The following is a 115,343-nucleotide window of genomic DNA, read 5'->3' as shown; positions in this document are numbered from 1 at the left end:
GGACGAGAGGTAAGCCCTCCTCTCTTTCTGTACCCATATAGTGGGCCGAAAGAGAAGAGGGGCGAAACGCTACGTTTGGGACTGATGCGCTAAACACGGATTAAAAGAGAGACTCCCCGAGATCTTCAACATCACCGAGCTGCTGATGTATCTCGTCGATGGCGGCGCTCAAGGCTAGGCGCAGTGACGATAGGTCTTGTTGGCTTGGCCATTGGTTTTGTTTCAGCTGCTTTTCAACGAGCATGGCACTGTGCTGCACCTGGGTGGCACTGATGCTACCTGCAACCCCTTTGAGTGAGTGGCTGACCAAAATGGCTTGTTCAAAATCCTGTTGCTCAATAGCGCTTTCTAACCGTTCGATGTCATTACCATGCTCGGCTGCAAACATCTGTAGGAATTGGGCCGCCATGGCACTGTCATTATCCATCATGTCCAATAATGGAGTGAGTTCGATATAGCGGAAATCTGCAGGATCTAAATTAGCACCGGATTGGGTGGAGTCTGTGAGTGCCGTTAATTCGTTATCCACTGACAGGGTTTCTACATCATCGTCAGTCTCTGCAGGCGCTGCGTATTGGTTATGGAGTGATGCCATCCGGGTGATTTTGTGTTTGAAGCGTTGCAGGGCATCAACCAGTTTACGTTCATCCAGTGGTTTGGTGATCATGCATTCCACCCCGGCCTTGAGCATATTGCGCTGGGTTTCGGCAAAGACATCGGCAGTACAGGCAAATATCGGTATTTCGCATGCTGGAGGAGGAAGCTTGCGGATCCGCTGGGTCGCTTCGATACCATCCATCACTGGCATATGGTTATCCATCAATATCAGGTCGAAGGCTTGGGTTTCCAGTATTTTCAATGCTTCGGCACCATTTTCGGCGATGGACGGAATAAAGCCCCTTTGCTTAAGAAAACTTTCAATGATCAGTACATTGAGGTGGTTATCCTCGACAATCAGAACTTTGAGACCAGCGAATGCTTGGCTGTCAAAGGCAATGTCATTGCTTTCTTCGGTAGTATATTGGCCCGGTTGCAATATGACAGAGACATGGAACGTAGAGCCGGATCCCTGCTCGCTGGAAACGGAAATTTGCCCACGCATTAGTTGTGCCAGCTGCTTGACGATACTCAACCCCAGCCCTGTACCGCCAAAGCGGCGGCTAGTTGATGCTTCTGCTTGGGCAAAAGGGTCGAATATTAGGTCGATGCGCTCAGCAGGAATGCCAATGCCGGTATCGGTAATATCCATGTGGAGGTATTGATCGCCACTTGATTCACCCGTGGTGAGTGACAACGATACCGATATCTTGCCTTTTTCGGTGAATTTAATGGCATTACTGATGAGGTTAAATAAAATCTGCCGGATCCGTGCCTTATCAGCATAAAACCACTGGCGGCGGTCAAAATTGCATTGGATATCAAATTCGATGCCTTTTTCCTTCGCCAGAGAATAGTAGGTACTTTCGATAGCTCCAACCAAATCGGTAAAGCAAAAGTGGGTGGGGTCGAGCTTCAGTTGTCCCTGCTCAATCTTGGAGAAATCCAAAATATCATTAAGTAGAGCCATCATGTGCTTACCTGACTCGAGCAGGGTGCGCATATGCTGCTCTTGCTCCTTGTTGAGGTCAGTCTTGAGTAGCAGCTGTGATAGGCCAAGCATCCCGTTCATCGGGGTGCGGATTTCATGCGATAGGTTGGCAAGGAAAGCGGATTTTGCCCGGTCTGCTGACTCAGCCTTGTTCAGGGCCTGATTCAGGCGCTGGGTATCGCTGGCGATTTTGTCAGCGCCTTGATTCAATGCATCGTGGAGAACTTTGAATTCATGGGGGCCTTTGAATGTATTGCTCCGTGAGTAATTACCAAGTTTGAACTGGGCGGCAAACCGGGTCAGGGCCGCGATAGGCACGGTGATGTGCTTGGTCAGCATCAAAGACAGTACGATGACGATACCTGCGGTAAGCAGCAGCACCAGTAAGAAATACTGCTGAAGGTAGTCGATGGTGGCTGTTACCGTGTGCTCGGGGGTGATTGAAGCGAGGTACCAGTCACCTTGACCCGCCAGGTGGACATTAAGTGGGGCAAGGGTCGTGACCATCGCTTGTCCCTGGCGGTTGTTAAAGCTGTGCAGGTCCCCCGGGCTTTGACTGTCAGCTTGTCCGCTTTGCTGGGAAAGTTGTAATTGTTGGCGGATATAGGCCTGGAAGTCGTCAAATATCGTTAGCCTTATGCCTTGGTGGCGGCCTGAAAGTATGATCTCAGCGTTGTGGTTGATCAGCATGATGTAGTCGCTGTTGCTGATACGCTCGCCAAGGAATGTCAGCTGTGCGTTGAGCTCATCGAGCTGGTAGCGGATAACCAGATAGATTTCGTGCGTATCATCGGCATGATGCTGATGGGTTACCGTACTGATGATATAGAGGTAGGCGATATCGTTTTGGTATTGTGGTGGCGAAATGAGAAGCTTGGCCTTACCGCTGCTGAGTTCAGCAAGCTGCTGGGTGATACCTTCCAGCCCTGCTTGTTCCAGAGTCGCTTCAATGCCCGTCGGCAACGTATCAGCAGAGCTGGCGACAGTCGTTAATGTTTGCTGGCGTGCTTCGATTAGGTCAATTTGATTGAAGCTAGGATCGACGTCAGACAACTCCTTGAGGTAGTTGCTGATAAAGGTTCGCTGCTCTGGGGAGTGGCTTTCTTTATGCTCCAGTATCGGTAGCTCGAAAACAGGCGAGCTGGCGAGCTTGCGGATGCTCAACAAGCGCTGGGCGAGGATATCATCAAGGTTGTGCGCAGCCAATTCGGTACGGCTGCTCAACCCCTTGGCGATTTGCTCGGTTGCTACCGTTGTCAGTTTATCGCTGCTTAGCCAGTTATAGATAAAGGCAGGTACTATGCCGATAAACAGCATACTTCCGAGTAAAATCGGCTTAATTCTATTGGGTATCATCCGTGAAAATCCATTCAGTTACAGCTGGTGGCTCGATAGGCCTACTTATCCTACTGAGCGCTTTGTTAAGAGTGTGATATATCTTCCATGAAATGATCAACTGCAATAGTGAAGAGATGGGGAGAAATTGGATCTCCCCATCATTATTTGGCTTGTTGGTGTGAATCTGCCGTTAAGCAGTGAGAAATCAGCTAAGAAGTTGCTCGAGGGTCAACGGCGTCGCAACCAGTCCCATTCGCTGGGCCGGGGTGATGCCCTCTTTATCTTGGTGACATAAGTTGTGCCATGCGCGATAGATATCGAGCAAAGGTAACAGGCCGCCCGGTCGCAGTTTACGCCGTGGTTCATTGATGAATTGGGCAAATTGATCTTGGAAGCGCTGTTGGTATCGCGTAATAGCCCTGTGGGTGGCAACCTCCAGCCATTTCCCTTCGTTATCCTTTTCGCCGCCTAAATGGCAGATCCCTTTGCTGATTTCGTTTTGACGGGTGAAAGCCCAGCGGTCACGCCACCATCCCATCAGTACAATATCAATCCGTCCTGCCTGCTGGCCATGTTGCCATTCGGGATCGGTCTCGACATAAATCGGATGGATGGTTTTGTCCTTGATGCGATCGCAAAAAATAGAGACACAGGCTGAGCGGAGCAAGGTTTCTTGCGGCATATAAATGGCAAGCTCTTCATTCTGAATGAGCATTTGTTGCAGGTGCATATAGTGGGCATACGCCGTGTATTGCGGTCGGATCAAGCAGCCTTTGGACGGGTAGTTCAAACGAGGCTTACTCGACAGCGGGTCTTCGAAATTTGGCCGTGCCATGATTTGTCGGTAGACCGCGTCGATATGGGCAAGTAATCCCTGCGGCATTGCGCTTGGGGCTTCAACCAGTTGTACGGGTGGGGCGGCCATAAAACGTGCACCGTCGGTGTACGGGTCATGCCATTCGCTACACTCTTCGTGTTCATCGGGTTGGTAGTTGATATCTTGCGCCAAGACGTAGCCGGACTCGGCTTCGCTGCTGGCTACCCAGAGAACACCGTTCCCGCTATTGGGCTGCAGTTCACTGACATCCGAGGCTAATGCTAACTGTGGTACATGTTTTACCAAGCGGGCATCAAACATGGCGAGCTGGCGGCGACAGCGACTGGCAATATGCGATAGCTGATCGTAGAACGATTTGGGGTTCATGTTCAGGCGTCGGCAGATATCCCGGACCGGATAGCCAGTAAACAGCATAGCGAGCAATTTTTGCTGAATAAGGTTTTTGCCGTTAAAACCCGACCAGCGGTCAACAAAGGTCGCTTGGCAGCATTTGCAGCGGTAGCGCTGGCGATCACCACTGAAACCAAAAGCATGGTAGAGGTGGCGGTGGGTCAGTACCGGTAGTCCAAGGTTTTCGCACTCGGGGTTACTACAAGCCGGCATACCGCTGCTTTGCTGCTGCTTGAGGCGCAAGGCTTCTTCTACTACGTCATGGTTATTGATTATCGGAGGAAATGCCCCGCACTCTTTGCAAACCAACATTGGCTTGTTCGGATTGTTACGCTGAAGGACGTAATGTTCAGGGTCGGTTGAACCAAAATGGCTGCAGCTGACGGTTTTACAATGATTGAGTTGGTGACCGTTACAGGCTTGGGGAAGTAACGAAGCGTGGTTGTCGATGCGGCGTGTATTCATCATGGCAGCCTAACCTTATCCATGGGCTTAAGCAACAAGCGCGTTATGTGTATTCGTTGGCAGGGGAGATCCCATAAGGGGGGTGGTACAGAGCAGGTATCCCCTGCTCTGTACCATTAGTCACTACAACGGGCTTTGTCTTGAAATCTTCGCCGGCATTCCATCGCGAGTGCCATTCAAATTGTGTAAGACGCCACATTTTACAAAATTTTGAGCTGCTTGATATCCAGCCAAAGCAATGCTGTAGAAACTAATAATTCTCGTTATCTGTCATACCGATACCATCTGAACAAATGGTATTGGTATAAGTTCGCACGTTAAGGTGTGGCCGATGAATCGGGGTTACATCGGCCACAGGTAGGTTCGTTATAGCTTGATGGCCGTTTCCAGAGCAACGTTCATCATCTGTGCAAAGGATTTCTGGCGATCTTCAGAGCTTAGTTTTTCACCACGCTTGATGTGGTCAGAAACTGTTAGGATAGTCAGTGCTTTCGCGCCCAACTCAGCGGCAACACCGTAGATACCTGCTGCTTCCATATCAACGCCTAGCATGCCTAGTTTTTCCATTTTGTCGAACAGATCGGCTTCTGGGCTGTAGAACAGGTCAGCAGAGAAAACATTACCAACACGTACCGGTACATTTTGAGCGCGGGCTTCGTTTACAGCGGTCTCTAGCAGGCCGAAGTCAGCGATAGCGGCAAAGTCGTGGTCGTTGAAGCGAATACGGTTAACTTTAGAATCCGTCGACGCACCCATACCAATGATGACATCCATCAGTTTAACGTCGTCGTGTACTGCACCACAGCTGCCTACGCGGATGATGTTCTTAACGCCGAACTCTTTGATTAGCTCGTGTACGTAGATTGAGCATGATGGGATACCCATACCGTGGCCCATTACAGAAACACGCTGGCCTTTGAATGTACCGGTGTAACCGAACATGTTACGAACGTCACAAACAAGTTGAACGTCTTCTAGGTAATTCTCTGCAATGAATTTCGCACGCAGTGGATCGCCTGGCATCAGGACTGTTTCTGCAAAATCACCAAGTTCAGCATTGATATGTGGGGTAGCCATAATTCACTCCAGGTATGTTGTTTGTACGTTATGTTGTCGCTGTATCGTTTTTAAAAATGTGCGTTTAAGAGAAAAAACGTTCAACGATGCTTTGGTAGGCAACGCCGCCAAGGTAAACACCGACGATTCCCATAATGCCAGGTAGCACCGGTGGCGCTGGCAGTGGAAGTTTTATGGCCGAGAAAAATAGACCAACAATTAATCCTGCAAATATCGCAAGCAGAATCTCATTCATGTGTTTACCCTCATATTCATTGTGTAATTCGACGTCGTTGGCTGCTCTAAAGGCGCCTTAGTTTGCGTTGTCGTTTTGATGGATAAAGTGTAAGCAAGGGTGTCATTGAATCTCGCGATCCTGATCACACTTTATTGAGTTATTAATCAAAAATAGCATGTTGATTACCAATTCTGTTGAAAAGGTGAGGGGTATCGTTTGCGTAAAAGGCAAGCAATACCCCGTAAATGGATTTTTGTTTTTGGTTTAAGTTTATGAAAATTAAATTTTTATTGTGTTTATTGTCGATAGAGGGGGATTAATGAAACGCAATGAAACAATATGAGTAAAAATGTGATGTTGTAATGGATTTCATTGGTGTTGAAAACCAATATGGAAAAAATACACCTATCTAAAAAACCAAATGCCATCTCGTCTCGCCAGTTATTTTTACTGAGAATCGTCATTGCCGGGAAGAGTGGGGCGGCGATAGATAGTCTTCCCTTGTTTGATGGTTTCGATAATTTCGATGTCTTTGATAAGACTTGGTGCAATCGCCATCGGGTTCGCAGAGAGGATCACGGCATCAGCCTGCTTTCCCGGTACCAGTTCACCTTTATTATCATCTTCAAAAAATTGGAAGGCGGCATGGGTGCTCATCGTTTGTAGGGCTTGCTGGGGGGTTAGGCGTAACCCACTGCCCATGATGTCTTCCTCTTTAGTTACCCTATTAACCGCAGACCACAATGCCAAAATGGTATTAGCAGCCATTGGACCAGGGAAACAGATGTTGCTGGCTGGCAGACTACCCTCTAATGCTTGCTTTATCGGGCTCTGACCATTAGCACGGCTGAGGCCGAGCTTTTCGACATCGTCTTCTCCTTGTTGATAGATATTGCTGGTGTCAAAGCAGCCGATTATTCCCAGTTTGGCATACTGCTGTAATTGGTTATTGCGCATAAAACGCGACATTACAACGACATGGCGCTGATCTTGTCCGGCATTGAGTTTTAGGTCATAGCCGGCTTGGATAATGGCATCGATAGCGGCATCGCCCATGGCATGGATAAAGATTTGGAGCTCATTTTCGACAACCAATTGGAATAGGCTGTAAAAGGTGCTGAATGGCAGTAGAGATTCGCTACGCCAACCTGCTGCAGGTAAGGCCGGGCTTTCTTGGTAGGGGTAAGCCATCCAGGCTGTGTAGTCTGAGGCACTGCCGTCAAGGGCCAGCGAGAACCCTACCACTTTTAACCTGTTGGTGTACTGGCCAAAGGTGAATTGATCATCATCGACTAAGGTTTCTATCTCACTGATATTGGGAATTGCGATGATATCTAATCGCAGTTCGTTAGCGTTAGCATGTTGAAGCAAGGTCTCGAGCTCTGTGCGGTTGATACCGATATCGACTAGCGTTGTGATCCCTTGGCTGGCGAACGAGCGTTGGGCTTGTTCAACATCGGCTGTTTGTTCAAGGTGTTTGGAAAACTCACTGTTGCCGGCAAAAAAACCAGGGATCATGGTGTTGCCATCCAAGTCGATGATTTGTGTGATATCGCCTTGGTGGCGCATGACTCCGATGCGGGTACCTATGGCCTGTACTCTACCGTTTTTAAATGCAATCGCAGTGACTTTCTCGGTATGGGCTGACAGGGTAAGGATGGTGCCGTTGATATAGATAGTATCGGCATCCGGTGTATCGTCTGTACTGTCACAGCCACTCAGGGCGAGGAAAAGCAAGGCACAGAGATATCGCATGATCAAGGCTCCCCTCCAGACGACATGGCGAATTGAAAACCCGTTTCATGAGTATAGGCAGAGTTGAGCCGCTGCACGGAAAACAACAATGGAATTGGTATTTTGCTGTGATACGCACTACGCATAATAAGGATGCGGTTAGATTATTTTCGAAGGATAGGAAACATGAAAAGACTAGGGTTAGTGGCGACGTTATTACTCTGCGCAACGCCTGCTTCAGCAGATCTGCTGGGTATTTCGGTCGGAGCGGCGGTGGGGGGCGCTCGCGTTGAGTATCAGGGCAATGACGATACCGGTGTTGAGTATGGCATTAATGGTGCCTACCACATCAATGATATTTTTAGTGTTAATGCCGGTGTGGTGCAAGGAAGTGCTGATATAGATGCACCGAACCAGGTGGCAAAAAATGAAATTGACTATACGTCATTCCCGTTAACGTTAAGGGCGGACTTACCCTTGGTGATCGGCAGTGTGTACGGAAAACTCGGGACCAATTACTACGATTATGATGTCGATCAATCTGGCCAGCCCAGACAAAGTGAAGACGGTTGGGGATTTGCAGGTGGGGCAGGCGTTGTTTTTACCATGTTGCCGTTTATCGACCTTTCATTGAATTATGAATATCGCGATATGGGGGATGTAACCAATAACTCAATCCTGTTCGGTGTCAGTGCTGGACTTTAACAGAGTCAGTTTTCCGCACTGGCTTGGCAGTGCGGGCTCCCCCCTGCAATCTCACTAAAGTACAAGACAATCACACTAAAGCACAAGTTTTAGCCTCAGCATGTCTTTATGCTGGATGCCGTTTTCCATCACCGGCTCCTCGTAATGGTTTAGGAAGAAGTCCTTGTCTATGCTGACCACCCTGAATCCCTCTCGCTGATAAAAAGCCAGCTGGTAGCCAAATGTCCCTGTTCCCAGAAGCAGTTCTTGGGCTTTTTTCTGCCGCGATTGTGCAATCACAAATTGTAGCAGCTGTCGGCCTATCCCCTTTCCTTGAGAGCCAGGGCGAACCGCGATGTTCATCAACTCAAGGGTTATTGCTGAATGCGGCTGTAGGACACAGACTCCGACGGTTTCTCCCTCTGATACAACCGTATAAATATCCGCATTACAGAGGTACTTACGTATTTGGTTTTCACTGGGATCAGCCTCAAGTAACAATGCCATTGGCGCGATCTCGGCGGGTATTTTTTGAAAATGCAGTGTTGGCATAATTAATAAATCAATAAGTATCAAATACTGTTCGATCTTACCGCATCACCATGCATTTCACCTCTTATTCAAAACAAGATTCTGATCACCATAATGAAAGCCGTTTTTTTGTACTATGAGGTCAGTCCAGAAAACACCCCGGAGGTGCCCGATGAGCAACTATGAGCATTACCAATCCACAGTTGAGCAGGTATACCGGGCCATTATGCGGAAAGTCGCTAAACCTTGGCATATCGAATATCTTCCTTCGATGGAAAAAAGCCAACAAGCACTGAAACTGGTTTCTCCTAAAGGCACTGTTTGTCAACGCCTGACCTTACCCATCTCATCAGCGCAGCTGTGCTGGCCGAATCAAAGTGATGTTAGCCAGCATATTACCGAGTTTGTCGTCAGGGGGGCAGCCCGTCTTGCTCCGCTTCGCCAGAGTGCTTTCCGCAATAATTTCCCATATTGGCTAGAAACTTGTCTTCAGCAGATCCATGGCTTGTGTGATGTGAAAGAGAAACTGGTCGATATGGTTAGCAACGTACGTTTCCCATTCCCGAGCCAAGTCAATATTGAAGGCAACTACTTGCCATGTTGGGTATGGAGCGAAGATCAGGGTTATATGGCCGTATCGGTCGTAGATCGCCGTACAGGACGGTTTACCGGGGTACGCCATGTTGAATCTCAGCAATTGATAAACCAAGAGCGCTGGCTGGGTGCCCAGGTTATTGACTCGGTAGAAGAATCGATTGATACCATCGAGCACTATGTCAATGAGCTAATCCAATCCCAGAAGAAGGCCGATTTTGAAGAGCCAAGCTTGGCTGATGCTATTAGTAACCCGTGCGCAGCCACACTTAGCCCTGTGGCTAGTGTAGCGCTGACAATGGCCGTGGTTGCTGGTTTCTTTATCACCTTTAAGTGGTTGCTTGGATTCTGAGTCCTGAACCTTGAAACCTGAACCTTGAATCCCTGACTCCACCGGTTTACTGAGCCCGTAACTTTCCCCTTGTTATCATGGGGACGTTGCGGGCTTTTTCGTTGCTAATACCTTAAGAGTACCTTGGGAATAAAGGGGGATTGGGATAAAATCGCCACCGGATTGATCGGAATAGGATGTAGAGCATGCATAATTTAACCTTGCTTTCAGAAGCAGAAAAAAATCGGGTGGAACTGGATAAGCAGGCCTCCTACTCCGTTTGGCAGGTAAAGAATGGCAAGAAAGGCTATGAGGTGTTTGCCGAAGTCGCTGGCAATATTGCTGATGACGACGAACGAGAGTTTTTTGAGCAAGCGGTGTCGAAGTACAAGATCAAGATGGGTGTTGCATAAGATCCACCGTGTAATCACTAGTGGCAAACGTTTGCTACATTTGTCATTTTTATCTATTCAGATCATGATAATAAGGCGCGGTACGCGCCTTTTTTGATTCAGTTTGCTATGTTAGCGCACTGGCATGATTTGGCGTTGGTATATTGCCTTTTGGTATGGCGCTGGGCAGAAGGAAGATGTAATGAACACAAGCAAGAAGGTTCTTGTTGTTGATGATGACCAGGAAATTCGTGAATTGCTGGATGAGTACCTTACCAAGGCGGGGTTCACTGTAATCACTGCTGCTGAAGGGGAGGAAATGAAACGGCGCCTGGCAATGGGAACCCCTGATTTGATCTTGCTGGATGTGATGATGCCGGGTGATGATGGTTTTACCCTGTGCCAATATATCCGTAAAACCTCGGATGTGCCTATTATCATGCTGACCGCTGTTTCTGACGAGATGGATCAAATCATTGGGTTAGAGCTGGGGGCGGATGACTATATCGCCAAACCGTTCAGCCCGCGTCAGTTGATGGCGCGTATCAAAGCGTTATTGCGTCGTGTAAAGCCGACCGAAGCGCAACAGATGCCATCGGTTCCCAAGGCTATTCGGTTTGCCAACTGGCGTCTGGATACCGCAGCCCAGCGTCTCTATGATTTGGACAAAGAGAAAGACTACGAGCTCAGCGGCAGTGATTTCGCGTTGTTGATGTTGTTTTTGACGCGTCCTAATGAAGTGTTGGATCGCGATACAATATCTTTTGCAACCCGTGGTCGCGAAGCGACGCCGTCGGCCCGCAGCATCGATGTTCAGCTGAGCCGTTTGCGCCAGCGTTTGGGGGATAAGGGTACCCAGCAGCGATTGATCAAGACAATCCGTGGCAACGGCTACTCATTCAATGCCGAGGTTACCTACGAGGAATAAACAGCCTCGAACAGCTGGTGGTTTTATCTATGAATATTCGAAAGTGGTGGCCAAAGTCCCTGTTGGCCCGCACACTCTGGTTCACCCTGCTGGCGGTCTTTCTGGCCCAGGTTATTGCGACCAGTATTTGGTATGGGCAATCGAAGCAGCGTGATTTGGCAGGTTTGGAGTCGGCCTCGGCCAGTATGGCCAACATGTTTGCGTCGACCGTGACCTTTTTCCAATCCTTGCCTTTGGAATACCGCCATATTGTGTTGGATCAGCTGCGTAATATGGGGGGAACTCGATTCTTTGTTTCCTTCAACCAAGAAGAGATCTTGATTGATCCTATCCCTGAATCTTTGATGAAGAAGACGGCCGTCGGAGCTTTCGAGGAAGTGCTCAGTGAGAAGCTTCCTCTCCTTGATGTGATCCGGGTGGAATTTTCCCGTCCTGAAACCTTGCACGTCCTGAAAAATGATATTTTGCTCAGCGATCTTCCACGCTCATGGGCGCACTATACCCTTAGTCTTGAACCCTTTAATCCGCCGATTTTGGTGGTGCAGTTAGAGTTGGCTGAAAATGAATGGTTGTATATCGCCGCCCTATTGCCGGCCCCTTACGTGACCTTGGAAGATGAAATCATTACTGGCCAGCAATTGGTGTTTATGGTGTTCATGACTGCGTTGCTGTTGGTGTTCACTTTCTTGATGATCAGACGCCAGACCAAGCCGCTGAAGCGGCTTGCGAATGCAGCGAATGCCATGAGCTTCGATATTTATCAGCCGCCGTTAACCGAAGAAGGGGCGACAGAACTGGTGACGGCGACACGGGCATTTAATCGGATGCAGTCGCGGGTACAGCGTTACATTGATGATCGTGAGCACCTGTTTTCGTCTATATCACATGACTTAAAAACGCCGATCACCCGCTTGAGGCTGCGTGCTGAGCTGATTGACGATGATACTAAGGTGGAAAAATTCAATCGTGATCTCGATGAGTTGGAGATGATGGTCAAAGGTGCGCTGCAAACGGTGAAAGATACCGACTTGCATGAAAACCTGACTCAGGTGGATCTGAGGGAGCTGCTCAACAGTATTGCTGAGCGCCATAACCACCAACACATCAAGGTGGTGATCCCGCAAATGAAAATTGCGCCGCTCATGGGTAAGCCTCTTGCTCTTAAGCGCTGCTTCAGCAACTTGATTGATAACGGGGTGAAATATGGCGATGAGGTGAAATTGATCATCGTCGACGAAAAAGATTCGCTGATCCTGATTATTAAAGACAAAGGCCCTGGTATTCCCAATGAGTCACTTGAAACGGTATTCGAACCTTATGTTCGTGTCGCAAAAGATGAGGAAGGCCACGGCTTGGGGTTAGGGATAGCCCGTAATATCATTCACGCCCATGGTGGTGATATGGCTATTCATAATGCGGTAGATGGCGGCCTGGAAGTGAAAGTCTATATTCCCCGCTTGTTGAAAGAAGATTAAGCAATGAACATGAAACATACCTTGATATCGGCTTTGTTGATGCTTAGCAGTAGCGCCGCTTCTGCGGGAGAAGTAGAGGTCTTGCACTGGTGGACATCGGGTGGTGAAGCCCGATCCGTCTCTTTGCTGAAAGAAAAAATTCAAGCCCAAGGCAATCAATGGAAAGATTTTGCCATTGCGGGTGGGGGAGGCGAGAGCGCGATGACAGTGCTGAAAACTCGCGCGGTATCGGGCAACCCGCCTTCGGCAGCGCAGATCAAAGGCCATGATATTCAAGAGTGGGGTAGATTGGGCTTCCTTACTGATCTGAATGATGTCGCCGCAACGGATCATTGGTCGAAGATCCTGCCGCCTGTCGCCCGTCAAATCATGATGTATGACGGTGATTATGTGGCTGTGCCGGTCAATATCCACCGGGTTAATTGGCTATGGGCTAACCCTAAGGTGTTTGCCAAAGTCGGGATTGATGTTCCTAAGTCGCTTGATGATTTCTTTGTTGCTGCCGAGAAACTCAAACAGGCTGGGTATGTCCCATTGGCCCATGGCGGCCAGACTTGGCAAAACGTGACATTATTCGAAGCGGTGGCTTTGGCGGTATTGGGCCCTGCTGATTATCAGCGAGCGTTTGTCGAGCTGGATATGTCGGTGCTTGGGGGTGATAAAATGGTTGATGTCTTTACCCAGTTCCGCCGTATACGTAATTATGTCGGTACCAATTACCGGGGCCGAGATTGGAGTACGGCGACAGCCATGGTAAGCAGCGGTGAAGCCGCCATGCAAATCATGGGGGACTGGGCCAAGGGCGAATTCGAAGCGGACGGTAAAGTGCCGGGGCAAGATTACTTGTGTGTGGCTGCACCGGGAACGGAGGGACTGTTTACTTACAATATTGATAGCTTCGCCTTCTTCAAGCTAACCGATGAAGCCAACAGCCAAGCCCAGAAGGACTTGGCCAGAGCAATACTTGATAAGGAATTCCAGTCTTCCTTCAACCTCAGCAAAGGTTCAATTCCGGTTAGGATGGACATGGACTTGGCTGAGTTTGATCTGTGTGCCAAAGATTCACTGGTGGCGTTCAAGCATAGCAGTCAATCCGGTGGCTTGGTGCCGAGTGTCTCTCAAGGGTTGGCGACAACCAGTTACGTCCAAGCCGCTATTTTTGATGTGGTCAGCAACTTTTTCAATGCCAAAACGGCTGATCCCAAACAAGCCGCTGATCGTTTAGCTCGAGCGGTCAAGTCTGCCATGTAGCGGTGTATTGAATCGCGTGATGACTTTGCAGGGTTGCCATAATGGCAACCCTTTTTTGTAATCGAAACAGCCTTCTTTGTTGGATTTCATATACTAATAGCAAGCATTTAGGATGTAGCTAGATGCGTGATGTATGAGTTTGGCGGGTTTCGAGCTGGAGTGGCTAGGGAATCAGCCTGTTCTGATAAGGGGAGAGCAATGAAATTATTGTTTTTAGTCCGTCATGCGAAATCTCGATGGGACGAGCCATCACTAGATGATCACGAACGGCCTCTTAATAACCGAGGTTTGAAAAATATTCCGAAGATGGTCCACCGCTTGAATGGCTGGCAACAAGGACCACAGCTAATTGTCACCAGCTCGGCGCTGCGTGCAGCACAAACCGCCTACCTGTTTGCTGAAAACCTTACCTGTACGCCTAAGCTTGAGTCGAATTCGACGATTTATACCGAATCGGCGTTTGAACTCATGGATATTATTCGCGATACCAGCGATGTGGTTGACCGGTTGATGCTGGTGGGCCATAACCCTGCGATTACCGTACTGGCACAGATGTTCGGTTTCAAAGGAGACAATATACCCACCTGCGGTGTGGTGGTGTTCGGCTTTGAGGTCGACTGTTGGCAGGCTATTGCCGAAGAGCAGGGGACCATGTTCTATTATGACTACCCTAAGCGGACTCGACTTGAAAGCATTAAGAAGGATACCGAGTTAGATTGAGAGTGCAAAACAACCTGGTTCGCTGCGTTTTGTTGAAATGATAACCATACGGTTTTTATGGGGTTTACAGCTTTAGTAAACCTCTATATTATACGCCGCACAAAGGAGAGATGGCTGAGTGGTTGAAAGCACCGGTCTTGAAAACCGGCATACGTTTGTAGCGTATCTAGGGTTCAAATCCCTATCTCTCCGCCAAATTCTAAGGCCTTGTCGAAAGACAAGGCCTTTTTCGTATGCGTTGAGCTAAGTGAAATGGGTTTTGAAACAAATCCTCCATACCTTTAGCACTCCGTCAAATTCAAAGAAGCCAGCTTAATTGCTGGCTTTTTTACATCTGTCGCATGCTACCTTTCGAATTCCTTCACACTCTCTCGCTCAATCAGCTTACAGCTAAGCTCGAGGTGGGTGTGGTAGTCCCTTTTCTCACCAAAGCATATTTGCCTCTCCAGTATGCGTAGGGCTTCGGCTGGAAGTGACTCGAAAGGCAGTTTCATCGTGGTCAATTGGGGCTCGATCAGATCAAGCGGAAGAATGCCATCCATACCCACGATGGAAATATCCTCGGGGATACTATAACCGTGTTTCTGCAATGCCAACATGGCGCCGAGGGCGAGGCCATCGGTGACGCAAAATAGTGCGCTTATCGGCAGGGAGTCAAAGTTGGAGAGCCATGCCTCGACTGCAGCTTCAGCGGCATCATCGCTAAAATCATCTGCAGTAATACGGTAATCAGGGTTGATTGGCTTATTGGCGTTGTACAAGCTATCGCGGTAGCCATTTTCACGGAGGTAAATCGTCTGGCGACCAGAATAGCTGAGTAAGCCGATGTCTTGGTGGCCTTTGTCTAATAAATGATTGACTGCGGCCATTGCACCATAGCGGTTACTGACCCCGACAGAATCAACATTCATAGTTCTGTCCTCCCCATTGATCAACACTGTGGGGATATGATGATCACTGATGACCGTGAGTAATTCAGATTGATCAGCCCAGACCACAACGATACCGTCGTATAGCTGCTTGTCGAGAAGTTGATGTAACTTTTGCACGGATAGGCGATTTGCTTCGGTCAGGAACGAAGTGAGCGTAATATTCTGCTCATTGCACGCTTTCTTGATTGATTCTACCAGGGCGTAGGAAATCATGTTCCCGCTGCGATTCAGCACCGCATCGCGGGGGGTGACCAATAGTAGCTTTTTGCCAGCGAGGGAAGGGGCTTCAACCGTTTTGTTTTTTCTTACTTTATCCAGATATCCCGTTGCTTGTGCGATATCCATTATCTGAGCTTTAACTGGTTGGCTAATGGTGGCCGTCCCGTTCAGCACTCGTGAAACCGTGCTGACAGAGACACCTGCCTGCTGTGCAATATCTTTTAAAGTCACGCTGAATTTATTCTCATTATCTGATGCCGTTTTTGGCAGTTTACCATGTCCTCACCACTTTTTGCATTGATTGCCCACCCTTGTGCAAAATTTGCATTCTGTGGGGCGGTTTTATGATGTGGGCCATGCTTTTGACACTAAATACGGTGTCCTTATGTGACCTTTATCACTGTTGTTGCGGTGCCTAATTGAGTGGGTGAGACGGTAATCTCGAAATCACACTATGCAACGAATGCAAATATTGCACTCATGCTCTGTGGTTGTAAAATGAAACAACATTTTGAAATTGAGTTGTAACGATGCAGAACGCTAGCTGGAAGATAAATCAAGGTGATACCTTGACTCGATTTTTGGTTTCACAGCCAATACAACGCCGCTTCGGTCAGTTTGAAGAGCATGAAACCATGGTTGACCGTGTGCAATATAAGTTCAAGAACGGCTTTGTTGATGTTGGCGATTTACCTTGTCGCAAAGTGTTTTGGCAATCGATGGCTAACCGAACCGTGAGACTGGATGAGAAGGCGCCGGTTGAACAGGTATATTTTGCTAATGGCAGCCACAAGGTCGATTTCTCCGGTTTTATCCATATTCCCACTCATGAGCAGCGCTGGGCCGAAACCACTTTATCGGTGGCAGAATCTGGAGAGTATCGCTTCCGACTAGCAACCTGTGGCGGGGTCCGAATTTGGGTGAATAGCGAATTGGTCTGCACCTTTACTCCCTTTCAAAGAAATACCGAGCAAGAAACGGAAGTGGCTTTGCCATTGAGCTCGGGGTCAAACGTAGTCGTAGTCCATGCCGAAGAGCTCTATGAGCGCGATACCCAGTTTTTATTCGAGCTTACCTCGTTGGATCAGCGTACTGTCGATGCAAGTCTTGCCAATATCGATAGCGAAAACCTAGCAACGCTAGAGTCATTCGTCTCGCAGCTGGTATTTGAGATGAATGTGGCCGATCACAAACTGTGCTTTGATAGCGCGAGCCAGCTGCAAGGCTTGTTCGAGGTATCTGGCGTAGTCAGTGGGATGTCGAACGAGGAAGAAACCCATGAGTCTGTGTCATCTCAGGCGATCAGCGAAGGGGATGCACATTTCAGTGTCGACTTACCGACCTCATTGAAGCCGGCACATTATTCGGTTGCTCTGACATTCTGTTGGCAAGGTATTGAAATTACACGTCACTTCGGCATTAACATCATGCCGGGTGAGAAAGCACCATCTAGCATCTCACTCTCTAAGCGTAAAATGGATGCGCTCGACTACACCGCAAATGAAGGTATGGATATTAGCGGTAAGCTGTTGGCACTGCTTGCGTTAAACCAACACCCAGACAAAGCGGCTTCGATTTTGAATCGTACGCTGCAAAAGATAAGTGTCCGCGAAGACTGTTCTGATTTTTGGATGGTATCTGTACTTTGGGCTTGGCATAAACATCGCTATACCCAGTTGCCGGATAAACTGTGGGAGCGAACCCGATCCTCTATCTTGGGTTATCGTTATTGGCTAGATGAGCCAGGCAACGACTCGATGTGGTTCTGGAGTGAAAACCATGTCCTTTGCTTCCATGTGTCGCAATTACTGGCAGGGCAGTTTTTCCCTCGAGAGCAATTTCTTTGCTCTGGCCGCACCGGTGAGCAGCAACAGACAATTGCCACTGAGCGCTTGCACTGTTGGTTCGACCATATTCTTGAGCATGGTTTAACGGAATGGAATTCGTCTTGCTACTACCCAATTGACTACATCGGATTGTTCGCACTTTATGAATTGGCTGAGTGTCCGTCTATTCGTGAGAAAGCGAAAACTGTGATTGATCGGCTGATGCTAATGGGAGCGCTTCATTATCAGGAAGGCGTCGCTGGCGGCACAATGGGCAGGGTTTACGAAAAAGAGCTGATGGCCAATGAGATGACCGAGTTGGCAGGGTTTGGTCACGTTGCGTGGGGGCAGGGCTGGCACACCCGTATGTGTGCATCACTCCCGATGTTTTGCCTCAGCCAATACCAACCATCGGCGTTGACCCATGAAGTCGCGACATTGTCGGGCCGTGAGACAGTAGAGGCCTACTACACACAAGGGATGGATCGCTGCGGTAAAGTGATGGCGTGGAAACAGCAGGGCGTGACGTTATCCAGTGTTGTCGACCACCATACCGGGTTGCCGGGACATCAGCAGCATGTAGTGGATGTGCAATTTGCCTATAACCCGAAAGCGCGATTGTGGATTAACCATCCGGGCGAGGATGTCCCCGGTGGTGATGGCCGACCGTCATACTGGGCGGGGAACGGTATTTTGCCAAGGGTTATGCAGCACCAGCAGAGTGCCATGATGGTGTATGACTTGGGGGACGCCCCACGCTTGGGCTATACCCACCTGTATTTGCCAGCAGAAAGTCTTGATGAAGTTTTGATTGATTCGCACTGGTGCTTTGTCCGCTCGGGGCAAGCCTATGCCGTGATTGGCGCATCAAGCCCAATTGAACGGGTCGAAACCGGTATTACCCGGGGAAGGGAAGTACGTTGCTACGGGACTAAAACTGCTTGGTTTGTATCGGTTGGTACCCTGACGGGAGATTTTGCGTCAATTATCGAACAGTGGAAGCAAAAACATATCGTACTTAGCGGGGATAACAGTGACTTAACGGCAATGGTCACAGGACCAGCCGAACAGACATTCACGCTTTCTTGGTCTGGTGAATGTTATATCGATGAACAGCCTTGGTTATTCCCAGAAGACGCCGATGTAAACCCAATTGTAAAATAATGGTAGTAGTAAAATGAATAACAACCATGTTGAACTTCTTAAGCAGTTAAGTTCTGGTCTTTGTGGATTAAAGGGCATTGGTAATTTTAATCCATGTTCAGATAGTGAAATAAAAATTGAATTTGAAGAATGGGAGTGGGAAATAGGCGTTGGTATATATGGCTTATACCAATATGCAGAGTATACAAATAACAAAAATCTACTTCGTGCATTGGAAAGTTGGTTTGAGTCACAAATTAAAAAAGACTTGCCTGAAGCGCAAATTAATACTACTGCACCCATGATCACGCTTGCTTTATTAGCAGAAAAGAGCGAACGACAGGATTGGTATCCATTAATTAATGACTGGGCGGATTATTTAATTCACTCCTTACCACGTGTTTATGACGGTGGGTTTCAACATGTAGTTAAAGAGAGGCTGAACGAAGGGCAGCTGTGGGATGATACCTTGTTTATGACCGGTTTATTCCTTGCTCAGGCTGGTAGGTTATTAAATCGACCAGAGCTAATTCATGAAGCGGAGCTTCAGTTTTTAACCCATAGCCAATACTTGGCCGATAAGAAATCAGGGTTGTGGTTCCACGGTTGGACAGCGGAAGGCAGCCATAACTTTGCCGAAGTTTTTTGGGCGCGGGGCAATGCGTGGATAACCGTGGCGATCCCAGAGCTTTTTGCTTTGGTTGGCGAACAGCTAAATCCAGCGGTTAAGCAGCACCTAGTGTCACTGTTCAGGCGGCAAGTAGATACCTTGGTTGACTATCAAAGCAATAACGGTATGTGGCACACCGTACTGGATGATGATAGTTCCCCACAAGAGTCATCCGCTGTTGCGGGCTTTGCCTATGGCATGCTGCGAGGGTGCCGGGCAGGGCTGATTGAGGAAAAAGAGGAACAGCGGGTTACTCAGTCAGGACTGGCTGCATTAGATGCAGTGATTGCGAGAATTGATAGTAAAGGAATTTTGTTAGAAGCATCGGATGGCACGGCAATGGGGCATGATATTCAGTATTACTTTGATATTCCCAATACTCCGGTTCCCTATGGGCAAGCCTTGGCCATGATGTGTATTACAGAGTTAATTCAAGGAGAGTGGAATTAATTAATAACTACTCGCCCTACAACAACGTAATAAACTTATAAATTAAAAAGGCAGCGTGATGACGACACAAAAAAGACAGGTCGGATGGAAAAATATAATAGCATGGGGATCCGGTGATATATTCGGTAGTGGTGCAGGGACCATTATTGGCCTGTGGATGCTTTACTTCTATACACAGGTTGCGGGTCTTTCACCAATTGAAGCCGGTTTAATATTTGCAATCGCAAAAGTATGGGACGGTTTTACTGACCCGATCGTTGCTTATATTACGGATAATATAAGAACACGTTTTGGACGTCGCCGTGTATTTATTCTATTCGGTGCACCCTTCCTTCTCGTATTCGGGTTAATGTTCATTTCAGGCTTTGGCTTTGGCTATTACTTAGCGACGTATTTACTATTCAACACAATGAACACCATAGTGATGACACCGTATAGTACGCTGCCAAATGAAATGACAGATGATTATCAAACTCGTACTAAGATGAGTAGCTGTCGAATGACGTTTGGCCAGATCACGGCTTTCCTTGTCACGTTCATTCCTGGGCTCATCATGGCTAGGGTTACCGATCAGGCCGAAGCCTTTATGTATATCGGCGCACTATTTGCGGTAGTCTTCACTTTACCGTGGGTCTTTATTTACCGCTATACATGGGAATGCGATCCGGCTTTGCTACCGCCTAAAGAAGATGTTGGCGGCTTCAAAGATACGCTGATCCACCTCTATAAAGAAATGGCGACAACTTTCCAGCTGAAAGCCTTCCGTTTCCACTTAATGATGTACATCGGCGGTTCGGTTGCGCTAGATATTTTCGGCTCGCTGTTCATGCACTACATGACCATGGTCATTGGTATTACGCCAACCCAGGGCGGTACCGCACTGAGTGTTATGACTGCCATGCAGTTTGTCGGTGTCACTTTGTTTACTTGGGTTGCACTTAAAGCTGGCAACTCAAATGCCTTCAAGGTTGCCATTGTCTTTATGCTGACTAGCCTCGCATACTTTGGCCTTCTACCTGGTTTAGGTGGAGACATGGCGTTGCTGGTGCTGGGCGGTGCTGTGATTATGGGTCTGGCCCGTGGTGGTATTTACCTTATCCCTTGGGTGGTGTTCAACTCTATTCCAGATGTGGACGAAGTCCTATCAGGTAAACGTCGAGCTGGTATCTTTTCGGGTGTGATGACCCTTGGTCGTAAGATTTGTCAAGCAACAGCCATGTTGATTGCGAGTATCGGTTTGCAATTCCTTGGCTTCGAATCGGGGGTCGAAGTACAAACACTGGATACAATCAATGGTATCTACTGGTTATTCCTATTAGCACCGACCGTTTTGGCTTTGCTCGCACTATACGGGGCCATTCGATTCAAGCTGAACAAGGAGAACCATGCAGTTTTGGTTGCTGAAGTGAATCGTCTGAAAGACGGCGGCTCGAAGGAAGATGTACCAGCGGAAGCTAAGCAGGTTGTTGAAATGCTGACTGGCTGGGAATACGAATATACCTGGGGCAATAAGGCTGCAAGAAAGAAAGTCAATAATAGTTTGCTAGAAGCTTCGAAGTAAAACATTCAGGGCAGGATTACCTGCCCTTTTTAATCTCATTAAGATAATTAATAGGCATTAACCATGATTAGGTTTGGCTTGGATATTGGTGGAACAAAGATTGAAATTGTGGCCTTCAACGATGAAGGTGAAAATATTTATAATCAAAGAATCAAAACACCAGATAATTACCGAGAGTTCGTTGTCGCCGTTTGTGATTTAGTCTATAGAGCTGAAGAGCAATTAAATAGCAAAGGCAGTGTAGGAATCGGTATCCCGGGGACAATCTGTTGCGATACAGGCCTTGTTAAAAATGCCAACTGCACTTTTGTTAATGGGCAGGATCTCCGCAATGACTTGCAAGTCAAATTAGAGCGAGAGGTGTATATTTCCAATGATGCAAATTGTTTTGCGCTTTCCGAAGCCTATGATGGTATTGGCTGCGAGGCACGTGTTGTATTCGGTGTGATCTTAGGGACAGGTTGCGGCGGTGGCTTGGTGGTGAATAAACAGGTCTTAGTCGGGCCGAATGGTATGGCTGGTGAGTGGGGGCATAACCCTTTACCGAGTTATAGTCTGGCTGCCGATGGGCAAGAGCAGCAGTGCTATTGCGGTAAACGAAACTGTATCGAACGTTATATCTCGGGGACTGGGCTAGAGATGCAATATCTACAACGCTTTGGTGAGGCGCTGCCGGCGGCTGATATTATTGCGGGTATGCAGGCAGGAGAGATGAGTTGCCGGTTGGCTTACTATCAATTAGTGGATCAAATCGCCCGTAGTTTCGCCACGATCATCAATATGGTGGATCCTGATGTGATCGTTATTGGTGGTGGCCTTTCTAATGTCTCCAGCTTATTCGACGATATTCCAAAAAGCCTTCCCCAATATGTCATGGGCAATACGTGCCGTACTAAAATCTTACCAGCTCGTTTTGGCGATAGTAGCGGCGTTCGTGGCGCAGCGTGGCTGCCTCTTGCTCGATAGTTTTTCCTCTTTATTTTGACCGTATATCATGGAACTAACCACTAAATTACCGCGCCAGGGCATATTGCCAATTACATTGTTAAGTTTGGTGTTCTTCCTCTGGGGATTGTTGACATCACTCAATAGCATGCTGGTGCCTTTTCTAAGGGAAGCCTTTGAACTCAATTACGTTGAATCAATGTATATACAGTTGGCTTTCTATATTGCGCCATTCTTAGTTTGTCTGCCTACCGCATTCTTAATGGGAAAAACAGGCTATGTCCCCGTTATACAGCTGAGCTTGGGGTTATTAACCCTAGGATGCTTCCTTTTTGTTCCAGCATCCTCTTTGTTGTCATACCCACTGTTTTTGTTGGCTATTTTTGTACTGGCCCTAGGTATTGCAGCATTGCAAGTTGCCGCAAACCCTTTTGCTGTTTCACTGGGTTCTGCGGAAACGGCAGCATCAAGGCTGACTTTCTGCTCTTCGATTAACTCGGTAGGGACGACATTAGCATCGGCCATTGGAATGGGCGTCTTCATGGCTGCTTTGGCTCAAGGTAGCGATGATGCGGTTGCCTCTGTTCAGCTTCCTTACCTATTGATGGGGGGCGTAGCCGTGATACTGGCCAAGTTATTCAAATTCTTACCTCAACCATTGAACGGGAAGAGTGCTTTAGCACATAGCCGCTGGCAAGATTTGTTCAAGCACCGTGTTTTTCTCTATGGTGCGCTCACTATATTTTGCTATGTCGGGGTAGAAGTTGCCGTCGGTACTTTTTTAATCAGCTATTTGACCGGTGGCGAGGTAATGTCATTACCGTCCACCCAGGCTGGGGTCTTTGTGTCACTGTACTGGGGAGGAGCATTACTCGGTCGATTGTTTGGTAGTTATGCCTTCAAGAAAGTCGATGCGAGAAAAGTACTGGTTGTGAATGCGACGCTTTCGATTTTGTTGGTATTGGTTGCGGTGTTATATCCAGGCTGGGTTGGTGCTTGGAGCCTGACGTTGGTTGGCCTGTGTAATTCAATTATGTACCCCGTTATTTTTGCGACAGCCGTGAAAAATTTGGGTGATTTGGCCGGCAGGGCTTCAGCCATTCTGATTATGTGCGGTGTGGGAGGCGCCTTGATTCCACTGGCCCAAGCGCTATTGGCTGACAGTATCGGCTTGGTTCAATCGTTCTTTGTACCTGCGTTAGGGTATGTGGTGATTTTTGTATTTGGTGCTGCCGGAAAAACGCAATAGCCTGGTGGTGCTCTCGATAAATCTGGACCGAGGAGTATTACCAGCAGGTTTTGACTGTGCTTGAAAAGGGAGAGTTATAGGGGGAAGATTAAACACTCTTCCCCTTATCACTGCTTTTTAAGAATGGCTATAGCAGCCCAGCTTCACGGGCTTGGTGAAGTACCGCCGGTTCTACGAGCGCATAGGCAGCATCCCACAAGGAGGCGATATAGAGTTTCTCCTTTCCTTTGGCTTGTCGCTCCAGCTGATCAAGTTTATGTAGCTCTTCTAGGGTTAATGGTCTGGTAAATAATTCCTTTGCTAGTTTAAGTTTTTCCATCTGCCTAACTCCGCAATACTAAATTGCAAAGCTAGCTGCACTAAGTCAATTTTTGCCGAACTTGGCAAGACGGTGGTGCCAGCAAACTTTTCAATTTAGGCTTAATCAAGGCTTACAACACCTAAAATCAAGCCAATTGTAGGCAGTGACGATTCTTAGTTTCTTTGTTCTAACTTTTATCTATACCCTAGCGGGTGAAGCCTTGTAATAGCGTGATCGATACCGCAGTTGCTGGTTTTTTGACCGGTTTTGAGTGGGGATTAGATCTAGGTTAAATATCGGTAGCTGTCGTTGTAGAGAGTTACAGAGAAAGGTTGACTGGAATAGCAATTTATTCATTTTACTTAGGCATATAACTAAAATGAATGTCACTGAAGGGAGGCGTAATTGTGAACGACATGAACTTAACACCGGTGTCTGCTGGCCAACTATTGACCCGGCGGGAGCAGGGCGTTTTGACCATTACCATGAACCGTCCAGAGAAACTTAATGGCTGGACCATGGTGATGATGAATGCTCTTAAAGAGGTTTTTGACAAGGCAAACAATGAAGATGGCGTCAAAGCTGTCATTCTTACCGGAGCAGGAAACTATTATTCTGCCGGGGTGAACCTAAGTGGTACTTTGAAGGTCATGGCGCCACGTAAATTGCGTGAGTTAATTGCCGAAAATAACCAAGCGCTGTTTGAGCTCTTCCTGGGTTGCAACAAGCCACTGCTGATTGCGGTGAATGGTCCTGCGATTGGTGCCAGTGTGACATCTGCCACATTGGCGGATGGTATCGTTGCGGCCGATAATGCGACATTCTCAACGCCGTTTGCAGCCTTGGGGGTCACTCCGGAAGGATGTTCCAGTGTACATTTGCCTCGCTTGATTGGGAAAGAAAGTGCGCAGCGCATGCTTGGCGCTGAAGGATGGAAACCTGATGCTCAGCAAGCACTGGTTATCGGGTTGGTTCAAGGTGTCGTACCGCAAGCAGAACTCATGGAAAGGGCTGAGTATATTGTTCGACAATGGCTTGAAGAAGGGAAGAAGCGAGAACTCTTGGCGGGAAGTGAGCTCGATGAGCTTCGAAAGGTGAATGCCCATGAGTCTCAGCAGCTGGCCGATGCCTTCTTAAAAGCTGCCTTTCTTAAACACCAAGCACAGTTCTTATGGCGAAAGAAAAAATTTATGCCGTCAGTGGTGTTCTGGCTGCTTTGGGGATTGAGGCCTGTGTGGCGGTTTGGGCTGTAATCTGAGGTCTGGGCTGTAATTTGAGGTTTGGGCTGTAATTTGAGAATGCTTGCTGGTGGCAGACCGCTTATTTCTGCCACCAAAAGCTATTCCGATAAATTAACTAAATTATTTTTCGTTTTAGTTATGATCTCTTCAAGATAGGTTAACTCCGCGATGTCATCATCGGAGATTGCATTAAAATATCGCCAATGAAGATTAATTAAATGTTCAACGTAATATTGCTGTTTTAGCTTGATATCGATGCCATTAGAGCCTTTCATACTGCTTAACCTTATACCTCCGGTTCTTTTTCACCACTTTTTATCAATTGCACTTCCGTCATAGATGTATGTGAAAGAATAATGGAAGAGCAGTTACTACACTGATATTTTGCATATTTGTTTTTGAGCAGTCGCTCTAATCTACTTCTGTGTATTCGGTGAAAATGAACAAGCCTGTTGCACGACGGGCAAGTAAAGTAATTCATGGTGTTCCTTATGCTATTCTTTATTGCAGATGCACTTACGTAGAGGTGTTCTATATCCACAAACACAAATGAGGGTGTTTGTTTCTGAATCAATTAAAAAGCAATCAATCTGCCCGCACTTGGGACATTTTATTAGTTGGCAGTCGCAAACTTCTTTTGACATCCTGATTGTCATCTCGTGTTTTTTTGGAATCAATATCACAATGATGCACGGCTTCCTCAATATATACAGTGATCTTTGTCTCACTTATTGATGTGAAACTTATTGCTGTTTTACTGTGTATGCATTTTTGTGCTTTGCGATACACAATGGTGTGCTAAGTGTATATTTTAAAATGAAATTAAATAATCGGGATGTTTGTTCTGTATAAATAAATAGACACCTAATTATTACTAGTGCTTTCGGGAGGTGCAAAATAATGCACACCTTGATTGTATAGTGTACATTTTATAAAAGATGGTGCATTGGTTTTAATAAACATAATACTTTTTAGTTTGCGATTTGTTATCGGCTTGTTTTTGCAATATACAAAATCGTCTTGAAGAGTAATAACCAATTACTTTTATCAAAAAATATTTTAACACTCCATTTAGGTCTATCTTTGTCTCATATTTCGGAAGAAAGGAGTACGGCGATTAAAAACGAAATAACAGCGAGATCTTAATTTCATTTCAATGATTAGGTTTGAATGTTTGAATGTTTGAATGTTTGAATGTTTGAATGCTGGCCTAATAATGGAAATTATCTCGGCAGTACTAGCGAACGCGACTAGGATCGCTCGTAGCAGAGAAGATGCACTTTGAAAGGCCAGATAGCACATGACGGCAAGCTACTATCTGGCACATACTTGGTAAGCGAGTATGGAAATTATCGGGCTATTGGGTATTGTCGCGGCCCATTAATTGCCACATTTCTTTTGCGATGGAGTAGTGCGGTGTGCCTTGTTGATCCAAGCTGTCGGTATCCAGTCGCCAAGCAAAAATGCCCCGTGCACCGCGTTGCTTGGCAATGTCCACAAAGGCTGCAGGTGCGTCTGCTGGGCGGTCATAGCTTTCGCTGGCTAGGCCGATCAGCATTTTCGATACCTCAACGCCAGTTTCCTCAAATTGATCAATGAAGTCGAAGCGGTTGCCCCAGTAGGTTTGCAAATTAACATAGTCGAAGTGCTGGTTAACCAACTCTCCATCCCAAACATCGAGAGAAGTATGGTCCGGGGTGATGGTAAGCAGGTAGGGGTTATTACCACGGCCATCTTCTATGCTGGCGAGATCGATGCGTTTTCTCAAGGCCAAAACCAAATCGGTAAACTGGCTTAGGTTTATTGGGTCGGTACCGATTTCGTAATCCATATCAAAGCCGTCGAGCTGATGGGCGCGGATCATTGTAATAACGCTTTCGGCAAAGACGTCTGGGTCTTGAGCACTTTTCCAGTAGTCTTGCATGCTCCAGCCTTCGGAGATCAGAAGCTTGATATCAGGGTTTTTAGCACGTGCCAGGGTAACAATCTGATCGATGCGCTCTTGATCAGTATACGGGGCTTCTTGGTGGGCGTTTTCATACCCGAGTTCATAAATACCATCACCATCTTTATCATAGGGATGGGCGAAAGCGATATAGACGAAGTCCATCAAATCAAAAGGAGTTTCTTCTCGCAGTCGTTTGTCCCAGTTGTCGTCGAAAATACCAAAAAAATGGCCGATCAGTTCGGTATTTGTGGTGATTTTAGAGTCAGTACTATCACTGCTGCTGTTGCAAGCGGTTAGCCCCAGGCCGGCGATGCCTAATGTGGCGGCGATTAATGCGGTTTTCATAACGTTAATGGTCGGTGATGCAGGTTGTCTGAACATGGGTTCCTTCCTTAGAAAGATGAGAACATAAAGGTTTCCGTAAAAACGGTGAAGGGCATGAGAGCACGCCGCAGCAGACGGCTGAGACGCGCGTTCATGGAGATAAGCGATGTCGCTACACTTACGGCTGTGGTGGTGTTGAGGTCATGACAAAGTGCAGGTTGCCGCCGGGCTTGAATTCACTGTGATCGAAGAATAAATCTTTCGTCAGTGCTTTGCCGTTAATGGTGACAGAGTCAATATAGAGATTGCCGGGACCATTGTTCTGTGCAGTAACGGTGAACTCACCGCCTGCAACGGGGATTGTCGCCTCATCAAATAACGGGCGGCCTATGGTATAGGTTGTGCTGCCTGGCGTGACCTGATAAAAGCCTAATGCACTCATGACATACCATGCCGACATTGCGCCTACATCTTCGTTACCAACAATCCCTTCTGGGGTTGCAAGGTAGAATTCCTCAAGTATTTGATCGACATATTCTTGGGTTTTCCAAGGTGTCGTGGTGTAGTTATATAAATAGGGCACATGCTGGTCCGGCTCGTTACCATGCACATATTGGCCGATCAGCCCTGTCATATCGCTGGTGCCTTCTTGCTCCTCGGCATTGAATAAGGCATCGAGGTTTTCTCTAAAGGCTGTTTCTCCACCCATTACCGATTTCAACCCATTGATGTCATGCGGGGCGAACCAGGTCCATTGCCAGCCATTACCTTCGGTGTAGTCACCGGTTTCATGCTCGGCATTGTAAGGGTCATAAGGCGTTCGCCAACTGCCATCCAACATCACAGGGCGCATGAAGCCTGTAGCGCTATGCTCGGTATACTCCGCTGGGTTGAAATCGAAATAGCGCTGATAGCCTTTCGCCCGCTCCATGTACATGTTGTAGGCAGGATCGCTACCCGCGAGTTTGGCAATTTGGGCGATACACCAGTCGTAGTAGGCATTTTCCAAACCGTAAGAGACCGATTCCTTGGTTTCATCCGCAGGCGCATAGCCTATTTCTTCAATGTACTTAATATGCGGCGTCATGACTTTATTGAGCAAGTCTTGATCCCAGTGCTGGAAATCTTCCGGGTGCCAGGTAGAGCTGGCAATACCAGCTTCGAGTGCTTCCAGTTTTTGTTGTTGAGTGAAGGCGTCGGGGTATTTGATCATCGCATCAGCAATAATGGCTACAGCGGGATAACCGACCATGGTACCCGTGTAGTTACTGTGTAATTCCCATTTCGGCAGCAGGCCGCCTTCTTTTTGCTTTTCAATGAGGTTGAGTGCGTACTCTACAGCGCGGTTGGGTTCGGTAATGGTTTTCAAGGGATGCAATGCGCGGAAGGTATCCCACATGGAATACACCGTATAATTGGTTTGCCCTTCAGGGTTGGTATAAGTGGCTTTGTCCATCCCCCGATACTGACCATCGACATCTTGGTGGATCATTGGTGCGAGTTTTGTGTGGTAGAGGGCGGTATAGAAGATGGTTTTTTGATCTTCACTGCCACCTTGAATGTGGAACGGATCTAGGCTTTCTTGCCAGCGTTGCTCTGCTTGTTGGTGGGCAAGGTCAAAACTCAAGTCACCCGCTTCGGTAGCTAGGTTGGCTTCAGCGCCGGCTGTGCTGACCGGGGAAAGCGCAACTTTTATTTCTAGCGGTTGCTCAGATGGCTCGAACTCGATGAAAGCCACCACGTTTTTCCCGTTGGCGGTATTGCCGCCTACATCTTGGCCTTCATCGGTGATCTGGTACTGCTTGATCGGGGAAGAGAAGGTCGCTACAAAATACACATGCTGATCGGCCGCCCACCCGCCGCTGATCCTTTTACCAATGACTGTCTTGTCATCAATGAAAGTGATTTCATTTTCTAGGCTAACGCCGCCCCAGTCTTCGTTTAAGGTATGACCAAGATCGATTTTCAGTTTTTGTGGTTGATCGGAAGGGTAGTGATAACGGTGGAGACCAACCCGTGGAGTTGCGGTGAGCTCTGCTTCAATGCCTGAGTTATCGAGTGTCACTTGGTAGTAACCTGCTGTTGCTTGCTCGTTCGACTTTTGAAATGCAGACTTTTGGTGCTGATCATCCTGACTGTAAGGCATAAACAGTATATCACCGAGATCACCGATGCCAGTCCCGCTTAAGTGGGTGTGGCTAAAACCATAGAGCGTGGTGTCATCGTAATGGTAACCGCTGGACGAGTGCCAGCCTGTTAGATGGGTATCGGGGCTTAGTTGGACAAACCCTTCGGGCACAACGGCACCAGGGAAAGTATGGCCATTAAACCCGGTGCCAATAAATGGGTCAACATACTCTAGGACATTGACGGGTTGTGTTTTGCTGCCATCATCGGATTGACTGCTATCAGAATTACAACCTGCTAGTGATGCCAGTGCTGCTGAAAGAGCTATTGCCAGTATGTGCTTATTAAACATAACAGACCTCTTGATATGAAAATATAGTGATTTAAAAAGAAAGTGATGCAAAAAGAAAATGTAGAGTTGTTTACTCATGTCTATTAATACGTTGTGTTGAGTAAATTATTGCAATGCTTATTATCAGGGCTATAGAAAACGTTAATAGTGGACATTTGTGCCCTTTATAGGATATTTGTGCCTAATGGCTGATGATGTGATTTTTATTCCAATGCATGATGAATGGTAAAGATTACTACGAATTGAGATCACCAACACAATTGTGTACTTAAGGTAACAAAGTCCAGTAAATGAATTAAAAATCGTATTAAGTTAAAAATGAGCCGTCGATAGAATTTCTAATGATAATTCAAGCCCAACGCAAGTTTATTAACTTAGATAATGTTGGGCATCTAATCTATTAGGAGTTTCTATGTTTACACGAGCACTCTTGGCACTGTCAGTTGCCAGTGTTATCGGTTTAACCGGGTGTAACTCTGATGGTGACAACAACAGTAAAGTTGATGAGCGCCCAGATAATTACAAAGTGTTAGATTACGTTAATCCTTTTGTTGGCACCGGGCCTGATGGGCACACTTTTCCCGGGGCAGCTTTTCCATCAGGTATGGTGCAGTTGAGTCCAGATACAACAATGGAAGGCTGGGGATCGGCGGCGGGTTATTTTGATGATGGTACGGTAGAAGATATTCCTGTTTATGGTTTTAGCCATACTCATTTAAGTGGAACTGGAATCACGGATCTTGGTGATATTCTTATCTTGCCCTATACCAATGATGAAAATAGCCGTTACAACACCTTTGATAAAAGCAATGAAACGGCGAAGCCGGGCTATTACTCTGTCACGTTAAATCGTGATGCTATCGAGGCTGAACTGACTGTTTCCCCCCGTGTTGGCTACCATAAATATAAATTTAAATATGGTGAAACACCGTTTATAAAATTGGACTTAGCGCATACTTTGAATAAAAGCTGGGGCAATAAGTCGTTATTGAATGAGTTTGAAATTATTGATGCCTACACGGTAAGAGGTCATCGTAAGAGTGATTCTTGGTCGAAGAATCAAAGTGTGTATTTCTATGCGAAATTCTCATCGCCTATTATTTCTAATAAAGTCGTTGCTGATGGGAGTGAGTTTGACGATGTGCAGAACAGCGTCAATATCGAAGCCGAAGAAGTCGTGTCATATTTCGAATTCGAACCTAGCAATAAGCCGTTAGAAATCAAATTGGCGATTTCACCAACGAGCATGGACGGTGCGAAGCTTAACCTTGAATCTGAAGTGCCAAATTGGGGATTTGATGAGGTACATGCAGCGGCTGAAAAAGCGTGGGCGGATGAGCTGAATACGGTTGAGGTGTCAGGGGGAACGGAAACCGAAAAAACCAACTTTTATACCGCGATGTATCACACTCAAATTGCCCCGATGATCTTCCAAGACGTTGACGGTCAATATCGCGCTATGGATTCGGCTAAAACCATCAAACAGGCCGACGATACGCCTAACTATACCGTTTATTCTATGTGGGACACGTTCCGAGCATTCCATCCGTTACAAACCATCATTCATCCCGATAAAGCTGAGCAGTACGTCAACGACTTGATCCGTAAGCAGAAAGATGGCGGTTTGCTACCTAAGTGGGAGCTGCATGGTCATTACACTGGCACCATGATTGGTTATCCATCGGTCTCAATCATTGCCGATGCGCTGACAAAAGGCTTTGATATCGACATCAACGATGCCCTGCACGCAGTGAAGGAAACCACGACATACGACTTATCTCGTTTTCCCGACTGGGATCAGAATACATTGGCCTATGTGCAGGACTTGCAGATGAAGGCCAATATCGAAAATGGCTTTGTCCCGTATGGCTACTGGAACTCAGCTTCATACGGTATCGAATATTCCTATTATGATTGGGCGGTATCAGAGATTGCGCGCTTGGCCGGTGACAGTGCCACCCAGCAGACGTATCTTGATCGTTCTGAGCATTACTTGAAATATTGGGACGCTGAGACTCGCTTCTTCCGCGCCCTTAACTCTGATGGTTCATTTAACTTGCCGGAAGGGGAAGAGGAGTTTGACCCCTACCACGTTGATGAGTTTGCCTTTACCGAAGGCAATGCTTGGCAGTGGAAATGGCAAACATTCCATGACTTCAATAAGCTAGAAGAATTATTAGGCGGTAAGGATGGCTTCAAACGTGATTTAGATGCCCTGTTTAAAGCCGATGAATCAACCAGTGGTGAAGATCTACCGGACATGACAGGGTTTATCGGACAGTACTTGCATGGCAATGAGCCGTCACACCATATTGTCTATCTGTGGAACCGTACCGATGAGCCGTGGCAAACCCAAGAGTACTTAGATAGGGTGATGCGAGAGTTCTACAAGCCAACCCCAGACGGCCTCATTGGCAATGAAGACGTTGGTCAAATGTCGGCATGGTATGTACTGAGTGCGATGGGCTTCTATCAGGTGACACCAGGGATCCCTGAATACACGATTGGCCGTCCATTGTTTGACAAGGTCGAGGTCAATCTACCCAACGGAACGTTCACCGTGGTGGCCGAGAATAATAGTCCCGCCAATAAGTACGTACAGAGTGTGACCATTAACGGCAATGCCTTGGCCGAAGGGTGGGTGTTTAATCACAGTGATATTGTCGCTGGCGGCGAGCTGCGCTTTGTGATGACCGATAAAAAGCCGTCAAATTAAGTGTATGTCTCTGGCTATACGTGCTTGTAAAAAATAGGAAGGCCCTCTTATTGAAGAGGGCCTTTTTAATTATGCTTGGCTTAGCGGTAACCAAGCTGCCCCACGTACACCGCTACTATCGCCGTATTTAGCTGGTAACAATGCCGTTTCACTATCTGGGCTGAAAACATACTGCTTCATCTGTTTGGCTACATCGTCATACAAAGTGGCTATGTTTGACATTCCGCCTCCAATAACAATGGCATCCGGGTCAAGGATATTAATAATAGACGCAAAGCTTCTCGCCACTTGGTCTACCAGCTGGTAATAGGCTAGGCGGGCTTTTTGGTCGCCACTTTCTAGCGAAGTAACAATATCGGGTGCTGATTTGGCTTCACCAAAGCGCTGAAGGTACTGCATTTCAAAACCAGTACCGGAAATATAGCGCTCAATACAATTGGTACGGCCGCAGTAACAAGGCTGTCCAATGCCATCTTTGTCTGGATGATAATCAGGTAACACATTATGTCCCCACTCCCCGCAGATGGCATTGGCCCCCACAATCACTTGCTGGTTTATGACCAACCCACCACCACAACCCGTACCGAGAATTACGCCAAAGACCACTTTTTTTCCTGCCGCTGCACCATCGATCGCTTCAGATAAGGCGAAACAATTGGCGTCGTTGGCAATGAAGATGTCTCTTTCAAGGAGGTGTTCTAAGTCTCCTTTAAGATCCACCCCATTCAAAAAAGTACAATTGGCATTTTTGATCAATCCTGTTTTTGGGCAAATCGCTCCAGGTAATCCGATACCAATGCTTGCTCGTGTTGTTAGCTTAGCCTCGTTGGTTTTTATTAGTGTCGTGACAGCGTCTAAAAATTCAGCGTAGTTCTTAGGCGTTGCAACCCGCTGCTTTAATAACTCCTGGCTGTTTTCGTTGTAGGCACGTAGCTCAATCTTGGTGCCGCCAATATCTAAACCAAATCGCATAATACTCTACCTAAAGTTTGATGGTGATTATTTCAACACAGTACGTAAGCGGTTGATTTTCTCTTCAAGAGTAGACATTGGGCAGCCAAGGTTGAGGCGAATGAAGCCTTGCCCTTGCGGGCCAAAGCTGTAGCCCATGGTTGGGATAACGCCGGCATTGTGAAGCTGCTTTTCTAATTCTTCATCAGGAATTGCCATCTCTCGGCAATCTAGCCATGCCAGATACGTTGACTCTTGTACCCGGTAAGTCACTTGGTGTAGCTCGTTGGTAACAAACGAATTCAATAACTGGTTGTTTGCTTCGAGATATTGGATGGTGTTATCGAGCCATTCTTTACCATGACGATAGGCTGCTTGGTTAGCAATAATGCTAAACGCACTGTAAACATCGATACCATAAGCCAATAGCTTGGATTTCAGTGCCTCTGATTCTTTTTCGTTAGGGATCATGGTGTTGGTTAGGCGCATGGACGGTAGGCCAAACGATTTAGTGCCAGCAATACATACCGCTAACTTGTCAAAATACTCAGGGTTAACGCGTAAGCAGCTGTAAAATGCATTACCGCTAAAGACGACGTCTGCCCATATCTCATCTGAAATCAAATAGACGCCGTATTGGTGGCATAATTGGCATACGCGGGTGACTTCTTGTTCTGTCCAGACTCGGCCTCCTGGATTATGTGGGTTACAGAACATCATGATTTTTACACCGCTTTTCAGCTGCGCTTCTAGATCATCAAAATCAATCGTATAGTAGCCGCTGTCATTGATTAGTGGTGACTCTGCGACTGTACGGCCGGTATGTTCGATGGTGCGATAAAATGCGTGGTAAACAGGGCTTAGCAGTAAGATTTTATCGCCAGGGTTACTCCAGCGCTCTACAAGCATTGCAATTGCCGGCATGCTGCCGGGCGTGGTGTGAAACCACTCTTTTTTCAATGTTACTTGGTGGCGCTCTGCCCACCAGTCAATGACGGAGTTGAAGTATTCATCTCCGCGTTCTGAGTAGCCAAATACACCATGCTCCAGCCGCTCCTGCATGGGTTTGGTAATAAAGTCTGGTGCTTTGAAATCCCAATCAGAGACCCAACTCGGTAGCGCTTCTCCTTCAGGCACGCCTAGCCACTTCTCCATGTAGTCCCATTTCAAGCAGTCCGTACCATAGCGGTTAATAACGGTATCAAGTTCGTGCGCCATATTATCCTCATGTAAAGCGGGAAGCCTCAATCATTACAAGGCTTCCAGTTGTTATTTGTTTATCTTCGTGAGTGTTGTTCTTACGCCGTTGCTGTCTCGCCTTGACGCACTTCCTTTACGGCTTTAGCAATCCCGATGCCGGTTACACCCCAGATCATGGCAAAGAAAATTGCAGAGTAGTTCTGAATTGCCCAAGGTAGGTAATCCAGCGTAGAGACGCCTAACGTGGCAGCCATAAACACACCAGCATTTGTCCACGGAACAAGTGGTTCGATGACAGTACCGGCATCTTCGATGGTGCGAGACAGGTTCTTCGCATCAAGTTGCATCTTCTTGTATGTATCGCGGAATAGCTCCGAAGGAATCAGCAGGGCTAATTTGCCGTCAGAAGTGGTACAAACAACGGTAATGGTGGTAACGATGGTTGCGCCGATTAGGCTTGCTGTGCCTTTTATCCCTTTTGATAGGGTGTTGACCAAGACGTTTAGCCCGCCTGTTAGCGATAGGGTCCCGGCAAATGAGAAGGCACAGAACACAAGTAGTACGACACCCATCATCGATGTCATCCCACCACGGTTAACTAAGGTGAGCACATCATCAATAACTGTAATATCCGCTAATCCAGCGTCGGCAAACATGCTGGCATTAAAACCACTTAGCATTGAAGTGAGCGCTGTTACCAAACTAAAGCCTTGGAAAATAACGGCATTGATGACTGCGATAGCAATAGCTGCGAGCATTAGAGGAATTGTTGGTAGCTTACGGATAGCCCCCCATAAGATCAGCGCTGGTGGTAGTAGCAGTAAGATATTTAAAGAAAACAGCTCTTCAATATTGGCGAGAATGGCAACCACTTTTGCCGGGGTGTCAGCAGAGACATCACTGCTTCCAGCGAAAAAGAATACAGCTGCAGAGAGTAGGAACGCTGGAATAGTTGTCCATAGCATGTGTTGGATGTGGGAGTATAAATCGGTTCCAGCAACGACAGGAGCAAAGTTAGTAGTATCAGATAGCGGTGAAATCTTATCACCAAAATAGGCACCAGATACGACGGCACCAGCCACTGCGGCTAGGTTGGCGTCCATCCCCGATGCAACACCCATCAGGGCAACACCCACAGTACCCGCAGAACCCCAAGATGTACCGGTACACAGTGAAACGATGCAGGTAACAAGGAAAGCGGTGAGGATCAGATATTCAGGACTGATGATTTTTAGGCCGTAATAGACCAACATCGGTATGGTACCGCCGACCATCCAGCTACCTATTAAACCACCCACCAAGACCATGATGAATACGGCAGGTAAGGTTTTTGCCAGACGCTCGATAATGGCATTTTGGATATCATCCCATGAGTAGCCCATTTTCCAAGCAACGGTTGCTGCGACAACCGCAGATGAAAGCAATAAGCTTTCAATCGGTAGGCCATAAACGCCATAACCGAATACGAGGAAGCAGACCATCGCAATCATTGGCAGCAAGGCTAGCCCAGTAGAAGGTGTCGATTTTATTTTATTATTCATGTAATTTACATCCGAATTAATGTAGGGAAACAGATATATTTCAAATTACAAACCTATCTCAGGTCACAAATTGAGGATAATGCGACAAAACCTTAAGATCCGTGATGGAATTCACCAATGTAAAAGAATAAAATTCAATGTAATTTACATGGTAAAAAATTGAGAGTTCACCCACAAATGCCGACAATTAATGATGTTGCTAAAGCTGCAGGTGTATCGACTGCTACCGTTTCACGCGTTATCAATCAATCGGGCAGTGTTCTTCCGGACACCGTTGCTAAAGTTGAAACGGTAATGAAAGAGCTTGGTTACAAAGTGAAAGGAAACCGACGCCTGAACATCAATCAGGGTGATGACACCATTGGTTTGATTGTCAGCCGCTTCAACTCACCTTTTTATGGTTTATTGACCCAAGGAGTGGAAAAAGTCGCACGCCAGCACGGACGTAAGTTAATTGTGGCCAGTGGTGAATACGATGCGGATTGTGAGGGTGATGCTATCCAGTTCATGTTGAACAAGGGATGCCGCAACATCGTCATACACAGTAAGGTGATGAGTGATGACATGTTGGTACACTATGCGAAGCAGATCCCCGGTCTGATCATTGTTAACCGTCATGTACCGGCAGTTGAGCAGCAATGTGTCTGGCTCGATAACAGCGAAGGTACATACTTAGCGACACGTCATCTCATTGAGTTAGGCCACCGGCGAATAGCCTACTTATCGTGTGAAATGGAAGTCGATGACAAGTTTTCTCGCCTAGATGGCTACTGCCGTGCATTGGCTGAAGCAGGTATTGAGTTTAATCCTGATTGGATTGAAGAAGCGCCGTTTGGTGAGCCGGGTGGAGAGCAGGCGGCCTCAAATTTGTTGAATAAAGGTTTACCTGTTACGGCATTGGTAGCTTTTAACGATTTCTATGCTGCCGCTGCAATGCAACTGTTCCAAGAGCATGGCGTCGCGATACCTGAGCGTCTCTCAATTGTTGGATTCGATGATGTTCTCCCTACATGTTATTTCAGCCCCAAATTAACAACGATTCGGAGTCCAATTGAAAGTATGGCAATGAATGCTGCTAGGCTGTCACTTGAAGGTACAGAAAGTCCACTGTCTCGATTTTTTCATCCACTGCTGATTAAACGTGAATCGGCTCAAAAGCCGTCAGAAATGTAAACACGCTCTAATTATACGCTCGATACATCAGATACTTGTCGGGCGTCTATCTATCCCCAGTCGTTCTCGTTGAACTAAGCACTTTGAAGTGACTTGGGGATAAAGCAATGAGAGATTACTCACAGCCTTTTGGGATGGTTACAAATTTATAGTTAATGCGTAATTTATCCTATATCTCACCAATAGCCGTTAATTAATAATAAATGCCAGATAATCCAATATCGAATTTATATAAAACTTAAAACTATAACAGGCTGATTTATTGTTTGAGCGAACAATGAGTTTGACTGAATAAGGTGGCATTATGTTCCAAAAGAAATATATACCATTGGCAATTGCTTTAGCGCTAGGTTTGAGCGGGTGTAACTCTGATAGTGGTAATAGTACCGACGACAAAGATAATGAGATTGTCGTTGATATGGAGATACTGAATTACGTTGACCCATTTATCGGTACCGCGGGCTCTGGTCATACTTTTCCGGGGGCGACGGTGCCTCAAGGTATGGTGCAGTTAAGCCCAGATACCACGCTGGATGGCTGGCACTCTGCTAGTGGTTATCATGATGCCAGTGATTATGAAAAGGGCGAGATCATTGATAAGGATATTCCGGTCTATGGCTTTAGCCATACCCACCTAAGTGGAACCGGTGTGACGGACTTGGGCGATATTCTAATATTGCCATACACCGATGAGAATAATGCCGAAGAAAACACCTTCGATAAAGACTCTGAAGCCGCCTCTGCCGGTTATTATAAAGTGACGTTAAATGAGTCGAATATTCAGGCTGAATTAACCGCTTCAACCCGGGTGGGCTACCATAAATATACTTTCCCGAAAGGCAGTGATCGAAAAATTAAATTAGACATTGGCCATACGCTTCAAGCGAATGGCGGTGAAAGTGTCTTAAATAAAATTGAAGTGGTCGATGATTACACTATCCGCGGCCGTCGTGTCAGTGGCTCATGGGTAAAAGATCACAATATCTTCTTTTATGCGAAATTCTCGGCGCCGATTGCCAATGCCGTTATGCTAAACCAAGACGGTGCCGAGCGCTCGTTACCGCATGGTGCGGTCCGCACGGATACTGAAATTGCGGCTTACCTTGATTTTGGGTCAGAAAGTAATGAGCCGATTGAAGTGAGAGTGGGCATTTCTCCGGTTGACTGGAAAGGCGCTGAGTTGAACTTGGAAGAGGAAGTCCCCGATTTCGATTTTGCCAAGGTCAAAGAAGAGGCTGAATATGCCTGGGCGAAAGAGCTTTCTGTTATTGGGCTAAAAGGCGGCAGCGAGGTTGAGAAAACCAACTTCTATACCGGATTCTACCATAGCCAAATCGCGCCTATCGTGTTTGAAGATGTTGATGGCCGATACCGAGATTTACTGGGTTATATCCGCGAAGAAGATGGCCTGACCAACTACTCAATCTACTCGATGTGGGATACCTTCCGGGCTGTACACCCGCTGCAAACTATTATCTATCCACAGCGTGCCGAAGATTTTGCTAATGATTTGATCCGCAAGCAGAAGAACGCCGGGATCCTGCCTAAATGGGAAGCCCATTCAAGCTATACTGGCACCATGATTGGTTACCCCGCGACCGCTATTATTGCCGATGCCATCGTCAAAGGGATGGACGTTGATCCAAATGATGCGTTATTAGCCTCAACGGAAAGCTCGACATATCATCCGGAAGACTTCCCGCAAATTCCCGATGAAATTTTGGCTTCGGTGATGCCTGGTCAGTACAGCTACTACGAGAAGTACCAGTTTATCCATGTGCCAAACTGGAACTCGGTCTCCTATGCACTTGAGATGTCTTACTATGACTGGACCATAGCCCAGATAGCGAAGGCTGCAGGTGATACCCAGAACTACGACAAGTATATGGATCGCAGTACATGGTCGCAAAACCATTGGGATCCGGTCGAGAAGTTCTTTGTCCCGGTGGACGATACCGGCACCAAGCTGGCAGAGTTTGACCCTTATAAAGTTGACCACTACTGGTTTACGGAAGGTAACGCTTGGCAGTGGCAATGGACATTGATGCAGGATTTAGATCGCCTCACTGAACTCATGGGCGGTACTGATGGCTTGAATAAGAAACTAGACGAGCTGTTTAACGCCGAGCCGAATGAAGGCGACTTGCAAGATATGACGGGCTACATTGGCCAGTATGTCCATGGCAATGAACCCTCTCACCATGTCATTTATTTGTACAACCGCACCAATCAGCCTTGGAAAGCGCAGGAATATTTGGATCAGGTATACAAAGACTTTTACCACAATGGCCCTGACGGCTTGATTGGTAATGAAGATGTGGGTCAGATGTCGGCTTGGTACATCATGAGCACAATGGGCTTCTATCAAATCACCCCAGGGGATCCTACCTACACCATTGGCCGCCCTGTTTTTGATGAAGTAACGGTGCATCTGCCAGAAGGTGACTTCAAAGTGATAACCGAAAATAACGGCCCAGATAACCTTTACGTGCAAGAGGTAACCATTAACGGTAAGCCGCTGGATAAGTACAATACTTTCGCTCACAGCGAAATCTATCCTGGTGGTGAGCTGCGTTTCGTCATGACCGACCAGAAACCCGTTAACTAAACCACAGACGATTTACACTACAGCAAACAGGCAAGGGAGTGCTCTCTTGCCTACTTCCACATCCTTGCAACTTCGCGGCTTAGCGGGTTGCCAACAAATTATAACTTCAGGTATTGCCAGATCTCGGTGTTTCGATTTAGCGGTAAGGGATCGCTGTATCTGAAGAAAATGTTCATGGAGGTAACATGTTTCAACGTACGCTGATTGCGACTGCTATTATTCTATCGCTTGGGCTGGTGGGATGTAATTCCAGCAGCAGTGACAGTAAAACACAGCCTGATGACTCACTGACTTTACTGCAATATGTTGACCCGTTTATTGGTACTGATGGGTTGGGGAATGTGATCCCCGGGGCTGTCGTACCGGAAGGCATGATCCAGCCAAGCCCTGATGGTGCCAAAGACGACAATACGCCAACGGATTATCACTACTCCAACAATAGGATCTCTGGCTTTAGTACCACCCATATTTCAGGGGCGGGGAAAGGGGATCTGAATGATTTCGCCTTCATGCCGTATACCGGATTTAACGCCGGGGTAGCGACTATCGATAAAGCCACCGAAGTATCGACGCCGGGGTATTACTCGGCCGATTTGATCGAAAACCACATTCAAACCGAACTCACCGCAACCAAGCGGGTGGCTTTCCACCGCTATCAATTTCCCTCCGATAAAGATCGCAAGGTCAAGGTTGATTTAGGCCATGAACTGCTAGGGGAGTGGGGTAACCATAGCCGCGAAATCAGCTTCAAAATTGTCGGTGACAATGCGATTGCAGGTATGCGGGTAAGTAACGAGTGGGCACAGTATCAGACGGTGTATTTCTATGCAGAATTCTCGGAGCCTTTCGAGTCATATCTGGTGCTGAACGAAGGAGTACAGACCGAAGCGACAGAAATTACCGGTAGCCGTGATGTGATCACCCACCTTAATTTTGGTCAGGGTAGTGACGTGCTTCAGGTGAAGATAGCGATTTCACCCCTGAGTATGGATAGCGCCAAAGCCAACATTGCAGCGGAGACTACCGGCTTCGAATTTGATGAGGTGCGAGATAAAGCGGCGGTCGCTTGGCATGAGGTGCTGGAAAAATTCCAGTTGAAAGGCGGGACAGAAGCGGAGAAAACCATTTTCTACACTGCGCTGTACCATACCTACTTTGCTCCCTTCGTGTATCAGGATAGCGACGGTCAATACCGTGGCATGGATGGAAAAGCTTACCAGGCCGAAGCAGGCTTCACCAACTATTCAGTCTATTCGATGTGGGATACATTCCGGGCGGCCCATCCGCTTAAAACCATTATCGATAAAGAGCGTTCCGTCGAGTATGTTCACGATCTGCTGAATAAATTCAAAACCGGCGGGGTATTGCCGAAGTGGGAGCTGCATTCTGACTATACCGGTGAGATGGTCGGCTACCCAGCGGTTTCGGTGATTGCCGATACCATGGTGAAATACCCAGAAGCCTTTACTCAGCAAGATTATGAGCTGGCAATGGCTGCGGCTGAAGTCAGTGCTAACTTCGATATGAGTATAACGGGTGACTGGATCCCGTATCAGGATGCATGGAACGGGGATAAACGCTGGATTGTCATGACCCGCCATGGTGAATATCAGGAAGAGCTTGGCTATGTGCCAGCCGATATCAAAAACAACCCATCTGATATCTACGACACCATAGTGACTGAGTCGGTGTCTTACGGGCTTGAGAACGCCTATTACGACTGGTGTATTGCTCAAATCGCCCGCCTTGCGGGGGACAAGCAGCAAGAAACCCGCTACCTCGACCGTGCCAAAGCCTACAAGAACTACTTCGATTATAACCCGAGTGAATATGGCCAATATGGCGCAACAGGGTTTATGCGACCGAAGAACCTCGATGGTTCTTGGGTTAACAATATGTCGTCATGCGAAGGCGATGACTGTGAAGGTGCGCCGCTGGATTATTTCTGGCCATACAAAGCCGAACACCGTGGGCAGGACTTTACCGAAGGTAACACATGGCAGTGGACCTGGTTTGCTCCGCATGACATTGATGGGTTGAAAGAGGTCATGGGCGGAGAGCAGGCTTTCCTGGCTAACCTCAATGCATTGTTCAATGCCGATTCAGATGCCGACACCAGCCAGGGAGATATGACCGGTTATATCGGCCAGTATGTCCATGGCAATGAACCCGATCACCATGTGATTTACCTCTATAACTACACCTCAGAGCCATGGAAGGTACAGGAATATATCGATGAGGTGATGGATACCTTCTACCTACCCACCCCTGAAGGCCTGATAGGCAACGAAGATGTCGGCCAGATGTCGGCGTGGTACATCATGAGCGCGATGGGCTTCTATCAAGTCTCCCCTGCCGAACCGGTCTATACCATCGGCCGTCCGTTATTCGATGAAATGACAGTGGCTGTTGACGGTGGCCTGTTTACGATTACCGCTGAGAATAACAGCCCCGACAATATCTACGTTGAGTCGGTCACCATCAACGGCAAGAAACTCGATAGCAACAACACCTTTAACCACAACGAAATATACGCCGGTGGCGAGCTGCACTTCGTCATGACCAACCAGAAGCCGGACGCATGAGCCAATACTCACGGTATGCAATTTTAATGATATTAATTGATTGGAGGATATATGTTTAAACGCTCATTACTTGCCTTGGCGATTGGGGTTTCAATTGGCTTGGTGGGGTGCAACTCAGATAACAATACTGATGATGGAAAAGAACTCCCGAAAGCTGACTTGGTGAAGTATGTTGATCCCATGATAGGCACCGGTGGCTTGGCCAATACCTATCCCGGTGCGACAGTACCACACGGCATGGTGCAGCTTAGCCCGAATAATGGGACCGGTGGTTGGGACTACATTAGCGGCTACCATTATCATGATGATCGGCTGGTGGGCTTTAGTCATACCCAGTTGTCCGGTACGGGGGCGGGCGATCTCAACGATATTTTGTTGATGCCATTTAACAGCCGCTCGGATGAAATGCGGGGCAGCAGTGAAGCATCGCACTTTAGCCATGATAACGAAACGGCAGAGGCCGGTTTCTATAAAGTGATGCTGGATGATTATGGGATTGAAGCCGAACTGACGACCACCAACCGGGTTGGCTTTCATCGCTATACCTTTCCTAAAGATGCTGACTCCAAGGTTGTCGTGAACTTGGGGTATGCCCTGAATTGGGACTCACCGACAGATACCGTGATCAAGGTGGTTGATGAGACAACGCTCGAAGGCTATCGCTATTCGACAGGGTGGGCGGCCGATCAGCGCGAGCACTTCGTGATTAAATTCTCGAAACCCATGATCGGCTTTGAGCTTAAAGATGATGAAACAGGCCTGGTTGTTGGTGGGAACGAAGTACAAAGCACCAAAACCCGGGGATACTTCAGCTTTGATACCAGCGCCGACGAAACGGAAGTATTGGTGAAAGTGGCCCTGTCCTCGGTGGATGTTGCCGGGGCATATAAAAACCTCGATGCAGAGCTTAAAGACTGGGATTTTGATGGCACCCGCCAAGCCGCACGTGATTCATGGCAGCGTGAACTGGAAAAGATCGAGGTCAACGGTGATGATGAAACCAAAAAGCGGATCTTCTACACCGCGATATACCACTCTTACCTTGGCCCAACGCTGCACTCCGATGTTGACGGGCGCTACAAAGGTGCCGATCACCAAATCCAGCGTGCTTATGGTTTTGATCGCTACGATACCTTTTCTCTGTGGGATACCTACCGAGCAACCCACCCATTCCAGACGTTGGTTGAGCCTGACAGGGTAAGTGATATGGTCAATTCCATGCTGGCTCACTATGAGGAAACCGGTTTGTTACCGGTGTGGTCAATGAAAGGCAACGAGACCAACATGATGCTGGGCTACCATGCTGTGCCTGTGATTGCCGATGCATGGCTAAAAGGGATCGAAGGCTTTGATCCTAAGCTGGCGCTGGAAGCTATGAAGGCATCCGCCGCATCAGATCGCTCTGAAATCGTTGCCTATCGTGAAAAGGGCTACGTGCCATATAGCGAAGAAGAAGGCGGTGATGGCTGGGCGGCGTCACGCGCGCTGGAATATTCTTATGATGACTGGGCTATCGCGCAAATGGCGCAGTCACTGGGCAAAGAATCAGATTTCCAGCACTTTATCAGGCAGGCTAAAAACTGGAAGAACCAGTACGATACCAGCCGTGATTGGTTTGTCCCGAGGTTGGAGAACGGCGACTTCATTTCTGATTTTGATCCTGAGCGTTATGAAGCCGGTTTTGCAGAGAGTAATGCCTGGCAGTATTTCTGGCATGTTCAGCATGATATTGCAGGACTTGTCGACCAGATGGGCCAAGAAGCCTTTATCCAGCGATTGGATGACCTGTTTGAGACAACACCCGACCCAGAGCAGGAGCTGCCGATCTTCAGCACGGGGATGGTGGGGCAATATGTGCAAGGTAATGAACCTGATCATCATGCACCATACCTGTTCAACTATGTGGGCCAGCCTTGGAAAACCCAAAAGTGGCTCAAGGAAGTGGTGGATGTGTGCTACACCGATAAGCCAGAAGGGATCTGCGGTAATGATGATTACGGGCAGATGTCGAGCTGGTATGTGTTTACCGCAATGGGGTTCTACCCAGTCAACCCTGCCGATCAGCGTTATGTGATAGGTAGCCCGCTTTTCCCAGAAGTGTCACTTAATTTACCTAACGGAAAGACCTTTACGGTGAAAGCCGAGCAGGTATCGGATCAGAATATCTACATTCAATCCGCCACGCTAAACGGCAGCAGTTTGGATCGTTCATGGATCAGCCATGGCGAAATTACCCAAGGGGGTGAATTGGTATTCGAGATGGGCAATGAACCCAATTATAGTTGGGCTTCGACCCCTGACGCCTTCCCGCCGTCTTGGACAGCTGAAGGACCGTTTAACTAAATCGTTAATATTATCAGTGGATAAGACAGGCTCAGCTTAGGCTGAGCCTGTTGCTAACCCAGCTCGAAACTGTGAAGGAGTCATGCCCAGCTTTTGCTTGAACAGGCGGCAAAAATAGTTGCTGTCGGTAAAGCCGCATTGCTCAGATACCTGCTTTATCCGGCATTGGTCCTTGGCAAGCAGTGTTTGGGCCTTGTCGAGCCGGCGGTGGCAAAGGTAGTCCTTGAAGCTGGTTTTACCCTGTTGCTGGAAGATATGGGAAAGGTAATTGACGGAAATGTAGAACTGCTCGGCAATCATCTCGCGATTCAACTGCTGGTCAAAATGTTGGTCGATATAACCGGTAATTTTCTGAAACAGCTCTTCTTGCCTTGATGGCAGGCTATCAGGCACCTTGCTCATTACCATGATATGGCTAAGGAGAGAGCGAATGACCAAGCTGATTGTGTGGTGATCGGCACTGTCATATCCCAACTCTTCAAGGGCTTGCAGCAAGCCGTTACCGATTTTTAACTGATGCCGGATCGTTGGGCGTTTGGCTACCTCTGTAAAGCCCTCGCCATTCCATTTCTGCAGGCTGAACCCCACTTTATGCGGGCTGATCATCAGGCTGAGGATGGTGACCTCCTCCTGCCACATGGGCTGGCTCCAGGCTTTTGCGGGAAAGTACACCACATCGCCAGCTTCAAGGTTTTGTTGTATATGGTGGCTGCTGTCAACGGAGTAGTGGGTCACAATAGTGCCTGAAAGTACAATATCGATGCGTGGAATATCTATTTGCCAAGCAAGCGCTGGGGCTGAAAGGTTTTCCGCGGCCACATAGACTTTCCTGATAGCCAAGGTGTTATCGACCAACTTGGTGAGCTGATGAATGATTGGGTCTTTACTATCAGGGTGCTGTTCTGCCTGGCTCATGAGACTTATCCGCTATTCGGTTCTGCTGTGATGGGAAATGAAAGTGCTACCGGGAGCGAGTGAAAATATTTTCATCAGTCACTAAACCTAGCGACGTTATTTTTCTGGCTCTGAGTGCACCGCCTTATTAATAAACTACCTGTTTACCTACTGGCTATCTGTCTAACAGCTCTAATTTTAGTGAAAATATTTTCAGTTTTTGTTGTTTTGTGTGGTTGATCTCAAAAGTAATCTGAAAAAATTAACACAATAGGCAGCAGTTGGACGGACTAAAAATTGACAGGAGTGCCACTTAATGAGTCACACCATAGTTGCAATTACTGCTTGTGCTGCAGGTATTGCACATACCTATATGGCAGCAAGAGCGCTTGAAGCCTTAGAGCAAGAACATGGTCTTAAGGTGAAAGTCGAAACACAGGGCTCGATTGGCGCTGAGAATATATTATCTGAGCAAGATATTGCCGCAGCGGATGTGGTTATTATTGCTTCAGACATCGAGATTGAACTTGCCCGCTTTGCCGGCAAGCGGATTTACAAAACCCGTCCGAAGGTGGCGATTAAAGATGCTAAAGCCTTGGTGGATGTCGCGTTAAAGGAAGCGGTAGTTTTCGGTGCCAAAGGGACTGAAGTCGGTAACATAACCTTGGGTAAAACCAATGAAAATGGTTTTATCCAGCATATCATGAGCGGGATATCGTACATGGTACCTATGGTTATCTCCGCGGGTCTATTATTGGCAATTGCCAATATTTTTGCTTTCCAAAAAGATGATCTTGGCCGTATGGTCGCTTGGGGATTTGATCAGTCAGATCCGTTGGGTGACTTGATGTACCACCTGTTCTTGGTGGGTAAGGTTGGCTTTACCCTGATGATCCCGCTCTTTGCTGGGTTTGTTGCTAACTCCATTGCTTCTCGCCCTGCGATTGCCCCGGCGATGATCGGCGCTTATATCGCCAATGATGCCGGTTTCCTGGGGACAGAAACAGGTGGTGGTTTCCTTTCGGCCATCCTTGTGGCATTCATCGTTGGTTACTTCGTGCGTTACTTGAAAATGATCCGCTGGCCTAAGCTGCTTCAGCCATTGGTGCCGATCATGATCTTGCCGCTGATTGCCACATTCTTTATCACAATTGTAGTTAAGTACATGATTGGTGGCCCGATCGCCTCTGGCATGGGCGCGATGTACGATTGGCTGACATGGTTAACCACCAATTATTCGGCCTCGACCTTTATTATCGGTGCCATTATCGGTGCAATGATAGGCTTTGACTTTGGTGGCCCGGTCAATAAAACCGCGTTGATTTTTGGTACGGCGGTGTTTACCGATACCGTGGCTAAATACGGCATTGAAGGGGCAAACTTTGTACCGGGTACGGCTGCGCAAGCGGCGATTTCGGTCGCGCCATTGGGGATCTTCGTCGCTTCCCAGTTATTTAAGAACAAGTTTAGCCCGACGGAAAAAATAGCGGCTAACTCAGCCTTTGGTATGGGGATTGTCGGGGTCACTGAAGGGGCCATTCCGTTTGCCGCAGCGCACCCTGTCCAGATGATCACCGCCAGTGTTGCAGGCTCTGCCTTGGCGGGTGGCTTAGTCGGATTCTTCGATGTTAAATTCTACGGGGGAATTGGCTCGCCGTTAGGTACCTTTGTTGGCTATATTGAACAGCCAATCCCGTTTGTTACTTGGATCCTCTGTACATTTGCGGGTATCACTCTGACCGCTCTGATCATTGGCCTGTGGCGCAAACCGATAGGTGTTGAAACCCCTTCCCCAGCCTCAAAACCAGATACGCAACCCGTATCGGCTGACAGCCTAACCACTCAAGCGGCTAACCGCTTAGCTAGCGCAGAAACAAAACCTGTTTTTCACCCTCAGCATGTCCTGTTTGATAGTGAATCAACCACCAAAGAGCAGGCGTTTGCATTTATCGCCAAGCAAGCAATGGCACTGGGATACGTTTCGGATGCTAAAGCCTATGAATCTGGTCTGAATGCCCGCGAACAGTCATCAAGTACTGGGTTCACCGGGGGAATCGCGATACCGCATTGTAAGAATACCGCGGCAACCCATGCTGGACTTTTCGTCGTTCGCTTCAGCCATCCCATTGAATGGGAAACCATGGATGAACAACCGGTTAAAACCGCAGTGGCACTGAGTATTCCTGCCAGTGGTAATGAAGAGAGTGTCCATATGCTGACGAAGTTATCACGCAAGATGATGCATCAGCCATTCCGCGATACGTTAAGTCAGGCTGACAGCCTTGAGGTCGAAGAGGCGATTGCCACTGCGATTGCTTGATAGCGCATGAAGAGAGAAGTAAAAATGCAAAAAACATTTCATGTGATCCCACATACGCATTGGGATTTCGAGTGGTATTTTTCGACACATGAGTCACTGATCCAACTGGTTTACCATATGGAAGAAGTGATGTCGGGGCTGGAGTCTGGAGAAAATGACACTTACCTGCTTGATGGCCAGCTCAGTATTATCGAGGACTACCTTGAGCAGTGCCCTGAGCAGAAAGTGCGCTTAACACGCTTGGTTCAGCAGGGAAAACTGCTCATTGGCCCTTGGTATACCCAGACCGATCAGTTGATTATTTCAGGCGAATCCATCGTTCGAAATTTAATGACGGGGATCCGTCTTGGCGAGCAGTTCGGCTCGGTGATGAACATTGGTTATGTACCTGATGCGTTTGGGCAGAGTATTGATATGCCCAAAATCTATCAGGGGGTTGGGATCGACAAAACGGTGTTTTGGCGTGGGCTATCGACCGATATATGCACCAGTCGCGAGTTCAACTGGCAATCTGAAGACGGTAGCGAAGTTCTTGGGTACAACATCAAGAACGGTTATTTCGTTGGCTCATATCTAATCGATAACGATGATCCAACCCCTCTTTGCCATCAAGCGGAGGACGGTGTCCTAGGACACCATATTGCGATTCCGCTCGGGGGGGATCAGCGCTATGTCGACCGGAATATCAAAGCGCGGTTAGCGGTGAATAACCAAAACTGTGCTGACTATACCTTGGTCGAGAGTAGTTACGACCGCTTGTTTAAGGCCATAGCTGATGAGAAATTGTCTCTGCCGACGCTTAGCGGTGAGTTCATTGATGGCCAAGTCTCGAAGATCCACCGTTCTATCTATTCGTCACGTTATGATCATAAATACCTCAATGACCGGGTTGAACGCCGCCTGTGCTATCAACTGGAGCCATTAATGGTTATGGCCCAGTCATGGGGCATCGAGGCGAAACCGGCAATGGTGGCCAATATATGGAAAACCATTTTGCGCAACCATGCCCACGACAGTGCGGGTGGGTGTAATACTGATAAAACCAACAAAATCATCTTGGCCCGCTATGAGCAGGCGGATCAGATGTCAGGCTCGGCGGTGGATTACTTGGTACGAAAACTGGCGGAGTCACAACCTACCGCTGAGCAGGGAGGTATCGATGGGCGTTTAACCCTGTTCAATACCTTGCCGTACGCGCGTGAGTCGTTGATCAAAACGACGGTATCGACCGTGAAGCCACACTTTACCCTGTGTGATCTCCAGGGAAATGTCATCGCATATGATGTGCTCAATACCGAGCATGCTTACCGCGGCTCGATCCAGCGCGACAGCAAGGTAAATGATCCCAGCCAGTATTACTACCAGACTGAAATCGCGTTTGCCTATCTTTTACCTGCTTCTGGCTTTGCGAGTGTACAAGTTGTCGAAACTGAACAGTCTTCGTCACTCAATACTCAAACCCGTCTAATTAGTCATACCGGTGTATCTGAAGCGCACATAGAGAATGAGCACTATCGGCTTGAATACAGGCAAGGCCAGTTCCATTTGTTTGATAAGCAACAGCAGCAATGGTGGAACAACTGCCTATCGCTGTTGGATATGGGGGATGATGGTGATACCTATGATTACTCTCCACCCGAGCAGGATTGGCTGGTAACACTGGATTGGCAGGAAGCGACCTTTACCGTTAACAAGGGGCAATGTGGTCAGTCCCTTGTGGTTGAAGGGATATGGCACTTGCCGAAAAACTTGGCAGAACGTGTGAACAAAAAGTGCTCAGGGCAATTGGGCTACCGTATCGCATTGCAGTTGGACACGGCGACTGATGGCGGTTCGCCAGGGTTTAATCGTTCGCCAATTGTGATTGATGCAGAGTTTGATAATCAAGTTGAAGATCACCGTTTGCAACTGGTAGTGACAACGCCATTTGAGACTCAGACATCGTGGGCAGATACCCCGTTTGGTATTGTCGAGCGCGTCAATCAGCACAAGCACCTTGGTGATTGGCGCCAAGCTGGCTGGAAGGAAGAGCCGAGCCCGATTTATCCGATGCTTCATTACGCGAACTTGCATGATGCAACAACCAGCATGACACTGATGGCGAAAGGGGTGAAGGAGTATGAGGTTCGGGCGGACAACCAACTGGCATTAACCATGTTCCGTTCGGTGGGCTGGCTAGGGAAGCCTGACTTACAACGCCGCCCGGGAATTGCCTCTGGGCAGCAATTCAAATATATCCCAACACCCGATAGTCAGTTACAAGGGAGGCTGAAGGTTGAGTGTGCGATGCTGGTTGAACCGTACTTTGAGCCCGCTGGGCTCCAACAGGCTTGGCAACACTATGCTGTTGAGCCTTTGGTGTATCAGAATCAGTCCCTTAACCAGTTCACTAACACCCTTAAATACTTTGTGATGCACCCGCTGGATAATACGGTCGCTGACTATCAACAAGGTATTGATTTGCATTCCGATAGTTTGGTGTGTAGTGCGATTAAACCGTCAGAAGACAATACCGGTGTGTTGGTAAGGCTTTATAATCCAAGCTCTGAGTGTATTAAGGCATCAGGCATGCTTACGTTACCCATCGCGTTCTCGAATGTCGTTGAAGTTGATTTGATGGAAAGAGAAATATCCATTGAATGTGAAATTAACGGTATGGTTGAGCTCGGCGAATTTAAGCCTAAACAAATACGGAGCTTCATTATTCGTTATAAGTAAAAATGGTTTGGATACTATCTGCACATAAATAGAGTTTCACGTTGTTAACCACCTTTTGCCGGCATTCAATGCCGGCTTTTTTGTTTTACACCGCTCAACCCATATTTTTTTGTGATGACGAATTCAGTTCAGAAATTGAATGTTGAGTTCTTGTGTTTATTATTGTTTCACCTTTATCAGTGCGCTATTTTTAAATTTTATATGAAGTCATTGTGTATGAATAAAATCTAGAGAAAGGTAATAAAAAACCCCAGCTATTAAGCTGGGGTTTTTATTAGCAAAGGTCAGGGTAAAATTTAATAAGTATTGCGTAAATGATATATGCGTAGCTTTTCTGCTAGCTCATAAGCGGACACGGTACCTTGGTAACGAACTTGTTTAGGGGCGCCGGTAATCGCTGAAGGGAGCAAAGTAAAGCTGGAATCACCAAAGCGGCCTGGGCCATCGAATTCGAGGTGAACAAATAAAGCGGGGGTGTGGCTGTCTAGCTCGACGTAAATCCCCTTGCTATCCGTTTTTACCTGCCACCTGACAGCCGTTGGCTGGAGGTTGGCATGCTTAAACAAGGCTGGGTAATAGCTATTTTCGACAAGGGTATCACCGCAGTGTAGCTGTACATGGAAGAACGAATCTTTACTTTCAAGTGGTTTTTCTTCAGCCGCATTTGTTTTACTGCTTGGATATTGCCAGACGCAGCTCGCTTCATCTGCTTCAAGCGTTGTGCTGATAGGCCACTGGGCTAATACCTCACCATTCCATTGTATCTGGCGAACATGTCCTTCTAACGTACAGCTGTGATGCTGGTCATTGACCAGATGAAGTCCTAGATCATCAGCGTCTTTGATAAAGGTGGCGAGCTGTGGGGCAAAGAAGCGCTTAGCGTGGTAGTGAAGTTGCTTCCAGCGGCCCGTGTATTCAATGCTTGACCATGAACTTACCGGCCAGCAGTCATTAAGCTGCCAGTACAGGATGCCGCGGCAATGTGCCTTGTGGGCTCGCCAATATTCACTGGCTGTTTTAATGGCCAGTGCCTGTTGGACTTGGCTAAGGTAGAGCATGTTGTCAAAACTGTTCGGGAAGCGGAAGTAGCGGGTGAACATCTCAGTAATAATACTGTTACCGCGGCCATTCTTCTGATGCTGCTCGAAAGTGGGGGAAGTCACATTCCAGTCACTTTCGTCGGCGTAGGTTTTGACAGTGGGTAATGATGGCCAGGACTGGAAGCCAAACTCCGAGCAGAATCGTGGTTTTACGCTGTGGTAGGCATCGAAAGACTTGCCCGAGTGCCAAACATCCCAAAAATGCATGTCGCCGCAATTGTCGTCGTGCCAAGCATCACCAAAGTCGAGTTCGCCGTTACACGGGGAGCTTGCCCAGAAGCGTCGCGTTGGATCTTCGGCAGTGACCACATTGGCCAGAACCCGGTTTAAGCGGTCGTAGTTGACGACATATTTCTCACGGTTGGCTTTCGACTCGGGATACCAGCCAATAGCCCCGATAACTTCATTGTCGCCGCACCATAAGGCGAGTGATGGGTGGTCGGCAAGACGGTGTACCTGATCGCGTACCTCGGCCTCGACATCATTTAAAAACTCAGGGGTTGACGGGTAAAGGGCACAGGCGAACATCAGATCTTGCCAAACCAGCAGGCCCAATTCGTCGCACAGATCATAAAAGATATCGTGCTCGTACATGCCGCCGCCCCATACACGGATCATGTTCATATTCGCCGCCGTTGCATCTTCCAGTAGCTGCCGGTAACGCTGTGGGGTCTGGGCTGAGGGCAAAGCATCCAGCGGGATCCAGTTCGCCCCTTTTGCCATGATGGCTTTACCGTTGACCTTGAAGGTCATGGCACTGCCTATGCTGTCTTTCGTTGTATCAAGTTCGAGTTCTCGCAACCCGATTCTTTTGCTGATGGCATGGTTGTTGAGCTGAACCCTGAGCGGGTATAGCGTTTGCTCGCCGTAGCCCGCCGGCCACCAACGCTGCGGCTTAGTAAGGGTGATCGTATAACAAGCCTGCTGTGGACCCAATATATCGGCTGGCAGTTGAATCAGGTGCTCTTGCTGATCGAAGTTGATAACGAGCTGCTGCGGCTTATCCGACAACGACGTTATATCGTAATCAACCGAAATGTTGAGGTCACAGCTGCCATCCTGGTGCCAGTGTTGGTTGGTGCGTACCTGGATTAAGCGGGTTTGATGGACCGGTAGCAAAATAATCGATTTGTAGATGCCACTCGCTAATAGGCAGATCCCCCAATCCCACCCAGCGTGGCACTGGGTTTTGCGCAGGGTATTCATATGCGGAACTTTGTTGTTACCAACCGCCCATGGTACCGGGAAGGGCAGTTTCTCAGCGCGCTTGCTGGCTTCTAAATCATTACGGTTTAACTTGATTTCGATATGGTTTTCACCGTCAACAAGATACGGCAAAACGTCCACTCGATAGCGGCGGAACATATTGCTGCATTGCAGGACGGGGTGATCATTGATGGATATGTCTGCCATGGTATCGACAAACTCTAAACAGAGGTCGACAGCCTGAGCGTCTAACGTTGAGCTATCAAGGTAAAGCGTGCGGCGAAGTACCCAGTCACTCTCTCCTACCCATTGCACGTCATTTTCATTGCAACCAAGGTAGGGAGGAGGAAGTTGCTGTGCCGTGATCAGTGCTGAATGTATATCCCCCGGCAATGCACAGGCGATATTGATATGAGGGTGCTGTGGTGATGAGAGTTGCCATTCACCGTCGAGTAATAATGTTGACACCATGAACTCCTGACATGATTTTGAGTAAATATAGCTATCATTATATTTATCATGAAAAAGACTGGGGAGAGGATATATATATTAAATACTAGACATATGTAGCATAACTATATTTTTGTGAATTACCCTTATCATTACCTTCCTGTATATCCACTTAATTATAATTCCTAAAAGTATGGATTAGATCATGTTTTTAAATTGGCTGTTCATTTGTGCTGTATTTGATAGGAATGTCATGTATTAAGAATGATTCTAAATTTGTATATTTCTCCTGAAAAAATATCCAAATGGAATAAAAGCTCATACTAGGTATCGATTGGCCGCTATGTATAGTTCGATATTTAGTATTTAGCGATTAAATGCCGATAAACAATGACTACAACAGGCATGAATTGTATTTGATTTCTATTTAACGAAAAACAAAATAAAGGAATGAACATGTTTAGTAAACAGCATATTGCCATTTCTGCAATAGCGGTTATGGCTTCTTTTTCAACATATGCAAATGATGAAAATGCTGCTATTGAGCTATATGGCCAGGTGGCTATTTCAGCTTATAGTTTTGTCGAAGACGGTAAAGATACGGTGAACCGCATTGAAAATGAATCGCGTATTGGCTTTCGTGGTACGAAAGATATGGCGCGTGCCCCAACGTTAGTTTGGCAAATCGAAGGGAATAACGTTGGTTGGAGTGACAACGAAGGGGATGGTCAGCTAGGTTTGCGTGATACGTACGGTGGTTTTCAAGATGATAGCTGGGGACTGATCAAATTCGGCCGGTTTGATACTCCGCTCTACCGTATTATTGACTGGCCTTACTCTAACCCCGGGCTCGGAAATGTGTTTGACTGGGGATCGGATATTGATGGTGGGGCTAACTATAGCCGCCAATCGGATCAGATCAGCTGGGACAGCCCGAACTGGTCTGGATTTACCATGACCTTGGCTGCGGGCCGAGGCAATAACCCAGAAGATTCAGACAGCAATTTTTATGGCGCGGCAGCCCACTATCTTACCGGTCCACTTCTGCTGCATGCTGGGTATGAATATGGCACGGGCCGGGTGGTTGAGATTGAAGATACGGGCAGTGACTCGACACTGTCTGCTACTTCGGATTATATGACCTACTTGACAGGTTTTGAGCTGAACTTTGATAACGGTATTGGCCTTTTTGGTGCCTACAAAGTGATGTCGGCTGAATACTCAAACTATGATAACGCTGGCGCGGGATCAGGAACGATAGAAAACTTGATAGGCGGCAAACAAGATCAGACATCCTATTCAGTCGGGGCTTTGTACAACGTAGGTTACTGGCAGTTTAAGATAGGCTATGCCGCTAACAGCGATTTGGAAATTGATAGCAAGAAAGTGGATGGTACTGCGGACAATGTTATTTCCGGCCAGACGATCTACTTCATTGATAACAACGCGTTAATTTACCTTCGTTTGAAGGCGATGGAAATTGATGAGTCTGATATCACCGAAGCACGACTAGGGGTTGAATACTACTTCTAATCATCACCTCACCGTTTGGCTTTGAGGCTGAACAGAATCCCCCGGGAAGCACATTTTCTGTCCAACTAATGTGCTTCCCACCCCGCCTGTAAATCTTTTCACTTATTTTGCAATAACATGTGTTTGGTGCTGTTGTTATGAAATTCTTTTCGTTATAAATTGCTGGTAGTGCTTTGTTGAACCATCAAAGCTGTATTGCATGGAAGAGAAGATGAACAAAGATTTCCAACTGCTTTTTGAGTATGCCCGAATTAAATTCACCAGTACTGACAATAAAATTGCCGACTATTTTTTAGCTCGTAAGCCGGTGAAAAACATCGAAGAGTTGGCAGAAGAGATTGGGGTCTCAACAGCGTCGATTACGCGGTTTTGTAAAAAAGTCGGTCTGAATAACTTCAAGGAATTTTTGTTTCTCTACCAACAGCAGCTTGAGCAGGAGCAGCCACAGCATGTTGAGCCGAGCAGCTTGCATCATGATTATGTCGATGTGTTAAAAGCGTTTGATAAACGCCTGAATGCAGAGCAGGTTGCCCAGTTTAGTAAGGCAATTCATGACCATGATGTGATCCATGTGTTTGGCTCTGGGTACAGTGCACTCGCGGGCGCGGACTTAAAGTTTCGTTTTACCCGCTTAGGTAAATTTGTTGAAGTGGTGCAAGATAGCGACTCGATGCAAATGGTGAGCTCGATCCTCACTCCTGGCGCTTTGGTGATCCTGCTGACGCTCAAAGGGCAAAATGATCGGATGATCCGCTATTCACAAGAGATGAAAGCGCGAGGGATCAAAGTGCTCTGTGTGACTGCTAATGAGAAGTCAAAGCTGTTGCCGCTCGCGGATGCATCGATATTGACAGCGTCGCTGAATGGTGAAGAATCGACAGGAATGATTTCTGGTCAAATGCCCATTCTAATGGCAATAGATCATATCTACTTTCGCTACGTTTCTGACTACCGGGATTCTATCCAAAACTGGGTTGTGACAGAGCAGCCTTTCATGAATGAATAGGCCGTCTTTTAGGTACCGGGTAAGCTAGTAGCTGCGGTATTCCGTCGGGGTTTTACCTGTTTTGCGTTTGAAAACGCGGCAAAAGTAATTCGAGTCGAGGTAGCCGCAACGCGTAGCGACTTCTTCTAGTCGGAAATTGTAGCGTTTGAGCATGAACTTTGCGCGTTCCAACCTGACCCATGCAATGTAATCCGCAAAACGCATATGGCCCTCCTGCCGGAATAGCCGTGACAAGTGATTAGGCGAAATATTGAAACGTGCAGCGACGGTATTTCGGTTTATGTTGCGGTGAAAATTCTCTTGTACATAAATACAAATGCCCTTGAAGAGATCTTCTCTTCGGCTATTCGTATCTTCAGTTGGCTTATCAACCATGTCTTTGCAGTAGCTTAGCAGTGCAAGTAATAAATATTTATCGGCAGGTTGTTTCTTTTGTTCATGCGCGAGGGCCGAAAGTGCAGTCAATATATGATCAATAGCATGGCCGGTTCGCTGCGGGACGCTGTACTTCACTACATCATAAAAGCCGTCTTCATTATCATGCTTACTGACCAAGCTTAGTCCTAGCTGACTCTTGCCAAAAAGTAGACTTAGTACCGAACACTCATGATCCCAATTGGGTTTATTCCAGGCGTTGGCGGGAATAAACAGTGCGTCACCAACCCGCAAAGAGACATCGTCAATTTGCTGCTGGTGGCTTTCAAAGTGGTTTTGGTATTTGCCTTTGAAAACCAATTCAAGGCGGGGGAAGTTAACTTGGTAACTGGCTTCCGGTGGGGTGACGGAATCACCCGCAAACCAAATATGCTGAAAAGATGTATTGTCAGAGATGGCACAATCAAGTAGGTCAGAGAAGGTTTTCTTCATGTCACTTAATCTGTTATGTCGGTGGCCTCAGCGTAACCCTGAGGGCGAGTAATAATAGTGTGGCTGATATAAGCGCTGCAGGTTATGACTGAAGTTGCAACAGGCACATTATTATGAATTATTGTGCTACTAGCGATATGTTGTTCTGCTAACTGTTATCTTGGTACCAATTAATCGCAAAATTATCATTAAGATCGTATGTTATTAGGTTGATATTTTATTTGTTCACAATATCTGCTTGAGCTTATTCGTACGACAGTATGCTGTTTGTTGATTGTAATTATGAAGTTGGCCAGCTAGAGAATGTATTGGATAAAGGCTGCATTGACTGGACATTTGTATCTATCGTTACCAGTTGTGATATAGATCTTAGCCGTTAGATGGTCAAGATCACGGCAGCTGTACTAACCATAACAGTGAACGATAAGTGGTTATTTAATACAGGGTGTTGGATAAGTGACCGGTTGGGTGGTTTGGGGGTTTACAACTGATCTCAAGCGAATTAATATACGCCGCACAAAGGAGAGATGGCTGAGTGGTTGAAAGCACCGGTCTTGAAAACCGGCATACGTTTGTAGCGTATCTAGGGTTCAAATCCCTATCTCTCCGCCACATTTCAATAGTCAGTAGTAATACTGGTTATTTGACCTTCTGGGTAAGCAGGGTTCAAATCCTCCATACCCAGAGCGTCTCCACCACATTCTAGAAATTGGGTTTAATACCGGATTTCATACAGAATTGGAGCGGTAGTTCAGTTGGTTAGAATACCGGCCTGTCACGCCGGGGGTCGCGGGTTCGAGTCCCGTCCGCTCCGCCAACACAACGAAGCCTCAGCAGAAATGCTGGGGCTTTTTTGTGTGTGTTGAATTCGGCGTCAGTCCTGCGGACTGATTAGTCCCGCTTGGACGCAAGCCCGAACTAGGCGTCCCCGCCGCTCCGCCACTACATTGAAGCCCTTGTCGAAAGACGAGGGCTTTTTTGTATATTAATTCCCGTGACGAGAGTCCTTCGGCCTCTTGGTCGCGGCACTGGCCGTGCGCGTTGACTCCTGTCCGCTCCGCCAACACAACGAAGCCTCAGCAGAAATGCTGGGGCTTTTTTGTATGTGTTGAGTTTAGGCGTTCGTCCTTCGGCCGAATGAGTCCCGGACGGACGCGCCCCCGGTGGTGCGCCAGCCCGAACTAGGCGTCCCCGCCGTACCGCCACTACATTGAAGCCCTTAACTAGGCGTCCCCGACGAAAGACGAGGGCTTTTTTGTATGCGTTGAATTTGGCGTCAGTCCGAACTATAAAAAGCCCTGCTGTTTTCAGCAGGGCTTTTATTTTTACATTGTGCCTTACTTAGGTTAAGCCATTTGTAAGAAGGCCAGAAGCCCATTGAGGATTGTCTGGACCGCAATAGAGGCGAGGATCAACCCCATCACCCGGCTGACAATACTTGCCCCACTGGTTCCTATGACTTGTTGGATTTTGTTGGCCAATAAGAAAAATAGATAGGTACAAGAAAGCACCAGTACTAATGCTACAAACGTTGTAAATTGGTCATGCAGCGAGTAACGATATTTGTCCGTCGCTAATACCACGCCGGTCATGGCTCCTGGCCCTGCTACGGATGGGACGGCTAACGGAAAAATGGAAATATCGAGCGCATGCTCTTTGCCATCACACAGTTCCTTTTCTTTTTCGGGTTTACTGCTATCTGCAAAAATCAACGATAATGCGAAGAGAAGTAATACAAGCCCGCCAGCTATCTGAAACGCTTCAAGAGAAATATCAAGCGCTTCTAGAAGGAGCTGTCCTCCAATCATAAAGCTAAGCAGGACCGCAAATGCCATGAGTACGGCACGTTTCGCTACTTTACGTTTTAGCGCCGCACTCATCCCTGCGGTTGCGGCAATAAAAACAGGAATCGACCCAATAGGGTCGATCACTGCCCATAAAGAAACGACATTCTGAAATAAACCACCAATCGTCATTGTCTTCGGGTTCTGCCTTTATGACTTGTTGTAGTGGATAACACTGCGGATACTCTTACCTTCATGCATGAGATCAAAGGCATGGTTCACATCTTCAAGCCCCATGGTATGAGTAATGAAGTCGTCCAAGGCAAACTCTCCAGCCATATAGCGTTCGACAATTTCGGGTAACTCGGAGCGGCCTTTTACCCCACCGAAAGCCGAACCGCGCCATACTCGACCTGTGACCAATTGGAATGGACGGGTAGATATTTCTTGGCCGGCACCAGCAACCCCAATAATGACCGATTCGCCCCAGCCTTTATGGCAGCACTCAAGGGCCGAACGCATGACGTTGACATTACCGATGCACTCGAAGGAATAATCAACCCCACCATCGGTTAGATCTACGATGACATCTTGAATGGGTTTGTCGTACTTCTGCGGGTTAATACAGTCGGTGGCACCAAGCTTGGTGGCCAACTCATATTTACTCTCATTGAAATCAACGCCAATGATGCGGCTGGCACCAGCCATCTTGGCTCCGATGATGGCAGAGAGGCCGATCCCCCCAAGGCCAAACACAGCGACGGTATCACCGGGTTGAACTTTGGCGGTATTTAACACCGCTCCCATACCGGTAGTGATCCCGCACCCGAGTAGGCAGACCTCTTCTAGAGGGGCTTCCTTATTCACTTTAGCCAGTGAAATTTCAGGCAATACGGTGTATTCGGAAAAAGTTGAGCAGCCCATGTAGTGATAGATGGGCTTACCATCTTTATAAAAGCGGGTTGTCCCGTCGGGCATCAAACCTTTACCTTGTGTTTCACGGATTTTTTGGCACAGGTTGGTTTTGCCCGATAGGCAGAATTTACATTCTCCACATTCGGGGGTATAGAGAGGAATGACATGATCGCCAACTTCGACACTGGTTACACCTTCACCCACCATTTCTACAATACCACCGCCTTCATGACCGAGAATGGCTGGGAAGATCCCCTCTGGATCATCGCCTGAGAGGGTAAAGGCATCAGTGTGGCATACGCCTGTTGCGATGATACGCACCAGCACCTCACCGGCACGTGGAAGCATGACATCAACTTCTTCCATTGAGAGTGGCTGACCGGCTGCCCAAGCAACAGCGGCTTTTGATTTGATAAATTTATCGGTCATGGTCTTTCCTCTGAAGGTATGGGGGAAATATATTGCTAAAGTATAGAGGGGATAAATCAAACTGCAGGGCAGTATCCGTAAGCTAAAAATGTGCTTTAAATCTCATAAGAAGCTAAATAGATATTACTCTGTCGTTTACGGACGTCTTTAAGTGTTTGTGGGACAGTCAATTGCTTCACGCTGCTGGCCTCTTCAGTATTATCGAATGTTGGTTTGCGACCATGCGGCAATGAGTTTACGGCATTGCTTGATTGTTCGGAGGTCACGACCCAAGAGCCAAATTCACTTCGAGTGCTATTCAAGTCGGCAAGGGTTACTGTTGAAAATGCGAGAAGCACTGTCGCTAAAATAAAACGGTTCATCTTCTACCTTTTGAAATTTATACGCAGCGAAAATTGCTTTGTTTCGATAGAAGAGATTATGGATTGTTTTCTATATGATGATAATACGCTGGAGTATCAAATTACTTTTACCCAGCAGTAATAATTGAGTGAAAAAGTTGTGTGAGGTGTTGCGGCTGAGTTTGATATGTGGAATGCAAACTTGGGCGCTATTGGTCTCAGTGCTGCATTTAGAAACCAATAACACTCATATTTACCGGTATGCCTATTACAGGGCTATTTGGGTAGGGTTATTTGGTGCTGATTACATAGGTGAGGATCTCGACGACTTGCTCTGGCGTTTTAGCCCAAGCCATTGCAGCCGCATCGACTTCTTTTAATGGGTGGATAATTTCCTCGCTATGTAAGGTGATATAAGACTTACCTAGCGCGGCGCAGTAACCGGCATCAAAAGCCGCGTTCCATTGCTTATATTTGTCACCAAATCGAATGACAGCAATATCGCATTGCTCAATCATCAGCTTTGTTCGTATCGCATTGACTTTAGAGGACTTGTGATCGCGCCAAAAGTTGTCTGTTTCTTTGCCTAGGACATCGCCAGCGGCGTCACTCGCATCGTGATCTGTTACGGCGGAGGTAAATGCCACAGGGAGGTTTTCAGCTTGGGCTCCGGCGATAATTTTCTCTCGCCAGTCGGTATGTATTTCACCCGATAAATATACAGTGTATTTCATATTGTTGCCCCTATGTCGGTTGTGTTCAGAGGTTTTTAGATAGCTGTTAATAACACCACCTGTGGGCCTTAGACAAGCCATTAATAGTGTATTCACATTTCTTTATGAATCACTCCCTGATCTTTAAATACCATTGCACTATCTCGGCTTTCGAGGATAGGAGGCTAGTTGGCGGGATTACCGTGGGGTGAATTGGCGATTTCTTCACTCACCCATTGCAACAGCTGTTTGATTGCCCGTGATAGCACTTGGTTCTGGCGCACAATATAGCCCAAGCTGGTGGTTGGGAAATCAGGGAGCGGGGTGATAGTACTTTTCAGATTGAGCTTTGGATGGAGTGAAAACGCGGGCACGATGGCAATGCCAAACCCTGCTTCGGCCCAGTCAATTTGGGCATCGACGCTGCCGACTTCCATCACCCGGTATTTAGGTAAATGGAGACTAGGCAAGGCCAGATCAATCAGATCCCGGGTGCGGGTATCGTGACCCAGTAAGATCAGCGTTGGCTCTTCTCCCGATGTCGTGATATTTCCATCCCGTGACTGTTGTTGCCAATCGCTCAGGCCATTTCCCAATGCGCACCAGTGAATTTGGCGCAGTTCGGTAAAGTGTAAAGGTTGGCTTTCCTTCTGGGCGATGACGAAGCCTAAATCCGCCTTGGCACTTTTGACCAGCTCTGCAGCTTGGGTCGAGGTGGTATTGAACAGCGAAAGATCGATTCCCGGAAATTCATGTTTGAATGACTGGAAAGGTTTGATCAGTAGTAGGCGAGAGATAATATCGCTGGCGGCAATCGACAGTGTACCCTGTGACAAATCATTGATTGCATTGAGATCTGATTGACATACTTGCAGCTCTTGCAGTGTCGACTGGGCACTTTGCAATAGGCGCTCACCGGCTTGGGTCAGGCGGAAGGGGTTTCGCTCGACTAGCTTTACTCTCGTGGTCTGTTCCAGCTGCTTGATATGTAAGCTGACATTGGGTTGGGTCATATGGAGCTCTGATGCCGTTTTACCAAAATGCTCTAACCGAGACAAAGTAACAAAGGTATTAAGCCAATTGAGATCTAACATGAAGACTCGCTCTTTGAACCGCTAACGCTGAATGTGTTTATTCTACGCGCTTTGTCGCAAAATCCCATATGAGATCCTTATCAGTGTTATAACGATTATTAATTTTTCTTATTGGCTGGTGCGGCTTAGCATAATCGCATCTTTGTTTGGGAGAGTTAATTATGTCGTCTATCGTTGTTGTTGGTGCTAACTGGGGTGATGAAGGTAAGGGCCGAATCGTCGATTTCCTTGCTGAACAAGCCTCTGCAAGTATTCGTTTCCAAGGTGGTAATAATGCTGGCCACACTGTGGTCAATGATCTGGGAACATTCAAACTGCACCAGCTGCCAAGCGGCGTATTTAACCCTGACTGTCTTGCGGTGCTAGGCCCTGGTATGGTTATCAGCCCTGAGCCTCTTACTACCGAGTTGGCAGAAGTTGCAGCTGCAGGGGTTAACGTTAACCTGTGTATCTCTGACCGAGCTACCTTGTGTCTTCCACTCCACGCACTTGAAGATACGCTAGAAGAAGTGCGCTTGGGTGATGCAGCCTACGGTTCAACCCGTCAGGGCATAGCACCTGCTTACGGCGACCGCGTAATGAAGAAAGGTATTCTGGTCGGTTGGCTGAAGCAGCCTGAAGTACTGTGCGAACGTATTCAGTTCTGGATGGACTGGAAATTGCCACAACTTAAAGCCCTATACCCGAGTTTTGAGTTTAGCCAGACTGCACAAGAGATGACTGAATGGTTGTTGGACGTTTCTGCGCCATGGCGTGATGCTATCTGCAACGTAACCTTGCCGCTTAAAGCGCTTCAGGCTGACGATCAGAACTTGCTGTTTGAAGCGCAGCTTGGTGCCGGCCGTGATTTAACCTACGGTGAGTACCCATGGACAACATCATCCAATGTAGTGTCTATGTACGCGGGTATTGGTAGTGGTTTGCCAGCCCTTCGCCCTGAGCGCGTGATTGCCGTCGCTAAAGCATTCAGTTCATCAGTCGGTACAGGGACCTTGATCACTGCGATGGAAGAGCAAGATGCTTTCCGTGAAGCCGCGGGTGAGTTTGGTGCAACAACGGGCCGTCCACGTGATATGGGTTACTTTGATGCCGTTGCGACCAAGAATGGTGTAGAGCTACAAGCAGCGACTGAGATCGCGTTGACTAAAGTGGACTGCCTAAGTGGCCTTAGCGATCTGAAAATTTGTGTCGCTTACGATGGTGACCACAGCGAAAATCCAATCTGGCCGCAAACCGCTTCTCTAGCGCCTGTCTATGAGCAAATGGAAGGTTGGAGCGAAGACATCACCGGTTGTCGTCAGTTTGAAGAGTTGCCAGTAGCGGCACAAAATTATGTTCTGCGCATCGAAGAGCTAATGGGCGTACCAGTAAAAATGGTTTCTGTTGGCCCAGGCCGTGAACAGATGATCATGCGCTAATCTAGCGCTGACGCTCCTTTCATACTGAAAAGCCAGTACCGTCCGGTACTGGCTTTTTGTTATTTGTTGAAGCGTTCTATCAATATTACACTGGTGACTCAAAGGAGTCAGGCTTGAGCGTCAAGACAGAGCAGCTAAGTTGGTTGATCATCGACTCTGCAGTGTTGCCCATCAGGAAGCCTGCGATACCGGTTCGGGAAAGTGATCCCAATATCACCACATCAACCCCTTTTGCTGACGCGTACAGTGGGAGGACTTCTCTAGCCTCCCCTTCGACAATCTCAATTTTGGTATTAACCGTGCTGCTTTGGTGCGGCTCTAGCAGAGATTTCAAGCGCTCGATGCGTTCGTCTCTCATCTTCTGTGATAATTGCTCGATATCATCATCTTCGTAGCCACTCCATTTTCTCAGGTAGCCTTCGGAATCAAGCCGCCATGCATGGCATAGCGTTAGATCTGCCCCTGTGATTTCACAATACTCCAGTGCAAGCGCAACCAGTTTAGAATTAAAGCCTTGGTATTCAATATTACTGAGGTCGATGGCAGCAACCACTTGCTCGATTGGCTTGGAGTAAGAACTGATCGACCAAATCGGTACTTCAGATTTACGGATGATGTTTAAGGTGTTGCGACCACGTTGGCAGGCCGATTTCTTGTCATCTCTTGTTGAGTCAATTATCACCATACTCGCTTGTGAAGCCTTGGCTTCTTTAACGATTTCGAGATGTGGGATACCGACCCGGACAAGCGTATTGAAAGAAATATTGGGGTATTCAGCATTTAAAACTTCAACATAGTGGTTGAGCTGCCGATGGTAGTACTTTTCAGCTTCTTCAATGATGTTGACTGCCGTATTGGAGTGCTTAGCGACCTCCTTTAACTCGCATAATTCTTCAATAACGGTTAACAGGGTGACTTGCGCAGCGCATTGATTAGCAAACCCAAATGCCTGGTGAAAGGAATCGTTGAGAGGTTGCTCAGGAGCAATGGTAACCAACAGTCGATTGAGTTTCATAAGGCCTCCTTAAACACACAGAAAAGATGTGGTGATTGGCTTTAGTGTATATCGGTTGGTTTTCTATTGCCTGTGTGGTTCATGTTTGGTAACAGAAATATGCATTTATGAGACGGATTATGAGGTATGGATCGGACTTAGTCTCATAGAGATTTAAATTAGCTGTCAGAGGCCACCAAGTGGTGGCCTAAAAAAGGATATAGAGAGTCAACTACCGTTAAGTAAGCGGTGGTGAAGCGAGTCTTTCAACTCTGCTCTTTGGTGCTTGAGTTGAAGCATTGCATCATCGTCAATCGGTGAGCCGTTGAGTTCAAGCACACGGATTTCTTTATCTAACTGATTGTATTGTTTGGCGTCTTGAGCAAATGTCTCATTGTTTGCGGATAAAGCGGTGATTTTGTCTTTGTACTGTGGAAATTCATGAAGCAGAGAGTGATTTTCTCCTAACATACGACCTCCTAAACCAACCTGAAAATGGGGCCCTCGGGCTAATTGCACCTAAAAGGATAGCAGCTTTAGCCTAATAGTCCGGCCTTTCAAAGCGATAATTTCAAATCCATATGGCTAACAAAAAAATCTCAGTTTTTCGTAAAACGCATGGCCTCAGACCGCTGTTTATTGTGCTTTAAATGAGCTTAAACCGTTTCTATTGGCAGCTTGTGGGTGTTTTTGATCTCTTTAATCGCAATACTCGAATTTATGGATGTTACATGTGGGATGCATCTGAGCATTGAAACTCTCTTATAGTATTGCTCAAGATCACGAGCAATAACCTGCACGACATAATCAGATTCGCCGGCGATGCAAAAACACATTAATACCCAATCTAGTTGCTCTATTTCCTTTTCGAATTGTTCGGTGTCTTCAAGGTGGTGGCTTTCTAGTTGGATTTGGCTGAAGCCAATAACGGAAAGATCGAAAGCTTTCTTGTTTAAGAGGGCGCCATATCCTGAGATGTAACCTTCTTTTTCCAGCTTTTTCCATCTTCGCCAGCATGGCGTTTCGCTCAGGTTTACTTTTTCAGATAATTCGCTAACGGTAATACGGCAATCTGATTGTAAGGTGTTGAGAATCTCAATATCAGTTCTAGAGAGTGGTGTGGAGGAATTTTTCACATTCTTACCCATAATGGAAATAATATTTCTGATCTATAGGAAAGCAAAGGGGAAATGGCAATATTTTTGCTGCGATAGCGTGAAACAATACCCAAAAATAATGAATGATTAGTCTCAGAGTTTTGACTGTGACTTCATTCTTACGCTAGGCAGGAGGCTTAATTTGGTTGAATTATATAGCTTGGTCGCAATTACATTAGTGACTGTTATTACCCCTGGGCCCGACTTTTTGATTGTGGTTCGCAATACTCTGGTGGGTTCAAGGCAGGCTGGGATGAAAACCGCCTTTGGAGTCTCTACGGCAATTTGGGTTCATATTGCTTACTCGATTGTTATTGTCAATTTGGCTTCAGCCCACTCTTCGTGGGTGATGGGCATGATGAAATATGCTGGTGCAGGTTATCTTTTATACCTTGGAATTAATGCATTAAGGAGCCGCAAAAAGTCGGTGGATGAAATAGTCTCTCCAGTGAGATCGGATCACTACTGGCGCCAAGGATTTATCAATAACGTGTTGAACCCTAAGGCAACGTTATTTTTTCTGAGCGTCTTTAGCCAGATAGTATCACCTGACACTGAGGCCATAGTTCAGTTGGGCTATGGTGTGATCATTACTTTGATTTGCTTATGCTGGTTCTCTCTGGTTACTTTGGTTTTATCTGTACCCTCGGTAACGCCATATTTAGATAAGATAATGCAGCCCTTTGAAAAAGTGGCAGGGGTACTGTTTATCAGTTTTGCGGTAGCAATTGTTATTTAATCAGGCCTCCAGAGGGAGGCCCACTGGCTAACCCGCCGTCACAATCAAGCCTAAAGGCTCGAGCAACTGCTCTTGTTGCCAGTCACAAATCAAAACCCCTTTGAGATTTACCCTTCTTGGGTCAAGCCCGGTTAGGTCGACATGGCAGAGGTTGCACTCCTCAACATCAAATTGTCCCCAGGTCTCTGGCGAGAACTCCCCTCGGCTGAGATCTGAGCCTTTGAGTGAAGCCCCCAGTAAGTTGGCTCCGGTCCAGCGGTTTTCAAACAACTCACATTGCTCTAATTTTTGGTTTTCCAGGTTGGCGTAAGCCAGGTTGCTAGCCGAAATATAGGCTGAGCAAAAGTAGTTATTTTGAGTCAGGTAGTTGGCAAAGCTGGCAAGGGAGAAATTTGCCCCTTTCAAATTACAGGCACGCAGTTCAATGCCGAAACATTGTGCTCCACGGAAGTTCGCCATACTGAGGTTGCAGTCTTTGAATCTTGCTTCTTTGAGTTTGGTATATTCAAACCGGCAACCTTCGATATCGCCACGCTCGATGAACTGGCAATTGATGAATTCAGCCTCGTTTAAATTGGCCCTGCTAAAGTTACAGCGGATGAAGGTACAGTTTTCGAACTTGGTATATTCAAAGTCTTGCTCTGAAAAATCGTGGTCGATATAGGTTTGGTCTTTCATTGGGAGTCGCCAGTATTTGTTGTCTTTATGGAAGCAGGTTACCTGCAAAAACCGCTATAAATCCAGAAAAATCGAGGATGAAAAACAACTTTTTTCAGTGTGTAAAAATGGCGAAAATAAGGGCTAAAAATAGCAATCTGGGAGGCTTTTTGGAATTAATCGGATGTCCGGTGGTATTTTTTGATTTGTTTAAGCACAGGCACTTTAGGTGGCTTAAATCAGGCATGACAGGAAACGGTACTTTTACCTTAACTGCTGGCTAATATTTCAACATCGGTGTGGTTGAAATTTATCCGGTGAGATTTGTGGTGCCAGAGTTAGCTCCGGCACCCTGACTCGTCAAACAAGCACCGGCGGTGTTGAGTGGGAGCCATTGAAAAGATTAATCAGCTTAGGATTACAGGTTGCATACATTGGAATAGCCGCTGCGCCAGTGGCAATAATGTGGTTAGACTGAGGTGCGATCATGACCCGAGGGGATTCTCGATTCGTTAACGCACAGATGGATGTTGATAAAGGCTCTGTATGCTCTAACAACTTGTGCAATAGTGCATTGGGAAGCGTACTGCCAATGATGATGCTTTCTGGTTCAAGTAGGTTTTCCAATATGTTGACGACAAACTTCAACCTTGAGGCTGCTTCGTCGAGCCAATTGGTAAACTGGCTGCTGGATAAGGCAATTTGCTCTTCGATGAAATCTGTCATTAACAATTCAGATTCAGGGCATTCCAGCGCGCGGCTTAACCCTGATAGTGATAGCAACTTCTCTAGATGCTCTACTTTACCGTTATTCGGCCATTGGATACGACCGATCTCTCCGGCATTATTCCAAGCCCCTTTGTAGGGTTGTCCATTAACAATCAAGCCAGCGCCAATGCCATTGCCTATGTAGAGGTAGGCAAAATTATTTAGCATTTTTCCCTGACCTGAAAAGCGGCTACCTATGGCTGCAGAGGTTGCATCGTTTTCTAGGTAAATGGGCGTGTTTACCTGCTGGCCCAATTCGGAGATGAGATTGAAGTCTTTCCAAATTCCCCAACCGGGTGATAACAAGTCCTCTGGAGCCTCATTGTTGAGCAAGGTCGCTACAGCAATGCCGGTTCCCCAGAAAGTCTGTTGTTCAGAGATGCGTGAAGATAGAAGGTTAATGACTTTTGCTAGCTCATTGACGATATAGGTTGGCTCTAAGCTCATCATTTCAGAACGATGGCTGGCTAAGGTATTGAGCCCGATATCGACGAGTCGGGCCGTCATTATTCCTTTATCAATTTGGATCCCTATTGAGCAGGCATTGTGGCTATTAACTTCCAAAATGGTTTGGGGTTGACCTCTTTTACCTTTGATTTTTCCAGCTTCAGTGAGTAAACCACACTCGAGAAGTTCTCGGGTAATGTTGGTAATTGTTTGGTTTCTTAGCCCTGTTCGATGAGCAATTTCTACCCGGCTTATTGAACCCGACTTCCGCACGGTTTCAAAAACAGCCGCAAGGTTAAATCTACGAGTATCCTCGTGGTTTGTTCCTCTCATGAATAGATACTCTCTGTTGCTTAGATAATGAAGTTGCCCGGCATGACAATACATTAAATCCAAACAATTGATTAATCAAGCGAGTATCACTTCAATATAGATCAAATTTTTATAAGACTCTGTGATACAAAGCGAAATGGAAGTGTGATCGATGATGCTTATTTGGAGGTGGTCGGGTGGCTATTGATGCTTATGTCACATAATGCAGATTAAAAACTAGCCAATATCGAGGTGTGTCTGATTAAATCATTTTAATTGATTTAATCAAGGAAAGGATAACATCATGCCAACACCGTTACGTAGTATGGGCTTAGCAACAAGCATTATTTTGGGTACCTTGCCTGCTGTCAGTATGGCCGCGGAAGTTACTGTCTTTTGCAGCTCTTCTGGGGTAGAGCTGCAATTATGCCGTGAGGGAACCTCGAACTGGGCAGAAAAAACCGGAAACACGGTCAATGTCGTTACGTTACCTGCGGGTTGGGATGATGTGTTACCGCTGTATCAACAGCTACTTGCTTCCAAGTCAACCGATGTCGACGTACTTATACTCGATACCATTTGGCCTGGAGCGCTGAAAGATCACCTGGTCGATATGAAGGAATATGTCAGCCAAGATATCTTGGATCAGCACTTCAAAGCGGCTGTTGATGGCACGACAGTCAATGGCAAGGTGCTGTCATTGCCTTGGTATATGGATACGGGGTTACTGTTCTACCGCAAGGACCTTCTCGAAAAATATGAGCAAGGTGTCCCTACGACCTATATCGAACTGACGAAATCAGCGGAGTTGATTCAGGCTGCTGAGCGTAAGCAAGGTAATGACGACTTCTGGGGCTATGTTTGGCAGGGAAGGCCTTATGAAGGGCTGACTTGCAATGTTGCTGAGTGGTTTGGCAGTACACGTAAAGGTTCAATCGTTAATGATAAGGGAGAAATAACGGTTAACAGCCCTGAAAATGTCGAGGTATTAAAAGTTGCGTCTAATTGGGTAAACAATATCAGCCCTCCAGGCGTATTGAATTACGATGAAGAATCATCTCGGGGTGTTTTCCAAAATGGTAATGCACTCTTTATGCGAAACTGGTCTTACGCGTGGAATTTAGCCAATTCAGATGGCAGCGTAATTAAAGACAAAGTAGGAGTTGTATCGCTGCCTAAAGCGACGCCGGATGGAAGAAATGCCGGATGCTATGGTACTGCGCTATTAGGTGTGTCCAAATATTCATCCAACACTGAAGCTGCCGTCGATCTCGTGCAATACCTTACTGGTCCAGAAGAGCAAAAACGGCGGGCAATAGAAGGCGGTTACAGCCCAACATTGCGCGCGTTATATAAAGATGAAGAGATCATCGCGGCCAACCCATTCCTCTCCGACGCAGAAGAAGCCTTTGCGAATGTTGTTGCAAGACCATCCCAGGTAGCGGGCGATCAATATAGCCGGGTCAGTTATACCGTTTGGTCAGATATCCATTCGGCACTTGCTGGTAATGCGGCACCTCAAGATGCTTTGTCAAAGCTAGAGCGAGAGCTTGAACGAATTAAACGCAGAGCACGCTGGTAATGATTTGTAGGCACAGTGCTGCTGTGCCATTGACTAATACCCATTTGGATAAAAACATGAAATCGACAACATTTGCACGTTACGCCAATAGCAGTGAGCAAGGGCGCGCATTAGCAAACTATATTCTAACTGGAATAAAACAAGCGCGGCAAAACAATCAGTCATATTTACTCGGGTGCCCCGGCGGGCGTTCGCCGATGGCCGTTTATCAGGCGATGTCTGAGCTTGCGGGAGAAGGCAATCAAGATCTCAGCCACCTTGTCATTATCATGATGGATGATTATGTGCTCAATACTCCTCAGGGCTTAAAGCAAGCAGACGCAGCGGCTCATTACAGTTGTAGACGGTTTGCTGAAGTTGATATTCGGCAGCGACTCAATCGCTCACTGGAAAGTCGGCATCAAATTCCGAGTGAGAATGTATGGTTTCCTAATCTAGCAGCCCCTCAGGAATACGATGACAAGATCAGGGAGGCGGGGGGGATTGATTACTTTATTCTCGCGACGGGTGGCTCTGATGGACATGTTGCTTTCAATCCACCGGGAACATCGATCAGTGATGTCACGAGGGTGACGAAATTAGCGGATACAACTAGAACGGATAATCTAGGTACATTCCCAGATTTCAAATCATTAGCAGAGGTACCTGAGTACGGGTTAACGATTGGCCCTGCCTCTATTGCTGCTCTATCGAAAGAAGCGGGACTGCTGATTGATGGCGAGCATAAGAAGAATGCCGTAAGAAAGATATATCAATCGGATTGTTATGACGAAAGTTGGCCCTCGACCATTATCCATGAATGCAAGAATGCGATGGTTCATGTCGTCGACGACGCAATACCTGAAGATGTCACTTTGGATTAACTACTTATTTTGATTTTCACCTAACGCATGATTGAGAGGATTTATGGCGAGTGAAGTATTGAATGTTGGTTTGGTCGGTATGGGAGAGGCAGCTCAAACCCTACATCTACCAACATTGTTTCGCTACAGTGAGCACTTTAACGTTGTTGCAGGCCAAGATATTAGTCCGACGCTAGTTAATAGTTTGTGCCAGCAATATCAGATAAATAAAGCATATGCAGAGCCTGAAGACGTCATTAAAGACGAAAACGTCGATGCCGTGATCATTATGTCACCTGACCCTTTGCATTATTACCATGCAAAGCTGGCGATTGAAAATAACAAACATATTTTGCTAGAGAAGCCCTCTTGTCTTCAGGTTGAGCATATCGAAGAGTTAGCCAATCTTGCTGATGAAAAAGGTGTCAAAATCTGTGTTGCTTATATGCGGGCTTATTCAGAGGCGTTCCTACAAGCCGAACAACAATTGGAAACTTTCGGTGATATAAAAAGCGTGCGCGTTAGGGATCTCCAACGAGAGGGGGATTATTATATCCCTCAAGTTAGTCCAACCATCGTGCCGGATGATCATGACAAGCTTAAAATATCGGCATTGGCTGAAATTGAAACAGCACAGCGGCAGCATATATTAGGTAAAAAAGCCCATTCCGACTTGTTATGGAAGGCTTATCGTGTATTGACGGGCGCAGCGATCCATAACTTGTCAGCCTTAAGAATGTTGATTGGTGAGCCGAAGAGGGTGGTGAGCGCGTTCTGTAACCCTACGGGTGAAAATATCGTACTGACGCTGGATTACGGTCAGTTTTTTGCCAGTTACGAAATCCTCATAGATAACCTTGCCAGGGTTGATGCGTCGATTGAAGTAACCTCTGATGCTGAAATGTTCAGAGTGAATTATACAACGCCGTATATTCGGAATTTACCGACCACCTACGAATATCAATCTTCGCTGGGTGGGAACAACCACAATACGGTCAGCGGACCTTTCTATCGTGATCAGTTCACTAATGAGCTGTTGCATTTCCACTCTGTCATTACCCAGGGTGGGGGATTCAAAACCAGCCTCAGGGATTCACTTAAGGATATTCAGCTAGCTCAGGAAGCTGTGTGCTGTATTGCTAAAACGTTAGGAGTCGAAGATGATGAATAATGACATAAAGTTAGCAACCTGCCCCTGTTCATGGGGGGTGTGGTATCCCGATGACAAGGAGCAGCCGAGCTGGAGCAAGTTCCTCGATGAAGCAAAAGAAGTGGGTCACTCGGTTATTGAACTTGGTCCATACGGGTATTTACCGGCTGATATCGAAAAACTGAAAGATGAGCTTTTCTCCCGTGATATGTCGGTATGCAGTACTGCCCACATGTCGGACTTAATTGTCCCTGATGCCTTAACGCGGATCAGAGAAGACTTAGATAAAGTGTGCCCGCTATTGGTTGAATTGGGTGCTGAGTATTTTGTCTTTATGGATGGCGATGAACTTTATTCCCACCCCATGGATAGAAATTTGAATTTGAAGCAATGGCAGCATGTTGTCGGCGTTATTAAGGAAACGGCAAAAATTGTGAAGCAGGAATATGGGCTGGACTATGCTTTTCACCCCCATGTTTCAACGTGCATAGAAAATGAACATCAAATTATTAGGCTTTTGAATGACACGCCAGATGAGTATGTGAATTTATGTTTTGATACGGGGCATCATTTATATACTGGTGGTATTCCTGAGGACTTTATCAAAGAGTATGGCAGTCGAATAAACTATTACCATTTGAAAGACATGAGCCGTACTGTGCTTGATAAAGTGAAGCGAGAAAAGTTATCAGATAACGATGCTTTTGAAATGGGGGTAATGGTCCCACTGGGTGTGGGGGACGTTGATTTCAAAGCGGTTAGAGATGCAATCAATATGACAGGCTTTAATGGGTATGCGGTGATAGAGCAAGATATTTACCCTGACCGTGAAGGTTTGGCGCAAACATATGCCCGCAATAATCTCGAGTTTGCCCTGAAGATGGAACTGGGCAGCAGGTAGTCATTTATTACTCTGCATATTCTGCCTTGCTAACTCATCAATGTGATATTTCAGTGTCTATTTTAAAGTAATAAATAGAGCGAGTTGGAAGGCAGAATTCTAGGAATAATGGGAGTTTTGCATGGAAGAAGCCAAATATGGAATTGGTGTCGATATTGGCGGTACAAAAATAGCCGCAGGTTTGGTCAATTTAAATAATGGCCAATTACATACTTCTGAAGTAATACCCACAAATAGGCATCGTCCCGCTGAAGAAATTATTCATGATTTGAAATTGTTGGTTCAAGGCCAACTCAATGCCGCTATGGAGGCTGGCTTTCTCGTTGAGTGTTGCGGGCTCGCTTTTCCTGAGTTGGTTAATAACCAGGGTGAAATAGTCAGTGATTGGAATTTCGATTTAACACATTTACGGCAAGATGACTTTCCTGTGCCTCATGTTCTCTTTGATAGCGATGTCAGGGTTGCTGGTCTAGCTGAAGCCAAATTAGGGGCCGGTAAGCGGTTTCACAGTTTTGTTTATGTTTCGTTGGGCACTGGATTAAGCTTCAGCCTGTTTATTGATGGTAAGCCATGGCGTGGGGCTAACGGATACGCGATTCATTTTGCCAGTAGTCCGCTAAGTGGGTTATGCCATCATTGCGGCGAGCTTTCAACTTTTGTGGCGGAAGAGCAGGTTTCGGGAAGTGGTTTGGCAAGTGGTTGGCAGTTGGCAAAGGGGAAAGCTTATCGAGGAGGCACGCCGGCATTGCTCAAGGCTGCGCAAATGACGGAAGGGCCAGAAAGAGCACATATAGAAGAAGCCTCTCAGACTTTGGGTGGACTCATTGCCCAAATCGTTAATATGCTCGACCCTGATGCCATTGTTATTGGTGGTGGGCTAGGTGTTGCGGGCGGAATTTATCAAGAGCTAACAATCAAAGCGATAAGAGAGAGAATTTGGGCTGAAGACTGCAAGAGTATTCCCATTAAATTAGCTCACTTCGGCAATACCGCAGGCATGATCGGTGCTGCATTGTCGCCTCAGGAAACGAATCGTTAGGGAAAGCAACTATGAACATTTTGACGCTTGAAAATGTGGCGAAGAGCTTCGGAAATAATGAAATCTTAAAAGATATAAACCTTAAAATAGAGCAAGGCGAGTTTGTTGTCTTTGTTGGTCCTTCGGGGTGCGGGAAATCAACGCTATTGCGTCTAATTGCTGGGCTTGAACCGCAAACAAGTGGTGAAATGTATATAGATGGATATCTGGTTAATGACGTCCCGCCAGGCAAACGTGGGCTTGCGATGGTCTTCCAGTCATATGCTTTGTATCCGCATATGACGGTGCGTGACAATATGGCTTTTGCCCTAAAAACAGCGGGTATGCCGAAGCGGCAAATTGATTTACAAGTTGAGAACACGTCGCGGATTTTACAGCTTGACCATTTACTCGATCGCAAACCCAGTCAGCTATCCGGTGGGCAACGTCAAAGGGTCGCAATTGGCCGGGCGATTGTCCGCGAACCCAAGATTTTCCTGTTTGATGAACCGCTGAGTAACCTTGATGCAGAGCTCCGTGTTGATATGCGAGTTGAAATTTCAGCGCTGCACAAAAAACTGAACTCGACGATGATCTATGTAACCCACGATCAAGTTGAAGCGATGACGCTGGCCGACCGGATTGTGGTGTTAAATGGCGGTAATGTTGAGCAATTTGGTACGCCGCTAGAGCTATTTAACCAGCCATATAACTTATTCGTTGCCGGATTTATTGGCTCGCCAAAGATGAACTTTATATCCGGTTCAATGGACAGTAATGGCTTCCATAATCTCGATGGCGACACAATAACAGATGCTGCGGTGCCGTATATCAACCAAGTCGCCACGCTGGGTATTAGGCCCAAAGATATTCATTTAGCAACCGAACCTGTTTCAGGTGCCATGGAAGTCACGGTTAATCTAGTGGAAGTTCTGGGAACGGAAACCTGCGTTTATTGCAGTTTGGACAATGGAGACAAGATTAATGTTGTGAAAGATGGGCAGTTGCAGCTGGCTGCTGGCGATAAGGTGTGGCTAACCGTAGACAAAGATAAAGCGCACTTCTTCGGTAAAGATGGCATTAATTTAGTTTATACACCTGAACACCCAATCGCTATCGCATCTTAATAGGGGGAAGTTATGGCAACGGTGCACCAATCGCTTGAACCTGTTTCCCTAGAAGACAGGAATAAGAAAAAACCTTTACTTGCGGTAGTCAGGCAAAGAGAGGCATGGCTATTTTTACTGCCAATGCTATTGGTACTCGGTGGAGTGGCTTTGTGGCCATTGCTCCGTACCTTTTATTTCTCTTTGACTGATGCGTCGTTAACATCACCGGAATCAGCGCAATTCATTGGGCTCGAAAACTATTATTACCTAGTTACCGACCCAAGCTGGTGGAAGTCAGTATCAAATACCCTGTATTTTGCTTTTGTTTCGGTCAGCCTCGAAACCGTTTTGGGATTAGGCATTGCATTGATATTAAATGCGAATATGCCTACCCGAGGGTTGATGAGAGCGGTTGTTCTTGTTCCTTGGGCCATACCGACAATCGTATCAGCCAGAATGTGGGAGTGGATGTTCCATGATCAATTCGGGGTTGTTAACCATATACTCCTGTCTTTGGGAGTGATCAGTGAGAAGATTGCATGGACAGCCGATCCCAACTGGTCCATGAGTGCGATCATTTTTGTCGATGTCTGGAAGACAACACCCTTCATGACATTGTTGATCCTTGCTGGCCTCCAATTATTACCGAAAGAAGTATATGAAGCGGCAAAGGTCGACAATGTCTCTGCTTGGCACCGTTTTGTTTATATTACCCTGCCATTATTGAAACCTGCGATCCTCGTGGCGGTTGTATTCCGACTGCTTGATGCATTGAGAATGTTCGATTTAGCGTATGTCCTGACATCCAGTAGCGAGTCGACCATGACCATGTCGGTATATGCACGTAAGCAGTTAGTCGACTTTCAGGACATGGGTTATGGCTCTGCAGCCTCGACCTTACTGTTCTTTATTGTGGCTCTTGTCACTGTTGTATACCTGTATTTATCAAAAACTCGGACCTCAAGGAGTGAGTAAATGAAAATTTCAACGCAAAGGCGATGGATGAATATTTCATTTTACGCCCTGGTATTTGTCGTCGCTGTTTATACCTTGTTCCCTTTCTATTGGTCTGTCGTCTCCTCTTTCAAAACCGGCTCAGGCTTGTTTGAGGTAGCGTTTTTGCCCGAGATTGATTGGTCGAATTATTTGAGTGTATTGAATGATGGTGCTTTTATTCAGAACATAATCAATTCAGTCTTTGTCGCTATATCTGTGGTCATTTTGTCATTGTTCTTATCCGTTACGGCGGCATATGCCTTGGGAAGAGTGTCCTTCAAAGGCCGTACGGCGGTGCTTATGTCGGTGCTAAGTGTATCGATGTTTCCCCAAGTCGTTGTCCTTTCGGGCTTGTTTGGGATAATTAAACAGCTGGGTTTGTACAATAACCTGTGGGCATTGATACTGTCATACATGATCTTTACCTTACCGTTTACGGTGTGGGTGCTGACCACCTTTATGAAAGAGATCCCTATCGAGTTGGAAGATGCTGCACGTATGGACGGGTGTTCGACGTGGAGGATGGTTACGCATATTTTCCTGCCCATCATGGGACCGGCAATGGTCAGTACTGGACTACTGGCTTTTATTGCGGCTTGGAATGAATTTCTTTTTGCTCTGACATTCATATTAAGTGATGAAATGAGAACGGTGCCTGTCGCAATCGCGATGATTTCAGGGGCAAGCCGTCATGAATTGCCATTTGGTGCGATAATGGCTGCCTCGGTCATTGTGACTGTGCCGCTGATCTTATTGGTGTTGTTATTCCAGCGGAAAATAGTATCAGGCTTAACTGCAGGGGCTGTTAAGGGATAAGCAATTCATTAGCTTAAAGGGTTACCCCGTCAGTATAAAGGAGTGGGTGGGATGACCCCCTCCCGAAGGGCGAGTTTTATAAGCTTCTATACTGCGTTATTGTTTTTTGATTTAGAGCCACTAGGTCTTCAAAACAATGCCTTGTCTACAAGCTTATAAATTCTCTCTGAACCTGCATCTTGAAGTAGCTTGGGTATAAAAGCTGAGTATTTGGCTCAGCTTTTATTGATCTGTTACCCTCATCACCCTTTATCAACTTGAAACAAAAATGTGACTAGCCCAGACCCGCTTTAACATGTTTTAATTGCACAATATTCAAATGAAGAAGAATAAAAGATTAGGGACTAGCATGGTGACATTGAGAAAAGCGGCGGCAGGGATTGCTATAGCTTGCCTGTCGTTGTCAGCGGCCGCGACGACACTATCTGACACTCGCAGTGTTGGTATGGGTGGTGTGGGTGTTGCTTCCGCTGATTATCTGACGTCCAGCTTTCATAATCCGGCACTGGCAACCCAGAATAAAAGCCATGATCGCTTTGGCATGATCTTACCGGTTATCGGAGCGCGGGTATATGATGATGACAATTTGCATGATCGCGTGGATGACTTCCAGGATCTCAATGACCAGCTCAAGGCGGATCCAAATAATCCTGTCTTGCAGGAGCAATGGACCGCAGCGCTGAAAGATTTGGATGACGGTCGTATCGACGGTGATGCGAATGTCGGTATGGTTATCGCGATTCCTAATCGCGTGGTCAGTACAAACTTCTTTATTGCGAGTAATGTAACGGCTTTGGTGCTTACCGATATTGACGAGGATGATGTTGCCAACAAAGAAGTTGTCAATTCGACCGGTCAAGCCCTTGCTGGCGGTACAGTCGATATTGGCTTTACTTTTGGTAAAGAGTTTATCTTTTTAGATCGCGACTTAAGTTTGGGTATTTCACCGAAGTTCCAGCAGTTAATGGCGTTTAACTACAAGCAGGGTATCGACACCTTTGATGATGACGATATTCATGTCAGCTCCGATTATGTCGATAAATCGGCGTTCAATGCTGACATTGGGGCGGCCTATGCGTTGAGCCGAAATGTGATGCTAGGTCTATCTGCGCAAAATGTCTTTTCTCAATCACTCAAATCCAATGAAAGCTTTGGCAGTCAGGTGACTTATGAAGTAGGTGCGCAATATACTGCAGCGATTGCCTATAACCACCCACGTTTTACCGTAGCCGCCGATGTGGATTTGAACAGCAATAAACCATTTAAAGAGCAAGCTTACGAAACCCAGTTTGCCCGTATCGGTCTTGAAGCGGATGCATGGCGTTTGGCCCAGCTGCGTTTGGGCTACATCCATAGCATGACAGACTATGCCGATGACCTGTTTACTGCTGGTATTGGCTTGAAGCCATTTGGCAAGTTCGGGTTAGATATTGCAGCCATTTACGGTAACGAGGATAACTACGGTGCGTCTGCTCAGCTAGTTTTCCACTTCTAGGATCTTCGGAAGTATTTTAAAAGACGATTGTTATAGTAATAACAATCGTCTTTTTTCTGCCTTTCTTAAATCAATACTAAATATTATTTTGAGTGATTCATAAAGCCCTGTTGCTCAAGGTAGTGAAGTACGGTTTCTGAATAGCCAACATGTGATTCTCGGGTATATTTCAAGCTGGTGTAGATTTGCGCGAGGTTTTTCACGTCCGACTGCTCAATCCTTGCTTTCAACTCTGGATAGGACATGTAACGGTTCCAGCCATCGGTTTCTCGCTGGTGGTAGATAGCCTGAATTTCTTCATCGCTATGGTCATGGTAGGTTTCGTTATGAACCAATCCTTCAAGGGGTAAGCGATCTCTTACCTCTGGCTCTTCTGCCGCATACCCCAGAGAATAACCCACCACAGGAACGACACCCGGTGGCAGTTCTAAAATCTCACCGATTTGGTCGCAGTTAGCCAGCGTTGAGCCCATATAGCAAAGCCCCACCCCCTTGGCTTCGGCTGCGATCGCCACATTCTGCGAGACCAGGGTGGCATCAATTGCAGCGATCATGAAACTCGCGAAATTATCGAAGTTCTGGTTGGCATCGTTGAGTGCCAGCCACTTTTTCATCCGTCTGAAATCGGCACAGAAAGTCACAAGCACAGGTGCATCAACCACCATATTTTGTTTCATATGAGGCTCGTAAAGAGCTTCCCGGCGGGCTTTGCCCTTGGTCACGATAATGGAATAAGCTTGCATGTTGCCGGAAGATGACGCCCTGATCCCTGCTTGTAGGATCTCGTTAAGTACATCGTCACTTACCGGCTGATCGGTATATTGACGAATAGAACGGTGGGAATGAAGGTGAGAGAGAATATCCACAGTGTGTCCTTACAGCGTGATGGAAAACAATTAGCCAAGTCAAAAATGACACTGGACCTTCTTGATAATTTAAAGGAAAACTGCGCTTTTTGTAAGTGGGGGAATGGTTTTGGATAAGGAACACTTGTCACATAAGCATATTGATCATTTTGTCTGCCTTAAGTTCTGAAGTCGTTCCTCATTATCAATAAAGCCCAGCCAGAGTATTCTGAAAATGCTGGGCTTTGATTTAGCAAATCATCCTACAGGCTAATGGCTAGGGGATGATACTGCGGAGTTAAGTGGTGATTACCAAGTGTACTTGATACCGACACGGTAGCGGTTTTGGCGTTCGTCACTAATACTGTTCACTTTCACGTTACCGAGTTCAACGAATGGACGCCAGATATCGCCATTTGCAGCCTTGTATATGTAAAGTAAACGGAAGTTATGGAGGTAGTCTGTTTTGCTATCGTCAAATAGGTTCTGACCGTTACTCTCCATTTCGCGCCAAATATTGAACTCGTACTGGAAGTCCCAGTTACCGGTGTTATAACCGAGCCAAGTATCAAATTGTTGGATTTTTGAATGATAGCTTTCGCCGTTAACACCTGTTTGTGCGTAATCCCATAGCTTCCACTTATATCGACCTTGAAGACGGATTCCATTGTCAAAGGCGTAATTCAAACGAGCATAGGGGACGTAAACAATACCTGCTGATGTGAAATCAAGTGATGAGCCGAGTAAGTAAACCGTATTGTCGTTAAGTTTGTCGTAATAAAAGGCAGAAAACTCAGAACCACTCAGTGTCATTGAATCAAACGCACCATCTTCGTTGCCGTATCGTGCGTCTAGCTCAAAACCAATATTATTTCCGGTATCTATAAATGCCTTGAAGCGGTCGCCATGTCTTTTTGATTCATCTAAGTATTGGTGACGGTATTCAATTGTTGTTTTATAGTCGTTTGCTACCGCGTGCGATGCTGTTGCGAGAAGTATCGAAGCTGCTACGAATTTGATTGTTGTTTTCATAATTACCTTTCTAACTCTATATAGGATTGTGTAAATAATTAGGTGTAAGCATTGGCGCTACTGGCTGGCACTTCTGTTGGTCGCCATGGATCGCCAGTATGTTCAAGCCATGGAAGGAGCTCTTCCTCGACTAATTTTTGAATTAGGGTTTCGTGTTGCTCGGCGATGTTTTCCATTTGGTATGGATCGCTGATGTTGTCATGGAGGACGAAAGTGAGCGGTTTACCGATTTTTCTGTCAATCATCAGGGTGTAGCGATCAGTACGGACACCGCGACGTCCGTACGACTGGCCGCCGTAAGGCATAAAGGTGTAGATTTGCGAGGTCGGCTTTTCATCGCCTTCGATACCGGAAATGGTATTGGCATAATTGAAGCCTTCGACTGTGTCAGGAATTTGATCTGATATCCCCATTAAACCGAAAATAGTTGGGTAGATATCCGGTGCAGAGAACAGTAAATCATCAGTATTTGGTGATAAGGTGCCTGGCCAGCGGAAGATCATTGGAATGCGCATTGATTCTTCATAGTGAACATTCTTGGTTGGGTTGCCATTTGAACCCATGCAGCAGCCGTGATCCGAGAAAAAGACCACCAAGGTATCTTCTTCTAGTTTGAGGCGTTCGAGCTCATCGATAATTCGGCCAAACTGTTCGTCCACGCCGTTAATCATGGCCATATATTCTTTGAAGTACTTCGGGCCATAACCGTCTAGGTACTCTTTGTCCCAATCTACGTTCGGGCGTGTATTAAGGCTCTCAGATGTTTCGTCTTTATACCGGTCTAGGTACTTTTGCGGTACTTGATCGTAAGGCGAGTGTGGAGGGTTCATTGAGACAACAAGTGTGAATGGTTTATCACTGTCTCGGTAATTGCCTCCTTCATTGCGTAGGTACTTTATGGCTATATCAGCTTCGTGCTCTGGACTCCATTGGTCGATAACAAGCGGTGTATCCCGCGGTGTATCGTTGGTCCAATAGATAGGCTTCATGTGCAGGTCATAGGTGCCATAGGCATACCAGAAATCAAACCCATGACGGCGATCCGGTGCCGTCCAATCATTCCAGTAGCGACCTTCCATCGGGTTGTTATAACTAGGAACGAAGGGCGCCTCTGGGGTATCAAGGTGCCATTTACCGATATAGCCCATGCTATAGCCGTTGCGTTTTAGGATATCAGACCATGTCACGGTGCTCTTTTTCAGCTCGATGCCAAAATCTTTGCCTCCGAAATTACCGGGCATCGCAGTATGGCTGTTGCCCTGAATACCATTGCGGTAAGGGTATTGCCCTGTCATGAGCATGCCGCGAAACGGAGTACATAACGGAAAGTTTGATACCGCTTGGCGTAGGAACACACCTTGTTTAGCGAACCGGTTAATGTTTGGTGTATCGGACCGGTCCTGCCCCATAAAACCTAAAGACTGGGTACGCATTTCATCAGGAAATATGATTAATAGGTTGGGCTGTTTTTTCGGTTGAGCTGTAGGCTCGGTTACAGCCGAAGAAGATGGAATTGAGCTACATCCGGTGGTTGCCGCAGTAGCGGCAACAGCACTGGTGGCTGCCATCCCTTTCAGCAAATTACGTCGTGTTATGGACATATAAAACTCCTGAGCTTTCGATATTCCGTGCAATCTAAATGAAAGTCGCATCTATCATTTAGTTATATTTGTCATTCGTCTTCTTTTGTTGCTTTGTTATGTGGTTGCGAATCGTTGCGGATCGTAAGTGATCGAAAGCTTGCTGGCTGTGTAATTGATCACAAAAAGAAAATCGAAAATAAAAAATGATCGCTTCGAAAGAAAATTCAGGCTTAAAAGAAGACAGAAAGGTGATTAGTACTGGGGTATGGTGGTTTTTGGTTTGGCTTTCACCCTTTCGAAGGTTATGATAGAACTCAATGCGTAAGATTACGCAAGAAAAACGCAACCAGACGAAAGATTGTGAAAGAGATCAAAAGTTTTAAACTTCCGTATTGTTGCTTTCGTTTTTAAGTGTAAGCTGTATTCGAAATCAAGCGAAAGAGATTTTGCTGGTTTCGTAAGGGGACAAGTAAAGTGAAAAGTGCTGTCGAAAGGCGAATGGAAATCGTAAACGTGGTTAACCGAGAAGGTAAAGCCCGTGTCGAAGACCTTGCTGAACAGTTTGATGTCTCAAGTGTCACTATTCGTAGCGACCTGAGTTTTTTGGAAAAAAATGGCTATGTTGTTCGTTCGCATGGCGCAGCTATTCCAAATACAGGGGTAATTGCAGAGCTAACGGTTCAAGAGAAACGTCGCCAGAATGCTGGCAGTAAATCTTTAATCGGTCAGGCAGCTGCAAAGCTAATTAAAAGTGGTGACACCGTTATTCTAGATTCGGGTACTACTACGCGAGAAATCGCATCCAGCCTTAAAGCGCTGGAGGATGTAGTGGTAATGACCAATGGTCTGGATGTTGCAATGGAGTTGGCATCGGCACCTGGTATAGAGGTATTGATGTCTGGTGGTGTGCTTCGTAAGAACGCACTATCTTTCTCAGGCTCGCAAGCCGAGAGTAGCTTGAAGAATTACCGTTTTGATAAGGTTTTTCTTGGCGTAGATGGTTTTGATTTGCGAGCAGGTATCACCACACATAACGAGCAGGAAGCCAGTTTAAACCGCTTAATGTGTGAAATTTCTGAACAAGTGATAGCAGTTGCGGATTCAAGTAAGTTTGGTAAACGTAGCTGCCATATGATTCGTGAGTTTGGAAATATCGATATCCTAGTAACGGACTCTGATCTTCCTGAAGACTATTTACAAGGTCTTCGAGAAATGAAAGTTGAAGTTATTATTGTCGAGAAAGAATATTAACGACTAACTCCATAGTGACATGTCAGATGTTGATTGTGGAGTTAGTACATGAACACCCTTCTTAATCTCGTTCAACGCCATAAAGCGGGCGAACAAATTGGTATTTACTCTGTTTGTTCGGCGCACCCTCTGGTGATTGAAGCTGCCATTATTCAAGCGTTGAACGACGATTCTTTATTATTAATCGAAGCTACCTCCAATCAGGTCGATCAATTTGGCGGTTACACAGGTATGACACCTGTTGATTTCCGTAACTTCGTTCTTAATAAGGCCGAGAGCCTTAAATTTCCAACTGAAAAACTTATTTTAGGTGGTGATCACCTTGGCCCAAACCGCTGGCAAGATCTGTCTGCTGAAGAGGCAATGGCAAAGGCAGATGACTTAATTGCTGCATATATTGCTGCAGGGTTTAAGAAAATTCACCTTGATTGCAGTATGTCTTGCAAAGGCGAACCGGTACCGCTTACCGATGAAGTCGTTGCAGAACGTGCCGCCCGACTTGCCGTTATAGCTGAACAAACAGCCGTAGAAACATTTGGCTATAGCGATATCACTTACGTTATTGGTACCGAGGTGCCTGTACCTGGTGGTGCAGCAGAAGAGCTTAATGAGCTTGAAGTGACCTTGCCAGAAGCGGCGCGCAAAACAATTGATTGTCATCACGCAGCGTTCGATGCTGCTGGCGTCATCGGCTGCTGGGAGCGTGTTATAGGGTTAGTTGTTCAGCCTGGTGTTGAGTTTGACCATACCGGTGTGATTGATTACCGACCGGAAAAAGCGCAAGCCCTTAGCCGTGTTGTAGATGATTACCAACATCTTATCTTTGAAGCACACTCGACAGATTATCAAACGGATAAAGCCTACCACGCGCTGGTACAAGATCACTTTGCCATATTGAAAGTTGGCCCTGCGCTAACGTTTGCAATGCGTGAAGCCCTTTTCAACCTCTGTGATATTGAAGAGCAGATTACTGCCAAAGCACATTGCTCAAACTTGCGCGAAATGATTGAGCAGCAAATGTGTGAAGCTCCTGAATATTGGAACAAATATTACCAGGGGGATGAATCTCAACAGCGCTTTGCCCGTTGCTACAGTTTCAGCGACCGCATTCGTTACTACTGGCCAGATCAGCAAATTCATCAAGCCCAAGAAAAACTCTTCGGCAACCTTTCTCGCTCGGGTATGCCACTTCCGCTACTCAGTCAGTATTTGCCTGAACAGTTTCATGCTGTGCGTGAGGGCAGTATTGAGTCAGCGCCGAAGGCTCTCGTGTTAGACAAGATTCGTCAGGTGCTTCGCAGTTACGCGAAGGCTTGCAAAATAAATAAAGGTTAAGAGGAAAAATATGAACCATTATCTGGGCTACTCAGAGCAAGAGCTAGAACGCCTAAAAGGCTTCTGGACAGCCAAAGAAATTGAACAGCAACCAAGCTGCTGGCGCAAAACTGATGCAATACTGAAGGAGTGTTCTGTAACTATTCGTGAATTCATGGCTGACGTGTGTTCGCAGCCAGAGTTACGGATCATTATGACAGGAGCCGGTACTTCAGCATTTGCTGGTCGCGCTTTAGCGCCCCTGTTATCAGAAAAGCTTGAGCGCCGAGTGGAAGCGATTGCAACGACAGATATTGTGTCGAATCCAGCCCAGTACTTTGCTGAAGATATACCAACATTGCTGGTGTCTTTCGCACGCTCGGGCAACAGTCCTGAAAGTGTGGCAGCGGTTGAGTTAGGTAATCAACTCCTAACAAATTGTTACCATTTAGTGCTGACCTGCAATGCCGAAGGCCAGCTGTATAAAAACAGTCAGAATGATGCCAAGTCATTGTCTGTATTAATGCCAAAAGAAACAAATGATCAGTCATTTGCGATGACATCCAGCTTTTCTTCAATGATGCTATCTGCGCTTTCGATTCTTGATGCTAAGAACGATTACACGAAAGCAATTGAAACATTCAGTCAGTGTTCTGAGGAGTTGATCAAGGAATTTAATGCAAAAATAAGTGATATTGCAGCTTATGATATTGAGCGCGTAATTTACCTTGGTAGCGGCGGTTTACAAGGGCTTGCACAGGAATCAGCTTTGAAGTTACTTGAGCTTACCGCTGGGAAGGTTGTTGCAGCATTTGATTCGCCACTTGGTTTCCGCCATGGGCCTAAATCAATCGTTGACTCTAAAACAATGATTGTGGTTTTCATCTCAAATGATCCCCATACCCGTAAATATGACCTTGACCTACTCGCAGAGCTGCGCCGTGACAATATTGCCGGACAGGTAATCGCAATAACGGCACAACTTGATAAACGCGTTACAGAGGGTAACTACTGCTATGTACCGATGATGGACACGGCTACTGACGCAGAATTGTTATTTCCATATATTCTTTTTGCTCAAATTTATTCATTCCACCGTGCATTAGCACTGGGCAATACACCTGACAACCCATGTCCGACGGGAGAAGTAAACCGTGTCGTGCAAGGGGTAACTATCCACTATTTACATGACTCTTTAAATAATAAGAAATAAAGGAAGAAAATTATGACTGCACCCAACATTGTCTGGACCCGTATCGATGAGCGTTTACTTCACGGTCAAATCCGTATTACGTGGGGAAAACATACAGAAGCAAACCTTATTCTAGTTGCTAATGACGATGCAGCTGATGGGCCCAATGCGGCATTTATGCAAGCAGGTATGAAAGCGTCTGCTGGTGGTGAATATGCCGTTCGCTTCTTCTCTATCCAGAAGACTATCGACGTGATCCATAAGGCTTCACCAAAGCAAAGTATCTTCGTTCTGTGTAACAACCCAACAGATGTTGCTCGCTTGGTCGAAGGCGGTGTGCCAATTACTCACTGTAATGTTGGCAATATGCATTTCCATGAAGGCAAAAAGCAAATTGCGAAAACAGTGTCGGTTGATGAAAAAGACATCCAAGCATTTGAAGTAATGGTTGCGCGAGGTGTGACATGCACGATTCAGAACACTCCAGACCAAACGCCGGTTGATGTTTTAGAACTGGCGAAAGAGTCTGCTTAATTTTAAACCCTGATCCCCTATAAACAGAGATTTACACAAGGAATAAATCATGTTTTTTGAAGCTACGCTGGTCGCAGTATGGGCGTTCTTCTGTGGTATCGATAAATACGATGTCGCGTTGAACATCCACCGTCCATTGATCACCGGTCCTGTTGTGGGCCTGATCATGGGCGACATGCAAATTGGTCTGATTGCTGGTGCAACACTTGAACTAGCATGGTTAGGTCTCGTGCCTAACGCTGGTGCTCAGCCACCTGATGTAACACTTGGTACGATTGCTGCCGTCGCCTTTGCGGTAATGACGGGTCAGTCAGCAGAAGTTGCAATGGGTGTGGGTATGCCAATTGCCGTGCTTATGCAAATGCTAGTTATTGGTTTCTTTGCCGTAACATCATTCACCATGGGCAAGGCAGACCGTTTTGCCGAGCGGGGCGATTCAGATGGTATCGACCGGCTACTGATAACCACTATTTCACTTCGTGCACTTCTTTACTCAGTGGTTGCTTTCGTTACCGTTTACTTCGGTGAGCATGCTGCAACTTGGATTGATGAGAATGCCCCAACAATATTGTTAGAAGGCCTAGGTATTGGTGCTCGTATGGTACCGGCGATTGGTTTTGCAATGCTTCTTAAGATCATGTGGTCAAAAGAAGTGGCAGGTGTGTTCTTTATTGGTTTCGTAATGACAACCTACTTACATCTACCAGTCATGGCAGTCGCGGTGCTTGGCGCATCAGCTGCAGCACTGTACTACTTCTTCAGCGGTAACAATGGCAATGGAAACAGCAATAACCAAGTAGAGGAATTCGAAGATGGCATCTGATATCACAGCAGGCAAGCTAGCCGATAAAAACACTGATAAGCATGAAAATCTGGTTGATGGTATTGATGCCTATGAAGATACCGAAGTACGTCAGGTTATAAGTAAAAAAGATCTTTGGATCTGTTCTATCCGTGGCCTGTTCATGGAAGGTAACTTTAACTTCGAACGTATGCAGGCGGGTGGTTTTGCTTACTCTATTATTCCGGCGTTGAAGAAGATCCACGGTAACAATAAACGTGACTATGCGAAGTCGTTGAAGAACCATCTACAGTTCTTTAATGCGAGTCCAAAGCTGTTTACTTTCTTGCTAGGTACTGCCATCGCAATGGAAGAAAACAAAGAAAAACCTTCAACTGTGAACGTAATGAAAGTTGCAGGTATGGGGCCAACAGGTGGTATCGGTGATGCTATCGACCACATGACATTGATGCCGCTAACCTTAGCGTTGGGTGCATCGATTGCGATTGAAGGCTCTATTGCTGGTCCGTTTGTGTTCTTTGCTTTATACCAAGTTGTTCACTTCTTTGTTTACTTTGCTCTGATGTTTATGGGTTACAAAGCGGGTACTGCTGCAATGGTAAACCTCAGTGATGCAACTGAGCGCTTGGCCAAAGCAGCGAATATCATGGGTATCTTTGTTATCGGGGCGCTCTCGGCCACCTTCATACGGGTGCAAACCACGGCATCCGTTGAACTTGGGGGTAAAACGGTCGAACTGCAAGAGGCGCTGTTCGACAAGATTATGCCCAACCTATTACCACTGTGTTTAGTGTTCTTTATGTTCAAGATGGTGAAGGGGACTGGCTTCTGGGCGAAACCTCCGGTGTTGATCTTCGCAACTTTGGCCGGTGGTGTTGTCGGACACGCCTTAGGCATTCTGTAATAAACACGTTCAAACAATCAAATACATAAGTAATAAAAGGGGGCACGAGCTGCCCCCTTTAGTAAGGATTTTCAAATGATTGGTATTGTAGTTTCAGGTCACATCAACTTCGCTTCAGGTATGGGATCAGCAGTAAAAGCGATTGCCGGTGAGCAAGAGCAACTTGAATTTATTGATTTTGTTGAATCAATGTCGACAGGCGAGCTAGAAGTTGAACTCCGCCAGGCTGCGAAGCGTGTTGATGGTGGAGAAGGTGTGCTGTTCCTAACTGACATTCCTGGTGGTTCACCTTGTAACCGCGCACTCGCAATTATGATGGATACGGATAATGTTGAGCTAATCGCCGGTGTTAATTTACCGATGATCGCCAATGCTGCATTTGAACGTGATGGCGCAGAGATAAAAGAATTAGTTGAAACGCTACTTGAAATTGGCGGTTCCTGCATGCAGGACATGCGCAAAGAGCTAGAAGCCGTGATGGCACCAGCGCCAGAACTAGAATGTGAAGACGGATTGTAATTATGCGCTATGCCTTGCTTGCTGATCAGATATTTACACCTGAAGGGATCAAAACTGACACCGTTGTGGTTGTGGCTGACGGAAAAATTGAAGCCATCACAGCTTCAGTACCAACAGATTGCGATGTTATTCGGCTAACGGGCCAATCGCTAATGCCGGGGTTTATTGATATCCATATTCATGGGCGGCAGGGTTTTGATGTCATGGATGCAACAGATGAAGCGTTGCTGGCCATTAGTGAAGCATTACCGCAAACGGGTGTTGTTGGCTGGGTTGGAACAACCGTAACAGCCCCTTGGGATGACATTTTACTTGCTCTTAAGCAAATTCGGTCTTTTACCGGGCGTCCACAAGGGTACTGTGCCGAGCTACTGGGTAGCTTTCTTGAAGGCCCATACTTCACGGAGCCTCACAGAGGTTCACACCCGCCAGCTTACCTAAAAGCGCCAACACTCGATGAGCTTCGCCAGTTGCATGAAGCGGGTGGTGCTTCATTGCTACGTGCCGCAGTTGCGCCAGAAGCAGAAGGGGCAATGGAAGCGATAAGCTGGTTAAACGAACAAAATATCAAGACATCAGTTGCTCATACCGATGCCACATTTGACCAAGTAACGGAAGCTCATCGGCGTGGTGCTGATTGTGGCGTACATCTGTTTAACGGCATGCGTGGTTTACATCATCGAGAGCCGGGGTGCTGCGGTGCGGTGCTATACCACGACATGTTGGCCGAACTCATAGCAGACGGTGTCCATGTTAATCCGGTGATGATGCAGTTGGCTTACCGTATGAAAGGTTATCAAGGTATTGCCCTTATTACTGACTGCATGCGGGCTGGTGGTCTTGCGGATGGTGACTACCAGCTGGGTGCACAGACAATTACGGTGACCAATGGTGAAGCAAGAAGCCCTTGTGGTTCACTCGCGGGTAGTACATGTAGCTTGGATCAGGCGATTCGCAACATGGTATTCGATACCAAAGTACCGGCTTGGGAAGCAGTACAGATGGCTTCGTCGGTACCGGCTAAATACCTTGGTATCGAAGACCGCCTTGGCAGTATTTGTGAAGGGATGGACGCGAGCTTAACCATCATGAATACCGCACTAGAGGTTCAAGGAACATTAATTAAAGGCGAGTGGGTATACCGCCTTTAACGCAGAACAAAGAATTTTAAGAGGTTTTATAATGGATATTCGTCAACCGATTCATAGCGATCATGCAAAACAGCTAGATACTGAAGGATTAAGGGAGCAGTTCCTGATCGAAGGTATGTTCGAGCAAGGGCAGATAAACCTAACCTACAGCCATATTGATCGCATTATTGTTGGTGGTGCAGTGCCGACAACCGAAGCGCTGACGCTGGAAGGTGGCAAAGAGCTAGGTGTGGATTTCTTTCTTGAACGCCGTGAGCTGGGCGCTATCAATATCGGTGAGCCTGGTCTTGTAACCGTTGACGGTGAAACATTTGAAATCGGCCACCGTGAAGCTATCTATGTGGGGAAGGGGTCGAAAGAAGTGCTGTTTACCAGCGTGTCTGAACAGAAGCCGGCACGCTTTTATGTCAATAGTGCACCTGCTCATATGACTTATCCGACGCGCAAAATCACCCGCGAAGATGCCTCGCCAGAAACGCTTGGTAACCAGGAAAACTGTAATGTTCGCACCATCAATAAATACCTTCACCCATCAGTATTGCCGACGTGCCAACTGTCGATGGGACTGACGGAACTGGCTCCGGGCAGTCTGTGGAACACTATGCCGTGCCATACCCACGAACGTCGGATGGAAGTGTATCTGTATTTCAATATGAAAGATGACAACATTGTTTTTCATTACATGGGTGAACCGCAAGAAACTCGCCATATCGTCATGCGCAATGAACAAGCAGTGATCAGTCCGAGTTGGTCGATCCACTCTGGTGTAGGCACTGCGGCGTATACCTTTATTTGGAGCATGGTGGGGGAGAACCAAACCTTCCACGATATGGACCACATCGCTATGAGTGATCTGAAATAACCACACCTCTTATTAATTAATGATACGGCAAATATTATAGGCTCTATTTTTATGAGCCTGCCGTATCGTCGCGAATGATTATCAGGAATTAAAATGACTAAATTTGATTTAACCAATAAAGTTGCCATTGTTACCGGTTGTAATACTGGCCTTGGGCAAGGTATGGCTTTAGGTTTGGCAAAAGCGGGTGCAGATATAGTTGGTATTGGCCATGTTGAGGCTACTGACACTCAAAAGCAAATTGAAGCACTTGGCCGTAAATTTCATTACATTACTGCGAACTTAATGGAGCAAGACAACCTTGAAGTACTGGTTGCTGAAGCAGCTGAAGTGATGGGGCAGGTTGATATTCTTGTAAATAACGCAGGTATTATTCGCCGTGAAGATGTTTTAGAGTTTTCGAAAGAAAATTGGGATGATGTCATTAATATTAACCAGAAAACATTATTCTTTTTATCTCAGGCTGTAGCTAAGCAATTTGTTAAACAAGGTAATGGCGGTAAAATTATAAATATTGCCTCAATGTTGTCTTTCCAAGGTGGTATACGTGTTCCTTCTTATACGGCAAGTAAATCTGCGGTTATGGGCTTAACACGAGCATTGGCGACTGAGTTGGCTGAGCATAACATCAATGTGAACGCGATTGCCCCAGGTTATATGGCAACGGATAACACCGAGGCTCTGCGTGCTGATGAAGCGCGTAATGCTGCAATTCTTGAGCGTATTCCTGCTAATCGCTGGGGATTACCTTCCGATCTGGAGGGCCCTGCTGTATTCCTCGCGTCTTCTGCGAGTGACTACGTAAATGGATACACTATTGCTGTCGATGGCGGTTGGTTGGCACGCTAAGGGGCTATGATGACATTTGGAACCAAGCAACACATCCTTGATACGATGAAACGTGTTTATCGCTATCAGGCGGAAAACCAAACTCGCAGTGTGGTGCGTCGCAGTGGCAAGACTCGCTTTATTAAAGATACCGACTGGGAGCGCGGGGTATTCTGGTCTTGCGTTGCTGCTGCATGGAAAGCAACAGAGGACAAAGAGTATCTAGATGGGGTAATGAATTACACCCTACATACTGGCTTTAGAACAGGAGCATTTCCTCGTTTTGCTGATGACCATGTGTGTGCCCAAGCCTATCTGGATGTTTACCCGGAAATAAACATCCCTGAAGCGCTGGAACCAACCATTATGGCATTCGACATTATGCTTGATGAGCCGAAACCGGGCCATCGAGACTGGTGGTGGGTGGACTCATTGTTCATGGCACCGCCTGCTTTTGCGGCATTGTCGAAAGTGACTGGTGAGCGAAAGTATGTCGATTACATGCATACGGCATTTTGGGACTCGATTGACCATCTTTACGATCCTGACACAAAGTTGTTTTACCGCGACTACCGTTACATGCCTACAGAGGTAGGCCAGAAGTATCGTGATGAGTTCGGTGACGGTGGGTCAGAGTTTCGCGAAGCCAATGGTGAGAAGGTGTTTTGGTCACGCGGAATAGGCTGGATGCTGGCGGCTATACCACGATTGATGGCACGCTTTCCGGAAGGTTTTGACCAGCAGCAGCCATACCTTGAGTTGTTCAACAACTTGGCTGTAGAAGTGATCAAGTACCAGCAGGCTGATGGCTTCTGGCGTACCAGCTTGCTCGACCCGGAAAACTTCCCAGCCCCGGAAAGCAGTGCGACATCACTGTTCTGTTATGGCTTGGCATGGGGTATCAATACCGGTCATCTTGATCGTGAAACTTATCTACCAGTCGTAGAAAAAGCATGGCAAGCCCTACAGGGCAGTATTCATGACAACGGTATGATTGGCTGGGTTCAACTTCCTGCATTTAATCCAAGAGATGTGAAGTTTGAGCACAATATCGATTATGGTGCGGGCGCGTTTCTATTGGCGGCCACAGAAATTGCCGAACTAGCTGACTAAACTAAGGCTATAGAGCTGAAGAACCGATCATGACAATACCCAGCCTTGCTGGGTATTTTTTTATCATAAGGAGAGTGTGATGTATAAATTAGTCGTATCAGATTTAGACGGAACATTACTTACGCCCGACCATGTTATTGGTCAATATACCAAAAGTATTCTTGAACAGTGGGTTGCGAAAGGCTACCACTTTGTTTTTGCATCTGGACGACATCACTTAGATGTGTTCGGCATTCGTGAAAATCTAGGGCTTCCAGCTTATATCATTAGTGCCAATGGTGCTCGGGTGCATGACACTGATGGCAAGCTTGTATTAGGGCATGATGTTCAAAGTGATGTTATTGAACAAGTATTGGCAAGAATTGGGCATGATGAGGAACTCAATATTCACCTGTTTAGTGATGACGGTTGGCTATCAAGTAAAAGAAACGACGATATTGAAAAATATCACTGCATAAGTGGATTTGGTTATTCCTTGCTCCATCAATCAAATATGCCGTCTGAAAACATTGCCAAGCTATCGATGAGTCATCACGACCATCAGTATCTGGTTCAGTATGAACAACTGCTTTCTGTCATGCTATCGGGGCGAGCAAATGTGATGTTCTCCAGCCCATACTGTTTAGAAGTGACGGCACTGAAAGCAACCAAAGGCAGTGCATTGGAAGTTGTTGCAGCTCATCTTGGGGTGGAAAGGGAGTATACCCTCGCATTTGGTGATGCCATGAATGATAAAGAGATGCTGGAGTATGCTGGCAAGGGGTTGATTATGGGAACGGCACAGGATCGGCTAAAACAATGTTTGCATCGCCATGAAGTGATAGGCAGCTGCGCTGATGAAGCTGTGGCGAATTATATTGCTGCCTATTTGTAATGAAGTCGCCATGAAAATCATGATTATTACTGTTGTGTAATAGTTTTTTGTAATTTTAGCGGATTATCATTTTTTCATCGATCAATATAATGGCCTCCATCGAAACGGAACAGTTCGTTTCCACAGAATTTGATTTTGATGAAAGGATAAAAGAATGACTGCTCAGACAATTAAATCTCGTGCTGCTGTTGCTTGGGGTCCAGGCCAAAAACTATCAATGGAAGAAGTGGATGTAATGCCACCGCAAAAAGGCGAAGTCCGCATCCGCATGATTGCAACCGGTGTTTGTCACACAGACGCATTTACTCTATCAGGTGACGATCCTGAAGGGATCTTCCCATGTATCTTGGGTCACGAAGGTGGCGGTATCGTTGAGTCTATCGGCGAAGGTGTAACGAGCGTGCAGGTTGGCGACCACGTTATCCCTCTTTACACTCCAGAGTGTGGTGAGTGTAAGTTCTGTAAGTCGGGCAAAACCAACCTGTGTCAGAAAATTCGCGAAACGCAAGGTAAAGGCTTGATGCCAGACGGCACAACCCGTTTCTCTATTAATGGTGAGCCAATTTTCCACTACATGGGGACATCGACGTTCTCAGAGTATACGGTATTACCAGAAATCTCATTGGCGAAAGTAAACCCAGATGCACCACTTGAAGAGGTATGCCTATTAGGTTGTGGTGTAACAACAGGTATGGGCGCTGTGATGAATACAGCCAAAGTAGAAGAAGGTGATACTGTTGCTGTCTTCGGTCTTGGTGGTATTGGTTTGTCTGCCATAATCGGCGCACAGATGGCTAAAGCGTCACGCATTATTGCTATCGACATCAACGAGAGCAAGTTCGAGCTCGCTCGTAAACTGGGCGCGACAGATTGTGTGAACCCGAAAGATTTCGATAAGCCAATTCAAGATGTGATCGTTGAGATGACTGACGGCGGTGTTGACTACTCGTTCGAATGTATCGGCAATGTACACGTTATGCGTTCAGCGCTTGAGTGCTGCCACAAAGGTTGGGGTGAGTCTGTGGTGATCGGCGTTGCCGGTGCTGGCCAAGAGATCTCTACCCGTCCATTCCAGCTAGTGACTGGCCGTGTATGGCGCGGTTCTGCATTCGGTGGTGTTAAAGGTCGTTCTGAACTACCAGAGTACGTAGAACGTTACATGCAAGGTGAGTTTAAGCTAGACGACTTCATTACCCACACAATGGCACTTGAAGACGTTAATGAAGCATTTGACCTGATGCACAAAGGTGAAAGTATTCGTACCGTACTTCATTTCGATAAGTAATTATCACTTAGACTGAAGACAGTTTATCTTGTGATGTTTGAATAATTAGCCCCCTCCTTGCAGGGGGCTTTTTATTAACTCACTTTCATATTGATGTCTTTTTTTCTTTCGTTGGTGATATTCTTGGCGGAAAATGGCTTTGTTTTCTTTCATTTTATTGCATTGTGATCTTCATTGTTTTTCATTTGTATTCTTTTGCTAACGTTAATGCCTGATTATTGTGCAATGACGGAGGTAACAATGAAAAAGCTCCCCCTAATTTTTTCCATATCGGCAGCCTTAGCGACAGTCTCATTTTCATCTTGGGCGATAACACCTATAGAGCCAAACAACCTAATCAAGACAGAATTACGTAGTGTAGATCAGCAGGAATTTCATCAATTAAGAGTGCGTTGGGCCGAAAATTACCTTGGTGATCCCGAGATCCCTTTTGACGATAGACTGAAAAGCATGGTTGTTAGCACTAACAACAATGCCGAGAAGCAATGGCTATCAATGAATACTGAGGGTGATCGCCACAGTTTATGGGACGATCTTTGGCTAAATGAAGATACTGAAGAGGGGCGGGCCGTTTTAGGGCAAAACATTCGGGCTTCTTACCAGCGAATATTTACCATGGCCAAAGCTTATCGCTTAAGAGATGGGCAATATCAAAATAACCCAGAACTGCTAGCGGCAATTATTGATGGGATGGACTTCCTAAATACACATTATTACAAGGTAGGGGCGAAGGAGTGGGGGAATTGGTGGAATTGGGAACTGGGTACACCGCGTGATGTTCACAATATTCTCAGTTTGATTTATGACGATGTGCCACAACCTCTGGTATCTAACCATCTAGCAGCGACAGAGTACTTTACGCCAGAGGCAACACATTTGGGCGCGGGCCCTGGTGCCGCGTGGTCGAGTAACCCAAACTATAGAGAATCAACTGGCGGTAATAGAACCGATAATACGCAGGTTGTTTTGCTTCGTGGGATACTTGGTAATAACGCTGTAGAAATAGAGGAATCCATTGCCGCATTACCACCGGTACTTGAGTATGTCACCACCAGTGATGGCTTCTATCAAGATGGCTCATTTGTTCAACATTACGATATTGCTTACAACGGTACGTACGGCAATGTCCTCCTCAATGGGCTAGGGCTACAGATTAACCTCGTTGCAGGGTCTCCTTGGGAAGCAACCGATCCTACTCTACAAGAAATTTACCCGATTATTTACAAGAGCTTTGAACCATTCCTTTATAAAGGGACAATGCTTGAGTTTGTAAATGGCCGTGCTATTTCCAGACCTAAAGAGCAAGGCCATGATGTGGGACACCAAGTAATGCGCTCGATATTACATTATATCGATGGTGCGACACCAGAAGACCAATCTCGCCTCGAATCAATGCTTAAGACATTGATTAATGAAGATACCTTCCAAGATTTCTTTTCATCTACCAGCAATGTAGTGAACTACCAGAAGTCGGTGGTATTAGTGAATGACGAAACCATTCCTGAGCGAGGTGAGTTAGTCGGGCATTACAGCTATCCGACCATGGATCGAGCGATACACCGCCGAGATGGCTGGCTATTTAGCGTTGCAATGCATTCAAGCCGTTTAGGAAACTTTGAATGCATGAATGAAGAAAACCGTAAAGGTTGGTATACCGGTGACGGCATGTCTTATCTCTATAACGGTCAACTCGATCACTATACTGATTTTTGGCCTGCAATAGACAGTTATAAGCTGGAAGGAACGACTGTCGATAATCAGCTAATGCAGGAATGCGAAGGTCAGCGAAATGATATCAGAGGGGGCCGAAAATCTGAGATGGATTGGGTTGCTACCCTGAAGTTGGGCGATTTCGGTATCGCAGGTATGGATTTCTATAACTGGGATGAAACACTGACTGCGAAGAAGTCGTGGTTCATGTTAGATAACGAAGTTGTGATGCTGGGTTCCGATATTCAATCGAGCATAGGCGCAGAATTAGCAACGGTTGTGGCGAATCGCAAGGTTGCTGGTGAAGGGCAAACGAGCATCTATGTTAATGGAAAAAGCTGGGATAATAGTCAGGGTACCGTAGAAGACGTATCTAGCGTAAGTGTCCGAAACTCGGCGCTGAATAATAGCGATGTAAGTTATGTTTTCTTAGCACCAACGGATATTGAGTTAAAGCGTGAGCAGCGTATTGGTAATTGGTCTGAAATCGGTACTCGTGAGGGCGAAGTCGAAGCCACGTTCATTACAGCAGAACAAAAGCATGATACTGGGCTAAATAGTTATGCATATGCTTTGCTGCCTAATGCTGACAGTAAAGCCGTTAAGCGATTCACTCGCAATCCGAAACTCGATATTTTGCGTAATGATGACCAAGCACATGCAATTTTTGATAAGTCACTAAAGTTACTTGCTGCTAACGTTTGGACTGATCAAAAGGTGAAGATCAATAAGTCGTTAACCACATATAGCCCAATGGCGATCATGATCCAAAAGGATAAAGGTGGTAAACAACAAATCGCGGTGACTGATCCAGTGCAAACTCAAACATCGGTGCGTTTTAAGTTAGATAAAAAGGTGAAACTGATTTCTGACCCGCAGGGACGTGTCCAGCAACAATCAGCCAAAGAGTTGGTGGTTGATGTGTCTGATCTTAAAGGTATGAGCTACCAGTTTACGGTGAAATAGCTGCTTGCAGTACATTTAACTTTCTTATGAAAATCCTAACAGCCTCTCTGGAATCAGAGGGGCTGTTATACCCAAGCTACTTGAAGGTTCAGCGAGATTTTATAAGCTTGTGACAAGGCATTACACGCCTTTCGGACTATTTCAGACATTGTAGTGACGTTCATTGCTATGTCCTTTTCACCTTATTGATTAACCATTAGTTATGTTTAATCTTTCACTTGTTTTTCAATTTTGCTTTCACTTTTGCTTTTCTTCAAATTAATCACTCGAACCACCTTACGTTTACTTTTGATTTTGCTTTGATGTGATTATTGTCACTTATTTTCTTCGTTTGCTTTCGTATCATCTTTCACAGTTCTTCGAAGTGGAAAGGTAGAAAATGAGCCAAGCAAACAAAGCCCGCTTTCATATGATGGCGAAGCCAACCAGTTTTCACTGCAATTTGAAGTGTGACTATTGTTTCTACCTTGAAAAAGAAGAGTCTTTGCCTGCGGTTTCAGAGGCCAAGTCCGACTATATGACCGATGGCATGCTCAAGCGCTATATTCGCGACTATATCAGTTCGCAAGACAGCAATGATGTTGATTTTGCATGGCAAGGCGGAGAGCCGACCCTTGCTGGAATCGATTTCTATAAGCAAGCGGTGAAATACCAGCAGCAATATGCAGATGGCAAAAACATCACCAATAGCTTCCAGACCAATGCGGTGGCCATAAACAAGCAATGGGCACAGTTCTTTGCTGAACATCAGTTTTTAATCGGGGTATCGATCGATGGTATTGCTGAGGTACATGATAAATATCGGATCTCGGTAAATGGCCGCCCTACATTCGAGCGTGTTAAGCGAGCCATTGAATTATTGAAAGAGCACGGGGTGGAGTTTAATACCTTAACCGTGATTAATGATCAGAACTGGAACAAAGGCCGAGAAACTTATCAGGCTTTAAAAGCGCTTGGTTCGCAGCACTTGCAGTTTATCCCGATTGTAGAACTACAGCCTGAATGCCAAACCATCAATAAAGGTCACTACTGCCAAGTAGGGGGTAGCGAAAATAAACTTGCGCCTTTTTCCGTACCTTCCCATGGCTATGGGCAGTTTATGACGGATGTGTTTGATGAGTGGATTAAAGAAGATGTTGGCCAAGTATTCGTCCGTATGTTCGACAGCGTTTTGGCAACGTGGATGGGGTACCCGGCATCGGTGTGTGTGCAGTCGCGTGAATGTGGTCAGGCAATGGTGATTGAATCAAATGGCGATCTCTATTCTTGCGACCATTATGTTTATCCCGCCAATAAACTAGGCAACATCAGTCAAACCAATATCGCCACCTTAGCAACTAATAAACAGCAGCGCCGTTTTGGCAGTGCCAAATCCTCAAAGCTTACCCAGCAATGCAAACAGTGCGATTTCCAAGCTCTTTGCTTTGGAGGGTGCCCGAAACACCGCATTCAAGCGGTAGAAGGGGAGCGCCAGAAGCACAACTACCTGTGCACTTCTTACCAACGAATTTTTAGCCATACAGCGCCAGCAATGCACTTGATGGCCCAAGAAATCCAACGAGGCGGCAATGCCGCTAATGTCATGCCAATTTTAGCCAGAATGACGGCTAACTGACCCTACGAATAAAGGAGTTCATAATGAAACTGTCCTCATCGAAGAAGACGGTACTAGCAGGCTTTGTTGCTGCAGCTTGTGCTACAGCACCAGTTGTGTCTGTTGCAGCAGAGAAAGTAGAGCAGCCAAATGTCTTATTGATTGTGATGGATGATCTCGGCACTGCGCAGCTTGATTTTGCAATGGAAAGTATTGATAAGGCTGAGTTGATAAAGCGGCCTGTACCTGCTCGCTATGATGGTGACTTTGACAAGCTGTATGATGCAGCCAAGCGTTCAATGCCTAATATTACCGAGCTGGCAAACGAAGGCGTGAGAATGACCAACGCCTATGTGGCTACACCAGTGTGTGGTCCTTCTCGGGCAGGAATGATGACAGGCCGTAATCCACATAGTTTTGGCACATACAGTAACGATGATGCGAAACTGGGTATCCCGCAAGATATAAAATTGCTGCCGGAGCTGTTTACCGAAAATGGCTATGCCACGGCCAATATCGGTAAGTGGCACAACGCGCCAGTGACTAAAAAGTCAGTCCCGGAAGATGTACGCACTCGCGATTACCATGAGAATGAAATCCCATTCGCCAACGAAGGGTATGGTGCGGAAGAGCGTGGTTTTGATTATTCCTACAGCTACTACGCTTCTGGTGTCGCCTTATATGACTCCCCGGCTATATTCCGCAATGGCGAAAATGTACCAGCCCCAGGGTATATCACTCATAATCTTACTGATGAAACCGTGACGTTTATCGAGCAGGCAAATAAAGAAGATAAGCCATTCTTCGTTAACCTTGCCTATAGTGTGCCGCACATTCCTCTAGAGGAACCTGCACCAGCTAAATACATGGATCGCTTTAATACAGGTAATGTTGAAGTCGATAAGTACTACGCTCATGTGAACGCGTCGGACGAAGGTATTGGTAAGATTGTCGATAAGCTGAAAGAGATAGGGGAGTATGAAAACACCCTTATTTTCTTCCTGTCGGATAACGGGGCGGTATTTGAGTCGCCTATGCCGATGAATGGTATGGATCGTGCGTTTAAGGGAACACGATATCGTGGTGGTGTACACGTACCGTTTATTGCCCATTGGAAGGGCAAGCTTCCTGAAGGGCAAGTGAATGACACTATGATTTCCGCGATGGATATTCTGCCGACGGCATTAGAAGCTGCTCGCATTGAAATTCCAGCTGAAATGAAAGTCAATGGCCAGAATATTATGCCGCTGTTTATGGGTGAAGAGCAGGAGCCGCATAAGTATCTATATTGGGCAGGTCCTCGTGCACTGCATTATTCACCAGAAAGTGCTGATTTCTGGAATCATTACTGGAAGTGGATCTCTTTCGAGGAAGAGGAGTTCATTCCTAGCCCGTATATTGAGCGTCACTCTAAAGGCGAATGGGCAATTAAAGATCAAAACTGGTCGCTGCATTATTACGATGATGGCAATGCAGAATTCGAGCTTTATAACTATGCAAAAGACCCTGCAGAATCGAATAACCTAGCTGACAAATACCCAGAAAAAGTGAAGGAGCTAAGAACGGCTTTCTATAACTGGGTTAAAGACAAACCTGCTCCTATCGCATGGGGACAGGATCGCTACGAGATCATTACAGAGTCTGCTAAATAACCTTATCTAGGCCTCTTCGGAGGCCTTTTTGCTTCTTATTGAGCCAAACCCTATGCAAAAGACCATCAGCGCTAAGCCGCGTCCTAAAATTCCTTATGAACACCCAGATGCAGCGATGTATCTTAAATTGTGCAAAGAAAACCTGATCCGTCAACGTTATAAAAAGCCTGCTTATAAACAGCATGATGCACGCATTAAAGAAGTATTTTCCAATCCCGAATACGCAATACGTCAGCAATGTGATTGGTTGGTTAAATATGTGGCTGAGGCATTTGAGCACTATGCGGTATGGGATTATACCCACGCTTATTATCCAGGTCGTCCTAGCCAGCAAAGCGCCAGAACCGATGCGATGGAAGGGTGCAGCCGTGTTTTGCCGACACTGGCTGCTTGGTTATATCAGCAGAAAGGTAAATCAGAACTAACAGGGTTAAATGGTCAGTGTGTTGATATTGCTGATATTTTAGCTAAGGCTTTTGTTGCTGGAACTGACCCTTCTCATCGTGGGTATTGGGGGGGGTTACACGACTATGATCAACGAATCTGTGAAAGCGCGGACCTGGCTTTGGCATTATGGCTAAGCCGCGATTGGGTCTGGCAGAGGTTTTCAGTCGCGCAGCAACAACAGGTGATCACTTGGTTCAAGCAAGTAAATCACTGCCAGACTGTCGATAATAACTGGCACCTGTTCCCGCTAACGGTGCAACTCGTGGTGAAGGCTTTAACGGGGGAAGATACTGTAGAACAGCACCGTTATGCGCGGATAAAAGAGTTTTATGTCGGGGATGGTTGGTTTCGCGACGGGGCGAAAGGCAATTATGACTATTACAACGCGTGGGGTTTTTTCTATTCCTTGTATTGGATCGAGAAAATTGATCCTGAGTTCGATCCTCATTTCATTCGCCAGAGCTTATCTGAATTCATTCATGGTTATCGTTACTTCTTTACTCCTCAGGGACTGCCTTTATTTGGTCGCAGTGCGTGCTACCGCTTGGCGGCATCGGTACCACAATTAGCTGCAGTAGATTTGGGTATCGGGGTAAATGAAGCATACCCTTCACTGCTGACACTCGGTGAAGCAAAACATGCACTGCAAAGCAGTCTTCGTTATTTCATTTCGCATGGGGCATTGAAAAACGGTGCGCCTACCCAAGGTGTATTTGCCGAAGATCCTCGTCTTATTGATAACTACAGCGGGCCAGCCAGTAGCTTTTGGTCGTTAAGAGCGTTGAATATTGCGCTATTTTGCGGTGAACGTATTGGTTTATGGGAAGCTGAGTGCCAGCCATTTGAGGTGGAAAAGGACGATTATTCTTTTTCTATTCCTGCGATTGATGCCAGTATTTTAGGTACTTTCAAAACGAAAGAGGTTGTCGTTGTTTTCCATTCTGATTATACCCAAGAGCAAACCCCGTTATCGCGGCGGTTGGAAAAACAAAATATTTGGCATAAAGCGCTAGAGATCTTAGTAGGAAGAGCCGAAAGGCCAAAGAATAACCTATTAAGAAAAGGAATTACGTGTTACACATCGAAAATGTACCATTTCTTTTGATTTCATAATCTTTCGATTTGAAAGTGTTTATGTGATCTAGATCTTTTCTTTTGCTTTTGTTTTCGAATATAGTTAAACCGAAAGCTAACGAAGGTTTTGAGGTTTTATATGTTTCTGGTTTCTTCTCGCGAAATGTTACACAAGGCGCAGTTAGGCGGTTATGCCGTTCCTGCTTTTAATATTCATAACTTGGAAACCGTTCAAGTCGTACTTGAAACTGCGGCTGAAATGGCTTCTCCGGTTATTCTTGCAGGTACACCTGGCACGTATTCCTATGCTGGTACTGATTACTTGGTTGGCATTTGTCAAGAAGCTGCCAAGCGATACAAAACACCGATTTCGTTACACCTCGATCATCATGAATCTTTTTCTGATATCCAGAAGAAAGTGGAAACAGGGATCAAGTCAGCAATGATCGATGGCTCTCACTTTAACTTTGAAGAAAACATCGATTTGGTGAAGAAGGTTGTTTCTTTTTGTCATCGTTGGGATTGTTCGGTTGAAGCGGAATTGGGTCGCTTGGGTGGTCAAGAAGATGATCTGATTGTTGATGAAAAAGATGCGATGTATACCGACCCAGATGCCGCTGTTGAGTTTGTTAACCGTACTGGTATTGATTCTCTGGCTATTGCTATTGGTACTGCGCACGGTATGTACAAAGAAGAGCCTCGTCTTGATTTCGATCGCCTCGGTATGATCCGCAGTAAAGTCGATGTGCCACTGGTATTACATGGCGCATCAGGAGTGCCAGATGCAGATGTGCGTCGCTGTATTGAATTGGGTATTACCAAAGTAAATGTGGCTACAGAGCTGAAAATTGCTTTCTCTGATGCTGTTAAGCAGTACTTTATCGACAACCCGAATGCTAACGATCCTCGTCACTATATTGTGCCTGGTAAAGAAGCGATGAAAAAAGTGGTGATGGAAAAAATTACCGTTTGTGGCAGTGCTGGCAAGTTATAACGTTGTATGTAACCACTGATAGGTTGCGCCCTCTGCACCCTATTAGGCTACGCCTGCTCAGTTCCCCCTAACAATGGGTTGGTGTGGCTTGGTTCGTTCAACCAAGATTATATGATGAGTGTGAAGTGATGACAGAGAAGCATGTTGCGGTGTTATTGGCCGATGGTTTTGAAGAAGGTGAAGCGGTGGTCTTTATTGATATCATGCGGCGTCTTGATATTAAGGTTGATGTACTTTCGTGTATGGAAACAACGGCATTAAAGACCTACTTTGAAACACGTATTCAGGCAGATGATACGCTAAATAACTGCTTCGATAAGCGCTATGACGCTGTCATGATGCCGGGTGGCCCGCAAGGTACTGATAACCTTACTCAGAACCCAATGGTGATTGAGTTTCTAAAACAACACATTGCTGGTGGAAAATTTATCTGTGCATTGTGTTCATCGGGTGCGAAAGTACTTGCCGCGCATGGTTTGCTAGAAGGCCGCTGTTATACCACTGGCGACAAATTGGCTGAGAAGTTTGCTGATGGTGAGTATGTGGAGCGCAAGGTGGTGGTATCTGATCAGTTCATTACCGGAAGAGGACTCGGCGTAAGCTTTGAGTTTTCTTTCACCGTTGCCAAAATGCTGCTTGCTGACAATCCAGATAAAGTTGATTGGCAGGCAAACCATATCTACTTAGAGCATTGGCCAATAGCTTAATGCTCTAAGTGTTGTTGTTGAGTGTTTATTCGAACCTTTTGCCCCAGTATTAATATAGTACTGGGGCTTTTTTGTTTTGGTAAATACAATGAGAGCGGTGGGGGTGAAGGTGAGAGAGAATATCCACAGTGTGCCCTTACTGCGTGATGGAAACAATTAGCTAAGTCAAAAATGACACTTTGTCATATTGATAAGCAATAATGTTTTACACTGAAAATGCTCTTATCAAAGTAAAAAACCGAGTACTTTAAAGTACTCGGTATTACTATTATCTGATTTAGCATTGAAGTCTATATTAATTAGAAATCACTAATTATTTGTGATGACCGCAACCACGACCTTCTACGGTGTAACAGCCATGTTCTGCCTTATACTGATCGCCGTAGCCTTCGTTTTTCCAAATCTTGATTGCATATTTTTCCCATTCCTTGGCAATTTGGTCCAGCTCATCAGCAAATTTCAAGTAGCCGTCTGCACCTTCGTATTGAGGTTCGGCGCCTACATTCTGAATGTGAGAGCGAAACTCTTGAGGATTATCGATAATTGGGCATGGTTGCATTAAGTTATCGTTGAACGGAATGTCTTTCTTATAGCCTTCGAAGAACTTAGAGCGAAGGATTTCAAGAATAGGTTTATCACGGACGTTATCAGCGGCGTATGGTTGGAATACACATGGTTCAGCACCACCTTTCGCGTTGATGTGCATGTAATTTGAACCACCAGACATACAACCGTTCACCAAGAAGCCGTGATTCCAGAAGTCAGCTAAGAAAGCAAACTTACCGTCTGTTCGCATTGCTTCGAGTTTGTGGAAGCGTTCATAGCGTTGCTCCGCTGTAGGCACTAGCTCAATATTGGCGTCAGCGCCAGTTGGCATATACTGAAATGTCCAAACGTATTCTACGTTTTGACCAACCAAAAAGTCCCAGAATTCATTACCCATGATTTCGGAGTGGTTATCACGAGTTGCCATCACTGAAGCACCAGTCAATACACCGTATTTTTTTAATAGTGCACGTGTTTCACAAGTTTTCTGGAACACACCTTTACCACGACGCCAGTCAGTATATTCCTCACCACCTTCGATAGAGATTGTAATTGCAACATTGCCAAGTTCTGCTAATCGCTGAACCTTTTTCTCTTTCAGTAGAGTGCCATTGGTGTAGATCATGAAGTAACAATCGTTAAACTCTTCAAAGATTTCGAAAATATACGGGGTTACAAAAGGTTCACCACCCGTAAAGGTGAAGAATCTCACGCCTAAGTTATAGAATTGAGTCAGTATGTTGAACATCTCATCTCTAGTGATGTGATACTTATGGCCATACAGCATTGAGTAACAACCAATACACTCTAGGTTACACTGATAGGTTGGTGAAAGCAGAACTAACCATGGAATATTAGTACCGTACTTCTCTTTGTTTGATTCACGCTGCTTACCACCAATAACGGCATGATTAATGATTAAGTTTTGAATCAATTTCTTTTGACACGTAGGTGATAGTTTTTTTAATGCACGGAGCCAGCCAATAACTTGGGGGTCTTGGTTTGAACACATTTCCGCAGCATCTAGTAACATTGGCTTGTTTTCGGCATCAGAAAATTTTGCTAATGCTTTAAATAGTTTACCAAATGATTTTGGACTAAAATTATTAACTAAAGAGGAAGCAATAGGTGATAGCAGTGTAGTAACAGTACTTTCTAGAGTGTATTTATTCTTGATTACAGGATCCATCTTATTACCCAATATATTAAATAAAACTTTTTATCCTTAAATGCTTATATTCCATTTTACTAAGGGTGTCGACCTTCTGATATGAAGTTTAATACTCATCATATTTTAAAATATATAATGAGTGGAATCCAATCGACTGAATTAATTGATTGTTCTGAAAACACTTCATATCTGAAGGTAAACAAGCTCTGCATATATTGATAGGTTATTTAGATAGGCATGACAACAAGTAAATTCAAAAAATAAGTTTTACATGTTTTATTAAACTCTAAATTATTTTATGAGCTTTTATGTTAAATAAAGATAATATTGAATATGATATTATCACATTAAATTCAGTTTACAATACAAAACAACAATATAAAGAGTTATCTATTTTAGTCCTATATTATGTAAGTTATATAAGGAATGTTATATATTTCTTATAGTTATAGCCTGAATAGTGACAATATCGCTTTGAAGCGCATTGTAAAGATATTTGGTGGTATGTTACAACAAGGTTGGAGGTGCGGTGACAAGTAAATGCGATTGGTGTTTGTGTCAAAATGACAAAAAAATTTTTTCTGCATTAATTCGGCTACACCTTCTGTCATAAAGTAAGCGAATTTTTTGTTTTTCCACTGGATGGTACGTGTCAGAAGAGATAACGCCGACAGTCCAGCTAAAAAAACCTTTTAGCTGGACGATTACAATTTGTGCAACCACGGCCATCACTGTTTGAGATAAACCACCAATAAGTCGGCTTCAACGGCATTGGCCAGCTTGGGAACAGATGAGAAGAGACGGCTGAAGAATTTATGATGATGGCCGCAAACCACGAGGTCGATATCCATTTCTTTCACGATCCCAGAGAGTTTGATATGGAGATCGCCAACCACAACGAAGGTGTCTGTTACTGGGTGGCTGCACTTTTCTGCTAGAGCCTGTAACTCTTTCTCTAGTGTGAGTTTTTCTTTTTGTTCCAAAACAACCCTATTAACGCCGACATTTACGAAGGATAGTTTGCAATTAGTCCCTTTAGCTAATGAGACTGCTTTATCAATCACTATCTGGCTGGATTGAGATAAATCAACAGCGACTAATATATGCTCATAGCTCATCACGCTTCTCCACACTTGTTGTTATTTGCTTGTCTTAAGTCTAGCCGTAAACCACGCTAGCCTAGTGATTTTGGCAAATTCCCTTCAATCCGCCCACCTCTAGCGGCCATGCATGTTGTGGTATTAGTCTTATCGTTTCGGTTCGTCGAATAAGGGCATTGTCCGAAGTAAGAGTGATGGTTTATTTAGATACTGAGCTGATAAATGAAAAGAGATGCTTTACAGGCATGCGTATGTTGTGTAATCAACATGATATACCTAAGCGTTTTAACGTTAATATCATATCTATAAAAGGTGACCGATGAATATATATGCGAAATCTGCGATGCTATTTTTATTCACTATTTCATTTAATAGTATTGCATCCCTTAATTGCGCGGGATTGACAGGCTGTGAGAGAACGTTTTGTGAGTTGGAGTATAAAATCGAAAAAGCAAAAGAATCAAATAATCAATATAAGATTGATGGGCTGAAAAAAGCCCTAAAAGCTGCGAAGTCAAACTGTAGTGATGAGGGAATAAAAAGGAAGCTCGTTGAAAAAATTGAAGAAAGTGAACAGAATCTTTCTGAGTATCGGTCTGACCTAAATGAAGCGGAACAATCTGGAAATCAAAGCAAGATTAAAAAGTATCAAGAGAAAATACATAAAGAAAAGAGAAAATTAGAAAGCCTCTCAAAAGAGTTGTCGGAGTTAACATAGGTAGGGTAGCTACATTTACGTCGTTAGATTTAATCAGCTTGACCTAAGTTGGTAAAAGAGCATACTGGTCTCATCAACAGGGAACATAATATTTAGTTTCAGTTGTAATATATTCTGATTAAAATTTAAGGAATGGATTATGTTCGAGTCTAAAGAAGGTCAAGCAGTACCACAGGTAACTTTCCATACCCGTCAGGGTGATCAGTGGATAGACATCACTACAGAAGAATTATTCGCCAATAAAACCGTTATCGTTTTTTCATTGCCTGGTGCGTTTACACCGACTTGTTCAAGTTCGCACCTTCCTCGGTACAATGAACTTGCGTCAGTTTTCACTGAGCACGGTGTTGACGATATTCTTTGTGTCTCAGTGAATGACACCTTTGTTATGAACGCGTGGAAAGCAGATCAAGAAGCTGAAAATATCACTTTTATCCCTGACGGTAATGGTGAGTTTTCTAAAGGTATGGGCATGCTTGTCGCGAAAAAAGAGCTAGGCTTCGGTGATCGTTCATGGCGTTACAGCATGTTGGTCAAAGATGGCGTCGTAGTGAAGATGTTTATTGAAAACGACGAGCCGGGTGACCCGTTCAACGTTTCTGATGCCGATACTATGTTGGCGTACATTGCTCCGCAGCATAAGCTACAAGAATCAATCACTGTGTTTACTAAACCGGGTTGTCCATTCTGTGCTAAAGCGAAGCAACAACTTCTCGATGAAGGTCTACAGTATGAAGAGGTCGTATTAGGCAAAGATGCGACAACTGTTAGTCTACGTGCTATCTCTGGTCGCAGCACAGTGCCGCAGGTATTTATCGGTGGTAACCACATTGGTGGTAGTGAAGAGCTTGAAGCTTACCTTGCGAAATAAAAAGCCGTAATGCACTGACGGGTGGAACACTAATTCTGCCCGTTTCTTCCTATATCATCTTTAATAAAACAGCCATTATAGTTCGGAATAATATTTCCTGTTTGGCTTATCAAATAGGGAAGGTTAAGCCTATATATTCAAGGAAGTGTAATAAATAATACACTCTAATTTGCAATACTACTTTTCATTTTTAATTGTTTTATCTAAATTATTATTGAGTATTATATTCGTAGCGCAAGAAATTGTTCTACTTATATTATTCCTATCCTTGTCATTTGGCGGGCTTTGCGGCCCGTCCTTTTTATATATTTTGAATGTAAAAAAGCGTGTCATTTTTATAGTAATGACACGCCATTATCAAAAATTGATAATTTAGTTATTCTATTTTTAATAGAGGAGTATTATTGACTTAACCACTCGGTGATTATTCCACCGACTTGATCGGTGTCTGGATATTGATGATGTTCACCAGCGACTTCAACACATGTGATATGCTCCATGCCTAGAAGTACATGGTTGATTTCTTTATATGATCCAAAAGGATCTTGCTCTTCTTGGATAATCAAAACAGGTAAGCCTTGGTTATTTAAAGTCGGCAACAATTCCTTCTCTTTGTTTGAATACAAACTCCAAGCAATACCGATAAAAACTAATCGATCCCAGCTGATCTTTTGCAACGCTTTTAAAGTGATCAGTGTTCCTATGGATTTCGTAATGACTACATCATAATGTCCTGAAGGGAGGCATTCGACTTCTTCTTGTATGCTGAATTCACTCTTGTTATCCCATGCATTATAACGATGAATATCAACGTCTTCATTTTTCCAAGGTGTTTCATCGATAATATCTTCTAGCCATGATTGAGTCGCTGGCATTTTCCCGGGTATCGCTAAAATCTTCATGTTGACTCTCCACCTATTCGGTTTTACTTTTTACAATACGTTTTTTTATTTATTAAATTGGTTTGTAGGGCGAAGGATACAACTACTGTTCAATCATTTTCATTTCGACAATTATTGGTAAGTGATCTGTAACGGCAGGCCAATTAAAGTCAGCATACTTAGTATTGTTCTGTGGTACGGCAACCTCTTTAATTTTCCACTTTTGAGCTTTACCTGTCATGACATAATCCACTTGGATTTCAGGATTACTTGCAGGCCAACTACGAAAATCTACACTTCCGTCTTCAAGGTTATTCCAGTAACGTGACAACTCTTGATAGGTGATGGACTGTGGTACATCGTTCATGTCACCCATCAAAATTTTAATACCACGAGTATCGATTGCTGTATCATTCAGTGAACGAACTTGATCCACTCGCATGGACGGATCTTCTTTAGTATCAAGATGAGTATTATAAACTGTAATAGGAGCCTCAAAACCTGGAACATCAATATTTGCTTCAAATGCTATTCGCTGCTCTCTATTACCTGAAGGAAGCTCAATAATTTCAGTGTTGAGAAAAGGGTATTTAGAAGCGATGGCTAGACCATATTGCCCACCATCAAAGTCAATGGCTCTGCCAAACTCTATATTCAACCCAGTCAGTTCTGCTAGCTTCTTTGGTTGATTGACGTTTCCACTTCGAGCCGTTAATACATCAACCTCTTGAACAGCTATAATATCGGCGTCAAGGGCTTTAATCGCTTTTGCTATCTCGGTTAATGATGAAACTCGGGCTGCAGCCATATTAAAAGTCGCAATACGTATCTCAGGGGCTTGTTGCTCAGAGAAACTTTTATTGATTAACTCTGACTGCGCTTGGTAAGGCTCGCGATGTCCCCCGGCTAATGCTGTTGCGGAAATAGCAAATGACAATGGTAGTAACAAGCTTTTATATTTCATATATCCACTTCTTTTATGATTCTTCGTTATTTATTTTCTGGCGTGAATTATCTCTGTTGTTGGCAAGAAGATTCTGAGAGGTAGATCACAAAATTATTTGGGTTGGTACGGATGTTGGTCAATATTAATTAACGCCATATTCAATAATAATTAAGTCTGTTAGTTAGAACTCCCATTTAATTATTTATTTTGATACTCCCAAAATGTCAGTGACTTCTATATTTTTGCATTGGGTATATCAACGCTTGGCACGGGGTTTTAAAAGCCAGAAAGCCTGAGTTGAAGGGCAAGAGAAACTGCGTATCTTGCGGTTGTTGGGTTATAACGTCATGATAGACAGAGAATTAAAGCAGAAAGGAAGCAAAATGACTCAACAAGCCTATCCCATTACCGGCCAATGCCAATGTGGTCAAGTGAGCTATACCCTCAAAGAAGCGCCATTAATGGTCGCCGCCTGCCATTGTCAAGCATGCCAGACCCTAGCGACAGCTCCGTTCAGTGTGACAGCGATTGTTGCGGCATCATCCATCGAGTTTAAGGGTGAGATGAAAGAGTGGTCTCGACCCACTGACAGTGGTGGTGTCAGTGCTGCTAAATTCTGCCCAGACTGCGGAAATCGTGTTTACCATTACGATCCGAATGTGCCAGAGAAGATCAAACTGAAACTCAAGTCACATCAGGACTCAGCCTCCATCTTGTACCAGCCGACTGTACATATTTGGGTTAGTGAAAAACAAGACTGGTATCAGATCCCAGAAGGGGTTAAAACCGTCGATGGCCAGCCTTAGAGCTGCAGTGAGATAGATAGCGGGCAGTGGTCACTGAGTTGGATCTGTTTAAGCTGTTGGTCTGAGTAGAGATGTTCATAAAAGGATACTTGGGTATCCTTTTCTTGTATTCGGCCATCAAGAATGAAGTGATCGATAAATTCGGGATATTGCCTTACCTCCCATTGTTGTTTGCGCTTGTTATAGGCTTGTGACCGGCACTGGCTCTTTAGCCCTTCTGTGATCAAAACCGGAACGGGTAACACTTCAGACGTTAACTCCTGCCAATATTTATCTCCTTTCTGTGCCAATCGGCGATTAAAATCCCCCAAAATAATATAAGGCTGTTGCTCGGCTTGGCGCTGTGACACCCACTTTGCTAATACATCGATTTGCTTGCGCAGGGTAGTGCAGTGCTTATTGCGATGACGATTACTGTAACAACCGCTTTTAAGATGCACGGCTAATAGCCTGAGCGCGGGTTTACCGTCTTGGTATAACGAAATATCGACGCCATAGCGTAGATACTGGTTATCCCAAATGTCCAGCTGATGGAGATCGGGGTGGCGCTGGTAATTTAGTCCTTCTCGAATTGCAAAACCGACAAACTGCGGCCAAATTTCGCGATTGCTTTTAGCTTTCCTACTTGAAAACTCAAGCTGGTATTGTTCAAGCGAGATAAGCTTTGCTATCGACTGAGGATTGGCGACTTCCTGAAAAGCGAGAACGTCAGGTGAGATGCCACTAATGATGTTAGCCAATGCAAGATAGTCGCTGGATGCTCTTATTGGGATGTTTGAGTGCTTTCCCTTGGGTCTATCGTCTGATAGCCAGTTGAAGTTCCAGGTGGTCACGGTTAATGAATTCGAGTCAGTATTAGAAGCCGTAGCAACGATGGGTTTTGTTGTTATAAAAAGCCAAATCAGAAGCAGCGCCAGAAAGTGCGGATTAGCCATAGTAACAATGAGCTCTCACTGTTGAAAATTTAACACTGGCAGTGAATGTGCCCAAAAGCGATTAGTCGTGCTAGCGGTGTGGGAAGCAAAGCAGTTTGAGTGAAATGACGGTAGATTTGCAGCTGTTTTTTGTTCATTACTCGCAAATTTGAGGCTTTGCAAATATCAAGCAACGACCCCGAAGACTTGACCAACCAACGCTGTCAGAGCCATGGCTAAAGTCCCCCAGAATGTGACGCGTATTGCGCCTATAGACATTGAAGCTCCGCCAGCTCGGGCAGCAATTGCACCGAGAGAAGCCAGAAATAATAGAGAGAAACCGCCAACCAAGTGGATGAGCTGAGATAACGGAGCAATCCATGCGACCACCAAAGGAAGAGAGGCTCCTATTGTAAAGGTTACTGCAGAAAACATTGCGGCCTGTATTGGATTAGCCCCTTGACTGTCTGACAGTCCGATCTCATCCCGGGCATGGGCTCCGAGAGCATCATGTTCCATAAGCTTTTCAGCTACTTGCCGAGCCAATATAGGATCTAGCCCGCGGTGTTGGTAAATTTGTGCCAGTTCATCTATCTCAAATTCGTAATCTTCTTCTAGCGAACGTTTTTCAATAGCCAAGTCAGCTTTTTCGGTATCAAGTTGTGAGCTTACCGATACATATTCGCCGGCAGCCATTGACATAGCACCGGCAACTAATCCAGCAATCCCGGCCAGTAGGACGCTATGTTGGGTTGCATTCGCAGCAGCTACCCCAATGATCAGGCTGGCGGTTGATACGATGCCATCGTTAGCACCTAATACCGCTGCACGCAGCCAGCCAACACGGTGCGAGCGGTGATTCTCCTCGTGGCTCATCAGCCACCCCTTTATCGTGATTCAATCTATTAAATAAAGCATATGCCAATATTAACAGGGCTGGCTGATTAATTTGATGGCTCGAATTTTAGATGGCTAACATAATTCAATTTGGTAGCTACATGGCATTTAAATAGATTGTGTTTATGGTTGGCCGTTATATATTGAGGTGAGCAATTTCGATGTTAAAAAAGTGTTACCTTTGTTCAGGAAGATAAAATATTAATTATTTCAAGTTGTTTTCATGTGTTTCCAAGTATTAAATCAAATGGAAGTCAGAATTTGCTTTGTCTTCAGGTGATGGTTTTATTTTAGGAGAACATATAATGAGAAGGAACTGGACACTATCGATATCACCGGTGTTTATCATGCTATTTACCCTTTTGATGGTATTTAGTCGGGTAGTTATTGGAGCACCTATTAATCCGGTGAAGGCATCCGTAGGCGGAGCAGCCATTGATTCTTACCCTCATGGAGAGGTTATTACGGTAAAATCAGGAGAGAAGTTTGTATTAGATGCTAAGGCCCACTCCTATGATGTAAATGGTAAGGAAATAGATAATTTTTTCTGGTGGGACTTAACGCCACAAACTTTACCAAATGGTGAAGGCATATTTACCATGCAGGATAATACACGGCCTCAACAGCCTTTTACGGCTCCTAAGGTTTCTGAAACGGTCATGCACACTGATCCCGGCTCTCCCTATGTCATTAGTTTGCAGGTCAGAAATAGTGAAGGACAATGGAGTCAAGGACACCTTATCTATATTCAAGTATTAGCCCCTGAGCACAAGGATGAATTGGTCATCAGCCAAGATGACAATTACGCGCTTTATCAGGTTTCCCAAGAAGAATTTAATTCTTGGTCTAGCGTCGATCTATTTAGCGACGATGGAAATCAAAACGTCACGGAAATGACAAATAAAATATACAGCCAGTTTGAAGATGACTTTGATTTTATTTGGGTCTATCTCGATAGAAGTGATTTACCTGAAGGTATGCCTTATGGTCAATATTTATCTGTCAGTAACCATGTTAATGGCTTAGGTAAGCGTTCAGTTTTTGATAATACACACTCTTTTGGTTCCGAAGGCAGATTGAAAGGGGTTGCTGTATTGTATGCATCGCTGAATGATGACAACAAGGTGATGAAAGCAATGCACCTTGATGCCACGATGCATGAGATGTTCCACCAGTATGGAAACTTTATTGTTCCGCCTCCAACTTCACATTGGGAATGGGGCGTTGATGGCATTTTGGCTGGAGCCGGTAGCAAAATGAATGCGATTGAAAAGTATCTAGCGGGCTATATCAGTGACCCATTGGGTGAACATGCCGGGATCTGGGATGCAGACAGCCTAGCTATTTGGGAACAGTGGCGTAGAGACGAGAGTTTTGTTCCCCGCACTCCTGACTATACACAGTCGCAAAAAGACTTCCGGGGCTTGGTTGTTGTGCTTTCACCCCGAGAACAGCTTACACCCAGCCTAGATGCTGATTTGAGTTCTAATATTGTTAACTTTACCCGCACTGATGGCCAGCATAAGACTTACAACAGTGGTGAAATTGAATCCCAAAACTTTTGGCATGCAACCGGTGGCGAAGGTATTGGAGGAACCATTCAACTTAATCAACTGGGCCAATCGCTCATCAAAAAGTAAGTTGCAAAACCAGTAGACTCGATTTGTCTGTTTGCCACAAACTAGATAGATTGATATTCCATCAGAAATACAAAAAGGGCAGGAAAACCTGCCCTTTGGCTCGATGTTACTTTCGAAATATCGAGAAACTTATTGCAAGCTCTCGCGGTCGACGGCAGTTTTGAGGTCGGTCAAGGTGCCGTGTTCAACGTCGATCAGGAAGTTGTCACTGGCTTCACCGGTCGCAAAACGGTCAAGGATGTAGAACAGGGTACCGAAGCGGACTTTGAAGACTTGGCCTACTGGGGTATCGTCGTTATTCGCGTTATCAAAGTTTACGGCGGTGTCCATCTCGTAGAGCTCTTCGCTTAATAGCTTGTATTGCGGAAGGCGCGATGGCTCAATATCTCGGAAAGCCAGTTCATCGGCGTTACGCAGGCGATAGAAATCGACAGCTAACTTTTCACCATTCCACTCAGCAAAGTCAATCAACGCCATACCATGCTGATTGGCAAGTTCTGTCGCTTTCACTTTTGCTCGGCTCCAGTCTTGAATGAAATCATTCAAATCATCTTGGTTTTTTGCACCTTGACAGGGAAGACCAAGGGCGGTCTTGAGCTGGCAAACAGTGATATCCGTTTCTAGCTGGGACATGATCAGCATTTGTTTGCCATCCATGTTAAACAGCATGTTTTTGATATCTTCTGGCCACTCGTTTGGCAGGAAGCGCAAGCGGGTCAACTCTTTGATATGCCAATCCGTGAAATCATAGTAATTCTCAGCATCTAGGATGTCGCGGTTCCAAATTTCACTCGCATCTGACTCAACCAAATGATCATGTTCTTCGGCATAATGCTCAAACAGTTCGTTGAAGCGCGGGACGTCTTCAATCACCACGGTTTCGACTTCTAC

92 protein-coding genes and 3 tRNA genes (1 of these 95 running past the window's edge) are annotated in these 115,343 nt (G+C 46.0%); 59 read left to right on the top strand and 36 right to left on the bottom strand.

Features of this window, described 5'->3' with window-relative positions; all coding sequences use genetic code 11:
• Positions 1 to 100: 100 nt before the first annotated feature.
• The 5 genes from L4D79_RS07905 to L4D79_RS07885 form a co-directional block, all read right to left on the bottom strand.
• A complete protein-coding gene (locus L4D79_RS07905; RefSeq protein WP_428649654.1) occupies positions 101 to 2,944 on the bottom strand; it encodes a hybrid sensor histidine kinase/response regulator in 2,844 nt (947 codons plus the stop codon).
• 187 nt (positions 2,945 to 3,131) lie between these two features.
• Entirely contained in the window at positions 3,132 to 4,622 is a 1,491-nt protein-coding gene (locus L4D79_RS07900) for a transposase (RefSeq protein WP_428649651.1), read from the bottom strand.
• 363 nt (positions 4,623 to 4,985) lie between these two features.
• The gene (gene deoD / locus L4D79_RS07895) at positions 4,986 to 5,696 is read right to left on the bottom strand and encodes a purine-nucleoside phosphorylase (RefSeq protein ID WP_428649649.1); all 711 of its coding nucleotides are present in this window, start codon (positions 5,694 to 5,696) and stop codon (positions 4,986 to 4,988) included.
• Between the two features lie 64 nt (positions 5,697 to 5,760).
• Entirely contained in the window at positions 5,761 to 5,931 is a 171-nt protein-coding gene (locus L4D79_RS07890; RefSeq protein WP_428649646.1) for a XapX domain-containing protein, read from the bottom strand.
• 429 nt (positions 5,932 to 6,360) lie between these two features.
• Entirely contained in the window at positions 6,361 to 7,668 is a 1,308-nt protein-coding gene (locus L4D79_RS07885; protein ID WP_428649643.1) for an amidohydrolase family protein, read from the bottom strand.
• Between the two features lie 165 nt (positions 7,669 to 7,833).
• On the opposite strand from L4D79_RS07885, the gene L4D79_RS07880 reads away from it, so the two are divergent.
• On the top strand, positions 7,834 to 8,352 hold the full coding sequence (locus L4D79_RS07880; protein ID WP_428649640.1) for a porin family protein: 519 nt from the start codon (positions 7,834 to 7,836) through the stop codon (positions 8,350 to 8,352).
• 75 nt (positions 8,353 to 8,427) lie between these two features.
• Here the strand turns inward: L4D79_RS07880 and L4D79_RS07875 are convergent, their stop codons facing one another.
• Positions 8,428 to 8,838 (bottom strand): GNAT family N-acetyltransferase, encoded by a 411-nt coding sequence (locus L4D79_RS07875; protein ID WP_428649637.1) that lies wholly within the window; start codon positions 8,836 to 8,838, stop codon positions 8,428 to 8,430.
• 196 nt (positions 8,839 to 9,034) lie between these two features.
• Here L4D79_RS07875 and L4D79_RS07870 point away from each other — a divergent pair, with 196 nt between their 5' ends.
• The 7 genes from L4D79_RS07870 (at position 9,035) to L4D79_RS07840 (ending at position 14,748) form a co-directional block, all read left to right on the top strand.
• Entirely contained in the window at positions 9,035 to 9,808 is a 774-nt protein-coding gene (locus L4D79_RS07870; RefSeq protein WP_428649634.1) for a hypothetical protein, read from the top strand.
• 185 nt (positions 9,809 to 9,993) lie between these two features.
• Positions 9,994 to 10,200 carry a DUF3283 family protein gene (locus tag L4D79_RS07865; RefSeq protein WP_428649631.1) on the top strand — a complete coding sequence of 69 codons (207 nt, stop codon included), beginning with the start codon at positions 9,994 to 9,996 and terminating at the stop codon, positions 10,198 to 10,200.
• Between the two features lie 181 nt (positions 10,201 to 10,381).
• Complete coding sequence (locus L4D79_RS07860) at positions 10,382 to 11,107, top strand: response regulator (RefSeq protein ID WP_428649628.1); 726 nt, start codon at positions 10,382 to 10,384, stop codon at positions 11,105 to 11,107.
• A 29-nt stretch (positions 11,108 to 11,136) separates the two neighbouring features.
• Positions 11,137 to 12,582, top strand: a complete 1,446-nt coding sequence (locus L4D79_RS07855; protein ID WP_428649625.1) for an ATP-binding protein — start codon at positions 11,137 to 11,139, stop codon at positions 12,580 to 12,582.
• 3 nt (positions 12,583 to 12,585) lie between these two features.
• Positions 12,586 to 13,833, top strand: a complete 1,248-nt coding sequence (locus L4D79_RS07850; RefSeq protein WP_428649622.1) for an ABC transporter substrate-binding protein — start codon at positions 12,586 to 12,588, stop codon at positions 13,831 to 13,833.
• Positions 13,834 to 14,031: 198 nt separating this feature from the next.
• Positions 14,032 to 14,553 carry a SixA phosphatase family protein gene (locus L4D79_RS07845; protein WP_428649620.1) on the top strand — a complete coding sequence of 174 codons (522 nt, stop codon included), beginning with the start codon at positions 14,032 to 14,034 and terminating at the stop codon, positions 14,551 to 14,553.
• Positions 14,554 to 14,657: 104 nt separating this feature from the next.
• Positions 14,658 to 14,748 (top strand) — tRNA-Ser (locus tag L4D79_RS07840).
• Between the two features lie 149 nt (positions 14,749 to 14,897).
• Here the strand turns inward: L4D79_RS07840 and L4D79_RS07835 are convergent.
• Positions 14,898 to 15,935, bottom strand: a complete 1,038-nt coding sequence (locus L4D79_RS07835; protein WP_428649617.1) for a LacI family DNA-binding transcriptional regulator — start codon at positions 15,933 to 15,935, stop codon at positions 14,898 to 14,900.
• A gap of 338 nt (positions 15,936 to 16,273) precedes the next feature.
• On the opposite strand from L4D79_RS07835, the gene L4D79_RS07830 reads away from it, so the two are divergent.
• The 5 genes from L4D79_RS07830 (at position 16,274) to L4D79_RS07810 (ending at position 23,548) form a co-directional block, all read left to right on the top strand.
• Entirely contained in the window at positions 16,274 to 18,694 is a 2,421-nt protein-coding gene (locus L4D79_RS07830; protein WP_428649614.1) for a PA14 domain-containing protein, read from the top strand.
• A gap of 13 nt (positions 18,695 to 18,707) precedes the next feature.
• Complete coding sequence (gene bglB, locus L4D79_RS07825) at positions 18,708 to 19,793, top strand: beta-galactosidase BglB (protein ID WP_428649612.1); 1,086 nt, start codon at positions 18,708 to 18,710, stop codon at positions 19,791 to 19,793.
• 58 nt (positions 19,794 to 19,851) lie between these two features.
• The gene (locus L4D79_RS07820) at positions 19,852 to 21,354 is read left to right on the top strand and encodes an MFS transporter (protein WP_428649609.1); all 1,503 of its coding nucleotides are present in this window, start codon (positions 19,852 to 19,854) and stop codon (positions 21,352 to 21,354) included.
• A 66-nt stretch (positions 21,355 to 21,420) separates the two neighbouring features.
• The gene (locus tag L4D79_RS07815; RefSeq protein ID WP_428651742.1) at positions 21,421 to 22,320 is read left to right on the top strand and encodes an ROK family protein; all 900 of its coding nucleotides are present in this window, start codon (positions 21,421 to 21,423) and stop codon (positions 22,318 to 22,320) included.
• A gap of 28 nt (positions 22,321 to 22,348) precedes the next feature.
• Positions 22,349 to 23,548: a sugar MFS transporter gene (locus tag L4D79_RS07810; RefSeq protein ID WP_428649606.1), complete on the top strand. Its 1,200-nt coding sequence runs from the start codon at positions 22,349 to 22,351 to the stop codon at positions 23,546 to 23,548.
• Positions 23,549 to 23,675: 127 nt separating this feature from the next.
• Here L4D79_RS07810 and L4D79_RS07805 read toward each other — a convergent pair whose 3' ends face one another.
• Positions 23,676 to 23,867 (bottom strand): hypothetical protein, encoded by a 192-nt coding sequence (locus L4D79_RS07805; protein ID WP_428649604.1) that lies wholly within the window; start codon positions 23,865 to 23,867, stop codon positions 23,676 to 23,678.
• Positions 23,868 to 24,265: 398 nt separating this feature from the next.
• Here L4D79_RS07805 and L4D79_RS07800 point away from each other — a divergent pair, with 398 nt between their 5' ends.
• Positions 24,266 to 25,102, top strand: a complete 837-nt coding sequence (locus tag L4D79_RS07800) for an enoyl-CoA hydratase/isomerase family protein (protein WP_428651740.1) — start codon at positions 24,266 to 24,268, stop codon at positions 25,100 to 25,102.
• Positions 25,103 to 26,447: 1,345 nt separating this feature from the next.
• On the opposite strand, the gene L4D79_RS07795 is transcribed toward L4D79_RS07800, so the two are convergent.
• Together L4D79_RS07795 and L4D79_RS07790 are read right to left on the bottom strand one after the other, a co-directional pair.
• The gene (locus tag L4D79_RS07795; protein ID WP_428649601.1) at positions 26,448 to 27,419 is read right to left on the bottom strand and encodes a glycosyl hydrolase family 18 protein; all 972 of its coding nucleotides are present in this window, start codon (positions 27,417 to 27,419) and stop codon (positions 26,448 to 26,450) included.
• Between the two features lie 121 nt (positions 27,420 to 27,540).
• On the bottom strand, positions 27,541 to 29,841 hold the full coding sequence (locus L4D79_RS07790) for a GH92 family glycosyl hydrolase (RefSeq protein WP_428649598.1): 2,301 nt from the start codon (positions 29,839 to 29,841) through the stop codon (positions 27,541 to 27,543).
• Positions 29,842 to 30,253: 412 nt separating this feature from the next.
• On the opposite strand from L4D79_RS07790, the gene L4D79_RS07785 reads away from it, so the two are divergent.
• Positions 30,254 to 32,557, top strand: a complete 2,304-nt coding sequence (locus L4D79_RS07785; RefSeq protein ID WP_428649596.1) for a GH92 family glycosyl hydrolase — start codon at positions 30,254 to 30,256, stop codon at positions 32,555 to 32,557.
• A 69-nt stretch (positions 32,558 to 32,626) separates the two neighbouring features.
• Here the strand turns inward: L4D79_RS07785 and L4D79_RS07780 are convergent, their stop codons facing one another.
• From L4D79_RS07780 to nhaC, 3 genes are all read right to left on the bottom strand, one after another.
• Positions 32,627 to 33,529, bottom strand: a complete 903-nt coding sequence (locus L4D79_RS07780) for an ROK family protein (protein ID WP_428649593.1) — start codon at positions 33,527 to 33,529, stop codon at positions 32,627 to 32,629.
• Positions 33,530 to 33,556: 27 nt separating this feature from the next.
• Positions 33,557 to 34,726, bottom strand: coding sequence for a MalY/PatB family protein (locus tag L4D79_RS07775; RefSeq protein ID WP_428649591.1), 1,170 nt, complete (start codon positions 34,724 to 34,726; stop codon positions 33,557 to 33,559).
• A gap of 80 nt (positions 34,727 to 34,806) precedes the next feature.
• Positions 34,807 to 36,249, bottom strand: coding sequence for a Na+/H+ antiporter NhaC (gene nhaC / locus L4D79_RS07770; RefSeq protein ID WP_428649588.1), 1,443 nt, complete (start codon positions 36,247 to 36,249; stop codon positions 34,807 to 34,809).
• Between the two features lie 177 nt (positions 36,250 to 36,426).
• Here nhaC and L4D79_RS07765 point away from each other — a divergent pair, with 177 nt between their 5' ends.
• The 4 genes from L4D79_RS07765 (at position 36,427) to L4D79_RS07750 (ending at position 44,958) form a co-directional block, all read left to right on the top strand.
• On the top strand, positions 36,427 to 37,422 hold the full coding sequence (locus tag L4D79_RS07765) for a LacI family DNA-binding transcriptional regulator (protein WP_428649586.1): 996 nt from the start codon (positions 36,427 to 36,429) through the stop codon (positions 37,420 to 37,422).
• Positions 37,423 to 37,726: 304 nt separating this feature from the next.
• Positions 37,727 to 40,030 (top strand): GH92 family glycosyl hydrolase, encoded by a 2,304-nt coding sequence (locus L4D79_RS07760; RefSeq protein WP_428649584.1) that lies wholly within the window; start codon positions 37,727 to 37,729, stop codon positions 40,028 to 40,030.
• Between the two features lie 185 nt (positions 40,031 to 40,215).
• Positions 40,216 to 42,615 (top strand): GH92 family glycosyl hydrolase, encoded by a 2,400-nt coding sequence (locus L4D79_RS07755; protein WP_428649581.1) that lies wholly within the window; start codon positions 40,216 to 40,218, stop codon positions 42,613 to 42,615.
• 51 nt (positions 42,616 to 42,666) lie between these two features.
• Positions 42,667 to 44,958: a GH92 family glycosyl hydrolase gene (locus tag L4D79_RS07750; protein ID WP_428649579.1), complete on the top strand. Its 2,292-nt coding sequence runs from the start codon at positions 42,667 to 42,669 to the stop codon at positions 44,956 to 44,958.
• 36 nt (positions 44,959 to 44,994) lie between these two features.
• Here L4D79_RS07750 and L4D79_RS07745 read toward each other — a convergent pair whose 3' ends face one another.
• The gene (locus L4D79_RS07745) at positions 44,995 to 45,873 is read right to left on the bottom strand and encodes a helix-turn-helix domain-containing protein (protein WP_428649577.1); all 879 of its coding nucleotides are present in this window, start codon (positions 45,871 to 45,873) and stop codon (positions 44,995 to 44,997) included.
• 295 nt (positions 45,874 to 46,168) lie between these two features.
• Here L4D79_RS07745 and L4D79_RS07740 point away from each other — a divergent pair, with 295 nt between their 5' ends.
• Together L4D79_RS07740 and L4D79_RS07735 are read left to right on the top strand one after the other, a co-directional pair.
• Positions 46,169 to 48,172 carry a fructose-specific PTS transporter subunit EIIC gene (locus L4D79_RS07740; RefSeq protein WP_428649574.1) on the top strand — a complete coding sequence of 668 codons (2,004 nt, stop codon included), beginning with the start codon at positions 46,169 to 46,171 and terminating at the stop codon, positions 48,170 to 48,172.
• Positions 48,173 to 48,196: 24 nt separating this feature from the next.
• Positions 48,197 to 50,890: a glycoside hydrolase family 38 N-terminal domain-containing protein gene (locus L4D79_RS07735; RefSeq protein ID WP_428649572.1), complete on the top strand. Its 2,694-nt coding sequence runs from the start codon at positions 48,197 to 48,199 to the stop codon at positions 50,888 to 50,890.
• A 296-nt stretch (positions 50,891 to 51,186) separates the two neighbouring features.
• Here the strand turns inward: L4D79_RS07735 and L4D79_RS07730 are convergent, their stop codons facing one another.
• Complete coding sequence (locus L4D79_RS07730; RefSeq protein ID WP_428649570.1) at positions 51,187 to 53,664, bottom strand: beta-mannosidase; 2,478 nt, start codon at positions 53,662 to 53,664, stop codon at positions 51,187 to 51,189.
• A gap of 438 nt (positions 53,665 to 54,102) precedes the next feature.
• Between L4D79_RS07730 and L4D79_RS07725 the strand changes: the two genes are divergently transcribed.
• Together L4D79_RS07725 and L4D79_RS07720 are read left to right on the top strand one after the other, a co-directional pair.
• Positions 54,103 to 55,179, top strand: coding sequence for a porin (locus L4D79_RS07725; protein ID WP_428649567.1), 1,077 nt, complete (start codon positions 54,103 to 54,105; stop codon positions 55,177 to 55,179).
• Between the two features lie 211 nt (positions 55,180 to 55,390).
• Positions 55,391 to 56,185 (top strand): MurR/RpiR family transcriptional regulator, encoded by a 795-nt coding sequence (locus L4D79_RS07720; RefSeq protein WP_428649564.1) that lies wholly within the window; start codon positions 55,391 to 55,393, stop codon positions 56,183 to 56,185.
• Positions 56,186 to 56,209: 24 nt separating this feature from the next.
• Here L4D79_RS07720 and L4D79_RS07715 read toward each other — a convergent pair whose 3' ends face one another.
• Positions 56,210 to 57,052, bottom strand: a complete 843-nt coding sequence (locus L4D79_RS07715) for a helix-turn-helix transcriptional regulator (protein WP_428649561.1) — start codon at positions 57,050 to 57,052, stop codon at positions 56,210 to 56,212.
• Between the two features lie 521 nt (positions 57,053 to 57,573).
• Here L4D79_RS07715 and L4D79_RS07710 point away from each other — a divergent pair.
• Together L4D79_RS07710 and L4D79_RS07705 are read left to right on the top strand one after the other, a co-directional pair.
• A tRNA-Ser gene (locus tag L4D79_RS07710) sits at positions 57,574 to 57,664 on the top strand.
• Positions 57,665 to 57,792: 128 nt separating this feature from the next.
• Positions 57,793 to 57,869 (top strand) — tRNA-Asp (locus L4D79_RS07705).
• Between the two features lie 529 nt (positions 57,870 to 58,398).
• Here the strand turns inward: L4D79_RS07705 and L4D79_RS07700 are convergent.
• The 5 genes from L4D79_RS07700 to L4D79_RS07680 form a co-directional block, all read right to left on the bottom strand.
• On the bottom strand, positions 58,399 to 59,028 hold the full coding sequence (locus L4D79_RS07700) for a MarC family protein (protein WP_428649558.1): 630 nt from the start codon (positions 59,026 to 59,028) through the stop codon (positions 58,399 to 58,401).
• Between the two features lie 18 nt (positions 59,029 to 59,046).
• Positions 59,047 to 60,180, bottom strand: a complete 1,134-nt coding sequence (locus L4D79_RS07695) for an S-(hydroxymethyl)glutathione dehydrogenase/class III alcohol dehydrogenase (protein ID WP_428649555.1) — start codon at positions 60,178 to 60,180, stop codon at positions 59,047 to 59,049.
• A gap of 95 nt (positions 60,181 to 60,275) precedes the next feature.
• On the bottom strand, positions 60,276 to 60,542 hold the full coding sequence (locus L4D79_RS07690) for a hypothetical protein (protein WP_428649552.1): 267 nt from the start codon (positions 60,540 to 60,542) through the stop codon (positions 60,276 to 60,278).
• A 269-nt stretch (positions 60,543 to 60,811) separates the two neighbouring features.
• Entirely contained in the window at positions 60,812 to 61,255 is a 444-nt protein-coding gene (locus L4D79_RS07685; protein ID WP_428649550.1) for a YtoQ family protein, read from the bottom strand.
• A gap of 164 nt (positions 61,256 to 61,419) precedes the next feature.
• On the bottom strand, positions 61,420 to 62,328 hold the full coding sequence (locus L4D79_RS07680; protein ID WP_428649547.1) for a LysR family transcriptional regulator: 909 nt from the start codon (positions 62,326 to 62,328) through the stop codon (positions 61,420 to 61,422).
• A 161-nt stretch (positions 62,329 to 62,489) separates the two neighbouring features.
• Here L4D79_RS07680 and L4D79_RS07675 point away from each other — a divergent pair, with 161 nt between their 5' ends.
• Positions 62,490 to 63,746, top strand: a complete 1,257-nt coding sequence (locus L4D79_RS07675) for an adenylosuccinate synthetase (RefSeq protein WP_428649545.1) — start codon at positions 62,490 to 62,492, stop codon at positions 63,744 to 63,746.
• Between the two features lie 85 nt (positions 63,747 to 63,831).
• Here L4D79_RS07675 and L4D79_RS07670 read toward each other — a convergent pair whose 3' ends face one another.
• The 3 genes from L4D79_RS07670 to L4D79_RS07660 form a co-directional block, all read right to left on the bottom strand.
• The gene (locus tag L4D79_RS07670) at positions 63,832 to 64,761 is read right to left on the bottom strand and encodes a universal stress protein (protein WP_428649543.1); all 930 of its coding nucleotides are present in this window, start codon (positions 64,759 to 64,761) and stop codon (positions 63,832 to 63,834) included.
• Positions 64,762 to 64,968: 207 nt separating this feature from the next.
• Positions 64,969 to 65,211 (bottom strand): HP1242/YdcH family protein, encoded by a 243-nt coding sequence (locus L4D79_RS07665; RefSeq protein ID WP_428649540.1) that lies wholly within the window; start codon positions 65,209 to 65,211, stop codon positions 64,969 to 64,971.
• Between the two features lie 185 nt (positions 65,212 to 65,396).
• On the bottom strand, positions 65,397 to 65,888 hold the full coding sequence (locus L4D79_RS07660) for an Lrp/AsnC family transcriptional regulator (protein WP_428649537.1): 492 nt from the start codon (positions 65,886 to 65,888) through the stop codon (positions 65,397 to 65,399).
• A gap of 151 nt (positions 65,889 to 66,039) precedes the next feature.
• Here L4D79_RS07660 and L4D79_RS07655 point away from each other — a divergent pair, with 151 nt between their 5' ends.
• Entirely contained in the window at positions 66,040 to 66,636 is a 597-nt protein-coding gene (locus L4D79_RS07655; protein ID WP_428649535.1) for a LysE family translocator, read from the top strand.
• Between the two features lie 27 nt (positions 66,637 to 66,663).
• On the opposite strand, the gene L4D79_RS07650 is transcribed toward L4D79_RS07655, so the two are convergent.
• Positions 66,664 to 67,314: a Qnr family pentapeptide repeat protein gene (locus L4D79_RS07650; protein ID WP_428649532.1), complete on the bottom strand. Its 651-nt coding sequence runs from the start codon at positions 67,312 to 67,314 to the stop codon at positions 66,664 to 66,666.
• A gap of 339 nt (positions 67,315 to 67,653) precedes the next feature.
• Positions 67,654 to 68,841 (bottom strand): ROK family protein, encoded by a 1,188-nt coding sequence (locus L4D79_RS07645; RefSeq protein ID WP_428649530.1) that lies wholly within the window; start codon positions 68,839 to 68,841, stop codon positions 67,654 to 67,656.
• A gap of 283 nt (positions 68,842 to 69,124) precedes the next feature.
• On the opposite strand from L4D79_RS07645, the gene L4D79_RS07640 reads away from it, so the two are divergent.
• From L4D79_RS07640 to L4D79_RS07600, 9 genes are all read left to right on the top strand, one after another.
• Positions 69,125 to 70,402 (top strand): ABC transporter substrate-binding protein, encoded by a 1,278-nt coding sequence (locus L4D79_RS07640; RefSeq protein WP_428649527.1) that lies wholly within the window; start codon positions 69,125 to 69,127, stop codon positions 70,400 to 70,402.
• Positions 70,403 to 70,458: 56 nt separating this feature from the next.
• The gene (locus L4D79_RS07635; protein ID WP_428649525.1) at positions 70,459 to 71,265 is read left to right on the top strand and encodes a 6-phosphogluconolactonase; all 807 of its coding nucleotides are present in this window, start codon (positions 70,459 to 70,461) and stop codon (positions 71,263 to 71,265) included.
• Between the two features lie 43 nt (positions 71,266 to 71,308).
• Positions 71,309 to 72,415, top strand: coding sequence for a Gfo/Idh/MocA family protein (locus L4D79_RS07630; protein ID WP_428649522.1), 1,107 nt, complete (start codon positions 71,309 to 71,311; stop codon positions 72,413 to 72,415).
• Positions 72,405 to 73,295: a sugar phosphate isomerase/epimerase family protein gene (locus L4D79_RS07625; RefSeq protein ID WP_428649519.1), complete on the top strand. Its 891-nt coding sequence runs from the start codon at positions 72,405 to 72,407 to the stop codon at positions 73,293 to 73,295. The genes L4D79_RS07630 and L4D79_RS07625 overlap by 11 nt, the downstream gene beginning before the upstream one ends.
• A 121-nt stretch (positions 73,296 to 73,416) precedes the next feature.
• A complete protein-coding gene (locus L4D79_RS07620) occupies positions 73,417 to 74,334 on the top strand; it encodes an ROK family protein (RefSeq protein ID WP_428649517.1) in 918 nt (305 codons plus the stop codon).
• 11 nt (positions 74,335 to 74,345) lie between these two features.
• Positions 74,346 to 75,440, top strand: a complete 1,095-nt coding sequence (locus L4D79_RS07615) for an ABC transporter ATP-binding protein (protein ID WP_428649515.1) — start codon at positions 74,346 to 74,348, stop codon at positions 75,438 to 75,440.
• A gap of 12 nt (positions 75,441 to 75,452) precedes the next feature.
• The gene (locus L4D79_RS07610; protein WP_428649512.1) at positions 75,453 to 76,397 is read left to right on the top strand and encodes a carbohydrate ABC transporter permease; all 945 of its coding nucleotides are present in this window, start codon (positions 75,453 to 75,455) and stop codon (positions 76,395 to 76,397) included.
• A complete protein-coding gene (locus tag L4D79_RS07605; RefSeq protein ID WP_428649509.1) occupies positions 76,398 to 77,234 on the top strand; it encodes a carbohydrate ABC transporter permease in 837 nt (278 codons plus the stop codon).
• 349 nt (positions 77,235 to 77,583) lie between these two features.
• The gene (locus L4D79_RS07600) at positions 77,584 to 78,729 is read left to right on the top strand and encodes a conjugal transfer protein TraF (RefSeq protein WP_428649507.1); all 1,146 of its coding nucleotides are present in this window, start codon (positions 77,584 to 77,586) and stop codon (positions 78,727 to 78,729) included.
• 83 nt (positions 78,730 to 78,812) lie between these two features.
• Here the strand turns inward: L4D79_RS07600 and L4D79_RS07595 are convergent, their stop codons facing one another.
• The 3 genes from L4D79_RS07595 to L4D79_RS07585 form a co-directional block, all read right to left on the bottom strand.
• On the bottom strand, positions 78,813 to 79,595 hold the full coding sequence (locus tag L4D79_RS07595) for a nitroreductase family protein (RefSeq protein ID WP_428649505.1): 783 nt from the start codon (positions 79,593 to 79,595) through the stop codon (positions 78,813 to 78,815).
• 288 nt (positions 79,596 to 79,883) lie between these two features.
• A complete protein-coding gene (locus L4D79_RS07590; RefSeq protein ID WP_428649503.1) occupies positions 79,884 to 80,606 on the bottom strand; it encodes an oligogalacturonate-specific porin KdgM family protein in 723 nt (240 codons plus the stop codon).
• 38 nt (positions 80,607 to 80,644) lie between these two features.
• Positions 80,645 to 82,207, bottom strand: coding sequence for a sulfatase family protein (locus L4D79_RS07585; protein ID WP_428649500.1), 1,563 nt, complete (start codon positions 82,205 to 82,207; stop codon positions 80,645 to 80,647).
• Positions 82,208 to 82,663: 456 nt separating this feature from the next.
• Here L4D79_RS07585 and agaR point away from each other — a divergent pair, with 456 nt between their 5' ends.
• The 19 genes from agaR (at position 82,664) to L4D79_RS07490 (ending at position 103,962) form a co-directional block, all read left to right on the top strand.
• Positions 82,664 to 83,440 (top strand): transcriptional repressor AgaR, encoded by a 777-nt coding sequence (gene agaR / locus L4D79_RS07580; protein WP_428649497.1) that lies wholly within the window; start codon positions 82,664 to 82,666, stop codon positions 83,438 to 83,440.
• Between the two features lie 48 nt (positions 83,441 to 83,488).
• Positions 83,489 to 84,775: a tagatose-bisphosphate aldolase subunit KbaZ gene (gene kbaZ, locus L4D79_RS07575; protein ID WP_428649494.1), complete on the top strand. Its 1,287-nt coding sequence runs from the start codon at positions 83,489 to 83,491 to the stop codon at positions 84,773 to 84,775.
• Between the two features lie 10 nt (positions 84,776 to 84,785).
• Positions 84,786 to 85,967 (top strand): SIS domain-containing protein, encoded by a 1,182-nt coding sequence (locus tag L4D79_RS07570; protein WP_428649492.1) that lies wholly within the window; start codon positions 84,786 to 84,788, stop codon positions 85,965 to 85,967.
• Positions 85,968 to 85,979: 12 nt separating this feature from the next.
• Complete coding sequence (gene agaV, locus L4D79_RS07565; protein WP_428649489.1) at positions 85,980 to 86,480, top strand: PTS N-acetylgalactosamine transporter subunit IIB; 501 nt, start codon at positions 85,980 to 85,982, stop codon at positions 86,478 to 86,480.
• Positions 86,481 to 86,529: 49 nt separating this feature from the next.
• Positions 86,530 to 87,303: a PTS N-acetylgalactosamine transporter subunit IIC gene (gene agaW, locus L4D79_RS07560; protein WP_428649487.1), complete on the top strand. Its 774-nt coding sequence runs from the start codon at positions 86,530 to 86,532 to the stop codon at positions 87,301 to 87,303.
• Positions 87,293 to 88,186, top strand: a complete 894-nt coding sequence (locus tag L4D79_RS07555; RefSeq protein WP_428649484.1) for a PTS system mannose/fructose/sorbose family transporter subunit IID — start codon at positions 87,293 to 87,295, stop codon at positions 88,184 to 88,186. Before agaW ends, L4D79_RS07555 begins: the two co-directional genes overlap by 11 nt.
• A 75-nt stretch (positions 88,187 to 88,261) precedes the next feature.
• On the top strand, positions 88,262 to 88,705 hold the full coding sequence (gene agaF / locus L4D79_RS07550; RefSeq protein WP_428649481.1) for a PTS galactosamine/N-acetylgalactosamine transporter subunit IIA: 444 nt from the start codon (positions 88,262 to 88,264) through the stop codon (positions 88,703 to 88,705).
• A gap of 2 nt (positions 88,706 to 88,707) precedes the next feature.
• Entirely contained in the window at positions 88,708 to 89,856 is a 1,149-nt protein-coding gene (nagA, locus tag L4D79_RS07545; RefSeq protein WP_428649478.1) for an N-acetylglucosamine-6-phosphate deacetylase, read from the top strand.
• A 31-nt stretch (positions 89,857 to 89,887) separates the two neighbouring features.
• The gene (gene kduI / locus L4D79_RS07540) at positions 89,888 to 90,718 is read left to right on the top strand and encodes a 5-dehydro-4-deoxy-D-glucuronate isomerase (protein WP_428649475.1); all 831 of its coding nucleotides are present in this window, start codon (positions 89,888 to 89,890) and stop codon (positions 90,716 to 90,718) included.
• Positions 90,719 to 90,811: 93 nt separating this feature from the next.
• The gene (gene kduD, locus L4D79_RS07535) at positions 90,812 to 91,567 is read left to right on the top strand and encodes a 2-dehydro-3-deoxy-D-gluconate 5-dehydrogenase KduD (RefSeq protein ID WP_428649472.1); all 756 of its coding nucleotides are present in this window, start codon (positions 90,812 to 90,814) and stop codon (positions 91,565 to 91,567) included.
• A 9-nt stretch (positions 91,568 to 91,576) separates the two neighbouring features.
• Positions 91,577 to 92,659: a glycoside hydrolase family 88/105 protein gene (locus L4D79_RS07530; protein WP_428649470.1), complete on the top strand. Its 1,083-nt coding sequence runs from the start codon at positions 91,577 to 91,579 to the stop codon at positions 92,657 to 92,659.
• Positions 92,660 to 92,738: 79 nt separating this feature from the next.
• A complete protein-coding gene (locus tag L4D79_RS07525; RefSeq protein WP_428649467.1) occupies positions 92,739 to 93,533 on the top strand; it encodes a Cof-type HAD-IIB family hydrolase in 795 nt (264 codons plus the stop codon).
• A gap of 154 nt (positions 93,534 to 93,687) precedes the next feature.
• Entirely contained in the window at positions 93,688 to 94,818 is a 1,131-nt protein-coding gene (locus L4D79_RS07520) for an S-(hydroxymethyl)glutathione dehydrogenase/class III alcohol dehydrogenase (protein WP_428459591.1), read from the top strand.
• Between the two features lie 240 nt (positions 94,819 to 95,058).
• Positions 95,059 to 97,494, top strand: a complete 2,436-nt coding sequence (locus tag L4D79_RS07515) for a polysaccharide lyase 8 family protein (protein WP_428649465.1) — start codon at positions 95,059 to 95,061, stop codon at positions 97,492 to 97,494.
• A gap of 379 nt (positions 97,495 to 97,873) precedes the next feature.
• Positions 97,874 to 99,109 carry an anaerobic sulfatase maturase gene (locus L4D79_RS07510; protein WP_428649462.1) on the top strand — a complete coding sequence of 412 codons (1,236 nt, stop codon included), beginning with the start codon at positions 97,874 to 97,876 and terminating at the stop codon, positions 99,107 to 99,109.
• A gap of 23 nt (positions 99,110 to 99,132) precedes the next feature.
• Complete coding sequence (locus tag L4D79_RS07505) at positions 99,133 to 100,740, top strand: sulfatase family protein (RefSeq protein WP_428649458.1); 1,608 nt, start codon at positions 99,133 to 99,135, stop codon at positions 100,738 to 100,740.
• 52 nt (positions 100,741 to 100,792) lie between these two features.
• Complete coding sequence (locus L4D79_RS07500; protein ID WP_428649455.1) at positions 100,793 to 102,292, top strand: DUF2264 domain-containing protein; 1,500 nt, start codon at positions 100,793 to 100,795, stop codon at positions 102,290 to 102,292.
• A 108-nt stretch (positions 102,293 to 102,400) separates the two neighbouring features.
• Positions 102,401 to 103,255, top strand: coding sequence for a tagatose bisphosphate family class II aldolase (locus tag L4D79_RS07495; RefSeq protein ID WP_428649453.1), 855 nt, complete (start codon positions 102,401 to 102,403; stop codon positions 103,253 to 103,255).
• Positions 103,256 to 103,383: 128 nt separating this feature from the next.
• Entirely contained in the window at positions 103,384 to 103,962 is a 579-nt protein-coding gene (locus tag L4D79_RS07490; protein WP_428649450.1) for a DJ-1/PfpI family protein, read from the top strand.
• A gap of 313 nt (positions 103,963 to 104,275) precedes the next feature.
• Here the strand turns inward: L4D79_RS07490 and L4D79_RS07485 are convergent, their stop codons facing one another.
• The gene (locus L4D79_RS07485; protein WP_428649447.1) at positions 104,276 to 105,697 is read right to left on the bottom strand and encodes a radical SAM/SPASM domain-containing protein; all 1,422 of its coding nucleotides are present in this window, start codon (positions 105,695 to 105,697) and stop codon (positions 104,276 to 104,278) included.
• Between the two features lie 710 nt (positions 105,698 to 106,407).
• A complete protein-coding gene (locus L4D79_RS07480) occupies positions 106,408 to 106,797 on the bottom strand; it encodes a universal stress protein (protein ID WP_428649445.1) in 390 nt (129 codons plus the stop codon).
• Positions 106,798 to 107,098: 301 nt separating this feature from the next.
• On the opposite strand from L4D79_RS07480, the gene L4D79_RS07475 reads away from it, so the two are divergent.
• Together L4D79_RS07475 and L4D79_RS07470 are read left to right on the top strand one after the other, a co-directional pair.
• Entirely contained in the window at positions 107,099 to 107,497 is a 399-nt protein-coding gene (locus L4D79_RS07475) for a DUF1090 domain-containing protein (RefSeq protein WP_428649442.1), read from the top strand.
• Between the two features lie 139 nt (positions 107,498 to 107,636).
• Positions 107,637 to 108,368, top strand: coding sequence for a glutathione peroxidase (locus L4D79_RS07470; RefSeq protein ID WP_428649439.1), 732 nt, complete (start codon positions 107,637 to 107,639; stop codon positions 108,366 to 108,368).
• A gap of 401 nt (positions 108,369 to 108,769) precedes the next feature.
• Here the strand turns inward: L4D79_RS07470 and L4D79_RS07465 are convergent, their stop codons facing one another.
• Positions 108,770 to 109,270, bottom strand: a complete 501-nt coding sequence (locus L4D79_RS07465; RefSeq protein WP_428649437.1) for a hypothetical protein — start codon at positions 109,268 to 109,270, stop codon at positions 108,770 to 108,772.
• Positions 109,271 to 109,352: 82 nt separating this feature from the next.
• The gene (locus L4D79_RS07460) at positions 109,353 to 110,213 is read right to left on the bottom strand and encodes an endonuclease/exonuclease/phosphatase family protein (RefSeq protein WP_428649435.1); all 861 of its coding nucleotides are present in this window, start codon (positions 110,211 to 110,213) and stop codon (positions 109,353 to 109,355) included.
• Positions 110,214 to 110,578: 365 nt separating this feature from the next.
• Between L4D79_RS07460 and L4D79_RS07455 the strand changes: the two genes are divergently transcribed.
• The gene (locus tag L4D79_RS07455; protein ID WP_428649432.1) at positions 110,579 to 111,001 is read left to right on the top strand and encodes a GFA family protein; all 423 of its coding nucleotides are present in this window, start codon (positions 110,579 to 110,581) and stop codon (positions 110,999 to 111,001) included.
• On the opposite strand, the gene L4D79_RS07450 is transcribed toward L4D79_RS07455, so the two are convergent.
• A complete protein-coding gene (locus L4D79_RS07450; RefSeq protein WP_428649429.1) occupies positions 110,998 to 111,936 on the bottom strand; it encodes an endonuclease/exonuclease/phosphatase family protein in 939 nt (312 codons plus the stop codon). The genes L4D79_RS07455 and L4D79_RS07450 overlap by 4 nt on opposite strands.
• Before the next feature lie 165 nt (positions 111,937 to 112,101).
• Entirely contained in the window at positions 112,102 to 112,791 is a 690-nt protein-coding gene (locus L4D79_RS07445; RefSeq protein WP_428649426.1) for a VIT1/CCC1 transporter family protein, read from the bottom strand.
• A gap of 326 nt (positions 112,792 to 113,117) precedes the next feature.
• On the opposite strand from L4D79_RS07445, the gene L4D79_RS07440 reads away from it, so the two are divergent.
• Complete coding sequence (locus L4D79_RS07440) at positions 113,118 to 114,452, top strand: hypothetical protein (RefSeq protein WP_428649424.1); 1,335 nt, start codon at positions 113,118 to 113,120, stop codon at positions 114,450 to 114,452.
• Between the two features lie 129 nt (positions 114,453 to 114,581).
• Here L4D79_RS07440 and L4D79_RS07435 read toward each other — a convergent pair whose 3' ends face one another.
• On the bottom strand, positions 114,582 to 115,343 hold the 3' portion of the coding sequence (locus L4D79_RS07435) for a metallophosphoesterase (protein ID WP_428649422.1). The gene runs 1,365 nt beyond the window's last position; only the last 762 of its 2,127 coding nucleotides appear in the window; its start codon lies beyond the right edge, outside the window; its stop codon occupies positions 114,582 to 114,584.

The organism is Photobacterium satsumensis (assembly GCF_050336935.1).
Lineage (GTDB): Bacteria > Pseudomonadota > Gammaproteobacteria > Enterobacterales > Vibrionaceae > Photobacterium > Photobacterium satsumensis.
This window is presented reverse-complemented; position numbering and strand designations above follow the sequence as displayed.

Excerpts from the sequence above, each read along its gene's own strand:
- L4D79_RS07875 (WP_428649637.1), bottom strand. The coding sequence starts at position 8,838 with ATGGCATTGTTACTTGAGGCTGATCCCAGTGAAAACCAAATACGTAAG.
- L4D79_RS07445 (WP_428649426.1), bottom strand. The coding sequence starts at position 112,791 with ATGAGCCACGAGGAGAATCACCGCTCGCACCGTGTTGGCTGGCTGCGT.
- L4D79_RS07725 (WP_428649567.1), top strand. The coding sequence starts at position 54,103 with ATGTTTAGTAAACAGCATATTGCCATTTCTGCAATAGCGGTTATGGCT.
- L4D79_RS07700 (WP_428649558.1), bottom strand. The coding sequence starts at position 59,028 with ATGACGATTGGTGGTTTATTTCAGAATGTCGTTTCTTTATGGGCAGTG.
- L4D79_RS07640 (WP_428649527.1), top strand. The coding sequence starts at position 69,125 with ATGCCAACACCGTTACGTAGTATGGGCTTAGCAACAAGCATTATTTTG.
- L4D79_RS07685 (WP_428649550.1), bottom strand. The coding sequence starts at position 61,255 with ATGAAATACACTGTATATTTATCGGGTGAAATACATACCGACTGGCGA.
- L4D79_RS07800 (WP_428651740.1), top strand. The coding sequence starts at position 24,266 with ATGAACTTAACACCGGTGTCTGCTGGCCAACTATTGACCCGGCGGGAG.
- nhaC (WP_428649588.1), bottom strand. The coding sequence starts at position 36,249 with ATGAATAATAAAATAAAATCGACACCTTCTACTGGGCTAGCCTTGCTG.
- L4D79_RS07600 (WP_428649507.1), top strand. The coding sequence starts at position 77,584 with ATGGTGACATTGAGAAAAGCGGCGGCAGGGATTGCTATAGCTTGCCTG.
- L4D79_RS07495 (WP_428649453.1), top strand. The coding sequence starts at position 102,401 with ATGTTTCTGGTTTCTTCTCGCGAAATGTTACACAAGGCGCAGTTAGGC.
- L4D79_RS07860 (WP_428649628.1), top strand. The coding sequence starts at position 10,382 with ATGAACACAAGCAAGAAGGTTCTTGTTGTTGATGATGACCAGGAAATT.
- L4D79_RS07450 (WP_428649429.1), bottom strand. The coding sequence starts at position 111,936 with ATGGCTAATCCGCACTTTCTGGCGCTGCTTCTGATTTGGCTTTTTATA.
- L4D79_RS07885 (WP_428649643.1), bottom strand. The coding sequence starts at position 7,668 with ATGCGATATCTCTGTGCCTTGCTTTTCCTCGCCCTGAGTGGCTGTGAC.
- L4D79_RS07555 (WP_428649484.1), top strand. The coding sequence starts at position 87,293 with ATGGCATCTGATATCACAGCAGGCAAGCTAGCCGATAAAAACACTGAT.
- L4D79_RS07605 (WP_428649509.1), top strand. The coding sequence starts at position 76,398 with ATGAAAATTTCAACGCAAAGGCGATGGATGAATATTTCATTTTACGCC.
- L4D79_RS07695 (WP_428649555.1), bottom strand. The coding sequence starts at position 60,180 with ATGACCGATAAATTTATCAAATCAAAAGCCGCTGTTGCTTGGGCAGCC.
- L4D79_RS07645 (WP_428649530.1), bottom strand. The coding sequence starts at position 68,841 with ATGAGAGGAACAAACCACGAGGATACTCGTAGATTTAACCTTGCGGCT.
- L4D79_RS07850 (WP_428649622.1), top strand. The coding sequence starts at position 12,586 with ATGAACATGAAACATACCTTGATATCGGCTTTGTTGATGCTTAGCAGT.
- L4D79_RS07630 (WP_428649522.1), top strand. The coding sequence starts at position 71,309 with ATGGCGAGTGAAGTATTGAATGTTGGTTTGGTCGGTATGGGAGAGGCA.
- L4D79_RS07525 (WP_428649467.1), top strand. The coding sequence starts at position 92,739 with ATGTATAAATTAGTCGTATCAGATTTAGACGGAACATTACTTACGCCC.
- bglB (WP_428649612.1), top strand. The coding sequence starts at position 18,708 with ATGAATAACAACCATGTTGAACTTCTTAAGCAGTTAAGTTCTGGTCTT.
- nagA (WP_428649478.1), top strand. The coding sequence starts at position 88,708 with ATGCGCTATGCCTTGCTTGCTGATCAGATATTTACACCTGAAGGGATC.
- L4D79_RS07485 (WP_428649447.1), bottom strand. The coding sequence starts at position 105,697 with ATGGATCCTGTAATCAAGAATAAATACACTCTAGAAAGTACTGTTACT.
- L4D79_RS07665 (WP_428649540.1), bottom strand. The coding sequence starts at position 65,211 with ATGTTAGGAGAAAATCACTCTCTGCTTCATGAATTTCCACAGTACAAA.
- L4D79_RS07755 (WP_428649581.1), top strand. The coding sequence starts at position 40,216 with ATGTTTCAACGTACGCTGATTGCGACTGCTATTATTCTATCGCTTGGG.
- L4D79_RS07890 (WP_428649646.1), bottom strand. The coding sequence starts at position 5,931 with ATGAATGAGATTCTGCTTGCGATATTTGCAGGATTAATTGTTGGTCTA.
- kduD (WP_428649472.1), top strand. The coding sequence starts at position 90,812 with ATGACTAAATTTGATTTAACCAATAAAGTTGCCATTGTTACCGGTTGT.
- L4D79_RS07510 (WP_428649462.1), top strand. The coding sequence starts at position 97,874 with ATGAGCCAAGCAAACAAAGCCCGCTTTCATATGATGGCGAAGCCAACC.
- L4D79_RS07810 (WP_428649606.1), top strand. The coding sequence starts at position 22,349 with ATGGAACTAACCACTAAATTACCGCGCCAGGGCATATTGCCAATTACA.
- L4D79_RS07570 (WP_428649492.1), top strand. The coding sequence starts at position 84,786 with ATGAACCATTATCTGGGCTACTCAGAGCAAGAGCTAGAACGCCTAAAA.
- L4D79_RS07845 (WP_428649620.1), top strand. The coding sequence starts at position 14,032 with ATGAAATTATTGTTTTTAGTCCGTCATGCGAAATCTCGATGGGACGAG.
- L4D79_RS07465 (WP_428649437.1), bottom strand. The coding sequence starts at position 109,270 with ATGAAGATTTTAGCGATACCCGGGAAAATGCCAGCGACTCAATCATGG.
- L4D79_RS07590 (WP_428649503.1), bottom strand. The coding sequence starts at position 80,606 with ATGAAAACAACAATCAAATTCGTAGCAGCTTCGATACTTCTCGCAACA.
- agaV (WP_428649489.1), top strand. The coding sequence starts at position 85,980 with ATGACTGCACCCAACATTGTCTGGACCCGTATCGATGAGCGTTTACTT.
- agaW (WP_428649487.1), top strand. The coding sequence starts at position 86,530 with ATGTTTTTTGAAGCTACGCTGGTCGCAGTATGGGCGTTCTTCTGTGGT.
- L4D79_RS07805 (WP_428649604.1), bottom strand. The coding sequence starts at position 23,867 with ATGGAAAAACTTAAACTAGCAAAGGAATTATTTACCAGACCATTAACC.
- L4D79_RS07475 (WP_428649442.1), top strand. The coding sequence starts at position 107,099 with ATGAATATATATGCGAAATCTGCGATGCTATTTTTATTCACTATTTCA.
- L4D79_RS07780 (WP_428649593.1), bottom strand. The coding sequence starts at position 33,529 with ATGCGATTTGGTTTAGATATTGGCGGCACCAAGATTGAGCTACGTGCC.
- L4D79_RS07680 (WP_428649547.1), bottom strand. The coding sequence starts at position 62,328 with ATGTTAGATCTCAATTGGCTTAATACCTTTGTTACTTTGTCTCGGTTA.
- L4D79_RS07855 (WP_428649625.1), top strand. The coding sequence starts at position 11,137 with ATGAATATTCGAAAGTGGTGGCCAAAGTCCCTGTTGGCCCGCACACTC.
- L4D79_RS07765 (WP_428649586.1), top strand. The coding sequence starts at position 36,427 with ATGCCGACAATTAATGATGTTGCTAAAGCTGCAGGTGTATCGACTGCT.
- L4D79_RS07865 (WP_428649631.1), top strand. The coding sequence starts at position 9,994 with ATGCATAATTTAACCTTGCTTTCAGAAGCAGAAAAAAATCGGGTGGAA.
- L4D79_RS07440 (WP_428649424.1), top strand. The coding sequence starts at position 113,118 with ATGAGAAGGAACTGGACACTATCGATATCACCGGTGTTTATCATGCTA.
- deoD (WP_428649649.1), bottom strand. The coding sequence starts at position 5,696 with ATGGCTACCCCACATATCAATGCTGAACTTGGTGATTTTGCAGAAACA.
- L4D79_RS07775 (WP_428649591.1), bottom strand. The coding sequence starts at position 34,726 with ATGGCGCACGAACTTGATACCGTTATTAACCGCTATGGTACGGACTGC.
- L4D79_RS07515 (WP_428649465.1), top strand. The coding sequence starts at position 95,059 with ATGAAAAAGCTCCCCCTAATTTTTTCCATATCGGCAGCCTTAGCGACA.
- L4D79_RS07660 (WP_428649537.1), bottom strand. The coding sequence starts at position 65,888 with ATGGGTAAGAATGTGAAAAATTCCTCCACACCACTCTCTAGAACTGAT.
- L4D79_RS07795 (WP_428649601.1), bottom strand. The coding sequence starts at position 27,419 with ATGTTCAGACAACCTGCATCACCGACCATTAACGTTATGAAAACCGCA.
- L4D79_RS07735 (WP_428649572.1), top strand. The coding sequence starts at position 48,197 with ATGCAAAAAACATTTCATGTGATCCCACATACGCATTGGGATTTCGAG.
- L4D79_RS07870 (WP_428649634.1), top strand. The coding sequence starts at position 9,035 with ATGAGCAACTATGAGCATTACCAATCCACAGTTGAGCAGGTATACCGG.
- L4D79_RS07690 (WP_428649552.1), bottom strand. The coding sequence starts at position 60,542 with ATGAACCGTTTTATTTTAGCGACAGTGCTTCTCGCATTTTCAACAGTA.
- L4D79_RS07620 (WP_428649517.1), top strand. The coding sequence starts at position 73,417 with ATGGAAGAAGCCAAATATGGAATTGGTGTCGATATTGGCGGTACAAAA.
- L4D79_RS07455 (WP_428649432.1), top strand. The coding sequence starts at position 110,579 with ATGACTCAACAAGCCTATCCCATTACCGGCCAATGCCAATGTGGTCAA.
- L4D79_RS07760 (WP_428649584.1), top strand. The coding sequence starts at position 37,727 with ATGTTCCAAAAGAAATATATACCATTGGCAATTGCTTTAGCGCTAGGT.
- L4D79_RS07490 (WP_428649450.1), top strand. The coding sequence starts at position 103,384 with ATGACAGAGAAGCATGTTGCGGTGTTATTGGCCGATGGTTTTGAAGAA.
- L4D79_RS07720 (WP_428649564.1), top strand. The coding sequence starts at position 55,391 with ATGAACAAAGATTTCCAACTGCTTTTTGAGTATGCCCGAATTAAATTC.
- L4D79_RS07785 (WP_428649596.1), top strand. The coding sequence starts at position 30,254 with ATGTTTACACGAGCACTCTTGGCACTGTCAGTTGCCAGTGTTATCGGT.
- L4D79_RS07610 (WP_428649512.1), top strand. The coding sequence starts at position 75,453 with ATGGCAACGGTGCACCAATCGCTTGAACCTGTTTCCCTAGAAGACAGG.
- L4D79_RS07820 (WP_428649609.1), top strand. The coding sequence starts at position 19,852 with ATGACGACACAAAAAAGACAGGTCGGATGGAAAAATATAATAGCATGG.
- L4D79_RS07715 (WP_428649561.1), bottom strand. The coding sequence starts at position 57,052 with ATGAAGAAAACCTTCTCTGACCTACTTGATTGTGCCATCTCTGACAAT.
- L4D79_RS07740 (WP_428649574.1), top strand. The coding sequence starts at position 46,169 with ATGAGTCACACCATAGTTGCAATTACTGCTTGTGCTGCAGGTATTGCA.
- L4D79_RS07750 (WP_428649579.1), top strand. The coding sequence starts at position 42,667 with ATGTTTAAACGCTCATTACTTGCCTTGGCGATTGGGGTTTCAATTGGC.
- L4D79_RS07585 (WP_428649500.1), bottom strand. The coding sequence starts at position 82,207 with ATGTCCATAACACGACGTAATTTGCTGAAAGGGATGGCAGCCACCAGT.
- L4D79_RS07745 (WP_428649577.1), bottom strand. The coding sequence starts at position 45,873 with ATGAGCCAGGCAGAACAGCACCCTGATAGTAAAGACCCAATCATTCAT.
- L4D79_RS07460 (WP_428649435.1), bottom strand. The coding sequence starts at position 110,213 with ATGAAATATAAAAGCTTGTTACTACCATTGTCATTTGCTATTTCCGCA.
- kbaZ (WP_428649494.1), top strand. The coding sequence starts at position 83,489 with ATGAACACCCTTCTTAATCTCGTTCAACGCCATAAAGCGGGCGAACAA.
- L4D79_RS07670 (WP_428649543.1), bottom strand. The coding sequence starts at position 64,761 with ATGAAACTCAATCGACTGTTGGTTACCATTGCTCCTGAGCAACCTCTC.
- kduI (WP_428649475.1), top strand. The coding sequence starts at position 89,888 with ATGGATATTCGTCAACCGATTCATAGCGATCATGCAAAACAGCTAGAT.
- L4D79_RS07520 (WP_428459591.1), top strand. The coding sequence starts at position 93,688 with ATGACTGCTCAGACAATTAAATCTCGTGCTGCTGTTGCTTGGGGTCCA.
- L4D79_RS07905 (WP_428649654.1), bottom strand. The coding sequence starts at position 2,944 with ATGATACCCAATAGAATTAAGCCGATTTTACTCGGAAGTATGCTGTTT.
- L4D79_RS07480 (WP_428649445.1), bottom strand. The coding sequence starts at position 106,797 with ATGAGCTATGAGCATATATTAGTCGCTGTTGATTTATCTCAATCCAGC.
- L4D79_RS07650 (WP_428649532.1), bottom strand. The coding sequence starts at position 67,314 with ATGAAAGACCAAACCTATATCGACCACGATTTTTCAGAGCAAGACTTT.
- L4D79_RS07625 (WP_428649519.1), top strand. The coding sequence starts at position 72,405 with ATGATGAATAATGACATAAAGTTAGCAACCTGCCCCTGTTCATGGGGG.
- L4D79_RS07505 (WP_428649458.1), top strand. The coding sequence starts at position 99,133 with ATGAAACTGTCCTCATCGAAGAAGACGGTACTAGCAGGCTTTGTTGCT.
- L4D79_RS07530 (WP_428649470.1), top strand. The coding sequence starts at position 91,577 with ATGACATTTGGAACCAAGCAACACATCCTTGATACGATGAAACGTGTT.
- L4D79_RS07500 (WP_428649455.1), top strand. The coding sequence starts at position 100,793 with ATGCAAAAGACCATCAGCGCTAAGCCGCGTCCTAAAATTCCTTATGAA.
- L4D79_RS07470 (WP_428649439.1), top strand. The coding sequence starts at position 107,637 with ATGTTCGAGTCTAAAGAAGGTCAAGCAGTACCACAGGTAACTTTCCAT.
- L4D79_RS07635 (WP_428649525.1), top strand. The coding sequence starts at position 70,459 with ATGAAATCGACAACATTTGCACGTTACGCCAATAGCAGTGAGCAAGGG.
- L4D79_RS07900 (WP_428649651.1), bottom strand. The coding sequence starts at position 4,622 with ATGATGAATACACGCCGCATCGACAACCACGCTTCGTTACTTCCCCAA.
- L4D79_RS07675 (WP_428649545.1), top strand. The coding sequence starts at position 62,490 with ATGTCGTCTATCGTTGTTGTTGGTGCTAACTGGGGTGATGAAGGTAAG.
- agaF (WP_428649481.1), top strand. The coding sequence starts at position 88,262 with ATGATTGGTATTGTAGTTTCAGGTCACATCAACTTCGCTTCAGGTATG.
- L4D79_RS07790 (WP_428649598.1), bottom strand. The coding sequence starts at position 29,841 with ATGTTTAATAAGCACATACTGGCAATAGCTCTTTCAGCAGCACTGGCA.
- L4D79_RS07880 (WP_428649640.1), top strand. The coding sequence starts at position 7,834 with ATGAAAAGACTAGGGTTAGTGGCGACGTTATTACTCTGCGCAACGCCT.
- L4D79_RS07615 (WP_428649515.1), top strand. The coding sequence starts at position 74,346 with ATGAACATTTTGACGCTTGAAAATGTGGCGAAGAGCTTCGGAAATAAT.